This is a genomic window from Pseudomonas sp. H3(2019), assembly GCF_007713465.1.
Lineage (GTDB): Bacteria > Pseudomonadota > Gammaproteobacteria > Pseudomonadales > Pseudomonadaceae > Aquipseudomonas.
On the sequence record NZ_VMSG01000008.1, the window covers coordinates 115344 to 208519 of the forward strand.

A 93176-nucleotide genomic window follows, 5' to 3' on the forward strand; every position below is an offset into this window, starting at 1 on the left:
GCGGCGAGCTGTGCATCAAGGGCCCGCAAATCATGAAAGGCTACTGGCAGAAACCCGAAGCCACCGCCGAAGTGCTGGATGCCGACGGCTGGTTCAAGTCCGGTGACATCGCGGTGATCGACCCGGACGGGTTCGTACGAATTGTCGATCGCAAGAAAGACATGATCATCGTCTCGGGTTTCAACGTGTACCCGAACGAAATCGAGGATGTGGTCATGGCGCACCCGAAAGTCGCCAACTGCGCGGTAATCGGCGTGCCGGACGAACGCTCCGGGGAAGCGGTGAAGCTCTTCGTGGTGGCGCGTGAGGCAGGGGTCAGCCTTGAAGAGCTGAAGGCCTACTGCAAGGAAAACTTCACCGCCTACAAGGTGCCCAAGCACATCGTGCTGCGCGAGTCGCTACCGATGACGCCGGTGGGCAAGATATTGCGACGGGAGCTGCGCGATATCGCGTAATCGTTAAAGGCCGCGCTTCGCGCGATCGCGGGCAAGCCTTGCTCCTACAGGTTTAGTGTCGATCAGCCAATTGTGGCACGACACAAATCCGTAGGAGCAAGGCTTGCCCGCGATGCTTTTCAGCGGGGTAAAACGCCAATTTCAGGGCGTTTCAAGGGTGTATAGATTTTTTGCTCTAAAATCGACCATTTGCCGGTCTTGAGTCGTTAAAGTGACTGTGAAGGCTCTATTTGGCTCTAGTAGGGCCTTGGCAAAGCTGCTACTCTCGGCGCGCTTTGTGACTTCCCGGCCTGGGTAAAGCCGGATTCACCAAAAAACACACACCAATAATAATCGCAAAATGCGGTGAAGAATTCGCGTTGCTGAGGAGTGGGCTTCCATGATCGAAGACTTTTGGAAGGATAAGTACCCAGCTGGAATTGCTGCCGAGATCAATCCAGACGAGTATCCGAATATTCAGGCGGTGTTAAAGCAATCCTGCCAACGCTTCGCCAACAAACCGGCCTTTAGTAACCTCGGCAAGACACTCACCTACGGTGAGCTGTACGAATTGTCCGGTGCTTTTGCCGCTTACCTGCAACAGCATACCGATTTGCAGCCGGGCGATCGAATTGCCGTACAACTGCCAAACCTGCTGCAATACCCGATCGCTGTGTTTGGTGCCATCCGTGCCGGCTTGATCGTGGTCAACACCAACCCGCTGTACACCGCGCGGGAAATGGAACACCAATTCAACGATTCCGGCGCCAAGGCGCTGGTGTGCCTGGCGAACATGGCGCACCTGGCCGAGGTCGTGGTGCCCAAGACGGGCGTCAAGCACGTCATCGTCACGGAAGTGGCCGACCTGCTGCCACCGCTCAAGCGCTTGCTGATCAACAGCGTCATCAAGTACGTGAAGAAGATGGTCCCGGCCTATCACCTGCCCAAGGCCGTCAAGTTCAATGACGTGTTGAGCAAAGGTCACGGCCAGCCCGTAACCGAAGCCAACCCGGCCAGCAGCGACGTTGCCGTGCTGCAATACACCGGCGGCACCACCGGCGTGGCCAAGGGTGCAATGCTGACCCACCGCAACCTGGTGGCGAACATGATGCAGTGCCGGGCGCTGATGGGTTCCAACCTCAATGAAGGTTGCGAAATCCTCATCACGCCGCTGCCGCTGTACCACATCTATGCCTTCACCTTTCATTGCATGGCGATGATGTTGATTGGCAACCACAACATCCTGATCAGCAACCCGCGCGATCTGCCGGCGATGGTCAAGGAACTGTCGAAGTGGAAGTTCAGCGGTTTCGTCGGCCTGAACACCTTGTTCGTGGCGCTGTGCAACAACGAAGCGTTCCGCAAGCTGGATTTCTCTGGCCTGAAAATCACCTTGTCCGGTGGCATGGCCCTGCAACTGGCCGCTGCCGAACGCTGGAAAGCCGTGACCGGTTGCGCCATCTGCGAAGGTTACGGCATGACCGAAACCAGCCCGGTAGCCACCGTCAATCCAAACCAGAACATTCAGTTGGGAACGATCGGTATTCCGGTTCCGTCGACCCTGTGCAAAGTCATCGATGACGCTGGCGTTGAACAGCCACTAGGCGAAATCGGTGAGCTGTGTGTGAAAGGTCCGCAAGTGATGAAAGGCTACTGGCAGCGCCAGGAAGCCACCGACGAAATCCTCGACAGCGAAGGCTGGCTGAAGACCGGTGATATTGCGCTGATCCAGCCAGATGGCTACATGCGCATTGTCGATCGCAAGAAAGACATGATTCTGGTCTCCGGTTTCAACGTCTACCCCAACGAGCTCGAAGATGTACTGGCGACCTTGCCGGGCGTGCTGCAATGCGCAGCCATTGGTGTGCCGGACGAGAAGTCGGGCGAGGCAATCAAGATTTTCATCGTTGCCAAACCGGGCGTAACCCTGACCAAAGAGCAGGTGATGACGCACATGCGTGCCAACGTCACCGGCTACAAAGTGCCGAAAGGCATCGAGTTCCGCGATGCGCTGCCGACCACCAACGTCGGCAAGATCCTGCGTCGCGAATTGCGTGATGAAGAGCTGAAGAAACTCGGCTTGAAGAAGGTCAGCGCCTAATCAAACAAAAGCCCTGCAGATGCGGGGCTTTTTGTTGCTGGCAGAGAAACCTGCTCGTTCCCACGCTCCGCGTGGTAACGCATTCCGGGACGCTCTGCGTCCCAGCAGCGGGGGGCGGCATTCCTTTGCTGCGCGTGGGAACGATCTCTTTAGAGACGGAACTGCGCGAAGTTGACGTTGGTGCCGGCTGGGCGCATGTCCTGAAGGTAGGAGTCCTTGTCGGCGCTCAGTTCCAGGCTCAGGGCCGCCTTGCGCTTGCCTTCGTTGCGCACCACCAGGCCTTCGAGCTTCTCGCGCAGGAACACCGTCGGTACTTTCAGGTGCAGCAGTTCGTCGGTGGCGGGCGTGTGCATCAGCAGGTGAACCCATTCGTACTGACCAATGGCCAGGCGCGCAACCGGGATATCAAACCACCAGATGTTGCGGTTGCGGTTCAATTCGGTGAAATGGCAGTTGTTGACACCAAGCACTGCACCGCCGAGTTCCTGGTTTCTGCGGGCAATGGCCTGCTTTTTATCGAGTTTCATAACGTTCCTACGGGATTGGATCTTCAGCGCCACGGCCTGAATACGTTGCGCATTCTCGGGGGTTGGCTGGCAAACATAAAGCCCAACCTGCATTTGCGGATGAAATGACGCGCTGAAAATAAATGAAACTCTGTGCAACGCCCTCTGGTCAACCACCAGGTAACGACACTGACCTTTGAATGTTCACAGGAGAAATACCATGAGCAGCACTGGCGATAAAGTTAAAGGCCTGGCCAACGAAGCGGTCGGCAACGTCAAGCAAGGTGTGGGTAAAGCCACCGACAACCCCAAGCTGCGAGCCGAAGACAAGCTTCAGGAGAAGAAAGGCGAAGCCCAGCAAGTGCTCGGCAAGGCTAAAGAGGCGATCAAGAAAACCATCGATAAAGCCTGATCCGATAACCGGCGTTAATGCACTGCGACGGCCATCCACGGATGGCCGTTTTTATGTCGGTTACCGTATTTAACCTCCCCGAAATTGTTTCAAAGTCGCCAAGTAGGTTACTTTGATGTAGAAAACGGCCCCTGAGTCGCCCCCGACTTCAACCCTTTTGCGGCGAAAGGAGACGCTATGATGTTCCCGGAGTTGAAAGGCTTGCCCTTGCACCGCGTGATGATGCGCACGGTCACCGAGTTCATCAATGACGAGATGTCGACCTATGCCTCGGCGCTGGCCTATCAGATGTTGTTCTCGCTGTTTCCGTTCATTCTGTTCCTGATTGCCCTGATCGGTTTCCTGCACCTGCCGGACTTCTTTTCCTGGCTGCGTCTTCAGTCGGAGCTGGTGTTGCCGCCGCAAGCGCTGGAACAAGTGAACCCGGTGATCGACCAACTCCAGCAATCCAAGGGTGGATTGCTCTCGGTGGGTATCGTCATCGCCCTGTGGACCGCCTCCGCGGGTGTGCGGCTGATGATGAGCGCGATGAACGCGGCCTACGATGTGGTCGAAGGCCGGCCGATCTGGAAGCGTTTCCCGCTGTCGATTTTCTACACTGTTGGCGTTGCCGGCATGCTACTGGTCGCTGCGGCCTTGATGGTACTCGGCCCGCAGGTGATGGAATGGATTGCGTCGCAGATCGGCATGGAAGAGTTCATCGTCACGCTGTGGACGATACTGCGTTGGCCGGTGATCGTCATTTTGCTGATGGTCGCGGTCGCGTTGATTTACTACGTGATGCCTGATGTGAAACAGAAGTTTCGCTTCATCACGCCGGGTTCGGTGCTGGCAGTGGTGGTTTGGATCATCGCTTCGCTGGGCTTCGGTTATTACGTCAAAACCTTCGCCAACTACAATGCCATGTATGGCAGTATCGGTGCGATCATCGTGCTGTTGCTGTACTTCTACATTTCCGCTGCGGTGCTGTTGCTCGGCGCGGAAATGAATGCGGTGATCGACCACATGTCGAGCGAAGGCAAGCATCCTGGCGCCAAGGACTTCGGCGAACACGACGAAAAACACCATGTTTCGGGACTGGGCCGGGATCACTCGCTCAACCCGACCACTGACGAAGCCTGACGATGATCCGTGAAATCCTGAAAATGGGCGATGAGCGCCTGCTGCGTATCGCTCCGCCGGTACCGGCCGAAATGTTCGACAGCCCCGAGCTGTGGCAGTTGATCGACGACATGTTCCAGACCATGGAAAGCGTCGGTGGCGTTGGCCTGGCTGCGCCGCAGATCGGTGTCGACCTGCAACTGGTGATCTTCGGCTTCGAACACAGCGAACGTTACCCGGACGCTGACGCCGTACCGCAGACGATCTTGATCAACCCGTTGATTACGCCGCTTGATCCGACGCTGGAAGAGGGCTTCGAAGGTTGCCTGTCGGTACCGGGGCTGCGGGGGGCGGTCGAGCGTTATCAGCACATTCGCTATGAAGGCTTCGATCCCAAGGGCGAGCCGATTGTGCGCATCGCCTCGGGTTTCCACGCCCGAGTGGTGCAGCACGAATGCGATCACCTGATCGGCCGATTGTACCCGTCGCGGATCACCGACTTCCGCAAGTTCGGGTTTACCGAGGTGATGTTCCCGGATCTTGATCCGGCGGCAGACGACTAAACCGGGCTGGCTCCCAATGCTCGGCCCATCGCGATCATCGGCTTGTTGCGTTTATAGCGAGCCAGGCGCTCGGCCAGTGCGTAGGGCAACAACGGGTCCGCAGTGAAACCATTGCGCTCATAAAATTCGCGCAAGTCCGGGTGGCAGAACAGCCACACCGGCGCCGTGATCTGCACCAGCGCCTGGGCCATCAACGCCCCCGCAATACCTTGTCCCCGAAAGGCCGGGTCGACAAATAACCCCGTCAGCCAAAAACCCTCCGCCATCGGCCGCAAACAGAGCCCGGCGATGATCTCGTCGCGCTTGCCTACCCACAGTTGAGCGTCGCGAACCGCTTTCATCGATGACTGGTGACTGCGATAAAACTTGTTCAGCAAAGGCCACAGTGGCTCGGCAAGCTGGGTGTACTGGGTGTTGGGCATGTGCGAGAGGGTCACTGCGAAAAATGCGCCTATTATAAAAGAACCAACGCTGCGAGATAGGTGTATACCTGATCTCATATTCCCAGTTGGTGGAGCGTGCATCATGAGCAAAGGCATGGATTCGAAGAAAGCGGCGAAAAAGAAACCGACCAAGACAGCCGTTGAAAAACGCGCTGACAAGAAGGCCAAAAAGGTCGGTGTGTTCGGGCACTGAGCCCGCCTTGACGGAGCCCGGCAATCGGGCTCCGCGTTCATTTCCAGCTGCGTCATTCACCCGTAATCAATCTTCAGGCGTGCGCCACTTCCGCCGCCAGCGCCTCGCTTACCGCAGGCCGTGAGCCAATCCGCGCCTGAAAACGCTCCAGCGGCGGCCATTGCTTCAGGTCGATATCAAACAAGGCAGTCCACCGCAGCACGCTGAACAGATAGGCATCAGCGATGCTGAAGCGTTCGCCCAGCAGATAATCATGCTGCTCCAGAGTCTGGGTCAGCACGGCAAACCGCTTGAACAGTTTCTCCTTGAAGAGCGCTTTCACCTGATCAGGAAACTGCACGTTGAACAGCAGTCCCAGAGCGCCGTGAATCTCACTCGAAATAAAGTTCAGGACTTCCTGCAAGCGCACTCTTTCCCAGGATCCGCACGCCGGTGCAAGGCCGGCAAGCGGGCGAAGATCAGCCAGGTATTGCAGGATTGCCGGTCCCTCGGTCAGCACATCGCCGTTATCCAGTTGCAGCGCCGCGACATAGCCTTTCGGATTGATCGCAAGAAAGTCGGCACCGTCGCCGGTCTTCTTCGTTCGGTTGTCGACGCGGACCAGCTCGAATGGCAACTGCAGTTCACGCAGAACAATGTGCGGTGCAAGGGAGCAGGCTTGAGGCGAAAAATACAACTTCATGGTCAGAGTTCCAGGTGAGGATTTTGATCAGTGTCATAGTCGCCCACACTCGTCGTAAAATTAGTCTTTCAGACATCAGCCATAAGGACAGCTACTGCCATGATGAACCTGATGCATTGGCGGATGCTGGTGGCTATCGCCGACACGGGCAACATTACTCGCGCTGCCGAGCGTATCGGCATGACTCAATCGGGAGCCAGTCAAGCGCTGGCCTTGCTTGAGGACGTGCTCGGTATTCAGCTGTTTGTCCGGGAAAACCGTCAGACCTTGCCGACCGCGGTTGGAGTACACGTGATCGAACAGGCGCGGGTGATGCTCCAGGCCCTTGAGACCATCCGGACCACCGCCGAAGCGGCGCGGGACATTCAGCGTGGCACGATTCGCCTGGCCAGTTTTCCGATGGTGCTCGCGACGTTTCTGCCGCCGCTGTTGCGCCAGTTCAATCAGCTGTATCCCGGTATTCAGGTGGTGGCGCTGGAGGTCAGCGACAACGAAGTTGAAGCGTTGCTTGGCGCTGGCCTGGTTGATCTGGGCGTGGTGCTCAATCCTCCACCTGAACGCAATGCCGGAATGTTGGGGCGAGATACCTGGGTTGCGGTGCTGCCGATGGCGCATCCATTGGCCCGAGGAAACCACGAGCACGGGTTGATGCTGGCGGAACTGGTCGAGCAGCCATTTGTGCTGGCCACCGGCGGTTGCAGCGTCAATGCCCGCAGCCTGGCAGCGGATGCAGGTCTTGCGCTGCTTGATGTCCGGGTTGAAGTTCGAGAGTGGGGCAGTGCGTTCACGCTGGTTCGGGAAAACGTCGGAGTGACGCTGGTTCCGGAAATGACCTTGCCAGCCAATCGCAAGGGGTTGCGCGTACTGCCGTTGGCGGTGCCTGTTCATCGAGAGTTTGCGCTGGTGGCCACACCGCTCAGGGAACCTTCTGCGGCGGTGCAGGCGCTGCTGGCGATGCTCCATCCTGCAGCGCTCTGATCGTCGGTAAAAAGCTTGCGCCCACTTCAACTTGTCTTCGTGCGCTGGGCTATCGAAGCGGGTTGCTCAGACGACCGACGATATCGAGCGCACTGTCGAGCAAGCGCATACGCATGAACGATTTGGCCGGCCAGTCCTGTTTCAACAAGGCCAGACGCTCGATTGTCCAGCGCTGTGGCTCGACCCGTTCACGCAAGTGGTCAAAGCAGTCACTGACCTGAATGGCCAACTCATTCCACAGTGCATCTTCCGGCATCTTCCAATGCCGGGCGCAGAGCAGTGCCAGCTCCCCGAGATGGCACATGAAGGTGGTGTGCAAGAGTTTGTCGCGCACGAAGTCCGCATCGTCATACAGCGTCATCTGCGGGTCATGCAACTGAAGGTCGAGGCCTTGCCGATGCAAGGTCTGGCGGTGAATCCGGATGTCGCCGAAGTCACGCACCATCAGTCGGCTTAACTGTCCCTCAGCACTCATGACCATGAAACTGTTCTGCTGGTGCGCCTCGAAGGCGACCCCGTAGATCAGGTACAGACCGAGCAATCCGGGAACGGCGATCGATAGATAGTCACGGAAAAAACGCAGCAGTTCCGGTCTGCCGTCTCCTCCTTGGGCCAACCTGACCCACTGGCGCAGTAACGGTTGTTCGTGTTCATCCAGGGCGAACAGGCTGCCAACGGGAACGGCCATCTCGCCCGGCTGCAACAAGCGCGACGGGTTGTCCCGGTAAAGCACCGCCAGGTGTCGGGAGCGTTGATCATCTGCCGGTTGCGGCGAGTAATGCACGCCGATACGTTCCGGCACGATGTTCAACACGGCTCGAATCTGCGGCTCCTGCTTGAGTATTTGCAGCAACAATCCGCTGACCCTTGGCCCCATGCGCGCAGAGCGTGGCGAAAGGGTGCGCTGCACGCTGGTCAGTCGTAGCGCCACAGGAAGTTTGACCATCGGTGAACAGCGGTTTGCAGTGGGTGCCAGGGTGCGAAACGACATGGTCGGCTGACCGTTGAACGCAATGATGGTGGTCACGACCAGCACGCGGTCGGCAATTTCGCGAGTAAACGAGCGCGGTAGTTCCTCTGCGGCTTGCCACGGATGGACGGGGAGGGGCAGGTAGTCATCCGGGTCGAGACCTTGGGTTAGAAGGTGCTGGATCAATTGTTCGGCCGCGATCGGGAAATGCCCTTGCCACCAGCCGCGGTAATGCTCGGGTTCGTTCAACGATTCGACGTGAGCCCATTGCCGATGCAAGGCGCACAGGACGACGGGCACGCAGGCTTCGAATTCCGGTGATAAAGCAATGACTTCAGTGGTGCCCAAGCCAAGCTTGGTCTTGTAGTTCGGGTGCCAGGGATGACCCAGCGTGCCCCACTGTTCAAGCACCGATGTCGGGTTCGGGTGGGAGGGATTGCTCTTGAGCCAGGTCAGCAGATTATCGTCATCGGCGAGTTTGAACTGTTCACGCAGTTGACGGCTCCAGCCGTGGTGAAAGGCCTGGCACAAGGTGGCATTGCAGAAGCTGTCATCAAGCTCTTCGGCCAGGCGAACGAGCACTTCGGGCGACGGTAAAGGCTCAAGTTGCGTGCAGAGCAGGTTTAGCAACTGTGAAGGAAACAACAGTTTTTGTGCTGGGCATTCAGAGCGATACAGCGTGATGTCGCCCTGTAGGTCCCAACTGTGCATCCGCGCCGGGATAAGCCCTTCGAAACACAACCGGGCACCATCGAGCAACGTGAGCCAATGCATCGAGCCCTTGGCTTGCAGGACTTCGGAATTCAGCAGGCCTTCGCGCAGCAGCGCCTGCAACAAGCGCTGAAAGCTTGCGCGGGTGCTGAGCTCGAGTGTATCGGCCAGGTGGCCGAGGTTTATCCGGCGAGACGTGAACGCCTCGGTCGCCAGGGCTTCGCTCCAGCGCGAGAGTAACCCTTGCTGTTTTTGCGGGTCCGTGTGCATGACATAAGACTCCTTGGGGCGGTTAAAAGCAGCTCCAAACAGGCTACGGCAAGCGTAAAAAAATCGATGGCAAGCATTTCCGGCAAATCTGTGGGACGCATCCCAGGGTGTTGGCGGGAATGTCCGAGAGCGGGTTTCCTAGGTACTCTCGCGAACCTTCAACTCAAACCCCATATCGACCACCGGATTGGCCACCGAATTGCCGGCCATCAAGGTCAGCATGTGCTCGGCGGCGCGGCGGCCGATGGCTTCACGCGGGGTGCTGATGCTGCTCAGGCGCGGCACCATGTGCGCCGAGGCTGGCAGGTCGTTGAAGCCGAGGACGGCGACTTGTTCGGGGATTTTGATCCCGTGGCGCATGGCTTCGAGCAGGGCGCCCTGGGCCAGGTCGTCGTTGCCAAAGAAGATCGCGTCAACCTGCGGGTGGCTGGCCATCATCTGCAGGAATAATTCGCCGCCAAGGCCCACCGATGACGGGCGCGGTGTCAGCAACTCAAGGTCCGGGTCGTACAGGCCTGCTTGCTGCAATGCGCGCCGAAAACCTTCGCCGCGCAACAAGGTGCGTTGGTCGAGTTGCGCGCCGATGTAGGCCAGGTGCCGACGACCGCGTGAGATCAAGTGTTGTGCGGCGGTTTCGCCAGCACTCAATTGCGAAAAACCGACACAGTTCAGACCGGCGCCCGGGTCCAGGTCCATCATGTAGACGCAGGGGATATTGCTGGTCTCGATCATCCGGCGGGCACTTTCGGTGCGATCGAAGCCGGTCAGCAGCAACCCTCTTGGCTGATAGGCCATGTAGTTGCGCAGCAGGTTTTCTTCTTCATCACGGGAATAGTGGTAGTTGCCGATCAGCACTTCGAAGCCTTTGGGACGCAGCACCTGATGGATGGCTTCAAGGGTTTCGATGAACAGCAGGTTCGACAGCGATGGCACCAGGACCACCACCGAATGGCTCTGGGCCGAGGCCAGGGCGCGGGCGGCGGGGTTGACCACGTAGTTCAGTTCGAGCGCGGCCTGCTGGACCTTTTCCACCAGTTCGGTGGCGACGGTGCTGATACCGCGCAGGGCCCTGGACGCGGTGATCGGGCTCACACCTGCCAGACGGGCAACTTCGTTGAGGGTAGGGCGACCGGTGGTGCGAGTATTTTTATCGTTTTTAGTGGAGGTCATCGGGCTGCTTGCCAAACAAAATTCAAGGCACTAAGGTAGCGCTGTCTCGATGCGGCTGCAAATGCTTGAGCAGGGTTTGCCTGATCCCTGCTTTTTGGCGTTGGGAAAGAACGTGCTGCAACCCATAAAAATGACAAGAAGGCGTCGGCAATGCCTGCTTTTGCACTAGAGTTTCACGTAGCAAAGGTAGCGCTGTCTGCGCGCTGAGGTGTTACATGAGTCAACCCATCACCGCCCTGGTCATCATGGGCGTGGCCGGCTGCGGCAAGTCCAGCGTCAGCGAAGCCCTGTGCCTGCTCAGCGGCGCAACCGGCATTGAAGGCGATACCTTTCACCCTGCTGCCAATATCGAAAAGATGAGCGCAGGCATTCCTCTCAACGACGACGACCGGGCCGGCTGGCTCGACAGCCTGTGCGATGAGCTGTGTCGCGTCGATGCCTCGGGCGCACACCCGGTGCTGACCTGCTCGGCGCTCAAGCACAGTTACCGTGAACGCTTGCGCAGCGCCTTGCCGGGCCTGGGTTTCGTGTTCCTTGAGTTGACCCCTGAAGTCGCCGCCGAGCGCGTGGCCCATCGTCCGGGGCATTTCATGCCGTCGACCTTGATCGCCAGCCAGTTCGCGACCCTTGAACCCCCCGTTGGCGAGCCACTGACCCTGGCGCTCGATGCCTCGAAGCACAGTGTCGATGAGCTCGCCCGGCAGGCCCACGCCTGGTGGCTCAGTCATGGTCTGAAACTCGCCAGTTGAGTGTTGCTTCAAGAGGTAGCGCTGTCCTGACGGCATTTGAATAACCCGCTTCAATAACAACAACAAACAGGAGATACCCCCCCATGTTTGGCATGTCCCACGAGTCGTTTTTGCTGCTCGATGCAGTGATCACCGTGATTGGATTGATCGTCCTGATCACCCGGTTCAAGCTTCACCCCTTCATTGCATTAATCATCGCCGCGGCTTTTCTCGGGCTGACCTCGGGCATGCCGATTGGCACCATCATCAAGGCGTTCCAGGACGGTTTCGGTGGGGTGCTCGGGTTTGTCGGGATCATCCTCGCGCTGGGTACCATGCTCGGCAAAATGATGGCCGAATCGGGCGGGGCGGATCAGATCGCCCAGACCCTGATTCGCGCGTTCGGTAAAGAACGCGTGCAATGGGCCATGATGTTTGCGGCTTTCCTGGTTGGCATTCCGTTGTTCTTCGAAATTGGCTTTGTGCTGCTGATTCCGCTGGTGTTCATCGTTGCCCGCCGCACCGGCGTTTCAATCATCAAGATTGGCATCCCGCTGCTGGCCGGCCTGTCTGCCGTGCACGGTCTGGTTCCGCCGCACCCGGGTCCATTGCTGGCCATCGGGGTGTTCGGTGCCGACATCGGTAAAACCATTCTCTACGGTCTGATCGTCGCGCTGCCGACGGCCATTATTGCCGGCCCGATTTACGGCACGTTCATTGCCAAGTACATCCCCGGTCATCCAAACCAGGAGCTGGTGGATCAACTGGCCCGCGAGCCTCACTCCAGCACCTTGCCGAGCTTCTGCATCACGCTGATCACCGTGCTGCTGCCGGTATTCCTGATGCTGCTCAAGACCTTTGCCGACATCGCGCTGCCCGATGGGCATTTCTTCCGCACCTGGATGGACATGATCGGTCACCCGATCTCGGCCTTGCTGCTGGCGTTGCTGCTGTCGCTGTACACCTTCGGGCATCGTCAGGGCATCGGTTCCAAACAGATTCTGAAACTGCTCGACGCCAGTCTGGCGCCGACCGCCGCGATCATTCTGATCATCGGTGCCGGTGGTGGCTTCAAGCAGATGCTGGTGACCAGTGGTGTGGGCGATGTAATCGGCCACATGGCGGTGAGCGCACAGATTTCGCCAATTCTGCTGGCCTGGCTGGTCGCCGCGGTAATCCGCGTGGCCACCGGTTCCGCAACCGTGGCGACCATTACCGGTGCGGGTATCGTGGTGCCGGTGGTGGGGATGATCCCGGGGGTTAACCGCGAGTTGCTGGTGCTGGCCACCGGCGCGGGTTCGTTGATCCTGTCTCACGTCAACGACGCAGGCTTCTGGCTGGTCAAGCAGTACTTCAACATGACCGTAGCCGAAACCTTCAAGACCTGGACGGCGATGGAAACCATCCTGTCGGTCGTTGCACTGGGCTTCATCATGTTGTTGTCGTTGGTGGTTTGATTTATTGCGGTGTCTGCACGTTGTGCGGGTACCGTGCTTACAGCGTCACCCGAGCCGCGAAAGGATGATCAGTCCTTTCGCGGTTTTCTTTTTGTCATCCTCAATCCCTGAATACCGCTCGTCGGCACTGTCAACTTTGACAGGTAGGCTCTGTGTCGTGCCGCGCGTAAAAGTTGCTCATGAACTCTTGACTCATTTACGCGTACAGGGAGAAAACATCATGACCGCAAAAGAAGCTGGGTTAACGCAAGTAGGTCGGGCAGGCAGGGATAGCAAACTTGTTTTTCAATCGGATCCGGGGACTGTAGTAGCGGGGGTTACTTTAGGGGGGGGTGCGGCTGAAAAAACTTATGTGGTGAATGGATTCTCGCCCAGTACCAAAGATGATCAGTTGTCCTGGACCCCCGGGCGTGTGACAAAAAATGTGTTTAACCAATATGAAAAAAATGAGTTCGAGTGCTTTTGCTATTACAGCGACTGGGGGATTGGTGATCCGCGTTATGAGGGGACTGCCCCCCAAGCCACGGGAGGGCGTGGCACCGACGTGATGAGGCTGCTAGGCAAGACCGGGACCTTTGACAAGATCGTTCTCGGCTTTGCTGCGATTGTCGGAGACCTTGGAGTCAATAGAAATGTCATCGCCAGAGCAGCACACTATTGGGACCATGAACCAGTGCCGGGTGTCCCCCCGACTCAGGCACAGCTAGACGCAGCAGAGAAACTCTGGATGTCCAAGGCGGCACTCACCGATCCTTGGGGTGATGTCGCGGCCTATATCAATTGCGGGTATTCGAGTTATATCGGTGAAAATTACAAGGAGCTCTTTGACCCCGCGAAGGCACAAGGATTGTTGGGTGCATTGGGTAAACTCAAAACGGCCAACCCGGACATGCAAGTGTCCCTCAGCCTAGGCGGTTGGTCGATGAGTGAAGCCTTTTTCGATCTCGTCCGTGATCCAGACAGGCTACCCATTCTTGTCGACTCCATTGTCGCTATCTTTGAAAAATTCCCCATGTTTACCGGCATTGATATCGATTGGGAGTACCCAGGGGCTCCCGGCAACGCACCCGGAGACGGGGACACCTGGAAGCCGAATAAATACGATGACAATGACGCTGCTTACTTTGCGGTGCTGATACGCGCGGTAAAGGCCAAGTTGCCGAATGTGGAAATCAGCATTGCTTCCATTGCCGACCCGGTGAAGTTGGCCAAGTCCCATATTCTGTTGTTGATTGCGGCTGGCGTCGATATTGTCAACCTGATGTGTTACGACTTCTTTGGCACGCCATGGGCAACAACGCTGCAGCACCATTGCAACCTGTACCGCAGCAACCCAGCTGATATCACCGAGAACTCTGTGCATTCCGCGGTGCAGTACTTGTTGGGGCTGGGTGTTGATTCGAAAAAGATCTGTTTGGGATACGCGGGCTACAGTCGAAATGCTCAACAGGCAAAACTGGAAAGTGTTTCCCCTTTGAAAGGGACGTACGCCCCCCGCAACGGGACTGACACGGGAGGTTCGTTTGAAAGTGGCGTCACCGAATGGCCAGATATGATTTACAACTATCTGGACCTGGAGACGAAGCAACCGCTCAATGGCTTCATCCTGTACACCGACGACAAGGCTGATGCCGACTTTCTCTACAACCCGACGACTGAGTTGTTCATTTCCTTCGATACGCCTCGTACGATCAAGGCCAAAGGCGAGTACGTGAAAAAATGGAACCTCGGAGGGCTGTTCAGTTGGATGGGCGATTATGACAACGGCATGCTGAACAACGCCGCATGTGAAGGGGTGGGTCGTACACTGAAAACTGAGGCTATTGATATGTCACCTTTCTACTACAAAGGCGCGACTGAACTACCGCCTCCACCACGGCGTTAGTCATCAACGACCCGAAACGAAAAATGCCCCTGTGAGCGCAACACGCTCACAGGGGCATTTCCTTGCAACGTTCAAAACGCCGCGATATCAACCCGCCGCCGCATCCGCCCGAAACATCCCGCGAATCCCGCGGACGGCCTGACGAATCCGGTCCTGGTTTTCGATCAGCGCAAAGCGCACATGATCATCCCCGTATTCACCAAACCCCACCCCCGGAGACACACAGACTTTGGCCTCGGCCAAGAGTTTCTTGGCGAACTCCAGTGAACCCAGGTGCGCATAAGCGTCAGGAATCTTGGCCCAGACGTACATCGAGGCTTTCGGGTTTTCGACCATCCAGCCCAGTTCATGCAGGCCCTTGACCAGCACGTTGCGCCGTTGCCGATACTGCTCGGCGATGTCTTTGACGCACTGTTGATCACCTTCCAGCGCGGCGATGGCCGCCACTTGCAGCGGGGTGAAAGTGCCATAGTCGTGGTAGCTCTTGATCCGCGCCAGGGCGTTGACCAGTTCCGGGTTGCCGACCATGAAACCGATCCGCCAGCCGGCCATGTTGTAGCTCTTGGACAGGGTGAAGAATTCCACCGCAATGTCCTTGGCGCCTGGCACCTGCATGATCGACGGGGCTTTCCAGCCATCGTAGACAATGTCGGCGTAGGCCAGGTCGTGCACCACCAGCACGTCATATTGTTTGGCGAGGGCGATCACCCGCTCGAAGAAATCCAGTTCGACGCACTGCGCGGTCGGGTTGGACGGGAAGCCGAGAATCATCATCTTCGGCTTCGGAATCGAGCCGCGAATGGCTCGTTCCAGCTCGGCGAAAAAGTCCACGCCGGGGATCAGCGGCACCGAGCGCACTTGTGCGCCGGCAATCACTGCGCCGTAGATGTGGATCGGGTAGCTCGGGTTCGGCACGAGCACGGTGTCGCCCTGATCGAGCGTGGCGAGCATCAGGTGCGCCAGCCCTTCTTTGGAACCGATGGTGACGATGGCTTCGTTTTCCGGGTCGATGTCGACCTGGTAGCGATCCTTGTACCAGTTGGAAATCGCCCGGCGCAGACGCGGAATACCCTTGGAGGTGGAGTAGCCGTGGGTGTCTTCGCGCTGGGCAACGGTCACCAGTTTTTCGACGATGTGCGGTGGAGTCGGGCCGTCAGGGTTGCCCATGCTCAAGTCGATGATGTCTTCGCCACGACGACGGGCGGCCATCTTCAGCTCGGCAGTGATGTTGAATACGTAAGGGGGGAGTCGATCTATGCGCGCAAAGCGGCGCGGCGAACCTTGTTCGGCCATTGTTGCCTCGATAACGTAAGCGCCCGGAACCGTCCGAGCGACGCTGGCCACTGCGGTGGCCTGTGGCGAAAGATAAGGGCGCCGATGGCCAATTGTCTAGTGGCGAGGTTCAACTATTTTCCATGACACTATTGATCGCCCGCGCAAGTTTTCGCCATCAGCCAGCGCGCGCACACTTCTTGCAGAAGTTGGCACTTACTCAACGACCACTTTTAAACGAGATGCAAAATGGAATTTTCCAGCGGCTTTTTACTGAGCCTTTCTCTGTGCCTGGACATCGGCGTGGCCAACATTGCGATGATCACACTGGCCATGCAACGCGGGTATTTTCAGGGTTTTGCGTTGGGGCTCGGCACCTGTGTCGGCGACTTGGTATACGCAGTATTGGCGCTGGCGGGCATGACGGTGCTGTTGCAGTATTCAGCGGTGCGCTGGGTGTTGTGGGTCGGTGGTTCGGCGTTGCTGCTGTACTTCGCGGCGAAGATGATTTATTCGGCGATTTATCACAGCGCCGTGTTGGCGGAGGCGGGTGAGGTCAGTGCCGGCTCCCATCGCCGGGAGTTTTTCCGGGGGATTTTTCTGGCAATGTCGTCGCCCAGCGCGATTCTCTGGTTCGCCGCCGTCGGCGGTACGCTGATTGCCCGTTCCGGGGGCGGTAGCCTGACCAATGCCGCACTGTTTCTGGCAGGGTTCTTTTGCGCCGGGCTGCTGTGGTGCGTTGCCCTGTGCCTGGCGGCGACCCAGGGCGGCAAGCTTCTGGGTGACAAGCTGCTGCGCTACTCTTACCTGGTATCTGCAGCGATCTTCTGTTATTTCGCGGTCTACGTGATTATTTCTGGCTACCAGGAATTTATTCTCCCGACTGCGGTTGCAGAACTTCCGGGTCTTTGACTGGGGGAATCCGGTTTGGCTTCTATACTTGCAGCCGAACCCACCTTCAGTTGCAGGAGTTGATTCATGGATGATCCAAAAAAGGGCGAAATCGCTGAGCCGCGCTTCGAAGCGGGGCATTTTATGCTGATCGCTGGACTTGGCGGACAGTTTAGCGCGGACACCACCGAAGGTATTCCCAAGCTCTGGGATAAATTCGTACCGCACATCGGTAACGTTCCAGGGCAGATCGGGGAAGTAACCTACGGTGTCTGCTGCAACCCGGACGGTAAAGGTGGTTTCGAGTACATCGCGGGTGTCGAGATCAGCAAGCTCGATGACCTGCCGGAACTCTACCGCTGGATCGAAATACAGCCTCAGCACTATGCGGTGTTCAAGCACGAAGGTGCGCTCGACACCCTGCCGCAAACCTTTCAGTACATCTGGAAAACCTGGTTGCCGCAGTCAGGTCATGAAGCCGCCGATGCCCCGGAGTTCGAGCGCTACAGCGACGACTTCAACCCGAAACTCAATACCGGCGTGCTGGAAATCTGGGTACCGCTCAAAACGGCCTGAATGGCTTGTGAGGCGGCGCACTCAAGCGCCGCCGCCACTCGGCATCTGCACTATTTGTCTTTGCTGATTCGCCGCGCTCGCAGCACATCGATCGTCAACGTGATAAAGCCGAAAGCACTGATGGTGAACAGCATAAGAAGACCGACCTGAACGCTAGTCATGGTGAGTTTCCCTCTTCATGGCGAAAGACAGGGACAAGCAATAGCCCGAACCTTGCGCGAAAGAAAGCGGCTATACGAAGGCTTTACGGGCCAGCAGATGATCGATATGCCGTCCTTATTAATTTATGATTCGCTCCCTCTTTTTCGCTGACCGGGCCACGCCATGAACTCACCCACGACTGTCATTCGCCAGGTCACGCCGGCGGATCTTGATCGCTGTTTCGCCATCGAAACCGAAGCGTATGAAGGTGATGAAGCGGCCACTCGCGAGAAAATCGCCACGCGCATCGCCACCTGGCCGCAAGGTTTTATCGTGGCCGAGGTCGACGGCGTCGTTGCCGGCTTTATCAATTCAGGGGCGGCGTATCAGGTAGAAATGGCGGATGAGGCTTTCAAGGAAATGATCGGCCATGACGCGGATGGCCCGCAGGTGGTGATCATGTCGGTGGTGGTGCACCCGGATTTCCAAGGGCTGGGACTGGCGAAACGCTTGATGAGCGAGTTCATTGTCCGCATGCGGGATTTGGGCAAAGTCCGTATCAACCTGATGTGCAAGGAGCGGCATATTCCGCTGTATGCCGGGTTTGGTTTCGTCTACCTCAACGTGTCCGCGTCCGACCACGGCGGCATGGCCTGGCATGAAATGGCGCTGGATCTGTAACGGCCACCCAACGTTGAACTCCCGTAGCAGCTGTCAGGACAGCGGAGTTCCAGTGGTCAGTAGAGGCTGTTGAGTACCCGAACAGGCGCTTCCCGATCGTACGCTTCGGCATCGAACTGGCCGTCATTCAGGCGCTTGTGAAAGGCACCTGCGGTGGGCAGGGCCGAGCGGTCCAGGTATTTTTCCGGGTTCCACAAATCCGAGCGGACGATAGCCTTGGAGCAGTGGAAATAGGCGGCTTCGACGTCCACCAGAATCACTGTGCGCGCCGGTTTGCCGTTCACCGCAAAGCTTTCCAGCAGTTCGGGCTCGGCGCTGATCCGTGCGCGGCCATTGACCCGCAATGTCTCGCCGATCCCCGGAATGATGAACAGCAACGAGATCCGCGAATCGAGGACGATATTGCGCAAGGTGTCGATGCGGTTATTGCCCGGGCGGTCGGGAATCGCCAGGGTTCGCTCATCGATGATCCGTACGAAACCCGGCGTATCGCCACGAGGTGAGCCGTCCATGCCATCAGGGCCGACCGAGCTTAAGATGACCAGCGGCGAGGCGCGCACCATCGCCTGGTAATCGAGGTTGAGAAAGGGGATTTCCTTGCGCACGGCGCGGTCGTGGGGCAGGCCGTAAATCGCTTCAAGTTGTTCGATAGTCGTCAGCATTGTTCACTTCATCCATGAAAGGTTATCGAGCGTTCAGAAAGCCAGGGCCATGCGCCGTTCATAACCGATCCGGCCTTTGTAGGCGTTGCCGCTGTCGACCCAGCCTTGCTTGAGGTAGAGCCCGAGCGCCGATTCGTTGTGTGCATCCACCGACAGCTCCAGCCCCTTGATTTCTGGCCAGGCCTGGCGCGCAGCCAGTGGCAGGGCTTGCAGGAGGGCGCTGCCATAACCCTTGCCCTGGTGGCGGTAATCGACCTGTAGTGCGTGCAGGGTTGCGGTGTCTTCGTCAGCCCAGTGTGGCAGGAATGGTGGGCGCTTGAGCAGCAGGAACGCTACGGGAATCTCGTCGACGAGCAGGGCAAAACCCTTGATGCCGTCACGCGGTGCTGACAACAAGGTGTGCAGGGCCATGTCGATATCGCCGGAGAATTGCTTCTGCCGGTCAGGGATCTCAATGGCTTCCAGTTGCTGGTGCTGTGCGGGTGTCAGCTGTTCGTAGGGAACGAGTTGGGTTGTCACTGGCGGTGTCCGTGGTCCGACAAAGGTGAACTGCGGATTTTAGCCAGTTTGTCTCTTCGACATTTATTTTATTTGAGCGGTCGATTTGGCTTGTCGCCAGACGACTAAGGGTGGCTTCACACAAAAAGCACACTGATGTTCAGACGCTGTTCAAGCGGCCACCCTGATCGTCGGGATTTTCGCCAGATGCTCAATCTGCAGCCATAGTTGATCAGCCTGATGACGGAGAGTCTTATGAAATACCTATGCCTGGTCTACAGTGACGAACAGCGCCTGCATACCTCGCCCGACAGCCCTCAGGACGCCGAATGCGTGGCCTACGCCGAGTCGGTTCAGGGCAGCGGCCGGATGCTCGCCGCCGAGGCGCTGGAGTCCGTTCAGACCGCCACCACGGTGCGTATGCGGGGCGGAAAATTGTCGATCACCGACGGTCCGTTCGCCGAAACCAAGGAGCAACTGGCTGGTTTCTACCTGATCGATGCGAAGGACCTGAACGAGGCCATTCAGGTCGCCGGCAACATCCCGGCAGCCCGGGTCGGCAGCGTTGAAGTGCGCCCCGTCCGTGAGTTGAATCGTTGATGACCACAGGTCTGTCGGGTTGATGCCGGGCGAGTCGGTCAAGGCGCTGGTCGAGGCGGTTTATCGCAACGAATCGCGGCGCATCCTCGCCACGTTGATTCGCTTGCTGGGGGATTTCGACCTCGCCGAAGAGGCTTTGCATGAAGCCTTCTTTGTCGCGGTCGAACGCTGGCAGCGCGATGGCGTGCCCGATAATCCGCGTGCCTGGCTGGTGTCGACCGGGCGTTTCAAAGCCATTGACGGTTTGCGCCGTCGGGCGCGATTTGCGGCTTCCCAAGCGGCGTTGGTGGCACAGCTGGAAGCGCTCGAAGAGACCGACTGGAGGGCTGAAGATGTGGAAGACGATCGCTTGCGGCTGATCTTCACCTGCTGCCACCCGGCCCTGGCGGCGGATGCGCAGGTGCCGTTGACGCTGCGTGAAGTCTGCGACCTGACCACTGAGGAAATCGCCCGGGCCTTTCTTGTTGCACCGTCCACCATTGCCCAGCGCATCGTGCGCGCCAAGAGCAAAATCCGCGACGCGAAAATCCCCTATCAAGTGCCTTCCGTTGCCGAGTTGCCCGAGCGCCTCGACAGCGTGTTGCGGGTGATTTACCTGGTGTTCAACGAAGGGTATTCGGCATCGGTCGGCAGCGAGCTGACCCGCGAAGACCTGACCCGCGAAGCGATCCGGCTGGGCCGCTTGCTGATGGAGCTGTTGCCGGAGGCCGAAGTGATGGGGCTGTTGGCGCTGATGCTGCTCAATGAATCGCGACGCCCGGCCAGAACCTCGGCGTCGGGTGAATTGATCGTGCTCGATGAGCAGGATCGTTCGCTGTGGAATGCCCGGATGATTGCCGAAGGCTCTGCCTTGATCGAACGCGCGTTGAGCACGCGTGGCTTTGGACCTTATTGCCTGCAAGCCGCGATCTCGGCGGTACATGCCGAAGCCACAACGGCCGAGCAAACCGACTGGCCGCAAATTGTCGGTCTGTATGACGTGTTGCTGCGGGTGCAGCCTTCGCCGGTGATTGAACTCAATCGCGCGGCGGCGCTGTCCCGGCGCGACGGGCCGCTGGCGGGGTTGACGGTCGTCGAAGAGATTCTTGCCCGTGGCGAACTGCTCGACTATCACCTGGCCCATTCGGCGCGCGCCGAGTTTTGTCGGCAGCTGGGACGTGTTGAAGAGGCGAGGGCGGCTTATTTGCGCGCCCTTGAATTGACCCGGCAAGAGCCGGAGCGGCGGTTTATCGAGCGGCGGTTGAGCGAGCTCAAATGATTGCCGCCGACCGCGTACACCGGGGATTAATGGATACCCGTCGATCCCCGTGATCTTTTGATCACTCCAGCATCTTCGCCAGCAACCAGCTCCCCGCCGGCCCAGGCGGGTGCAGGCGTGACCAGAGCGCGTCGACCGACACCGGTTTTGGCCAGCCGCGGACCTTGAGTTCCTGCAACGAGCCCGCACCAAAACGCTCGACCAGCCAGCGCGGCAAGGGCGCCCAACCAAAACCGCCTTGGGCCATTTCCAGCAGCATCAGGTAACTGGGCGCCGACCAGACCCGGCCTTGGGCGCGGGTTTCATAGGGATTGATGATGGTCGCCAGGCGCAATTCACGGTGCTGCTGCAAGGTTTCCTTATCGACCTTTTGCAGCGCCGCCAGCGGATGTCCAGTCGACACGAACAAGGCAATTTCCGTGCACTCGTCGACCGTCGCGCTGTTCAGGTCGGCCGGGTAGTCGGCCTGCATTTCGGCGAAGGCAATATGCGCGCGCCCGCGTTGCACCAGGGCGATCAAATCGTCGCACTCGGCAATCAGGCATTCGAGTTCCAGGTCCGGGTAGCGCTGCTCGAAGTCACTCAATGCCGCTTCAAATCGATCGGACTGGTAGGTGTCGGATATCGCCACCGTCAGCTTTGCCTCAACGCCTTGGGACAGTTGCGCGGCGGTCATTTCCAGGCGGCTGGTGGCGGCCAGAATGTCCTCGGCGCGTTGCAACATGACATGCCCGGCCGAGGTCAGGCTGGGCTTGCGGCTGCTGCGATCGAACAGTGTCACGTTCAGGTCTATTTCCAGGCTGGCGACGGCCGCGCTGATGGTCGACTGGCTCTTGCCGAGTTTGCGCGCCGCTGCAGAAAACGAGCCTTGGGTCGCTGCCTGGACGAACGCCAGCAGCACTTCATGTGAGGCCATGAACTATCGCCTTGATCGATGGTTACTGGTTATGAAGTATCGGTGTGGTGGTAGATGATGGCAACCACATTCACCCAGGGAGCTTGATTATGAGCACCAACAAATCCTTTACCGAACGTGTTTTTCAGGCCATTGGTTTCGAACTGTTGGCAGTCATGCTGTGTACACCGTTGCTGGCGTGGCTGATGGACAAACCAATACTCGAGATGGGCGCCGTGACCATCGCCATCGGTCTGATCGCCTTGGCCTGGAACGTTTTGTTCAACGGTCTGTTCGACCGTCTGCTCAAGCGCCTGGCGCTTACCCCCAGCGCCGCAACCCGCGTGGTGCACGCCTTGCTGTTCGAAGGTGGTCTGGTAGCGGTCAGTGTGCCGCTGATTGCCTGGTGGTTGAACGTCAGCCTGATGCAGGCGTTGATTCTGGATATCGGCGTGTTGCTGTTTTTCCTGCCGTACACCTACGTTTACCACTGGGGTTATGACGTGGCGCGTGAGCGGGTGTTGTTGCAAAGAGTTCAAGGCTGATCGATCAAGGAAAAAACCGGTTGTCCTTGATGACCTTGCAGAGGGCGGGGTAAGGCGTTGTAGCCAAGACATCGTGGGCGAACCCGCCCCTGCAGAAGCAGGAGCGGGCGGTTCGGATCAGATGTGGAAGTAACCCACGCAGGAATCGAACGGCAGGCGCTTGAGCTCGATCTTGTTCAGGTCGAACACTTCGCGCAGGGCTTTGGTTTCACCCGGGAAGTTGCGGTAGGCGACTTCGTCCAATACCACGATGGCGCCTTTTGGCATGTACGGCAGGAAGGTTTCCAGCGCGACTTTGGTCGACTCATACAGGTCGGTGTCGAGGATCAGCATGGCGACGACCAGGTCCGGACGGGTCTTGACCCATTCAGGCGCGGTCTTGCAGATATCGCCCTTGACCAGCTCGCAACGCGGGATGCGGTTGACCGGACGCAGCAGGTCGTTGGCGTCGATCATGTCCTGGATCAGCGACTGGTCGGTGTCGGAGAACATGGTCTCGTTGACGTCGGCCGGGTCTTCGTCCTTGTTGATGCTCTGGAAGCCTTCGAAAGTGTCGAAACCAACGATCGAGCGGTTGATCGCATAGGGTTCCAGGATCATCGACAGGTGCATGTAAAGCATCAGCGAGTTGCCCTTGTACACGCCGCACTCGATGATCGCGCCGGGAATTTCGGCGACCTTCTTGAACAACTCCATGCGCGACAGCGCAGCGGTCACGCCGATGCGGTTGGCGAACACAAAAGGGGCATCGGCCACGTACTCGGCGTCGACCCGCTTGAGAACGCCAGCGCGGGTTTCGTTGTATTGGGCCTCGGCAGGCGTAATGCGGCGCTTGGTCATGATTGGATTCCTTGGAAATTCGAGAAGTCGTGGGCGTGGAAATAGTCTTTGAAGCCGGCGCCGACATCCGGGCACGCGCTGTCGACGTTGATCGCGCCGCGCTTGTGCTTCAGGTCGTCTAGGTGCATCAGGCGGAAATCCACGCTGAAGCGGGTATTGTCGGTGTGGTTGGGAACGGTGCCGTGCAAGTGTGACCCGGAGAAAATCAGCATCTCACCGGTATTGCCGGCGATGCGGACTTCCGAGGCGCCGTTGATCTCTTCCTGAGGAACCGGATGCACCCGACGCTCTTCTGTGAGGTTGTCCTTGGCGCGATGGCGCTGGGTGTTGATCCACTCAGACAGGCTCCAGTCGGCCGAGGTGTTCTTCACCGGCACGTCGAAGTACGCCGGGTTGATCATCATGGTCTGCTCGGGCTCGATGGTGTGCACCGGCATCCAGGTGTTGATCTGGCAATCGACGCTGCCGTACCAGGTGTCGCGGTGCGGCTTGTAGGCGTAGCTGACGCCCGCATGCAAATAGTTGTAGTTGGGCACGACGCGAACGCGCGGCACATCGAAAATGTAGTCCTGGGGATCAACACCGATTTCCAGGGTGAACGCGCGGATCAGGTCCTTGGCGCGTTGGCTGTTGGTGAACTGGCCCTTGAGCCGGGTCACCAGCGAAACGAATTCTTCGACCGGCATCATGCGGTGCAGTGCCTGGTGATTGGTTTCGCCGTCGAATGCAGCGGTAATGCTCTCCTGGGCAAAGGCGCACAGCGCTTTGGCCGAGGTGAGCTCGGTGTTCAGGAAAATGTCACCTGCATAGACGGCTTCTTTGAAGTCAGCTTTCTTCTGAAGCTGATTGATGTACAGATTCACGGATCCCCTCCTGAATGCATCGAGTCTTACATGAGTCGGCATGCCGCTAACAAACTGAAGCCCGATTGCAGTTGCACTGGATAATTTGCACCCAAGGACAGCGGGTTTTCGACGAAAGGCCGGTTGTGGCCTTTTTACGACGCAAAAAAAATCCCGGGGCGATTCTCCTTCCCGGGACTTTTCAATGGCGGGCAGTTTAGAACAGTTGCGTGAACAACCAGTACAAACTCCCCGACAATATTATCGCCGCCGGCAAGGTCAGCACCCAGGCCATCAACAGGTTGCGGATGGTCTTCATCTGCAAGCCGCCGCCGTTGGCCACCATGGTTCCGGCCACGCCGCTGGACAGCACGTGAGTGGTCGATACCGGCAGGCCGAACATGTCCGCCGCGCCAATGGTCAGCATGGCCACGGTTTCTGCCGAGGCGCCCTGGGCGTAGGTCAGGTGGGTCTTGCCGATCTTTTCACCGACCGTGACCACAATGCGCTTCCAGCCGACCATGGTGCCCAGGCCCAGAGCAATCGCCACGGCGATTTTCACCCACAGCGGAATGAAGCGCGTGGCGTTGTCGATCTGTTGTTTGAACAATTGCAGCTTGCCGCTGGTGTCGGCATCGAAGTCACCGACCTTGTTCTTGTCCATCAGGCGAATGGTTTCGCTGGTCAGGTACATATCGTTACGCACGTTGCCCATGGCTTGCGCCGGGACTTTGGAGAGTGAGCCATAACCTTTCACTTCGTTGCCGATGTTGCCAGCGAGAGCGGCGAGGGCGGGGATCAGTTGCGGCGTCACTTCCTTGCTGCGCACGTACTCCGACAGCACGGGGCGCGGGTCGGCGGGGGCCGGTAGCGGAGCACTCTTGACCAACGCTTGCTGGGTCACTTCGGCGACGGCGGCGAATTGCAACGCCTGGTCGGCCGGCATGGTGCGGTTCAGCGCGTAGGCCATCGGCAGGGTGCCGACCAGAATCAGCATGATCAGGCCCATGCCTTTTTGGCCATCGTTGGAGCCGTGGGCGAAGGACACGCCGGTGCAGGTCAGGATCAACATTCCGCGAATCCACCACGGTGGTGGTGTGTTGCCTTTCGGGGCTTTGTACAACGCGCGGTTTTTGACGAAGATGCGCAACGCCAGCAGCAACAGCGCGGCAAATGCGAAGCCGATCAGCGGCGACAGCAGCAACGCGTAACCGACTTTGGTGGCTTGCGCCCAGTCGATACCGCTGGTGCCGTCGCGTCCGTGCATCAACGCGTTGGCGACGCCGACACCGATGATCGAGCCGATCAAGGTGTGGGATGACGAAGCCGGCAAGCCCAGCCACCACGTGCCGAGGTTCCACAGGATTGCCGCGATCAGCAGGGCGAAGATCATCGAGAAACCGGCGGATGAACCGACTTGCAGAATCAGCTCCACGGGCAGCAAGGCGATGATGCCGAATGCGACGGCGCCACTGGACAGCAGCACCCCGAGGAAGTTGAAGAGCCCCGACCAGACCACCGCGAAATGCGCGGGGAGCGAGTTGGTGTAAATCACCGTCGCCACGGCGTTGGCGGTATCGTGGAAGCCATTGACGAACTCAAAACCCAAGGCGATCAACAGCGCCACACCGAGCAGCAGAAACGGCGTCCACGTGGTCACGGTGGTGCCGAGCTCATGCATGTCGTGCGTCAGGCTGTAGGCGGTGAACAGCAGCCCCATGGCCAGCACCGCGAAAAACACCACGGCGGTCAATACGCCGGGTTTTTTATCGAGTTGCGGGCCGGCGTTGCTGATTGGGGCGTTGGAGGCGGCGGTCAAGGAAGGCGTAGCCATGGCCGGACAATCCTGTGTCAGGGAGGAGTGTCGGTCATGATCGTTGCCGAATGTTACAGCGAGACTGCTTTGGGTCAGTGTTTGGGTTTTTAGCACTTCCGTCGATCGTTCCCACGCTCTGCGTCAAACGCTGGACGCAGAGCGTCCGGGGCGGCATTCCTTTGCTGCGCGTGGGAACGAGGGGACGGAGGTGTGGGGCGGATCAGTAATCCGCCCGCTTGCGAAACGCCCAGCGCCCGGCCAGTACCGTGAAGGTCGCGACCAGTGCCACCAGAATCCAGAACCCTTCCGGGTCGCTGGCGAGGGGAATGCCGCCGACGTTCATGCCGAAGAAACCGGCAATGATGTTGATCGGCAGCGCCAGCACCGTGACCACGGTCAGGGTGAACAGCGTGCGGTTGCTCTGCTCGTTGAGGTTGGCGGCGATTTCTTCCTGCAACAGCTTGATCCGTTCGCCCAGCGCCGTGAGGTCGTTGATGATCAGCGCGAACTCCTCGGTGGATTTGCGCAGTTCCTTGACGTCGTCCTTTTGCAACCACTGCGGCGGACGGTTGAGCAGGCGCAGCAGCGAACCCGGCTCCAGTGCCAGCAGCCGTTGCAAGCGCACCAGCACTCGACGATTGGCGCCCAGTTCGGCACGGTTGGTGGACAGTCGCGATGACAGCAACTCGTCCTCGATCTGGTCGACACTTTGGCTGGTTTTGCGCACGATTTGCGTCAGCACTTCACCCTGGTCGCGGAGCAAATGCACGAGCAACTCCAGTGGCGAACGAAAGCATTCGCCGGCCTTGACCGAGGAGCGCAGCTTGTCCACCGAGTGCAGGGGTTGCAGGCGCGCGCTGATGATCAAGCGACTGCGGGCGCAGACCCAAAGGGTCGAGACGTCTGACGACACCATGCTGCTGAGGTTGAACACCACGTCGTTGACCACCGCCAGCAGCGCCGAATCGACGTGCTCGATGCGCGTCGAGCGCGAACCTTCATGCAAGGCTTCGAAGAATTCTTCCGGCAACTCCAGGTGCGCTTTCATCCAGCGCTCGCACGCGGCGTGGGCGAGGTTCAGGTGCAGCCAGAGGAACTCGTCCTCCGCGCCCGGTTGTTGCAGCAGCTGCAGCGCCTTGGCCGAATCGATTTCGCGGCCGCGTTCGCCGGGGCGAAAGCTGAAACCGTAGAGCAGGCCGAACAGGTCAGAATCGCGGTGGCGTTGATCGATGCTGTGGTTCATGGAGTCTCGCTGAAGGGAGGCGCCTGTCGTACGTTTCACAGGCTCACATGAGCGGCATCATGGCAACGCTGCTTGACGGTTTTGTGACAGTTTGGTGGCGCCTGTAATAGAACTTCTACCGGCGGTCGGATCGACTTCAAGAAACCGCGGCGTGTGCCGATGACGGTTACATTGGCTCAAGCACTTCGGTGCCCGGCCTGCATGTTGTCGACAGGGATGTCCGGACATCTCGCATGCTCTACCGGTGCGAGCCTTATCCCTGTCATGAGTATCACTCGATGTTTTTGCAAAAATCCCTGAGAGCGCAAATCCTGGCACTGCTGAGCGGCAGTCTGATCGCGATGTTGCTGATTGCCCTGGCCTGTTTTCACTTACTCTCCAGCGGGGTGCAGAACTACCGCAGTCTCATCGAAGGCCCGTTACGTACCTCGCAACTGATTGACGAAGCCAACCTGCAATTCAAGGCTCAGGTTCAGGAGTGGAAAAACGTACTGTTGCGCGGCAAGCAACCGGCTGAGCTGGACAGATACTGGAAGCAGTTCGAGGATCGTCAGGGCGATGTACAGAACATTCTCGGTGAGTTGACCCGCCAGCCGGGTGTCGACTCATCCCTTAAATCCCGTCTTGAGAACCTGCGTGATGCGCACCGGGTGCTCGGCGCTGCTTATCAAAAAGGTCGGGAGGCTTATCTGGCCGCCGGTGCCGATCCTTCGGCAGGTGATAACGCGGTCAAAGGCGTGGACCGCGCTACGAGCGAGCAGATGAGCGAACTGGTCGACGAGTTGCGTAAACAGGGCCGGGAGCAATCGACGCTAATCAGCGCCAGCGCCGATCGTACGGTGTTGCTGGGTATCCTGGTGATGCTGGCTTCGGGCCTGTTGATTGGCTTGCTCAGCCTGTGGCTGGTCAACCGCAATCTGGTGGAACCGATCCGCAAATTGATCGAATACGTCGCGCAATTGAGCCAGGGCCGGTTTGCCGAGCGGGCGGCGAGTGATCGTCAGGATGAGTTGGGCAAACTGGCGGTCGCGGCCAATACGTTGCGCGATTTTCTCGCAGAAACCTTCAGCCGCTTGCAGCGCAGCGCCTCGGATCTGGACAGCGCCAGCGGTGAGCTGAACTCGATTGCGACCTTGATGGCCCATGGCACCAGCGAACAGTTCAACCGCACCGATCAAGTCGCCACGGCAATGAACGAGATGTCTGCCACCGCCCAGGAAGTCGCTCGTCATGCGGCCGATGCGGCGCGGGCCGCCGATGATGCCGATCAGTCGGCACAGCAGGGCGAGAAGGTCATGCAGGGCACGATTCACACCATCACTCAGATGCGCGGTGAAATCGCCAACACGGCGACGGTCATCCGCCAACTGGAAACCGATAGCGGGCGCATCGGCAAGGTGCTGGAAGTGATTCGCGGCATCGCCGAGCAAACCAACTTGCTGGCATTGAACGCCGCTATCGAAGCCGCTCGAGCCGGTGAAGCCGGACGCGGGTTTGCCGTGGTAGCCGATGAAGTGCGCAGCCTGGCCCAGCGCACGGCGGCGTCGATCATCGAAATCAACCAGATCATCCAGAGCGTTCAGACCGGCGCGGTAGACGCGGCGCAGGCCATCGAAAGCGGCCAGTCGCGCAGCGAGGAGAGTGTCGAGCAGGTCACCCAGGCCGGGGCCATGCTCGAACGCATTACCGCGTCGGTGGAGGCGATTCGCGACATGAACCGCCAGATCGCCACGGCCGCTGAAGAACAGACCTCGGTGGCCGAAGACATTTCGCGCAACCTGACCGAGATCACCAGCATCGCCAGTACCAACCTGGACAACGTGCAGCGCACTGAAGCCGCGAGCAGCAACCTGCACGGGTTGTCGGGGCAATTGAACGCGGTGACGGCGCGCCTCGGCGCCTAGTCATCTCAAATGTGTATCGGCACGCTAACCGTGTCGGTACACGATTGATCTCAAGTGTGGGTGTTGCACGTCGATGATTCGGTTATCCCTAACCTCATCGAAGGAAACGCCCATGGTCAGCCTTACATCGGTCTCGATCAATCAGACTCTGTCCACTTCCACCAGCAAGACCGCCATCAGCGGCAGCACCGATACCGACACCACGCAAAGCACAACCACGACGGGCAGTTCGACTACCGACAGCGGCAAAGTAGCAGCCGGTGGTGGCGCTGCTGCGTCGGGCGGCAGCAGTTCGAGCAGCAGTAGCAGTGAGTCGGATACGGTGAAAGAACTGCGCAAGCAGATCGCCGAATTGCAAAAGCTATTGCAGGAGCAACAGCAACAACTGCAAGCCGCTCAGGCCAGTCAGGAAAGTGCGGATGCCAAAGCGGCGAAAGTCGCGGCCGCCCAGTCGCAGATCGCAACCACCTCGGGTTCATTGGAGACCGCCACGGCGTCGTTGACGCAAGCACTGCAAGAGTCCGGCAGCAGCACGTCGGGGTCGCTGGTCAGTACGACGGCGTAACGGCGCGGCGGTGTTGCCGGTCGTACCCATCAGACGCAAAAAAGCCGCATACCCCCAGGGGCGTGCGGCTTTTGCATCGCTTCGATTTACTTGTCTTGTGTGTTGCTCAGCACTTTGCCGGTATTGGCGTCCAGCTTCACGTCCCATTCGACGTTCTTCGCGTCGCGGATTTCAACCTTGTACTCATAAACACTGGTTTTGGCATTGTGCTCCAGCTCGGTGTCAGTGATGTTCGCGGCCGTGCTGCCAGGATGCTCAGCGAGCGCCGCCTGATTGAGTTTCTGCATGTCCATCACAATGCCGTCCTTGAGCAGACCCGGGATCAGGTCCGGGCGCACATCAGCCATGGCGAAACCCGCCGTCAGGGTCAGGGCAGTGGCGGTGAACAGGGCAGTCAACGTCTTCATGGGGGCATTCCTTGGGTGAGTTGTTTAAGTGGCGTCAGGTTAACCAGCGCTACTTAATTCATCCTTAACTCCCCCGAATCCTTGGATCGCTCCCACGCAGGAGCGTGGGAGCGATCAATAGCGGGCGGCCACTCAGAAGCCGTTGTTCTCAAGCAGCTGCGCAACGCTGCCCGCTGCCGGGCGCTTGTAGTACTTGAGCAGTTCGCTGGCGCGGTTGGTGAAGATGCCATCGACACCGGCGTCCATGACCTTCTTGTAGTCCACCGCATCGTCGATGGTGTAGACGTGCACCAACATGCCTTTGTCGTGGGTGTACTGGTTCATCCACGGTTGCACCAGGTCTGAATAGCTTTGATCGCCGCCGTTGGTCAGCGCTGCCGAAGGGCCGGTGCCGATGGCGCCCTGAGCCTTGGCGTAGTCGACCCATTGCTCGAATTCGGCTTTGTCCTTGGGTTCCTGTTTGGCGTAGTAAGTGGCTTTATCCTTGTCACCGGACTCGGCAAAGGTCACCTTCGACTTGGGTTCGATGCTGCCTTCGCCCACCCACAGCAGGAGAATCTTCGGCACTTGCGGCATTTCTTTTTGCAGCAGTTCGAGGCTGCTTTTCTCGAAGGTTTGCAGGATCACTTTGCCTTTGCCCTGGCCGACGGTCAGCTCACTTTTGGCCAGTTTGGAACCCGCCGGGCTCAGCCAGCCACGGTCCTGAAGTTTGTCCTTGAGGTCGCGCTCGATGCCGGGAAACTGCTTGGGCTCTTTGGTTTCGATGTAAAGCCCCGGCTTGTGCAGCGGGTTGCCTTCGGCGATATCGATGATTTCGTCCAGGGTCAGGATTTTCAGGCCAGCGTACTTGGCGCGTGCGCGATCCGGGTGCGCGGTGTTGAACCAGCTGCCGGCGTCCAGGGTTTTAAGTTCGGCGAGGGTGAACGCATTGGCCGGGCTGTCCTTGCGTTCCGGAAACCTGGTGGCAACGTCGGTGGTGCGTTGCAGGTTGTTGTCGTGCAAGGCGAACAGCACGCCGTCCTTGCTGCGTTGCAGGTCCATTTCCAGGTAATCGGCGCCCAGGTCGCGCGCCAGTGTGTAGGAGGCGGCAGTGGATTCCGGTGCATCGAACGAGGCGCCACGGTGGGCGATCACTGCCGGGTGCGGGATCCCGGTGGCGGTGGCCAGAGCGGTCGGGCTCTGCTGGCTGGTAGCCTGTGCCTGGCCAAGGCCGAGCATCAGACTCAGCAACAGGGCACTTTTTGTGTAGGTAACAGGCATAGTCGAGATCCTTTCGTAAGAAGCGATTTCAAAGACGTCTCTTTTAACAATTGAGCGACGGATGCGCTATCGCCAATCCGACATTCACGTGTGTGAGGGGCGTTTTTTCCGCGCTTTTGTGCAGTCTTTTGCAGTACGATCGACCTTGGCAGTTTCCCCGTCAGAGGGAAATCCCAAAGCATTCTTACCCCGCCCTGCGTGTAAACCATCGTTCAGCCGTCCTTCGGGACGCACCCGTGAGGTTTACCATGCACATCACGTCCGAGCTTATCTGCCAGGCCGCCGACCAACTCAAAGGCTTCGTCGGTTTCAATCGCAAGACCGCTCACTACATCGTCCGCTTCAGCGAAGACGCCTTTGGCATGGACGTCGCTGACGACGCGATCATCCCCGCCAACGAGTTCGTCTGGGCGCCTGAGGCCGGTCAAGCCATGACCCTCAAGCGCGAGCTGATCCGCTTGCTGCTGGAACAGAACATTGACGACCGGATCAACATCACCGAACCGCTGCGGGTTTACATGCGACGCGAGGATTTACCGGAAATTAGCGCGCTGCGCAGTCTGGTTCAGGCCGGCTGACGCTCGAAGGCATAAGCGCGTTCAACCTTGCACACTCGCGTATGAAACGCTTCATACCAGGTCGAGCGCCCGCGTTCGCGGGTTTCACTGTGCTCGGCGTGATGTTTCCAGGCGAGGATTGCTTCTTCGCTGGACCAGTAGGAAACGGTGATGCCGAGACCGTCTTCACCCCGGGCTGACTCGACTCCGAGAAACCCTGGTTGGTCGCGGGCGAGTTCGACCATGCGCATCGCGGCTTGCTCGTAACCCTGGTCGGCGGTGGTGCGCAGTGAAGTGAAAATCACCGCGTAGTAAGGCGGCGAGGGGGTGTTGGCGATCATTTGCGATTCCTCACGCAGGCCTTGATAAAGGCTTCGACCAAGGGTGGAAGAGTGCCGGCTAGCGCCGCTCGCTCGGGTTGAAACAAGGTCGCGACGAAGAACGGATGATCGCTGAGCTCCACGGCCCGTAGATCACCCGCCGAATCGTGGCCGGTGGCTTTAAGGTTGTGTGTCAGCAGTTGCTCTTCGAACGCTGGATTGACGCCGTAGCGGCAGTGGTAGCCTTCGCGAATTTCAGTGGTCGCGTAGGCGTTGGCGATCAGCGAGCCTTCAACCAACCGGATGCTGTCGGCAACCTCGACCAACGAGCAGGTCAGCGGCGTGAGCACGGCGCGAATGGCGTCTGGCGCAGTTTCGCCATGCTCGGCATCGGCCCAACCCAGAACGTTGCGCGCGTATTCAAGCACCGCGTGTTGGAAACCACCGCAGGTGCCGAGGAACGGACGCTGCTGTTCGCGGGCAAAACGGATCGCCAACAGCGCGCCGTCCATGTTGCGGTAAGGGCTGGCAGGCACGCACCAGAAGCCGTCGAAGTCAGCCAATTGAGTGTTTACATCAATGTGGTCAGTGGCCAGCCACTCAACCTGCACATCAACTTCAGCGTGTTGTGCGGCCAGGTTCAGCGCCAGGGGAATTGCCTGATGGGCAGTGACCTGCGGGTCGTAGTCACCGATCAGTGCAATACGCAGTTCAGGGCTTTTTTGCATAGTGTCTCCAAGACTTGTTGATTCCTGGGCGCCACTATAGATTGGCGTTCACGCAATCAATAGTGGCGTTTACCCAAGTGTTCAATGCATCAACGCACTATCAGCTGGATTACCCGGACCTCGCCTTGATTCTTGCGTTGGTGCGCGGCGGCTCTCTGGCACGGGCGGCGGCACTGTTGAAGGTCGACGTTTCGACGGTGTTTCGTGCGGTCAGGCGTCTGGAAGCGGCGTTGGGCCAAGCGCTGTTCGAGAAAAGTCGCGCAGGTTATTTGCCGACCGCCCTGGCCCGAACACTGGCCGAGCAGGCCGAACGCGCCGAGCAGGCGCTGGAAGCGGCGCGTATTGGCGTGGAGCAGGGCGGTGACGTCATCAGCGGCACCGTGCGCCTGACCTGCACCGATTCGGTGTTGCATGCGTTGCTGTTGCCGGCACTGGCGCAGTTCATGCCGGCGTACCCGGCGTTGATTCTGGAACTGAGCACCTCCAACGATTTCGCCAACCTCAGCCGCCGCGATGCCGATATCGCCTTGCGCCTGACCCGCTCACCCCCGGAGCATCTGGTTGGGCGGCGATTGGGGGCGGTGTCGTACCGGGTGTGTGCGAGTGCGGCGTATCTGAAGTCGGTCGAGCCGAGTGATCTGACGCGGTTGAGCTGGATCGCTCCGGATGACTTTCTGCCCGACCATCCAACCGTGATCTGGCGTCGTCAGCAATTTCCCGGTGTGCTGCCGAGCTATCGCTGCAACAGTATGCTCTCGGTCACCGAGTTGGTACGCGCCGGGCTTGGGGTCGCCGCGTTGCCGAACTTTCTGATCGACGCCGCGCAGGGGCTGCGCCCATTGAGCGAACCCCTGCTCGGTTACGACACCAGCCTGTGGTTACTGACTCGCCCGGACTGTCGAGCATTGCGCTCGGTGGTGACGCTGTTCGACGAGTTATCACGCTGGTTGCAATTGCCCGATCAGGAGCGTTGCTGATCCTTTAGAACGTGTTGATGCATCTCCATGGTCAGGTTTTCGATGCGTTCAGTCAGTTCTTTGGTCATTTCGGTCAGTCGGGTGTTTTGTTGAAGCAACGTCAGTAACTGCGCTGAGGTCTTCGCGGCTTGTGCTTGCCGTTCGGTGTTGGCAATCGCCAAGGTCTCGCGGTGTAGCGCGTCGGCTTCGGACTGGGCTTTGTCGCGGGCGGCCTGACGGGTTTGCGCCAGCAGAATCAACGGCGCGGCATAGGCCGCTTGCAGACTGAACGCGAGGTTGAGGAGGATGAACGGGTAGACGTCGAAGGTCGTTAACCCCGTGACGTTCAGGGCAATCCAGACCACGACGATGAGGGTTTGCGCGCCGAGGAAGGTCGGGGTGCCAAAGAAGCGTGCAAAGGCTTCGGCCTTCAATGCAAAAGTGTCGTTGCCGAACGTCGATGCCAGATGAGCGTGCGGCCGGTGGAAGCGCAAGTGATCGACGGGGACGGCGGGATCTTTTTCTTCGGGCTTGGTTGAATTCATGATGCTCTCTGCAATGCCATGGGACTGAGGCTCACTATAACCCCCACAGCTTCCAGCGCCCGATTCGCTTTGAAACACTTTGTAGTGTTTTATTCAGCGCTTCGGTCCAGCGGATAAACACGTGAACAGTGTCATTTGTTCCATGTGTCCTTTTGCGTGCCCTTCATGCCTACCGTTGATAGCAGGCCAGAAACATGTCCAGCGTCGACTCTACAACCGTCGTCTGCATCTCGGGTGACAGTGGTGGACAGTTCAGGGAGATCTGCGGCCAGAAGGCAAATGCCTTGAGCATTCCCTGCACCTGCTGGGCAGCAAAGGCCGGGTCTACAGGCTTGAGCCGACCGTCAGCCTGAGCCGCGCGAATCCAGGTGGTCAGCCCTTCTTCACGTTCGCCAATACGCTCGACCATGTCCTGGACCCGTTCTGGCGAATGGATGGTGGCGGCGATGGCAACTCGTGCCAGATCAAGGAAATTGGTGTCCCCCAGCAACTGCAATTTGCAGTGCAGCAGTTGGCCCAACTGCTCGCGCAGCGGTAGGTCTGTGCGATAGCAGTTGTCCTGCTGAGCGGTGACGTTGGTCCACAATCGTTGCAGGATTTCAGTCCACAGCTCTTCTTTACTGGGGAAGTGGTTGTACACCGTGCGCTTCGAGACACCCGCGGTGGCGGCGATCTTGTCCATGCTGGTGATGTCGAACCCGTTGGCACGGAATTCGGCAATCGCCGCCTGAACAATGGCTTCGCGTTTACGGTCGGTGAGGCGCAGTGGAGCTGTCATAAATACGCTTCGGTAGAAAAAAAGGAAGAATTACACTCGGCAGTTTACTTGCTCACGGCTTTGTTGCAATCTTGAAACTACACTGTGCAGTGTAGTTGAGCGGTTGAAAAATAGAGTTTGCGGCTGACGCGTGCGTGCATTGGCCATTTATCGTCCGAAAAAGAAACGCCGCACCTCGTCGGTTTTCTGGAGTCACTCAAACATGGCCACTTTCTCTTCCCCGGCGGATAGCGCCACTGAACTGAAAACGTCCCGGCAAGAGCAGGGGCAATACCAAAATCATGCGGCCGTACCGGGGCAAGGTTTTCGCAAGACCCTGCAAATTTTCTGGAACATGATTTTCCACAAGCCGAGTAACACGCGACCGACCGGTGTTATTCCGGTTCAAGCACTGACTCTCGAACAGCTTCTCGACGCACCGAACCACAGCGTGTTTCGCCTGGGGCATTCCACCGTGCTGCTGAAACTGCGCGACAAGTTCTGGCTGACCGATCCGGTCTTCGCCGAGCGTGCATCGCCGGTGCAATGGGCCGGCCCCAAACGCTTTCATCAACCACCGATCAGCCTGGAGGAGTTGCCACCGATCGAAGCGGTGATTCTGTCCCATGACCATTACGACCACCTCGATCGTCAGTCGATTCTCAAGCTGGCGGACAAAACCGGGCACTTTCTTGCGCCGCTGGGCGTGGGTGAGACGTTGATCAAATGGGGCGTCGATGCGAGCAAAGTGCGTCAGCTGGATTGGTGGGAAGGCACTCAGATCGAGGGGATTCATTTCATTGCCACGCCTTCGCAGCACTTTTCCGGTCGCGGACTGTTCGATGGCAACAGCACGCTCTGGGCCTCTTGGGTGATGATTGATGGCGGCAAACGGATTTTCTTCAGTGGTGATACCGGTTACTTCGACGGTTTCAAAGCGATCGGCGAACAGTTCGGCCCCTTCGATCTGACACTGATGGAAACCGGCGCGTACAACGTCGACTGGCCGCTCATCCACATGCAACCGGAAGAAACCCTGCAAGCCCACATCGACCTCAAGGGCCGTTGGCTGCTACCCATTCACAACGGCACTTTCGATTTGTCGATGCACGCATGGCATGAACCCTTCGACCGCATCTTGGCCTTGGCCTTGGAACGCAGTATTTCGATCACCACGCCACAGATGGGCGAAGCGTTCAGTCTTGAGCAGCCGCAGCGTGGAGAGGCCTGGTGGCTGGAGGTTGAAGAGACGACCGTTCAGTTGATCGTTAATGGCTAGGGACGTGCGCCTATTCCACGGATTGTTCTGCGCAGATGCTGGTACAGCAGACTCTGCCAGTGTTGGGGGGAAGGCCCCCCATTGGATGATTGGGTATCACTCAATCATCGCGTAATCCGCCCGCCCCACCGGATCAGGCGTAGAGCCTCTGACGCTCATGCCTCGGCCCGGTGCAAAGCCTGGAAAGAACACCAGGCCTTCGGCTTCAAGCCGATAGGCGAGGGCCAGGCGGGTGACGTCGAGCACTTCACCGCCCGCTTCAAAACGGCGGATCGCTTCAACGGTAACCCCGGACTCCCTGGAAAACTCCTCCAGCGACCAGCCCAGCATCGCACGGGCTTGTGCGCTGTGTGCGGGGGTGAATTGGAAAAGGGCGATACGTTCCAGGGTGATTTTCATCGCAAGAGAGGCCATGGTTTTCTCCGGGTTCGAAATGGGTTATTCAATAAGTACTGTGTTTTTGTACAGTTGTTTTCGGCCCGGATCAAACTCAATTTTTTGATCGATGTTATTTCGCACCTTCGAGGTAGGCGGTGGGCGCTTGCCCCAGCACCCGGCGAAACATCGTCGAAAACGCCGCAGGGCTTTCGTGGCCGAAGTGCTGGTATTGGTGATGCTTGGTTCGTAGCTCGGATAACTCTATGATTTCGAGTTTTAGCAAAGATACCAGTGGGGAGATTGCTAGCGTTGTTCGTCAGCCCTTTGAGCTTGAATGGGTTGAGGAGATCGTGCGACAGGACTGACAGGGAACCAGGAATGCTGATATTCAACTGTACCGAAGCGGCCAGCAACTTCTTCAGCCGGGTCAACAAGGGCAAAAAAATCACCCCGGTGGATAGCAACCCACCGTCGCACACCATTGAGGAAGATGACCCGGACGACTTGGTCGAGCAATGGCTGGTCCATGCCATCACTGTCCAGCGCAAGCACGTGTTGCTCGTCATACACGTACAAACTCGTTACTGCATGATCTTCGCCGAATCGAAAAAGGCTGATCTTGAGGGGTTTATCCAACGGTTTTCTGATCGCTGGATCAACGGCTTGATGTGCTATGCGATGCAGAATGACATTCTGCAGTGGGTGAACTACTCGCCGATGCTGGAGCGGTTCGAGGAGAGCTGTCATCTATACCGTATGTACAGGCGCAGTCATCGCAGTGCACAAAAACACATCGAACAAATCGCCTGGGTCTTCGAGGATTGCGCCGCTGAATGGGGCTCTTTGCCGCCGGACGAGATCATGGCTGGCCGCTTTGATGCACAGATGAACGACACCCTGAGAAACAGCAAAGGCCATAAAGACTATTTCTATCCGGATGAAGAAATGATGGTGCACTGGTTACGAACATACTGCGGCCTCGATGAGCTTGGCATCCAGGCTGCGCGTGATCGACGTAAACAAGTGAGGCAGGAGCTTCGGGATCTGGAGAGGCATCTTCAACTGGGTTGAGGTGTAACGTGACGTTACGTTAGCAATGTGAGCCACTGGTTACTTGCCCTCCAACCCCGGCACCTCCCGAACAATGAAGTGATCCAGATTCTCGATATCACCACTGAACACCCCGAACGTCTTCTCGGGGTTTTTCTTGCTTGGTACCTGCTTCAATTCCGGCGTCACGCCATAGAAGAAGCAATAAAGCTCCCGCTCGCTGTCGATGGCGCTCTTGATTTCTTCCAGGAAAGCTTTGCGCTTGCGGTAGTTCTCGATCAGGTTTTTGCTCAGGTAAACGTTCACCGAGTAGGGCTTCTTGTCGAGCCAGACCTTCTTCTCGAAATCGATGCGGAAGCTGGTGTTGTAGTCCTTGATGGCTTTGATCTTGCCCCAGTAAATCAGCCCCTTGTTGTCCTGCAGGTATTCGATTTTCTTGAAGAACGCGCTGTAAGACGCGGTGTGCTCGCCAATCTTCAGCGGCATGCGTTTGAGCAGGTCCTTGTTATCGAAATTCGATACGAAGCACTCCACTGGGTGAGCGAAGACGCTGGTTTTGTCCGGTGCCGACTCGCGAGTCGGGTGCTCGGTAGCGCTGGTCGTGGCGGAAGGTTTTGGCTGATCCCGAGGTGCATCGACATCCGGCAGTGGAGTGGCTGGCTTACGCACATACTGACGCCGGGTCAGCAGCAGCTCTGACGGAAAATGCTCCTCCGGCCCGTCGTCCGTTTCTGCACCTTCTGACGCCGGCGTTCTGAGGCTGACATAAGGGCAGCCTTCGATATGCCGGGTGCCGGGCAGGTTCTTGAAGTGCGGCGTGCGGATGTAATTGACGTTTTTCGCGTTGAACGTCCCCAGCCCATTCGCCTCGTCGAACGCCGTGCGACAGTCGTCGTTGGGGCATTGAAAGCGCTCCTTGGCCGAGTCGAAATCCATGGTCTCGTCGAAGTTCAGATCGCGCACGTCATAGATCGACAGCTTGTCGTCGAGGCTGATGCAGTAGGCGGTGTCGAATTTCATGCGCGCTCGGGTCCTTGAGAGGTAGGTGGCGTATTAATAGCGGGTGGCGCGTGATGGCGCACCTGTTGATTCACGTTTGTCGCATCAACGCCCACTGCAATTGGACAAGACCCCATAGCCTGACTAGCGTTGTCAGATGGCGCGTAGGGTTCCATGCCTCAGACTGAGGCACCGTTGCGGGCTGACTGTCTGTTGCCCCTACAAGGAGGTAAGGATGTTTGGGTCGGTCGTTCTGGACGCGATTCTCGGGATGTTGGCGCTGTTCACGCTGCTGGGTATTTTCGTCACCACCCTCACTGAAATCATTCAATCCTTCTTCCAGAAGGTCCGGGCGAAGTACCTTTATAACGCCCTGAAGCTGTTGTTCACCGGCAAATTGAAGGGGCTGAACGACAGCGACCTGGCGTTCTTCCAGCAGGTGCTTGATCACCCGATGATCCAGTCCATGGCGCCACCGGGCAATCGCCCCAGTTACCTGGACCCGGCGATACTGGCGCAGGTAGTGATCACGCTGTTGCTGCACAAAGACGACACCACGACCCTCGATATTCCCCTCGACGAACTCAATGCGGCCCTGACCAAAGGCATTGCGCAGGTTCCCTCTGAGCACTTGCGCCGCGCACTGTCGACGATGCTTGCGGCGGCCCAGGCCAACGTCACCACGGCCCAGGAACTGCTGTGCGCGTTCAAGACCCGGCTGGAGCACTGGATCAATGCGGTCATGGACCGCGCCGAAGGCTGGATGCGGCGTAATGCCAAAGTTGTCTCGCTGGTCTGCTCGCTGGTGATTTGCCTGGTGCTCAACGTCAACGCGTTTGACCTCATGCAAGGCATGGTGCGCAATGACACGTTGCACGCGGCAGGCATGCAGATGGCCAACAATCTGGTGACGAACAGCGCATCCGCAGCGCTCGATCAAGCCTGCGCGAATCGGGACGACAAGGCCCAATGCCAGTTCGATTCGGCATTGAGCAGTTTGCAGGCGCTGCCTCAGGGCGCTATCGGCTGGAACAACCCGCCGGCGTTTTTACACCACGATCAGAACAACAAAATCGCCTGGTTCGGCTACTGGTTGCTTGGGGTCATGACGGCGGCGTTGGCTGCCTCGTTGGGCGGCGACTTCTGGTTCAAGATGTTGAGCCAGATGATTCGCCTGACGGGCAGCAAAACGGTCCCACAGCCCAAGCCCTGAGCGTGATCGGGCACATCAACTCAGGGAGAGCAGCATGTCGAACAACTGGCCCGACGAGATTAAGCACGTCGTTGTGCTGATGATGGAAAACCGCTCGTTCGATCATCTGCTGGGGGATTACACCAGCATCAACCCTGCGTGCGACGGCATCGACCGTAAAGCGCCCAGCAGCAACCCGCTGAAGGACGCCAGTGGCAATTCAGCGGTGATCACTCAAACGGCGGAAACACCTGACTACTTTGCCCTGTGGGCGCCGCCCGCACCTTCGCCACCGGCGCTGCCGGCCAAGGACAGCGAAGGTTTCGACCTCGGTCACGAGTTCGTCGATGTGGTGAAGCAACTGGATGTGTCACTCAAGACCAGCCTGACCACACCCAAGCTCGATGGCTTTGCGCAGGACGCCTACGACAAGGCTCGCAACGATCTGAAGGTGTACAAAACTTACTCGCAATCCATGGCCCAGCGGGCGATGAACTACATCCCGTTTGGTGCCACGCCAGCCGCCGATCCGCTGCCGGCGATCCAGGGGCTGGCGCGCAACTTTACCGTGTGCGACCGCTGGTTTGCCTCGGTGCCGGGCCCGACCTGGCCGAACCGTTTTTTCGCCATGCTCGGCAGTTGCAACGGCCACTTGCTGATGCCGTCCACGGGCACGGTGCTGGCCGGTATCAAAAGCCTGATTGCGCAGTTTGGTGGCGACAGCATTTTTTCGCTGCTGCGTGACAAGGGCCACGATGTGCGCATTTATTCCGATGGCGCCATCCCGCTGGCGGCGTTGGTCAAAGGTGGTTTGCAGCACATGAGCATCGACGACTTCAAATCGGATGTCGCTGGTAACAAGCTCCCTGAGCTGTCCTGGATCGAGCCGAGTTATGGCCTGCTCAACGGCAAGCTCGGGCCCAACGTGTCGCACCATCCACCGGAAGACCTGCGTTTTGGCGATCAGTTTGTCGGCGAGGTGTTCAATGCCTTGTCGGACAACACAGACCTCTGGAGCAAAACCCTGTTCGTGCTGCTGTACGACGAGCACGGCGGTTTCCATGACCATGTGGTGCCACCGACTTGCGTGGCGACGGGTTCAACGGTTGATGTCGACTGGCCCAATCCCTTCACTCGTCTCGGCATCCGTGTACCGGCGATCCTCGCTTCGCCCTGGCTCAATCCCGGCCTGATCCCGTGGACCGACAACCTCCAGGCGCAACATTACGATCACACCAGTTTGCTGGCCTTTCTCTGCGATCATTTCCAACTGCCGCGCAGTGCCTTGGGTGCAAGGGTGGTGGCGGCCCAGCACTTCGGCAATGCGCCGATCTGGCGCGCTGCCGCAAACCTTGCTCCGGCGCCGAAACTGGCAGCCACCGCCGTGCCAAGCCGCGCCGGGCTGCCACTGATCGAGTCCCAACTAGCGACCCAAAGCCGGCAGGTGGTGGACAGCGCCACCGGTTACCTCGACGGTCTTGATCCGGAGCAGATCTGGAAAAACAGCGCCCAAGGCGTCAGCAGTTTCCTCGACAGTCGCACCCGTGCACTGGTTGATCCTGGCCAGGCCGCCCTCACGTCCGCCGCGCCCAGTGCCGACAGCCTGGAAGCGAAACTGCGGCGCCTGCAGGATTTGATGGCCACCGCCCACGGTCAAACGGTAGCTGCCGTTGCAACGCCCGCCGTCAAAACCTTGCAAGTTGGGGCGGTGCCGGCTGTTGTGCCTGCGCAACTGCGAGTCCTGTGCCTGCCGGGTGTGGGATTCACGCAACCCGCCAATGGGCAGGGCAGTACCGACGCGAACTGGCAGGAACAATGGCGCACGCTGATCCGCAGCCAACTGGCGCAGAACGGTCGCGTTATCGACGACCAGGACATCGACTTTCTGCCCTTCGATGACCAACTCAAGGATGGACCGGACTTCGCCCAGATCACCCGCGGCCTGGCCATGCTGCGGGACGACGCCCGGGGCAAGGCCGACGAGGATTTCGGCAGTTGGGGCCTGCCGGTCAATCAGATGCTGCGCACCACCGTCGGCGCCATCGTGCAGTGGATCGAAGACGCCGATTTACGCACCGCACTGACTCAACATCTGCTGGAAAAAATCGACGCGTTCAACCCACAGATCATCTTCGCCCAAGGGCTCGGCAGCCTGATCGGTTACGACGCCTTGCGCCGTTCGGTGGCCAAGAAAGGTTCGGCGCTGAAACTCATCGATGGCCGGGTATTCGTCAGCTTCGGCTCGCCGATCGCGCTGCCGTTGGTGATGCGCGAAGTGTGGGGCGGACGGGTCATGCGCCTGAGCGAAAACGGCCGAGGCATTCGCCGTTGGTTCCACCTCTACAACCCCAACGACGGCTTGCTGACCCGGCCGATTACCTCGCCAGACTCAGCGCGGGTCGACCTGCAAACCGAGTTCAGCGTGCCGCTGCGTGATGACCTGCTCGACCTCAATCACGCAGCCCAGGCTTACTTGTCGTCCGCCACCAGCCAGACCGGCCTCTGGCCACAACTGGCCCGCGACGTGGTGGCGGCAGGTGCTCTGGAAGTGCCGGCGTTCCTGTCCCGCAGCGGCCAACGCAAACGCCGCGCCCTGGTGGTCGGCATCAACGACTACCCCGAACCGGGCGCACGCCTCGACGGCTGCATCAACGACACCTACCTGATCAGCCGCATGCTTCAGGAAAGCGGCTACGACGCCGGCGACATTCGGTTGCTGCACGACGCCCGAGCGACGCGGGCGAACTTCGTCGAGCGCCTCGAATGGCTGGTAGAAGGCGCCCGCGCCGGCGACGAGCGCGTGCTGTTCTATTCCGGCCACGGCACCCAACTGCCGGCCTACAGCAGCAGCGGCGAAGCCGACCGCATGGACGAAACCCTGGTGCTCTACGACTTCGACTGGGACGACGAAAACACCCACTTCACCGACAAACTGTTCCGCCAGTTCTACAGCCACTTGCCGTTCGACCCGAACGGCCACGGCGCCAAACTGACCGTCATGTTCGACTGCTGCTACGCCGGCGGCATGACCCGCGGCAACGGCCGCGTACGCGGCATCACCCCACCCAGCGACATCCGCCACCGCATGCTGCGCTGGGACCCCTACGCTGGCGACTGGGACCGCCGGGTGTACGCCGCCGACAGCGACGGCCGCGACTTCAGCGAACACGACCACACATCCCGCGGACTCACCCGCACCCGCAGCACCCAAGGCGCCGCCACCGGCCTGCGCCCCGAGAAAAAAGCCCAACTGCAGCGCCAAGGCAAACTCTACGGCCACCACGGCCCCTACATGCCCCTGATGCTCTACGCCGCCCGGGAAAACGAAAAAGCCAACGAATACGAAGTCGGCTCCAGCAGCTATGGCGCCTTCACCTACGCCGTGGTCGAACAACTGCGCAAGTTGCATCAGGAAAATGCGACGTTGGGGTTTGATCAGTTGATTGCGCAGGTGGGCAAAGTGCTGAGCGCCAGGTCACTGGGGCAGACACCGGAGATCGTCGGGCCGAGCGGGGTGAGGGACGCGGTGTGCCCGTGGAAGATTAGTGGGTTGGGGAAATGATCTCGTAACCCTTGATACAGCCAAAGAAAAGGGCCGCAGGAAAATCCTGCGGCCCCGATAACACCGAATCCCAAACCCACCGCCGATCCCCTGTGGGAGCGAGCTTGCTCGCGATGGTGATCGGATTGCTTCATCGGCAGTCGAGGGTCTTGAGAAGTCATTTTTGACAGACGGTCAGCTCGACACCTTGTCTATCGAAATTCTACGACTTGGGCTAGCTTGGCTAACGCTATGGAGGTGCCAAATGAATGAACTGGTACAAGTAAACATGCATGAAGCAAAATCCCAGCTTTCCCAACTTGCTGAGCGTGCATGGCATGGCGACAAGGTTGTGATCACCAAGGCTGGCAAGCCTTATCTGGATCTGCTTCCCCATGTCGATACACCTCGGGTGCGCAAGCCTGGGCGGTTGAAGGGACAAATCCGGATATCTGCGGATTTTGACAATACTGCTTGAGTGACATCTCTCATTTACTGATCGAGCGTCGTAGAAATCTTTCGCTGATCGTGTAGGAGTTTTCTCTTAATTTGGTAGGCTTCATCCTCTGCTAAGAGGATGAATGGATGCCAGCTGTCATTGTCGAAAATGATGAGTCGAAGTGGGCCGATCAAACAGGGGCGCTTTACCACTTCCCGAAGCAGTACAGGGCGATTCTTACCGAAGGAACCGCGGTGCTGTATTACAAAGGAAAAATGAGAAACAAGGCTTTTTCGGATCAGCGCCTGAGCGCCAACCCTCATTATTTTGGTGTTGCTCGAATAGGGAGGGTGCATGCAGACAAGAACAGCACAAAAGGTGACTTGTTTGCAGTCATTGAGGGCTTTAAACCCTTTGAATCTGCAGTTCCGAATAAAGTTGATGGGGTATACCTTGAGCCGATTCCTCCAAAACTCAAAGATAATTACTGGCGTAACGGTGTCCGGGCAATTGATCAAACCGTATTTGACAGCATCCACGCCCTTGCGGTACTGAAGTCGGATCAGGTCGACGATTCCAGCCTAACTGATGGTGCGCAGGATTTTGAGACTAGGACCGTCGGTATTGAAGGGAAAAAAATCACATATTTCGGTGTGAAGTATGAGCGCTGTCCAAAGCTTCGGCGTCAGGCAATAGCTATTCATGGGCTCAGATGCAAAGCCTGTGGTTTTGATTTCGAGAAGGCATATGGCGAGCATGCAAAAGGCTTTATCCATGTGCACCATGTGAAGCCCATTTCCGAATATGAGGAGGATCAGTCAGTCGATCCAGCGACGGACCTGATTACACTCTGCGCAAACTGCCACGCGGTTGTCCATAAGAGGCCGGATACACTGCTGAGCGTCGAGCAACTGAAAAGCATGCTCCATGGTCGGTGGGTTTTCGACGATTTGACCTAAGGTAGTTAGATGATGTGAGGCAAATCTTGCCGGATACACGCCTCACACGTTAACGGTTTCCAGCCTCAGTTCACCTGGATAAATCGAGTTGCGATCTGCCACCAAGAGCGTTTTCGCTTTGGTGTTCTCCTATATTCAGATAGCTCTGGATCAGACATGACCTGCGGCAGGTCTCGCAGCCTGACCCAAGGTTCGTTATGCCAATGCAGCAGGCTAAGCGACAGTCCGGGCCACTTCAGCAAGCTCACATTCGGCAGCGTCATATTTACGGGTTGGTGTGCATCACGCAGTACTGCCACCACTTCATGGGTTAGCCATTGCCGCAGGTTGCGGTTTTCAGGGAAATGGTGATGGATAAGTAGTGCATAAGCACCAGATTCACTGATCATGAGTGATCCGTGATTTTCGCCATAGCGGCGAAGCCAGAGCATGCGCTTTTGATCCGGATCGAGTTTGCGTACTGCTCGTTCATCGAGGTATCTCCCAAGTAAACGGCCAAAGTCGCGAGCGCAGAACCAAGCTTGAGATTCCAGCCAGATAGCATGTAGATGACGGTGGTGGCGGATGAAGAGTATCGCTTCGAAGTGGTCATCAATCATGCTTGATCACCTGAGGGTTTAGCCATTTGTAGGCGGATAGAAAAGTCATTTACATAGCCTCTACTAGCATTTGGGTTGGCCCAACGTAGAGGATGTAAATAACCCCAACAGACTACACCGCATCTCACAAAACCAAGAGGACACATCAAAAGTCCGGTTGGCATTATGGGGGAGAGGTAGTCGCTACGTTGGGCGTTTCTTAGGCACCTTCCAGTAGAGTAGTGGTGGTTCAGGTGGGCGGGTAGGTGATTGTTTCGCTGATTGTTGTAGGAGATTGCTTGTAGGAGATTGCTTGTAGGGCGCAGGGAGAGGTTCGTGTCTGGAGGTACTTCAGTCTCTTGAAACTCACACTCGGAAGGAAAGGTGTTCTAAGACGAACCGTCCAGCTTCAAAAAAACAAAAGGCCGCCATTCGGCGACCTTTTTCAAGCAAGCATCTCAAGCCAGAAATCAATCCCAGCTCAAAGCCCCACCCGTCTGATACTCAATAACCCGAGTCTCAAAGAAATTCTTCTCTTTCTTCAAGTCCATAATCTCGCTCATCCAAGGGAACGGGTTAGTCGTCCCCGGATACTCTTCTTTCAAACCGATCTGCGACAAACGACGGTTAGCGATGAACTTCAGGTAGTCCTCCATCATCGCCGCGTTCATGCCCAGCACGCCGCGAGGCATGGTGTCACGAGCGTATTCGATCTCCAGCTGAGTGCCCTGCAGAATCATCTGGGTCGCTTCTTCCTTCATTTCAGCATCCCACAGGTGTGGGTTTTCGATTTTGATCTGGTTGATCACGTCGATGCCGAAGTTCAGGTGCATGGATTCGTCGCGCAGGATGTACTGGAACTGCTCGGCGACGCCGGTCATTTTGTTGCGGCGGCCCATGGAGAGGATCTGGGTGAAGCCGCAGTAGAAGAAGATGCCTTCCAGTACGCAGTAGTAGGCGATCAGGTTGCGCAGCAGTTCTTTGTCGGTTTCGACGGTGCCGGTTTCGAACTTCGGATCGGAGATCGAACGGGTGTACTTCAGGCCCCAGGTGGCTTTTTTAGCGACCGATGGGATCTCGTGGTACATGTTGAAGATCTCGCCTTCATCCATGGCCAACGATTCGATGCAGTACTGGTAGGCGTGGGTGTGGATCGCCTCTTCGAACGCCTGGCGCAGGATGTACTGGCGGCATTCCGGGTTGGTGATCAGGCGGTACACGGCCAGTACCAGGTTGTTGGCAACCAGGGAGTCGGCGGTGGAGAAGAAGCCGAGGTTGCGCATCACGATGCGGCGCTCGTCGTCGGTCAGGCCTTCCGGGTTTTTCCAGAGGGCGATGTCGGCGGTCATGTTGACTTCTTGCGGCATCCAGTGGTTTGCGCAGCCGTCCAGGTACTTCTGCCAGGCCCAGTCGTATTTGAACGGGACGAGTTGGTTAAGGTCGGCGCGGCAGTTGATCATGCGCTTTTCGTCGACCGCAACGCGGGCGGAAGCGCCTTCGAGTTCGGCCAGGCCTTCGGCGACGTCGAGTTTGTCGAGGGCGGCCTTGGCGCGGATGATCGCAGCCGAGTCGGTGGCGGTGACGGCGCGCGCTTCAAGCGCTGCGGCACCACCGGCGCTGTCGAGGCGGTCCATGTTGGCTTCAGTAGCGTGGCCAGCATTGGCGCCTTTGGCGACAACTTCGCCGTCTTCTTTGTCGAATTCGTCCCAGCTCAGCATGACGTGTCGTCTCCTGCGTGAGGGCCAGTCGCCCGTGTGAAAACACTGATGGTCGGTTTTTCACACGGCTCGGTGGCCGCGTTGTCTCTAAAAGGAATCGTTTGTTGCAGCAATACGCAGGCAAAAAACAGAAATGTGTACGGGTGTCCTGAAGTCGCTAAGGGCGGAGATAACGTCGTCAGCTCCTGCGGTGGCCTCAGCGTCCTGCATCCTCCTGTAAGGGGATGTTGCAGGCCCGATTTACGGGCGCATTATAGGTGTTTTTTCACGCTTGTGGTGCGACGAAGTGGCTCAGAGAACCCTCGGCAGGGCGCGTAATCAAGGCGGAGCAAGGGTTTACAGGGCTTTGGCCGATGAAGATTTTTTTTGCCGGTTTTTGGCGACTCGCCAGCGCTGATGACGTCGGTGTTTGCTGTCAAAACGCCGCAAGCCCGATGGGATGGGACTTACAGGGGAGATGGGGTGTTTTTCGGGGCGCGATTGTGTGCAGTTTCGGCTGGCAATTGTTGATCAGATGATCTGTTCAAAAAACAACCAAAAATGGCTTTTCACACTACATGTAGTGTTTTGCTCCGGGTTTCTGTGTCTTCAGGCACAACGACGCCCGACGAGGGTCGGGCGGTGATGTCGGGTTCGGCAATCAGCCAAACCTCAGCGTTGATGATCAGCCGTTAGAGCAGCCGTTACCCATTACGCTGTAGCGCAGAATATGCCGTTGACCCTTCGAGTCTTCATATTCCATGCGGGCCGGTACCACTTCGCAAACGCTTGGAACTTCGCTCATGGAGATAACTTTGGCGATGTCCAGGTGAGTCGAGTAAGTGTATTCCTCTACCGGTACGATGTTGTTGGCGACATCAGTCGGGATCTCGTCTGCCATGGCGGTTGCGCACAGACTGCTGAGGGCCAGAACCAATAAAGCTTTCATTTCAATTTTACCTTTCTAAGGTCGAGTGGGGTCACGCAACCTTTTTGGGGTTGCGTGTGGAACTTGATGACTCAGTGTTGGATTAACTGCCTTCGTGGGGGCTGCAACTGGGTTAATCACGTTTGCCGTGTTGGCGAGGCTGATTTTAGGCGCCCGAGTTGCACGCATATAGGTGTGCTTTTGATAAAGACTTTTGGCATATCCTGTAACAATCCCTTAAAAACGACCTCGTATGCTTCAGGGTCGGCCTTCTCGAAATAGCTGAAAGCCAATGAAACCGCGGTGTCTGAGCGGTTCGCTCGGTAAGCACGACGTTTAGTAGGGGCTTGTTACTACCATCGTCGAATGGTTCTATAGGCCCGCCTCGGGCTACAACGGGGCCATACAAAAACAACTATTCCACCGAGGTAAGAAAGATGAGTGCGGCTTCTCTGTATCCCGTTCGTCCCGAGGTTGCGGCCAACACGCTGACTGACGAGGCGACCTACAAGGCCATGTACCAGCAGTCGGTCGTCAACCCGGACGGTTTCTGGCGCGAGCAAGCCAAGCGCCTCGACTGGATCAAGCCTTTCACCACGGTGAAACAGACCTCTTTCGACGATCACCATGTCGATATCAAGTGGTTCGCCGATGGCACCCTGAACGTTTCCTACAACTGCCTGGACCGCCATCTCGCCGAGCGTGGCGATCAGATCGCGATCATCTGGGAGGGCGATGACCCGGCCGAGAGCCGCAACATCACCTACCGCGAGCTGCACGAACAAGTCTGCAAGTTTGCCAACGCCTTGCGCGGCCAGGATGTGCATCGCGGCGACGTGGTGACTATCTATATGCCGATGATCCCCGAAGCCGTGGTCGCCATGCTGGCCTGTACCCGGATCGGTGCGATTCACTCGGTGGTGTTCGGCGGCTTCTCGCCGGAAGCCCTGGCCGGTCGAATCATCGACTGCAAATCGAAAGTGGTGATCACTGCTGACGAAGGCCTGCGTGCCGGCAAAAAGATCTCGCTCAAGGCCAACGTCGATGACGCGCTGACCAACCCGGAAACCAGCAGCATCCAGAAGGTCATTGTGTGCAAGCGCACCGGTGGCAACATCAAGTGGAACCAGCATCGCGACATCTGGTACGAAGACCTGATGAAAGTCGCGGGCACTGTGTGTGCACCGAAAGAGATGGGCGCTGAAGAAGCGCTGTTCATCCTGTATACCTCGGGCTCCACCGGCAAGCCGAAGGGCGTGCAGCACACCACTGGCGGTTATCTGTTGTACGCCGCGCTGACCCACGAGCGCGTGTTCGACTACCGTCCGGGCGAAATCTACTGGTGCACCGCCGACGTCGGCTGGGTCACCGGCCACACTTATATTGTCTATGGCCCGCTGGCCAACGGTGCGACCACTTTGCTGTTCGAGGGCGTGCCGAACTACCCGGACATTACCCGGGTGGCGAAGATCGTCGACAAGCACAAGGTCAACATCCTCTACACCGCGCCAACCGCAATCCGCGCCATGATGGCGCAGGGCACCGCGGCTGTTGAAGGTGCCGATGGCAGCAGCCTGCGTCTGCTGGGTTCGGTCGGTGAGCCGATTAACCCGGAAGCGTGGGACTGGTACTACAAGAACGTCGGCCAATCCCGTTGCCCGATCGTCGATACCTGGTGGCAGACCGAAACCGGCGCAACCCTGATGAGTCCGCTGCCGGGCGCTCACGCGCTCAAGCCAGGCTCGGCGGCGCGGCCGTTCTTTGGTGTGGTGCCGGCGTTGGTGGACAATCTGGGCAACATCATCGAAGGCGTTGCCGAGGGTAATCTGGTGATTCTCGATTCTTGGCCAGGTCAGGCGCGTACGCTGTATGGCGATCACGACCGCTTCGTCGACACCTACTTCAAGACCTTCCGTGGCATGTACTTCACCGGTGACGGCGCGCGTCGCGATGCGGACGGCTACTGGTGGATCACTGGGCGTGTGGATGACGTGCTCAACGTTTCCGGTCACCGCATGGGGACTGCCGAGATCGAAAGCGCGATGGTTGCGCACCCGAAAGTCGCCGAAGCGGCGGTGGTTGGTGTGCCGCATGACATTAAAGGGCAGGGCATTTATGTCTACGTCACCCTCAACGGCGGCGAAGAGCCGAGCGAAGCACTGCGCCTGGAGCTGAAAAACTGGGTGCGCAAAGAGATCGGTCCGATTGCCTCGCCGGATGTGATTCAGTGGGCGCCAGGCTTGCCGAAAACCCGTTCGGGGAAAATCATGCGCCGTATCCTGCGTAAGATTGCTACGGCTGAGTATGACGGGTTGGGTGATATCTCCACCCTGGCAGACCCAAGTGTGGTGCAGCATTTGATTGATACGCACAAGACCATGAACGTCGCGTAACAGCCGTTCTCGTGTCGTCGAAAGCCCCGCCCGGTGTTGAGCCTGGCGGGTTTTTTTGTTTGTGCTCGTTCCCACGCTCCGCGTGGGAACGATCAGTGGGAGAGGGGGAGCCAATATTTATCGGTTTCACCTGTAGGCGCTTTCCCACTGTTACCCGCTGCCCTTCAAGTAACTAAATGTGTAACCGCTCGCCCGCTTTCGAGGCATTGGGAAACGCAAAGCCCCGTTTTAGGGCCTCTTCTGGCTACCTGAAGAATAAGACACAACGCTGCGCTTGCCGGATTAGAAGGGTTTGCGAATAATAGGCCCGCAATTTGCAACATAGATCGGTTCACTGTCTTTTGCTTCTGCATGAATTTGCAGGGCTGTCAATGTGCTTGGTCGGGTTTCTCAGTGCTTCTGTAATTTGTTGTCGCATTGAAGAAATATCGGCTTCGGGCCTGTCGTTAGAATGCCGATCACTCGCTCGCCGTTGCCTGCGTTGAAATCAAAGCTGAATTCAACGCAACAATCCTGCGACGCAGCGCAGCTTTCAATTTCCACCCATTCGCATATTGGGCTGTCGCTCACTCTGCCGTTTTCGCCCTATACCGATGGAGTCCTAAGATGAAGAAACTCGTGCTTCTTGGCGCCCTGGCACTGTCCGTGCTGTCCCTGCCGACGTTCGCCGATGAAAAGCCTCTGAAAATTGGTATCGAGGCGGCTTACCCTCCGTTCGCATCCAAAGCACCGGACGGCAGCATCGTCGGTTTCGACTACGACATCGGCAACGCCCTGTGCGAAGAGATGAAGGTCAAGTGCGTTTGGGTCGAGCAAGAGTTCGACGGTCTGATCCCGGCACTCAAAGTGCGCAAGATCGACGCGATCCTGTCGTCCATGTCGATCACTGACGACCGCAAGAAGTCCGTGGACTTCACCAACAAGTACTACAACACCCCGGCACGTCTGGTGATGAAGGCCGGTACGCAGGTCAGCGACAACCTGGCCGAACTCAAGGGCAAGAAAATCGGCGTGCAACGCGGTTCGATCCACAACCGTTTCGCCGAAGAAGTCCTGAAGCCGTTGGGTGCTGAAATCAAGCCGTACGGCTCGCAGAACGAAATCTACCTGGACGTGGCTGCCGGTCGCCTCGATGGCACCGTGGCCGACGCTACCCTGCTGGATGACGGTTTCCTGAAAACCGACTCGGGCAAGGGCTTCGCGTTTGTCGGCCCGGCCTTCACCGACGAGAAATACTTCGGCGACGGTATTGGTATTGCCGTGCGTAAAGGCGACAAGGCTGAGCTGGACAAGATCAACGCCGCCATCGTCGCCATTCGTGCGAATGGCAAGTACAAGCAAATCCAGGACAAGTACTTCAACTTCGATATTTACGGTAAGTAAATAGTCGCAGCTGTCAGTCCGAAATGGCGCAAGCAACAGGATCTCTGAGGTTTGCGCCATTTTTTCATCCCAACTTTCGAGGACCTGAATCATGTTGAAAGGCTACGGGGCTGTCATCCTCGATGGCGCATGGCTGACGCTTCAGCTCGCCTTGTCGTCCATGGCCTTGGCCATTGTTCTGGGTCTGATCGGGGTCGCATTGCGCCTGTCGCCGGTACGCTGGCTGGCCTGGTTGGGCGATCTGTATTCCACGGTGATCCGCGGGATTCCCGATCTGGTACTGATCCTGCTGATTTTCTACGGCGGTCAGGACTTGCTCAACCGTGTTGCGCCATTGCTCGGCTATGACGACTACATCGACCTGAACCCGTTGGTCGCCGGTATCGGCACCCTGGGTTTCATCTTCGGTGCGTACCTGTCGGAAACCTTCCGTGGGGCCTTCATGGCGATCCCGAAAGGCCAGGCAGAAGCCGGTGCGGCCTACGGCATGAGCAGTTTTCAGGTGTTTTTCCGGGTATTGGTGCCGCAGATGATTCGCCTGGCGATTCCGGGCTTTACCAATAACTGGCTGGTATTGACCAAGGCGACTGCGCTGATTTCGGTGGTCGGTCTGCAAGACATGATGTTCAAGGCCAAGCAGGCGGCAGATGCCACCCGCGAGCCTTTCACCTTCTTCCTCGCAGTGGCCGCGATGTACCTGGTGATCACCAGTGTCTCGTTGCTGGCATTGCGTCACCTTGAGAAGCGCTACTCGGTAGGCGTAAGGGCGGCTGATCTATGATCTTCGACTACAACGTCATTTGGGAGGCCTTGCCGCTGTACTTCGGCGGCCTGGTCACCACCCTGAAACTGCTCGCGCTGTCGCTGCTGTTCGGTTTGCTGGCCGCCTTGCCGCTGGGCTTGATGCGGGTTTCCAAGCAGCCGATCGTCAACATGTCGGCCTGGCTCTACACCTACGTGATCCGCGGCACGCCGATGCTGGTGCAGCTGTTCTTGATCTACTACGGTCTGGCGCAATTCGAAGCGGTACGTGAAAGCTTCCTTTGGCCGTGGCTGTCCAGCGCAACGTTCTGTGCGTGCCTGGCCTTCGCGATCAACACCAGCGCCTACACCGCTGAAATCATCGCCGGCAGCCTGCGGGCCACGCCGAACGGTGAGATCGAAGCGGCCAAGGCCATGGGCATGTCGCGCTTCAAGATGTACAAGCGCATCCTGCTGCCGTCGGCCCTGCGCCGGGCGCTGCCGCAGTACAGCAACGAAGTGATCATGATGCTGCAGACCACCAGTCTGGCGTCCATCGTGACCCTGATCGACATCACCGGTGCCGCGCGTACCGTGAACGCTCAGTACTACTTGCCGTTCGAGGCCTACATCACCGCAGGCGTGTTCTACCTGTGCATGACGTTCATTCTGGTGCGTCTGTTCAAGATGGCCGAGCACCGCTGGCTGGGCTATCTGGCCCCGCGCAAGCACTGAAACCACTGACTGACTGTTTTTGTGAGAACCGACAGCATGTACAAACTTGAAGTCCAAGACCTGCATAAACGCTATGGCAGTCACGAAGTGCTCAAGGGCGTGTCCCTGAAAGCGGCAGCCGGCGATGTGATCAGCATCATCGGTTCCAGTGGCTCCGGTAAAAGTACTTTCCTGCGTTGCATCAACCTGCTTGAGCAACCGCACGCCGGCAAGATTCTGCTCAACAACGAAGAGCTGAAGCTGGTGGCGAACAAGGACGGTGCGCTGAAAGCCGCCGACCCGAAACAACTGCAACGCATGCGTTCGCGGCTGTCGATGGTGTTCCAGCATTTCAATCTGTGGTCGCACATGACCGCGATGGAAAACATCATGGAGGCGCCGGTCCATGTGCTTGGCATGTCCAAGGCCGAAGCCCGTGAAAAGGCCGAGCTGTATCTGGCCAAGGTTGGCGTGTCCCATCGCAAGGATGCTTACCCTGGCCATATGTCCGGTGGTGAGCAGCAGCGTGTGGCGATTGCCCGTGCGTTGGCGATGGAACCTGAGGTGATGCTGTTCGACGAGCCAACCTCGGCACTCGACCCCGAGCTGGTGGGCGACGTGTTGAAAGTGATGCAGGCGCTGGCCCAGGAAGGCCGGACCATGGTCGTGGTCACGCACGAAATGGGCTTTGCCCGTGAAGTGTCGAACCAGTTGGTGTTCCTGCACAAAGGCGTGGTTGAAGAAAGCGGCAACCCGCGTGAAGTGCTGGTCAATCCACAGTCCGAACGTCTGCAACAATTCCTCTCGGGCAGCCTGAAGTAATCGCTCCCGTTACGCACCCAATTAGGTCATGCTGCGCACCGCGCGCCAGATGGTCTAATTTGGTTGCAGCCGCCTTCGGCTTTAACACTGTTTTCGTTTCGGATTGCCCGCCATGACTGCCCATCGAATTGGTTTCCTGATTTGGCCCAGCACTAAAGCCTTGACGCTGGCGCTGGCCGAGGAGGCCTTGCGTGTTGCTCAGCGGGTGCATCCGGAAGTTGTTTACGAACTCTCGTTCCTGCAGGCCGAAATGCCGGCCGAAGGGGCCTGGCAATTGCCGGGCGAGCCGTGGACCGGCAAGCTGGAAAATTTCCAGAAACTGTTTCTGCTGGCCGATGAGCCGCCGACGGCGTTGGCACCGGCGCTCAGCAGCGCACTCAAGCAACTGGTGCGTGCCGGTTGTGTGATTGGCGGTTTGTCGGCCGGTGTTTATCCGCTGGCCCAGCTCGGTTTGCTCGATGGTTATCGTGCGGCGGTGCACTGGCGTTGGCAGGACGATTTCGCCGAGCGTTTCCCCAAGGTTATTGCCACCAGTCATCTGTTCGATTGGGATCGCGATCGCCTGACCGCATGCGGCGGGATGTCGGTGCTCGATCTGTTGCTGGCGGTGCTGGCCCGTGATCACGGCGCTGAACTGGCCGGTGCGGTGTCTGAAGAACTGGTGGTCGAACGCATTCGTGAGGGCGGAGAGCGTCAGCGCATTCCGTTGCAGAATCGCCTCGGCTCCAGCCATCCAAAGCTCACGCAAGCCGTGTTGCTGATGGAAGCCAACATCGAAGAACCGCTGACCACCGACGAAATCGCCCAGCATGTGTGCGTGTCCCGTCGGCAGTTGGAGCGGATCTTCAAGCAGTACCTCAACCGTGTGCCGAGCCAGTACTACCTGGAGCTGCGCCTGAACAAGGCCCGGCAGATGTTGATGCAAACCAGCAAGTCGATCATCCAGATCGGCCTGTCGTGTGGTTTCTCCTCGGGGCCGCACTTCTCCAGCGCCTACCGCAACTTCTTCGGCGCCACGCCGCGGGAAGATCGCAACCAGCGGCGCAGCAGCAGTCCGTTTGAATTGTCGTCGGCGCCTTCAGAGCGCGGCTAGTCGTTGCCTGAGACGGCCATGGGAAGTGCTCCCATGGCCTTATAGGTTCAAGTAATCGTTCAACTTTCCAATTCAACGTCCGGCGCAAGGTCGGTAGGGCGTGGCATTCCGGCCACTCCGGTGATGTTCAATGTGTTTCCCGTTTGATAGTAGTAAGCCGCAACGCGCTGCAGGCTTTCCGGGGAGAGTGGATTATTCCTGAAGTCGAAATTGGCCGTGATATCGGGGTCGGCCTCCATCAACTCGATCGGCATTTCGGTGATTGCGTTATTGGACAGATCAGCGTGAATCAAGCTGGCGCTGTTGAACAATCCCTTCGGCGCTTCGGTGAGCCCGGAATTGCTCAGATCCAGCGAATGCAATCTCGTCATGTTGCTCAGGTCGGGCGTCAGGCCTAGCAAGTTGTCTCTGAGATTCAGGCTGTCGAGGTTTTCCATACCGGCTAGTGCATCCAGGGTTTGCCGGGTCAGGGTGATGTTGCACTCTGGCAGGCTTAGCGCCGTCAAGCTGCGCATTGCGAAGACTGCGTCGGGAATGTTCTCCAGCTGATAACCCTGGACAGCAAGGCTTTCCAGCTTGGGGAAATAATCCAGGAACCGACTTGCCTTGGGGGCAATGTTCCCTGTGCTTGTCAGGTAGAGTTCGCGGACATGCCCGAAGTCGGCTGTCAGCACAGGCAGGTCGCCTATGATCGACAGGTTGGAGGTGAAGCCGAACTCGTCAAAGGACACGCCCTCTGTCGGTATTTGACGCCAGCACCGCTCCAGGCTTTCCTTGAACTTCATTCTTTTGTATTGCTCTTGCAGCAGGTCTTCGGCATTCAGCGGTTCACCGGTGACGGGGTCGTTGGGGATATCGGTCATCCACACGGTAAGGTCGCGGCTCAAGTCGGCGAGTTCGGTGTGTTTGTGTGCCAATTCGATGCGTCCATCGGCCAGTGTGCCGGGCAGGCGATAGATGAATTCGCTTGCTTGTTCGTCGCTGAAACTTGGGTATAGCGCTGTTACTTGGTCAATATCGGCCTGGTTGGCCAATACTCCAAAGTCTTTTCCGGTTCGCTGGTAGTAGGCTTTTATCTGCTCCAGGGTCGTTGTTGAGAGTGGATTGTTGCCGAAATCAAATCCATCGCCGACCTCGGCGGACAGGTTGTAGATCTCGCGTGGGAATTCAGTTATCCGGTTGCCGCTCAAGATGGCGGTTTGAAGTCGAGGATGACTCGACAGACCGACTGGAACACGCTCAATGCCAGTGCTGGAGAGGTCGATAAAGGTCAGCGTTGGCAGGGCCGCTACATCCGGGACATGGCCCAGTGGATTATTGAACAGGTCCAGCATTTCCAGGCGGGGTAGCGAGGAAAGTGCTGTCTGCGCCTCGGCCTCGAATACCACGCCACAATTGCTCAATACCAGATTCTCGAGTGATGGCATGCCGGTAATCGCCTGAGGTACGCGACCCAGGGCGAAATTGCGCATTTCCAGGTGTTCTAGACCGGTAAAGCACTCAAGGAAGCGGGAAGAGACACCCAAGGCCTTGCTGCCGTTGAAGGCCAGTGCCGAGACATGGCTGAAGTCTGCTGTCAGCTCTGGCATATCACCGATAAAGGCCAGGTCCGCTATGAGCGAGTCGGCCCTGAGTTCTGGCTGCTCTACCAACCTTTGGCGCCAGAATAGCTCCAGTCTCTGGCGGAACTCGTTTCTCGCGATGCGCTCTGCGCTCTTGTCGAGGGGGCTCAAAGGATCGCCGGTCGAGGGGTTATGCGCTGGAATGTCATCGACCCAGACGCTGAGGTCGCTGGTGAGCTGAGCAATTTCCGTTTCCCAGTACGTGAGCTGAGTGCGGCCGTCTTCCAGTGTTCCGGGCAGTTTATAGATGACATGGCTTGCGCCTTCGGTATCCAGGCCAGAAAACAGTGCGCGTGCGCGATCGATATCGGCCTGTTCTGCCAGTACAGCGAAGTCATTTCCGTTTTTAGCGTAGTAGGCCTTGATTCGGTCTCGGCTGATTGACGACAACGGGTTATTGGCGAGATTAGTCCCATCGGCGAGATCGAGGTCAAGATCAAAGAAGGCGTCGGGCAGATCGGTTATCTGGTTGCCATTGAGAATCGCGGTTCTTAGATACTGACGGCTGGTGAGACCGTTTGGCAGGCTGGCAATACCGGTGTTGGACAGTCGAATGTCGTTCAGTTCCGGCATGGCCTCTATGTCGGGTGCGATCGCCAGTGGGTTGTCACTCAGATTCAGAGCTTCAAGCCGGCCCAGAGATGAAAGTGCGGCCTGGCTTTGGGGCGTGAGTGTCACGCGGCAATGGGCCAATGTCAGCTCCTTGAGGGCCGGCATGCGGGTGATGGCCTGGGGCACTTGATCCAGCGTGAAGTGATGCATTTCCAGACTGTGCAAATTCGGGAAGAGTTCGAGGAACGGGCCGGTTGCGCGGATCGCGTTGTTGCCCCTGAGTTCCAGGCTTGAAACATGGCTGAAGTCCGCGGTCATCAGCGGCATGTCACCGGAGAAAGTCAGATTGGCTATCAGGTGGTCGTCGCGCATCCGGGAAACTTCTGGTCGACGACGCCAGAACTGTTCCAATTGTTGTTTGAACTCTGCCCTGGAGACGTGCTCGGCGTACATCTGCTCGGCGTTGAGCAATTGACCGGTGACAGGGTGCCGATCAGGAACCTGGCGTTCCCATATCGTCAGGTCGCCGGACAGCTGCGTGATCTCCGTTCTCCAGCGTCCGAGTTGGAGCCGGCTATCTTCCAGTGTTCCGGGCAAGTCATAGATCACATCACTGGCGTCTTGCGAGTCCAGGGCTGGAAACAGCTCTTTGGCCAAGTCGATATCAGCTTTGTCGGCCCAAACTCCGAAGTCTTGCCCGGTTTCACGGAAATAGGTTTTTATCCGGTCTCGGGTTGCTGTCGATAACGGATTGTCCGAAAAATCAAACCCGTCACTGCGATGGCCGGGAAGATCAAAGAAGGCGTCGGGCAGTTCGGTAATCAGGTTGCCATTGAAGATGGCGGTACTCAGGTTTGGATGGTCCACCAGACCGGCGGGAACATTGGAAATGCCGGCATTGGACAGATTGATGTACGTCAACCTGGGCAGAGTCGTTACGTCGGGTGCCGTACCCAATGGATTGTCGATCAGTTCCAGCGTGTCAAGGTTGTTCAGTGAGGAAAGCGCTGTCTGACCTTCAGGTGTCAGCACTACGCTGCAATCGTCCAGTACCAATGCGTTGAGCTGCGGCATGCTGGTGATCGCCTGGGGCACTTGATCCAGAGCAAAGTCACGCAGATCCAGGCGTCGCAACCCCGTGAAGCGCTGCAGGAATGGGGTGGTTGCAGAAATGCTGGTGTTGCCAGTCAGGGTCAGGCTGGAAACATGGCTGAAATCCGCAGTCAGTTCCGGCATGTCCCCCATGAATTCCAGGGTCGAGACAAACTGGTCGTTCAATCTGCTGCGCCAAGCCTGTTCCAGTTGTTGCCCGAATGTTCTTCTTGCGTCCTGTTCGTTGAACTGTTCATTGATATTGAGAGGCTGGCCGGTCGAGGGCGCGCGCTCAGGAACGTTTCTGGCCCAGTGCGTAAGGTTGTCGTTCAACTGGGTATATTCGGTCTCCCAGTTCGTGAGTTGAACTCGACCTTGAGCCAACGTTCCGGGCAAGCGATACAACAGGTTAGTCGCTTGATGAGCGGTCAGGTCTGGAAACAGGGTTGTTGTCCGATCGATATCCGCCTGCTCGGCCAAAACCCCGAAGTGTTTCCCGGTTCGATTGTAGTGAGTCTTTACTCGCTCTCGAGTGGTTGCGGACAGCGGGTTGTCTGCAAAATCCAATCCGTCACTGAAGTTGCTGGATAAAGTGAAGAGCGCGTCGGGCAGTTCGGTAATCCGGTTGCCATCGAATCTGCCGGTTATGAATTGAAGATGATCCAACAGGCCGGCTGGCGGCGTGGAAATACCCGTATTGGCCAGATTGAGGTGCGTCAGCGAGCGCATGGCTTGTATATCAGGCGCGACTGCCAGCGGGTTGTCCTGTAGATCCAGCAGGGAGAGCTCGGTCAAGGAAGAGAGCAACTGCTGGTTGGCGGGGGAGAGTGTAATGCCGCAGTTACGCACGACCAGTTGTCGAAGTGTCGGCAGTGAAGTGATGGATTGAGGCAAGTTCTGCAGGTTGAAGTTCTGAACGTCCAGGAACAGCAACCCGGGGAAGTTCTGTAAAAAAGGCTCGAGAGCATGGGTGCTGGTGCTGCCACTGATCGTCAGAGCGGAAACATGACTGAAGTCGGCGTTCAGGGGAGGGAGGTCGCCCAGTATCGGCTCCCGTAGATCAAGCATATAACCAGCCGGTCCGCGTGTTTGCCGTTGCCAGCAACGTTGGATAGCGTCCTTGAGCAACATGCGATTTCGCAAGTCTGCTCGGCGCTGAAGCGGTGTGAGCGCGAGCCCACTGTCGGGGTCGCTATGCGGTACGTCGTTCGCCCAGCCATGCAGGTCATTGGCGAGTCGCTCATATTCGTGGCCCAGGCGGGAAAGTTCGCCACGCACGCCTGCCGGGTGGCTCTGCCACCTGGAAATAAACGCCTGGACTTCCTCGGGGGAATGGCCCGGATAAATCTCTCGCACCCTCTCTTCCAGGGTGAAGGTTCGTTCGTTCGTGGTGCGCACAGTACGCAAGATTCGTGGGTAACCGTCAGCACCCAACAGACGCAGCGTATCAATGGCCGGCTCCTGAACCGGCGGATTGGAAATCGCCACCCGAAGCTCGCTGCGCTCCATGGGCTGCTCGCGGATCGCGTTTTTCAGCTTCTGCGTCTGGCCGATCTGGAGGTTCAGGGCCTGGCGTTCGGCGTCCGGCAGGGCGTACAAAACACTGGCGTAGAAGTCGGTCGCCGAATGCAGTTCCAGGCCGCGGTCGTCGTAAGGCTGATAGGTGCCGTCGGTCTGTCGCACCAGGATTTTTTGTACCGGCGCATCGGCCCGTCCGGTGCTGTCGAGCATGGGCCCTTCGTAACGCCGCTCGCGGATTTCGATCCGTACGTCACCGCTCCAGCCAGGTAAGCGCTTGAGGCTATGCAATGCCAGCGTGTCGGAATCCGGGTTGCTCACGGAGTCCAGCTCCAGCCCTTCATAGGCGCGGGTGACGCGCACTTCCTGATTGGCCAGTTGCATCAGATCTTGTTGGCGCTGCGGTAATTGCCCTTCGCTGATGTGTATCAGCTCATCCCCGGTGGCGGTGTTGAGCAATTCCCGGGTGATGCTGACCGGCAACTGAGGGTCGTGTTGAGTGATCGGTTGTGCCAACGGATCTTCGATGCGTTCGAGCGCTTGGTAGCGCGATTCGAACATTGCCGTTCGTTGTTGCCAGGCGAGTTGGGCGAGTTGCTTTCTCAATGTCTGGGTGCGGACAGGCAGCGCGGGCGTCGGACCACCGAACTTTTCTCCCAGCAGTGCTTTGATTTCACTGTCCTCAAGCGAATGAAGCAGCGTTTTGAGCAGGTCGCCGTCCATCAGGCGGTCCTGACGAAGCTCTATCAGCGGCAAGGTTTCGTCGCTGGAGGACTGCCAGGCGACTTCTCCTTGTTGATCCACCCAGCGCAGCCGTTTGCTGGCCGGCCATTGGCCGTGTTCATCGAGGAGTTGCAGCTGCATCAACGGATCGGCGCTGAGATAATCCTCGGGCAAGTCGCTAGCCAGTTGATCGACGAAGCGTTGAAGATCCTGATCGATCTTGAAGCGTTTGATGCTGTCGGCCAGCAGCGGCGGAAGGGGTTCCTGATCGACATGCATTTTGCGCAGGGCGTCTTCGTTGTAGCCGCTGACCTGAAGAATCGTCTCGCGTTCGGCCGGGGAAAAGGATTCGACCGATTGGCCGATCCGGCGCAACGCCGTGGGTTTGTCCCACTCCAGCGGCTGCTCGAGCTCGGTATGCCAGGCGCCGTCGCCGTTGTGCCGTACCAGCGGTTTATAAGCGTCGGGGCGGGTTGGGTGTTCAATCCGGTACTGGCCAGGGATCGGGCTTTCGCTCAGCGCAAAGTGCGCGTCTTCGAGGGGCAGCAGTTGTTTTCCCTGGTGCTGATGCAGGCCCCGTTCATCGGGCCTGGAATCCACACCCGGAATGGATTTCTGCTCATAGCGGGCGAGGTCCGGTTCCCAGTACCGGGTTTGGCCATTGGGCAGCTCGACGGGCTTGAAACGGTCGATAAAGGCGACAATCTCTTTGGGCAAGATTTTGCGAAACTCACCCGCGCCAATGGCGCCGCCTATCGCAAAGGTCCCCAGCTGGATCAGCGATTCCACGGTTCCCATGAAGTGCTCGAAGGCTTCGGTGGTTCGGCCCTGCGCCCACTCGATGATCCCTTCGAAGGCTTCGTCGAGCAATTGGTAGGCCATGTACGCCATCATTGCTTCACCCAGCACGGGCACAAACGGCGCGATGATGAACGCCGCGGTCTGGAGAATCGACGAGGCTATGTTGACCAGCGAATCCCAGAACGCCCAACGGGCTTTCTGATCGACGGCTGCCGTCGGGACGGCGATGCTCCGGGCGTCATTAAGGATTTTGTTGAGTTTTGCCTGATAGAGGTGCTGCCACAGGTTGTCGTTGAACGGCATGAATGCCGTTTGCAGATCGGGACGGTCGAGGGGCGTTTCCCGCCAGGTGGGCTCCGAGCTTCCCGCGACGGGCGGGTGCCACTTCACCTTTGCCAGGCGCTCATTGAGGCTGGCGAAGAAAAAACCGCGATGTTCGTGGTTCACGAACCGGCTGAAAAATTGTTGGTAATCCTTCGAACGCAACTGCCGGGTCAGTTCGATGACCATCTCGAGCGCCGAGGCGTATTCCTTGATCGGGTGCTCGGGGTCATCCGGCACATAGGCCACCACTCTGGCGGTTTTTTGAACCTGATCCAGATCGGGGGCAAACACGACGATGCCGGTGAGCGGAGCGGACATCATCGTCAGGTCATGACACAACACGGCCTGCCCGTTGACCCGCAAGCCTTGCAGCCCGTCGAGCAAACCGCCGATCAGGCGAAAGTAACTCTCCGAGATGTCACGGTTCATCCGCGCCATTTGCAGCGCTGCCCGTATTGCCGCTTTTTGACTGTCATCGATTTTCTGGCGCAGAACCGTCGCCGCGACCGGATCGGAAAAACCGAGGTTGTCTTCGAGATAGGTTTTGTACTGGCCACCGATATCCAGCTCTCGGCACAGTTTGGTAAAGGCCGGGATGCTCAGTTTGGCTTTGATCAAGGGCAGTGTGTCGAACTGCCCGGTCGCAGAGGGCTGGGTGATGTAGGTCGAATCGGTTTCGTAGGCAGTGTCTTGCGTTTCTTTCTCTTCGAAGTTATGCAGCGCGGCGTCCAGCAGCGACACCGTCCAGGCGCGAGCCCCGGTCTTGACCGGAAACCACGGCGTCGTCGCGGGTACGTACAGGCGCAGGAAGGTTGTCCTGACGTCCAGCTCCAGGCCGAAGCGGTTTTTCAGCGCTTCTTTGAGCAACGGTTCGGCGAAGGCACTGGCGTCTTGCAAGTGCTCCAGCCGTTGGTCGACATCACTTTGAGCGGTCCAGTGTGCGGCGTTAAGAGCCTTGAGTTCCTGGTGCTGCGCGGCCGGTGCGGCCTGGAGCCGGGCCAGCAGTTGCGGCTGAGTGTTCTGCAGCGCCTGGCGCCGGGCAGGCGAGGCCTTGCCCAGCCATTCGGGAATTGCATTTTGCAGGTGTTGGTAGTGGCTATCGGGGTGTTCCGAAAAGATTGTGTCGGTTGAAACTGTCGGTTGCTGTCCTTCAGACAAATACATCGCGCCATTCCTTGAGCGTTGAAAGAGCTCATAGCAAATCAGGAAGTGGCGAGCGGAATGCGGTACATAGTTAGGGGGCGGGCGAGCTCCAGAAATCAAATCCCGGCAACCCTGCCGCTAATCCCCCCGGGCAGTTTAAACTGCGCCTTTGCGACGCTATTTGTCGCATTGCCGTAAACCCGGAGAAATCCGGGGTTTGCGCTATAAGAAGTTGTCGCTTGGCGGCAAGGCCGGGCTGAAAACTGTCCTTACAATCCCCCCATCGCTCGCCAGTTTCAGGCGGGTGTTTCTCATCAGGAGACTCCGATGTCCGTTGAGCACGCTGCGGTACAACGCGCCGATTTTGACCAGGTAATGGTTCCCAACTATGCGCCTGCCGCTTTCATTCCGGTACGTGGCGCCGGTTCCCGTGTTTGGGACCAGTCTGGCCGCGAGCTGATCGACTTCGCCGGCGGGATTGCGGTTAACGTATTGGGCCATGCGCACCCGGCACTGGTCGGTGCCTTGACCGAGCAAGCGAACAAGCTGTGGCACGTGTCCAACGTGTTCACCAATGAGCCGGCCCTGCGCCTGGCCCATAAGCTGATCGATGCGACCTTCGCCGAACGCGTGTTCTTCTGCAACTCTGGCGCCGAAGCCAACGAGGCCGCCTTCAAGCTGGCCCGTCGTGTGGCTCACGATCGTTTCGGTCCAGAGAAGTACGAAATCATCGCCGCGCTCAACAGCTTCCACGGCCGTACGCTGTTCACCGTGAACGTCGGTGGCCAGTCGAAGTACTCCGACGGTTTCGGTCCGAAAATCACCGGCATCACTCACGTCAAGTTCAACGATCTGGACGCGCTCAAAGCGGCCATTTCCGACAAAACCTGCGCGGTAGTGCTGGAGCCGATTCAGGGCGAAGGCGGCGTATTGCCGGCTGATCTTGCGTACCTGCAAGGCGCCCGCGAGCTGTGCACCCAACACAACGCACTGCTGATTTTCGACGAAGTACAAACCGGTATGGGCCGCAGCGGCGAGCTGTTCGCCTACCAGCATTACGGCGTGACGCCGGACATCCTGACCAGCGCCAAGAGCCTGGGCGGCGGTTTCCCGATCGCGGCGATGCTGACCAGCGAAGCGCTGGCCAAACACCTGGTGGTCGGCACCCACGGCACCACTTACGGTGGCAACCCGTTGGCGTGCGCCGTCGCTGAAGCGGTGATCGACGTGGTCAACACGCCGCAAGTGCTGAATGGCGTCAAAGCCAAGCACGACCTGTTCAAGTCTCGCCTGGAGCAGATCGGCGCCAAGTACGGCCTGTTCACCCAAGTGCGTGGCCTGGGCCTGCTGCTCGGCTGCGTCTTGAGCGAGGCCTGGAAAGGCAAGGCCAAGGACGTGTTCAACGCGGCTGAAAAAGAAGGCCTGATGATTCTGCAAGCCGGCCCGGACGTGATTCGCTTCGCGCCAAGCCTGGTGGTTGAAGACGCAGACATCGAAGAGGGCCTGGAGCGCTTCGAGCGCGCCGTGGCCAAACTGACTCAAGCCTGATTCAGGCTGCGGTACCGCTCGGCGCCTATTCTTAGGGACAGGCGCCGAGACAATTTTCCTGTGCCGGGCCTGCCCGGCATTTTTTTCCCCGAGTCGGCGCCTTTCGTCGACCTGATGTTAAGTAAGGAGTGACACCATGCTGGTGATGCGTCCCGCGCAAATGGCTGATCTGGGCGAGGTACAGCGTCTGGCTGCGGACAGCCCGATTGGTGTCACCTCCTTACCGGATGATGTCGAACGCCTGAGCGACAAGATCGCAGCAAGCGAAGCCTCGTTCGCTGCCGAAGTCAGCTTCAACGGTGAAGAGAGCTACTTCTTCGTCCTCGAAGACACCGCCACCGGCAAACTGGCGGGCTGCTCGGCCATCGTCGCGTCGGCCGGTTATTCCGAGCCGTTCTACAGTTTCCGTAATGAAACCTTCGTGCACGCCTCTCGCGAGCTGAAGATTCATAACAAGATTCATGTGCTCTCCCAGTGCCACGACCTGACCGGCAACAGCCTGCTGACCAGCTTCTACGTGCTGCCGGAGCTGGTCGGTTCGGCCTGGTCGGAACTCAACTCTCGCGGTCGCCTGCTGTTCGTCGCCAGCCATCCGGAGCGTTTCGCCGATTCGGTGGTCACCGAAATCGTCGGTTACAGCGACGAAAATGGCGATTCGCCGTTCTGGGATGCCATCGGTCGCAACTTCTTCGACCTCAACTACGCCGAAGCCGAGCGTCTGTGCGGGCTCAAGAGCCGGACCTTCCTCGCCGAACTGATGCCGCATTATCCAATCTACGTGCCGCTGCTGCCGGACGCCGCCCAAGAGGCGATGGGCCAGGTGCACCCACGGGCGCAGATCACCTTCGACATCCTGATGCGCGAAGGCTTCGAGACCGATCACTACATCGACATTTTCGACGGTGGCCCGACCCTGCACGCACGTGTCTCGGGGATCCGCTCGATCGCCCAGAGCCGTGTAGTGCCGGTGAAAATCGGCGAACCGGTCAAAGGCGCCGGTCGTCAGTACCTGGTGGCCAATGCCCAATTGCAGGATTACCGCGCGGTATTGCTCGAGCTGGATTATGCGCCGGGCAAACCGGTAACCCTGGATCTTGAAGCCGCCGAGGCCTTGGGCGTCGGTGAAGGTGCCAGCGTGCGTCTGGTGGCAGTTTAAGGCCCGATTTCAGGCTTAAGAGCAGCGAGTTTTGCGGGTGGCCTGAGCGACCCGTTTAAGGAGATAGCATGATCGTTCGTCCCGTACGCAGCAGCGATTTACCCGCGCTGATCGACCTGGCCCGCAGCACCGGCACCGGCCTGACCACCTTGCCGGCCAACGAGGAGCGTCTGGCTCATCGGGTTGGCTGGGCTGAAAAGACCTTTCGCGGCGAAGCGGGGCGCGGCGACGCGGACTACCTGTTCGTGCTTGAAGACGATAATGGTCGCGTGGTCGGTATTTCCGCGATTGCCGGCGCTGTCGGCCTGCGTGAGCCTTGGTACAACTTCCGGGTCGGTCTGACCGTCAGCGCGTCGCAAGAGCTGAACATCTACCGTGAAATCCCGACGCTGTTCCTGGCCAACGACCTGACTGGCAATTCCGAGCTGTGCTCGTTGTTCCTGCACGCCGACTTCCGATCCGGCCTCAACGGCCGCATGTTGGCCAAGGCGCGGATGCTGTTCATCGCCGAATTCCCGGAGCTGTTCGGCAACAAGATCATTGCCGAGATGCGCGGTGTGTCCGATGAAGCCGGCCGATCGCCGTTCTGGGAAAGCCTGGGTCGGCACTTCTTCAAAATGGAATTCAGCCAGGCCGATTACCTGACGGGCGTGGGCAACAAGGCGTTCATCGCCGAGCTGATGCCGAAATTCCCGTTGTACACCTGCTTCCTCTCTGAAGACGCGCGCAATGTGATCGGTAAGGTTCATCCTGACACCGAGCCGGCGCTGGCGATGCTCAAGAGCGAAGGGTTCAGCTATCAGGGTTACGTCGACATCTTCGACGCCGGCCCGGCCGTTGAATGCGAAACCGGCAAGATCCGTGCGGTCCGCGACAGCCAGGCGCTGGTACTGGCCATCGGCACCCCGGGTGACGACGCCACACCATTTTTGATTCACAACCGCAAACGCGAAGACTGCCGGATCACTGCCGCTCCCGCACGCTTTGCCGCCGGTACCCTGGTGGTTGACCCGTTGACCGCCAAACGTCTTCAACTCAATGCCGGCGATCAAGTACGTGCCGTGCCGTTGTCTGCTGCTCGGGAGTCGAAATAATGAATTCGCTATACATCGCCGGTGAGTGGCTGCCTGGCCAGGGTGACACGTTCGAATCGCTGAACCCGGTCACCCAGCACGTGCTGTGGTCGGGGCAGGGTGCCAGCGCCGCTCAGGTCGAGAGCGCCGTGCAAGCTGCGCGTCAGGCCTTCCCGGCCTGGGCCAAACGCTCCCTGGAAGATCGCATCGGCGTGCTGGAAGCGTTTGCCGCCAGCCTGAAAAAACACGCTGACGAACTGGCTCACTGCATCGGTGAAGAAACCGGCAAGCCGCTGTGGGAAGCTGCGACTGAAGTGACCAGCATGGTCAACAAGATCGCCATTTCGGTGCAGAGCTACCGCGAGCGTACCGGCGAGAAGAGCGGCCCGCTGGGTGACGCCACTGCCGTGCTACGCCACAAGCCTCATGGCGTGGTGGCGGTGTTTGGTCCTTACAACTTCCCTGGGCATTTGCCGAACGGTCACATCGTTCCGGCGCTACTGGCCGGTAACAGCGTGCTGTTCAAGCCAAGCGAACTGACCCCGAAAGTTGCCGAACTGACGGTCAAGTGCTGGATCGAAGCCGGCCTGCCTGCTGGCGTGCTGAACCTCTTGCAAGGCGCGCGTGAAACCGGGATCGCCCTGGCGGCCAATCCGGGTATCGACGGTCTGTTCTTCACTGGTTCCAGCCGTACCGGCAACCACCTGCATGCGCAGTTCTCCGGTCGTCCGGACAAGATCCTCGCGCTGGAGATGGGCGGCAACAACCCGCTGGTGGTCGATCAGGTCGCAGACCTTGATGCTGCGGTGTACACGATCATTCAGTCGGCGTTTATTTCTGCCGGTCAGCGTTGCACCTGCGCCCGTCGCTTGCTGGTACCGCAAGGCGCCTGGGGCGACACGCTGCTGGCGCGTCTGGTGGCGGTCAGTGCGACCATTGACGTCGGCGCATTTGATCAGCAACCGGCACCGTTCATGGGCTCGGTGGTTTCTCTGGCCGCTGCCAAGGCACTGATGGATGCGCAAGAACATTTGCTCGCCAACGGCGCCGTGTCGCTGCTGGAAATGACCCAGCCTCAGGCTAACGCCGCGTTGCTGACCCCGGGCATTCTTGATGTGAGCGCGGTTGCCGATCGCCCTGACGAAGAGCTGTTCGGCCCGTTGCTGCAAGTGATCCGTTACGCTGATTTCGAGGCGGCAATCGCTGAAGCCAACAACACCCAATACGGTCTGGCGGCAGGTTTGCTGTCGGATTCCGAAGCGCGTTATCAGCAGTTCTGGCTGGAAAGCCGCGCCGGTATCGTCAACTGGAACAAACAGCTGACCGGCGCCGCGAGCAGCGCACCGTTCGGCGGTGTGGGTGCCTCGGGCAACCATCGCGCCAGTGCCTATTACGCCGCGGATTACTGCGCGTACCCGGTGGCCTCGCTGGAAACCCCAAGCCTGACCTTGCCGGCCGCCCTGACGCCTGGCGTAAAAATGGCGTGATACCCAATCGCGAGCAAGCTCGCTCCCACAAGGGCGATGAAATCCCTGTGGGAGCGAGCTTGCTCCGGGCGGCGATCCGACGATGGCCGCGCCTCGGTCTTGAAGAACAGTTACTGAAGCCTATAACAACAGATTTTCGTGGAGCCTCGCTGATGAAATCCTATGAAGTCAATTTTGACGGTCTAGTGGGGCCGACCCATAACTACGGCGGTCTGTCCTACGGCAACGTCGCGTCCCAGAGCAACAGCCAGCAGTCTTCCAATCCGAAGGAAGCGGCGCTGCAAGGCCTGGCGAAAATGAAAGCGCTGATGGAAATGGGCTTTCAGCAAGGCGTTCTCGCGCCGCAAGAGCGTCCGGATGTCGGCGCGCTGCGCAGCCTGGGTTTCAGCGGCACTGACGCTCAAGTGATCGAGCAAGCCGCCAAACAGGCGATGCCATTGCTGGTTGCCAGCTGCTCGGCGTCGAGCATGTGGGTGGCCAACGCCGCCACCGTCAGCCCGAGCGCTGATACCGCCGACGGTCGTGTGCATTTCACCGCCGCCAACCTCAACTGCAAATATCACCGCAGCATCGAGCACCCGACCACCAGCCGCGTGCTGGGGGCGATGTTCGCCGACCAGAAACACTTCGCCCATCACGCAGCATTGCCTGCTGTGGCGCAGTTCGGTGACGAAGGCGCCGCCAACCACACGCGCTTCTGTCGTGAATACGGTGAAGCCGGTGTCGAGTTCTTCGTGTTCGGTCGCAGCGCGTTCGATACCCGCTACCCGGCACCGCAGAAGTACCCTGCGCGTCAGACCCTCGAAGCTTCGCAAGCGGTTGCCCGTCTGCACGGCTTGAGCGATGACGGCGTGGTGTACGCCCAACAGAATCCTTCGGTGATCGACCAGGGCGTGTTCCACAACGACGTGATCGCGGTCGGTAACGGTGAAGCGCTGTTCTATCACGAGGACGCATTCCTCGACACCGAGCAGATGCTGGCTGAGCTGTCGGCCAAGCTGGCCAAGCGTGGCGGCCAGTTCAAGGCGATCTGCGTGCCGCGTTCCCAGGTGTCGGTCGAAGACGCCGTGCGTTCTTACCTGTTCAACAGCCAGTTGCTGTCGCGCGCTGACGGTTCGATGCTGCTGATCGTGCCGCAAGAGTGCCAGAACAACCCACGCGTCTGGCAGTACCTGCAAGAGCTGACCAGCTCTGGCGGCCTGATTCGCGAAGTGAAAGTCTTCGATCTCAAGCAAAGCATGCAGAACGGCGGTGGCCCGGCTTGCCTGCGGTTGCGTGTCGCACTGAATGAAACTGAGCTGGCAGCCGTCAACCCAGGGGTTATCATGACCCCGCCGTTGTATGGCACGCTGACCCAATGGGTCGACAAGCACTACCGTGACCGCATGACCGAAAGCGATCTGGCGGACCCACAATTGTTGCTTGAGTGCCGGACGGCACTGGATGAACTGACGCAAATCCTTAAACTGGGCGCGGTTTATCCATTCCAGATCAATTGAAAGCCCGCGTCCTGCTCATGAAGCGCCGGACGCGTTGCTTTATCTCCCGATGAGAACGTAAAAATGAGCGATACCCTGCAGCTGATTCTTGAAGACACCGACGGCACTCAGCTGGAAACCTCTTGCACCCGCGTTGCGGTAATGTGGCAGGGCAAAGAGTTGTGGATCCAGCACGACGGCCGTGGCCAGCTGCTGATCGGCGTTGACGTCGAAGAAGGTGATGCCGAATACGCCAACCTGCTGTTGCGCCCATTGGCGACTAATCTGGTAAGTCTGCAACTGGAAATGGAACCGGCTGAAATCGGTGACGAAGACCACGTGCACGGCCCGGATTGCAAACACGATCACTAAGGAATTCGCTCTATGCTCGCCCTCGGCAAACTGCTTGAACTGACCCTCGCCGGCCGTGAACCGGCGGAGAAGACTCAACTGACTGTCGAAGGCGTGCGGATGCGCTGGCTGAGCGAAGGGGCGCTGGAAGTCCGGCCCCCCGAGGCTCGCGACAATGGCCTGGACTTGCTGTTGTCGGCCGGCATCCACGGTAACGAAACAGCGCCGATCGAGTTGCTCGATCGCCTGTTGCATGACATCGCCCGCGGAGAGTTGAAGCCGCGCGCACGTATTCTGTTCCTGTTCGGCAACCCCGAGGCCATGCGTCGCGGCGAGCGTTTTATCGAGCAGGACGTCAATCGGCTGTTCAATGGCCGTCACGAACTCAGCAGTGGCTCTGAAGCGTTGCGAGCCTGTGAGCTGGAGCGTCTGGCAGCGAGTTTCTTCAACCTGCCCGACCGCGACCGTTTGCACTACGACCTGCACACCGCGATCCGTGGCTCGAAGATCGAGCAGTTCGCGTTGTATCCCTGGAAAGAAGGTCGCCAGCATTCCCGTCATGAACTGGCCCGCCTGCGCGCTGCCGGCATGGAGGCGGTGCTGTTGCAGAACAAGCCGTCCATCGTTTTCAGTTCGTACACCTACGACAAGCTCGATGCCGAGTCTTTCACTCTTGAGCTGGGCAAGGCCCGGCCGTTCGGGCAGAACGACGGGGTCAACGTCTCGCGCCTTGAAACCCTTTTGAAGCAGATCATCGAAGGCACCGAGCCTGCGTTGGCAGAAGAGAGCCTGGAGGGTTTGCAGCTGTTCAGCGTGGCGCGGGAAATCATCAAGCACAGTGACAGCTTCCACTTGAACCTGCCGGCGGATGTCGAGAACTTCTCGGAGCTGAAAAAGGGTTATCTGCTGGCCGAAGACATCGCCCAGACCCGCTGGATCGTCGAGGAGGAGGGGGCGCGAATCATCTTCCCGAACCCGAAAGTCAAAAACGGCCTGCGCGCCGGGATTTTGATCGTGCCGAGCACCGGCGAGAACCTGGTCTGAAGTCACCCTGGAACCAATGTGGGAGCGAGCCTGCTCGCGATGAGGGAGTGTCAGCCGACATAAATGTTGACTGACCCACCGCCATCGCGAGCAGGCTCGCTCCCACAGGTTTTTGCGGTGTTTAGACCGCTACTGCGCGGTGTTCAGTGCGACGCAGCGCACGCGTCTTGTGCAGCGTGTCGGCGCAGGTCTTTGCCGCTTCCTGGCCCTTGTGCACGAAGTGCTCGAAGAAGAACTTCTGGTGCTCTTCGCCGGCATGGAAGTGGTGCGGGGTCAGCACGACCGAGAACACCGGCACTTCAGTTTCCAGTTGAACCTGCATCAGGCCGCTGATCACCGACTGGGCGACGAATTCGTGACGGTAGATGCCGCCGTCAACCACTAAACCTGCAGCGACGATGCCGGCGTAACGACCGGATTTGGCCAGCAGCTTGGCGTGCAGTGGAATTTCAAAGGCGCCGCCGACTTCAAAAAAGTCGATATCCGATTCCTGATAGCCCTGGGCGACCATCTCGCTGACGAAGCCATTACGGCTCTGATCAACGATTTCCTTGTGCCAGCATGCCTGGATAAACGCTACGCGCTCAACCGGATGGTTTTTGCTTTTGCTATCGATTGCGGTGGGTTGCATCTGTTCTGACTCCTGTTTGTGTGAAAAACAGGGCGTTATGAATCGAATGGGATTTAAGGGTACGTGCAGGTCAGACGTGCAGTGTATGCGCGTTGCCCACGGACGGCCCTTTGGTGCCAATCCCGTTCTCTCTTCATCCGGACTATGACCGTCGGCCCCGGGATCACACCGGGTCTGCTGACCTTGCCGTCACCTGCTGCCGAAGCATCGGTGACACCAAGCGCTCGCGGGCTATGCGCATTGCGCGCAATTACCGCCGGTGGGGAGTTACACCCCGCCCTGAGAACGTTTTGCTGCCAGGTTTTCTGGCGGCGGAGAGTTTTTAACACATATTTGTGGGCTGCGCATCGCTGCTTTCTGACGATATACATCGGTTTTTCCGTTGGCTTGAGCTGGCTTTTCCTGGCCCGGGCCTTGATTAATCAAGGCATTGGCCGCAGTAATCCTCTTCGAAAGAGATTTCCCTTATCAGCAGCGACGTTAGCGTCCTATTCCGAGGCCTGATTCATGAGTGTTATCGATCTTCGCAGCGACACCGTCACCCAACCGACCGCAGGGATGCTTAACGCGATGGCCAAGGCGGCCACCGGGGATGACGTCTACGGCGAAGATCCGACGGTCAATCAGCTTGAGGCCGGACTGGCCAGGCGCCTGGGCTTTGCCGCGGCGTTGTTCGTGCCGACGGGTACCATGAGCAACCTGCTGGGGTTGATGGCCCATTGCGAGCGCGGTGACGAGTACATTGTTGGCCAGCAGGCGCACACCTATAAGTACGAAGGTGGCGGGGCCGCGGTGTTGGGCTCGATCCAGCCGCAGCCGCTGGAATTTCAAGCCGACGGTTCGCTGGACCTGGCTCAGGTGGCAGCAGCGATCAAGCCGGACGACTTCCACTTTGCCCGGACCCGGCTGCTGGCGCTGGAAAACACCATGCAAGGCAAAGTATTGCCGCTGGAATATCTGGCGCGGGCTCGTAGTTTTACCCGTGAGCACGGTCTGTCGCTGCACCTGGACGGCGCGCGGTTGTACAACGCAGCGGTCAGGCTGGGCGTCGATGCGCGGGAAATCACTCGGCACTTCGATTCGGTGTCGGTGTGCCTGTCCAAAGGCCTTGGCGCTCCGATCGGATCGGTGCTCTGTGGTTCGGCCGAGTTGATCGGCAAGGCCCGACGCCTGCGCAAGATGGTGGGCGGCGGCATGCGTCAGGCCGGCATCCTCGCAGCGGCAGGCTTGTATGCGCTGGATCACAATGTGCAACGCCTGGCGGATGACCACGCCAATGCGCAGTTTCTGGCTGAAGGTCTGAGCGCGGCGGGGTATGCAGTCGAGCCGGTACAGACCAATATGGTCTACGTGCAAATGGGCGATAAATGCGAGGCGCTCAAGGCGTTTGCCGGTGAGCGCGGGATCAAGCTCAGCGCCGCTTCACGTTTGCGCATGGTCACTCACATGGATGTCAGCCGGGCGCAGATCGAGCAGGTGATCGCGACTTTCGTCGAGTTTTCGCAAAACTGAAGGTGTTAGCCGTCCAATTGACTGTTTGTATCGTACAAACACACTGTACCTGCTCACTAACGCCGATATAATGCGGCCCTTTGCCGTCGCTTCGTCTGTTGACGATTCGTACAGGCCTTTGGCCGCAGTCTCCGTGGAAGAACCTAATGAAAAGCGCAGAAATCCGTGAAGCCTTCCTTCGCTTCTTCGAAGAGCAAGGCCACACCCGTGTAGCCTCCAGCTCTTTGATTCCGGGCAACGACCCAACCCTGCTGTTCACTAACGCGGGGATGAACCAGTTCAAGGACTGCTTTCTGGGCCAGGAAAAGCGCGCCTATACCCGCGCCGTCAGCAGCCAGAAGTGCGTCCGCGCCGGTGGCAAGCACAACGACCTGGAAAACGTCGGTTATACCGCTCGTCACCACACCTTCTTCGAAATGCTGGGTAACTTCAGCTTCGGTGACTACTTCAAGCGTGATGCGATCACCTACGCCTGGACCTTCCTGACCTCGGACAAGTGGCTGAACCTGCCGAAGGAAAAGCTCTGGGTCACGGTCTACGCCAGCGATGACGAGGCGTACGACATCTGGACCAAGGAAGTCGGGGTTCCGGCCGAACGCATGGTTCGTATCGGTGACAACAAAGGCGCGCCATACGCCTCCGACAACTTCTGGACTATGGGCGATACCGGCCCGTGCGGTCCTTGCACCGAGATTTTCTACGATCACGGCGCCGACATCTGGGGTGGCCCACCGGGCTCGCCAGAGGAAGACGGCGACCGTTACATCGAAATCTGGAACAACGTGTTCATGCAGTTCAACCGCACCGCCGATGGCGTGTTGCACCCGTTGCCAGCGCCGTCGGTGGATACCGGCATGGGCCTGGAGCGGATCAGTGCCGTGCTGCAGCACGTTCACTCGAACTATGAAATCGACCTGTTCCAGAGCCTGCTGAGCGCTTCGGCCAAGGCCATCGGTTGCACGAACGACAACCAGGCTTCGCTGAAAGTCGTGGCTGACCACATCCGTTCCTGCGGTTTCCTGATCGCCGACGGCGTGCTGCCGTCCAACGAAGGTCGCGGTTACGTGCTGCGCCGGATCATTCGTCGTGCGTGCCGTCACGGCAACAAACTGGGCGCCAAAGGCAGCTTCTTCTATCAGATCGTTGGCGCACTGGTTGCCGAGATGGGCGAAGCCTTCCCAGAGCTGAAATCCCAGCAGGCGCACATCGAGCGCGTGCTGAAAGCCGAAGAAGAGCAGTTCGCCAAAACCCTGGAGCAGGGCTTGAAGATCCTCGAGCAGGATCTGGCCGAACTCAAAGGCGATGTGGTGCCAGGCGACGTGGTGTTCAAGTTGTACGACACCTACGGTTTCCCGATGGACCTGACCGGCGACATCGCTCGCGAGCGCAGCCTGACCATCGACGAAGCAGGTTTCGAGCGCGAAATGGAAGCCCAGCGTGTCCGTGCCCGTTCGGCCAGCTCCTTTGGCATGGACTACAACAGCCTGGTCAAGGTTGATGTAGCCACCGAGTTCACCGGTTACACCGCTCACAGTGGCTCGGCCAAAATTGTTGCTCTGTATAAAGACGGGCAATCGGTCGACGTATTGAGCGAAGGCGAAGAGGGCGTGGTCGTTCTCGATCAGACGCCGTTCTATGCGGAATCCGGCGGTCAGATCGGTGACTGCGGTTACCTGCAGGCGGGTGCCGCGCGTTTCGACGTGCGCGATACCACCAAGACTGGCGGTGCGTTCCTGCACCACGGTGTGCTGGATTCGGGCAGCCTGACTATTGGCTCGCCAGTTCAGGCTCAGGTGGATGCCGACGTACGTCACGCCACTTCGCTGAACCACTCCGCCACGCACTTGCTGCACGCGGCATTGCGCCAGGTGCTGGGCGAGCACGTTCAGCAGAAAGGCTCGCTGGTCGACAGTCAGCGTCTACGCTTTGACTTCAGCCACTTTGAAGCGATCAAGCCTGAACAGCTGAAAGCGCTGGAAGAAATCGTCAACGCCGAAATTCGCAAGAACTCCGAAGTTGAAACCGAAGAAACCGATATCGACACCGCCAAGCAAAAAGGCGCCATGGCGCTGTTCGGCGAGAAGTACGGCGACAGCGTGCGCGTACTGAGCATGGGCGACTTCTCCGTTGAGCTGTGCGGTGGCATTCACGCCAATCGTACCGGCGACATCGGCCTGCTGAAAATCACCAGCGAAGGCGGCGTGGCTTCTGGCGTACGTCGTATCGAAGCGGTGACAGGCGCTGCGGCACTGGCTTACCTGAACGCTGCGGAAGAGCAACTCAAGGAAGCGGCCAACCTGGTCAAGGGCAGCCGCGACAACCTGATCGACAAGCTGTCGGCTGTGCTTGAGCGCAACCGTCTGCTGGAAAAGCAACTCGAGCAGTTGCAAGCCAAGGCCGCCAGCGCGGCGGGCGACGACCTGTCGGCTTCTGCCCAGGACGTCAAAGGCGTGAAAGTACTGGCCGTGCGTCTCGACGGTCAGGACGGCAAGACGCTGCTGGCGCTGGTCGATCAACTGAAGAACAAACTCGGCCGCGCAGTGATCCTGCTCGGCAGTGTCCATGAGGAAAAGGTCGTGCTGGTTGCGGGTGTGACCAAGGACCTGACTGGCCAACTCAAAGCCGGTGATTTGATGAAGCAAGCCGCTGCGGCAGTGGGCGGGAAGGGCGGTGGTCGTCCAGACATGGCGCAAGGCGGCGGTACCGACGCTGGCGCACTGGATGCTGCATTGGCCCTGACCGTGCCGTTTGTAGAGCAGGGTATTTAAGGCTGCGTGCCGAGCCCGTTGTCTAGTGGCGGGCTTCGCAGCTGTTTGAGTGATTAATGGGCGCCCTTCATGGGCAGAGGCGGCTTTGAAATGGCTTTGATCGTACAGAAATTTGGAGGCACCTCAGTCGGCACTGTCGAGAGAATCGAGCAGGTCGCCGACAAGGTTAAGAAATTCCGCGAAGCCGGCGATGACCTGGTGGTTGTGCTGTCTGCAATGAGCGGCGAGACCAACCGTCTGATCGATCTGGCCAAGCAAATCAGTGGCGACGATCAACCGGTTCCGCGTGAGCTGGATGTCATCGTTTCCACCGGTGAGCAGGTGACGATTGCACTGCTGGCCATGGCGCTGATCAAGCGCGGCGTACCGGCGGTGTCGTACACCGGCAACCAGGTACGGATTCTGACGGATAGCGCGCACAATAAAGCGCGTATCTTGCAGATTGATGATCAGAAGATTCGCGGTGACCTGAAGGCCGGTCGCGTGGTGGTTGTCGCCGGTTTCCAGGGCGTCGACGAGCACGGCAACATCACCACCCTTGGTCGTGGCGGTTCCGACACCACCGGCGTGGCGCTGGCAGCGGCCTTGAAGGCTGATGAATGCCAGATCTACACCGATGTTGACGGCGTCTACACTACCGACCCGCGCGTGGTGTCCGTGGCTCAGCGCCTGGACAAGATCACCTTTGAAGAGATGCTGGAAATGGCCAGCCTCGGTTCCAAGGTGTTGCAGATCCGCGCGGTCGAGTTCGCCGGTAAGTACAACGTTCCGCTGCGCGTACTGCACAGCTTCAAGGAGGGTCCGGGCACCCTCATTACTATTGATGAAGAGGAATCCATGGAACAGCCGATCATTTCCGGCATCGCTTTCAACCGCGATGAAGCCAAGCTGACCATCCGTGGCGTGCCAGACACCCCGGGCGTGGCCTTCAAGATTCTCGGCCCGATCAGCGCCGCGAACATCGAAGTCGACATGATCGTGCAGAACGTTGCGCACGATAACACCACCGACTTCACCTTCACTGTGCACCGCAACGACTACCAGGCGGCCCAGACCGTGCTGGAAAACACCGCTCGCGAGATCGGAGCCCGTGAAGTCGTTGGCGACACCAAGATCGCCAAGGTATCGATCGTCGGCGTCGGCATGCGCTCTCACGCAGGCGTTGCCAGTCGCATGTTCGAGGCCCTGGCTAAAGAAACCATCAACATCCAGATGATCTCGACTTCGGAAATCAAGGTTTCCGTGGTGATCGAAGAGAAGTACCTGGAATTGGCTGTGCGCGCTCTGCACACAGCTTTTGAACTGGACGCACCAGCCCGCCAGGGCGAGTGATGCTCCCTTAAGGGCGCGGTCTGACCGCGCCCTTTGTTTTTTTGAGTGGCGCGACTGAAACCTGTTCTTTTGCTCGTGCTAGTCAATACTTAGGCGTGTAGGGCTGCGATCGTTCTGGTTGTAGGTCGAGCGCCTTTTTTTTGCAGACTGTTGTCCCTGAAATGAAATGCGTGAGGAGAAAGGTATGCTGATTCTGACTCGTCGGTGCGCAGAAAGCCTGATTATTGGTGATGGCGAAATCACCGTGACCGTGCTCGGCGTCAAAGGAAATCAAGTGCGTATCGGCGTTAACGCGCCGAAAGAGGTGGCTGTTCACCGTGAGGAAATCTACCTGCGGATCAAGAAAGAGAAGGACGACGAACCAAGCCATTAATTTTTATCGTTTTTTATGTTTGCAAACGGGGAAAAGGTTGGTTAAGATACGCCCCGTGTTGCGGAGAGCTGGCCGAGTGGCCGAAGGCGCTCCCCTGCTAAGGGAGTACACCTCAAAAGGGTGTCGGGGGTTCGAATCCCCCGTTCTCCGCCATTATTTATTTAGTACGTTGTAATCTGGCTTCTTCGGTAAGTTGTTGAAATTACTAGAAAAAGTGCTTTACAAAAAGATTTAACGGCCTATAATGCGCGGCAACAAATGCACTCGTAGCTCAGCTGGATAGAGTACTCGGCTACGAACCGAGCGGTCACAGGTTCGAATCCTGTCGAGTGCACCATTTAAGGGTTGTTTGCAGTAATGCAGGTAACCTGGCTTCAACCAGTTGTGATCTGGTATAAAAACACAAATTGCACTCGTAGCTCAGCTGGATAGAGTACTCGGCTACGAACCGAGCGGTCACAGGTTCGGAGTACTCGGCTACGAACCGAGCGGTCACAGGTTCGAATCCTGTCGAGTGCACCAAACACCAAAAAGCCTGCGTCTAACGCGGGCTTTTTGCTGTCTGGGATTTGCCTTTTACGCATCCCTTCTCATCGAACACGATGTGCGCGCTACGACCTTTCTTGCTGTCGTAGCGATAATTCGTCGTCGCGTTTCGAATGCTGATCTTGTCTGGTTTGCCCAGCGCGCTTTCAACGTCCTGCTGGCTCATGCCGGGAACTATCCGCTGATTGATGATCGCTTCGCGACGCTCCTTGGCGCTGAGCAGATTTCCGCACTTGTCATTCATTTGGCCGACAACGGTCGGATCTCTCGGTGCGCTTTTGATTCCTGATATTTCCTGGTGGTTGGCGCTGGGGAGTATCGCCTCGAATGTGAAAACGCTTGGGTTGTAAATGTTCTGCCGCGACAGTGCCTCTCCAGGAGGGCAGCTCAGCGTCGTGTAAGTGATACGGCCCTTGGCGTCTTCGCATCGATGCACAGTCGCTGCAATGGTCAGCAGGGGCGGGAAGATCAGGGTGATAAACAGGGTTGTGAGTGTTTTCCTGGGCATTGGGCGTCCTCCATGACGGTCATCATCAAGGGTAGTCAGTACAATTCTCAGTGGGGGTGTGTTTTCTTTTCAGGATGAGTCGTCGCAGTTTCACGGATGCGGACAGCGCTCAGGTTTGTCTCGCAAGCGCTTGTTTCAGGCTGGATTTTTTAACGTTTAAAGCCCTCAGGCGGTGTATGATTGCGCCCGTCAGCCCCGCCGGGGCTTGTGGAATACCTCCATGGACTTACCCAGTAGTTACTCAGTACCCCGTTTTACCAATCATGAATTGACTGATTGATCCTTCCGGCGTGCCCCGCTGCTGGGAGTGGAGTTCGCCTATGACTGAAGTTGAAGTAAAGAAAACGCAAGAAAGCCTGCAAGACCGCCTGGCTCAAGTCGTTGAGCTGCTGCATCGCCAGCGGGTGGTCGAAGACCTGACTCATCGCCAGGAAGGTCATCATCACGACCTGGTCGAAAACCTGGTCCACCGGCAAAACCTCGTCGAATTGCAACGCAAGCTCGATGATCTGCACTCCGCCGACGTTGCCTACATTCTTGAAGCCTTGCCGCTTGCCGAGCGTCTGACTGTCTGGCAGTTGGTCAAGGCCGAGCGCGACGGCGACATCCTGCTTGAAGTATCCGACTCGGTTCGCGAAACGCTGATTGCCGACATGGACGATCACGAGCTCCTGGCGGCGGCCAAGGAGATGGATGCCGACGAACTCGCTGACCTGGCCCCCGAGCTGCCGCGAGACGTCGTCCACGAGCTGATGGAGACCCTCGATGGTCAACAGCGTGAGCGCGTTCGCTCCGCGTTGTCCTATGACGAGGAGCAGGTCGGTGCTTTGATGGACTTCGAGATGGTGACGATCCGCGAGGATGTCAGTCTTGAAGTGGTTCTGCGTTACTTGCGTCGCCTCAAAGAGCTGCCAGGCCATACCGACAAGTTGTTCGTGGTTGACTACGATGGCGTGCTCAAGGGGGTGTTGCCAATCAAGCGACTGCTGGTCAACGATCCAGACAAGCAGGTCTCGGAAGTCATGGCCAGCGATCCGGTGAGTTTTCACCCGGATGAAGACGCTTACGATGCCGCCCAGGCTTTTGAGCGTTACGACTTGATTTCGGCTCCGGTGGTCGACAAGAACGACAAGCTCATTGGTCGTCTGACCATCGATGAGATGGTCGACCTGATTCGTGAAGAGAGCGAAAACGAAGTTCTCAACATGGCGGGTCTGCGTGAAGAGGAAGATATTTTCGCGTCAGTCTGGAAATCCCTGCGTAACCGCTGGGCCTGGCTGGCGATCAACCTGATTACCGCGTTTGTTGCATCGCGGGTAATCGGTTTGTTTGAAGGTTCTATCGAGAAGCTGGTGGCCCTGGCAGCATTGATGCCGATCGTTGCCGGTATTGGCGGTAACTCCGGTAACCAGACGATCACCATGATCGTTCGTGCGATGGCGCTCGATCAGGTCAGCACCGGTAATACCTCGCGTCTCATGCGCAAGGAGCTGGCGGTTGGTTTGATCAATGGCCTGGTCTGGGGTGGGGTAATCGGCGTGGTGGCCTACCTGCTGTATGGCAGTTGGTCGCTGGGCGTGGTGATGACTGCCGCGATGACCTTGAACCTGTTGCTGGCGGCGTTGATGGGGGTTTTGATTCCGATGACCCTGGCGCGCTTCGGACGCGATCCGGCGATGGGTGCGAGCGTCATGATCACGGCCATGACCGACAGCGGTGGTTTCTTCATCTTCCTCGGGCTGGCGACAATCTTCCTGCTCTGAGTTTCTAGTGTGCGGTCTTGCTCAAGCCAGCAGGCCGCGCGCCTTCATTTTCCAATCTGTTAGCGTAATGTCGATGGCAACTGAGCTTGTCGTTGGGTAAGCAATTGGCTGAATTTCAGGCAAAAAAAAGCCAGCACATGGCTGGCTAGAGCTTACGGGATGCAATCAGGTGGCGTCTGCGGCCATTTCAGCGTCATGGGCAATCAGCGAAACCAGTGCGTTTTGCTGGCGGTGGGAGAGTTGACGGAAACGTTGAAGCAGTTCGCGTTCGTGCAGTGACAGCTCGGGGCTGTCCAGGCGCATGCTCAATTCTTCGCCCAGTGCGCCTTCCTGAATAAGACTCTGCTCAAGGCGGGCGATGATCTCGGAATTCATGCTGCGGTGATGATTGCGAGCCACCTCGGCAATGCGTTCACGCATCCCGTCTGGCAGACGTACGACGAACTTGTCAGCCGTACGGCTGGAATAAATTGCCTGTTTCAATGGGCGCATATATTTAACCGGTTAGTTCAGGGGAGCGGTTCTCGGAATTGGCCGCAGGATGTCATGTAGGACAAGCCTCGTCGCCATATGTTCAACCTGAATTGATATGAAGCCGCATCATGCCTCAAAATTGCCAGATCATTGGCGTCAATTCTGTGACAAATATTGAACTGGAAGCAGGCGTTATGCCAGCACCAATTATCAGAAATGCGGACTGGTTTGAAAACAGTCACCGGGCCCGTACATCTGACCGCGTTCTCTTTGCCCGACAGATGGGTGCTTGGGCGCCCCTGAGCGTGCATGCTATGCGGATACGATCTTCGTTCCTTACCAGATACAGAATAGTGGCAAATGGCCGATTTACTAGGACGGGCACGCAATGAGGGGTGATATAGGGATGCGCGGCAGACTTGTTTATTTGATGGGGCCGTCCGGCTCCGGTAAAGACAGCCTGATCGATGCGGCCCGCGACTCCTTGCTTGGCCTTGATTGCGTTGTGGTACGCAGGGTGATTACCCGGTCGGCTGAATCGGTCGGCGAAGACGCTCTGGGTGTTACTGCGGAGCAATTTGCTCAAATGAGGCGCGAAGGCAGTTTTGCGCTGTGCTGGCGTGCCAATGGGCTTGATTACGGCATTCAGGCAGAGATTGATCAGTGGTTGAGTGAAGGTCGCCATGTGCTGATCAACGGCTCAAGAGGTCATTTGTCCGAAGCCATGGCGCGTTATCCGACATTGTTGCCCATAGTGCTGACGGTCAAAACCGAAGCTCTGCGCAGACGTCTTGAGCGGCGAGGGCGTGAGAGCGCTGAGGAAATCGAATCCCGACTTGAGCGCAATGCCTTGTTTTCAACGGATGCTGCTCGAGAAGACCCGGAAGGGATTTTTCAGCTGGATAATTCTGGTGAACTTTCCACTGCTGTCGACAACTTGCTGGCTCTATTGATGCGAGAGGGTATCAGCGCAAAAGCGGATCAAATCTGAGCCCGTGATCGAAGCAGGCGTTTGCCTACACTTAATAAGCCTTACAGACGACATGACAAAACCGGGCCTGCCCGTTAACATGCACGCCGTCCATCGCGCCGCATGTCCTTGCGGCCGGCATGTGTCTCAGTAGCTCAATTGGATAGAGCATCCCCCTCCTAAGGGGAAGGTTGGCAGTTCGAACCTGCCCTGGGACACCACTAACACACGATGTTTCTGCACGCGCTCCGACCTCTGTACAACATCATCGCGACCGCGACGTAGCCGAAAACAACATCGAAAAGCCCCGCTCGGGATTACCTGGCGGGGCTTTTTTTGACCTGTGTTTGCAGCCCGTCCACGTAAACCCACAATTGTTTGCCGACACCTATAAGGGAACGCCACAAACGGCCGATAACCCGGTGGGCCGTTGTCCTGCGCGACGCCTCAATGGGCAGCGATTTAGAGCTGGTCCCTGCATTTGTCTTTGGGTTCATCTTCTTAATTGCCTGGAATCTTCGATGCTGGCGTACCACCAAAAAAGCTTTTTGATCGTCGATGATTTCTCGGATTTCCGTAGTTCGGTCAGGTCGATGTTGCGTGAGCTGGGTGTCAAGGATGTCGACACTGCCGACACGGGTGAGGTGGCGCTGCGCATGTGTGCGCAGAAGCGCTACGACTTCATCTTGCAGGATTATCACCTTGGCGATGGCAAGAAGAATGGTCAGCAGGTGCTTGAAGACCTGATGGTCGAGAAGCTGATCAGCCATGAAAGTGTGTTTCTGATGGTCACTGCCGAGAGCAGTCAGGCGATGGTGCTCAGTGCGCTCGAGCATGAGCCGGATGCGTATCTGACCAAGCCTTTCAACCGCGCTGGCCTGGCCCAGCGACTGGAGCGACTGGAGCAGCGCAAGACGTTGCTCAAGCCGATCCTGCAGGCGCTGGATCGGGGTAAACCTGTTGAAGTCCTGAATGCCTGCATTGAGTTGTGCAAGCAGGACCCGCGCTATTCGCCGCTGTGCCTGCGCTATCGCGCCGATGCGTTGCGCGACATGAATCAGAATGAGGCGCTGGAGCGCTTGTACAACAGCATTCTGGCGGATCGCCCGTTGCCTTGGGCCTATGTCGGTCTGGGGCGATTGATGTTCAAGCGAGGCCAGGTCGCTCAGGCAAAAGCCGTCTACGAAAAGGCGCTGAAGGCTTTCCCGATGATGCCGGCGCTGTATGACGGCCTGGCCGAAGTGCTGGTGGCTGAAGGTGACACCAAGGCTGCGCAGAATGTGCTGGAAGAGGCCGTTCGCCTGTCGCCATTGGCGGTGCGCAGGCAATCGTTGCTGGGCAAGTTGGCGTTGACTAACGAAGACTTCGAAGGTGCGGCCAAAGCCTATCGTCAAGCGGTCTCTCAAGGGGCGCAGTCGCGTTTCAAGGACCCGGAAAGCAATCTGGGGCTGGCGCATGCGCTCATCAGTAAAGGCAGCGAAAAAGGTCTGGATACCCGCACGCGGCTGGAGATCAACCAGACCCTGAGCGCTGTCGCCAAGGAAAACATCAATGATCCGGGGTTACAGGTCCGGGCGCGCTTGATGAAAGCCACCAGCCTGCTGCTCAACGATGCTGAAACCGCTGAGAAGCTGACGGAGCAGGCACTGACCCATCTGGGTGGGATGGAGCAGTTCATGAGCGCTGAAGCGGCGTTGCTGGTTGCCAAGCAGTTGAAGATGCTGGGGCAGACTGACGCCGGTAATTCGATGTTGAAAAACTGCGCAGAGATTTACGGTGATGACCCGGTGGTGATGCAAGGCATCGCCGAGCAGACCGACGACCCGGCGATCCTCAACTCCGGCAACGCGGCGGCAGATCTCAACCGCCAGGGCGTGCGCAGTTACAAGGCGGGCGCGCTGCCAGAGGCACGGGAGCTTTTTCGCGGTGCACTGTTGTTGCAGCCGAAGAACATCAGTATTGCTCTCAACATGGCGCAATCGCTGTTGCACGGGGCCGATGCCAGTCTCGATTCAGCACTGGTGGAAGAGTGCCGTACGTGCCTGAAAATGGTGGGCATGATGCCCGAGAGCGATGCGCGTTATCCGCGTTATCAGAAGCTGCGAAGCAAGGCGTTTGGCGAATGAATGATGTTGACGAGGGGCTCGACTTTTCCACGGTGATCGCCTCCACCGTACACGACATGAAGAACTCCCTGGCGTTGCTGATGCAGGCCCACGGACAGTGGCTTGCGCGCTTGCCTGCGGCTCAGCAGCAAACCGCCGAGCAGGGCGTGATCGACTATGAGTTCGCTCATCTGAACGGCATGCTGGTGCAGTTGCTGGGGTTGTACAAGCTCGGCGTCAACCAGTTGCCGTTGCGTCCGGATTATCACGAGCTGGACGATTTCATCGAAGCGCAGTTGGCGGCGCATCAGGACGTGTTCAAGAGTCGTGGCATTGTAGTGACTTATGAGATCGATCCCTTGAGCCCTCTCGGATTCTTTGACCGGGAGCTGATTGGAACGGTACTGGCCAATGCGATCAACAATGCCATTCGTCATGCCCGGCATTCGCTATTGATCAGCATCGGTGAGGAAACCGGGCAATTGCTGTTGTCGATCAATGACGACGGCGAGGGTTTCCCGGCCCAGATGATCGAGCGTCAGGCGGATTACGTACAGGGTATCAATCCGGCCAGTGGCAGCACCGGCCTGGGTCTGTACTTCGCCGCGCGTATTGCACAACTGCACCAGCGCAGCGGCGTGCACGGGCGCACCGAAATCCGTAATGGCGGCCCGTTGGGAGGCGGGTTGTTCAATCTCTACCTGCCCTGATATCCGGCACGGCGCGCAGCATTTTTGTAGGACATTTTTATGTCCCGGTGCTTGATATTCCGAACAGCTGGTGCCTATTTTGTACATGTCGCCGTTCGCGGCTTGCACAACTTCAAGGATAGAGTCATGACGACCGATGGCCAGCGTTCACTCGCACAGCGATTGACGGGCATTGATGAGATTGAATGCGTCACCCCGGATCTCAATGGCGTGCCGCGTGGCAAGGTCATGACCGCAGAAGGATTCCTTGAGGGGCGGCGTTTGCAGATGGCGCGTGGCGTGCTGTTGCAATGCATCATGGGCGGTTATCCGCCGGCACGTTTTTACGGCAATGAAGACGGCGACCTGGCGCTCAATGCCGATCCGAAACAGATTCACCGTTTGCCCTGGAGCAAGCCGCCCCGTGCGTTGGCCATTTGCGATGCCGATGAGTTGAGCGGGGAAAGCTCGCGTCTCTCGACTCGCGGTCAGTTGAAAGCGGTGATCGCCCGTTATGCCGCTCGCGGTTTGGCGCCCGTCGTGGCGACCGAGATGGAGTTCTTTGTTTTTGCACCGAACACCGACCCGACCCAACCCTTCCAGCCGCCGGTCGGACTGGACGGCCGTCGCGAGGAAGGTCATTCGGCATTCAGTGTCAGCTCCAACAACGGTTTGCGCCCGTTCTTCAATGAAGTCTACGAATGCATGGCAGCCTTGGGTTTGCCGCGCGATACCTTCATGCACGAGATGGGCGTCAGCCAGTTTGAAATCAATCTGCTGCACGGTGATCCGTTGCTGCTGGCTGACCAGACATTCCTGTTCAAGCACTTGCTCAAGGAAGTCGCGCTCAAGCACCACCTGACCGTGGTGTGCATGGCCAAGCCGCTGGCGCATACACCGGGCAGCTCGATGCACATTCACCAGAGCATCGTCGAGACAGGCACGGGCCGAAATGTGTTCAGCGATGACGCTGGACAGCCGACTGCAATCTTCCGTCATTTCATCGGTGGCCAGCAGGCAGCGATGGCAGATTTCACGGCGTTGTTTGCGCCGAACGTGAACTCTTACCAGCGTCTGTGCCATCCTTACGCATCGCCGAATAATGCCTGCTGGTCTTATGACAATCGGGCGGCGGGTTTGCGGATTCCAGCCAGCTCGCCAGAAGCGCGTCGAGTCGAGAACCGTCTACCGGGCGCCGATGCCAACCCGTATCTGGCGATTGCCGCCAGTCTGGCGGCCGGGTTGTATGGCATTGAAAACGAACTGGAGCCGACGCCGGCCATTCAAGGCCAGTTTGAAGTGCCGGACAGTTTGTCGTTGCCGTGTACCTTGCATGCTGCTCTTGAGCGTCTGACACGTAGCCAATTGGCGAAGGAACTGTTTGGCAAGGAGTTCATCGAAGGCTACATCGCTTCGAAGACCATGGAGTTGAGCAGTTTTCTTGATGAAATCACTCCCTGGGAGCGGCGTGTTTTGGCCACCCAGGCCTAACCGATTCGTCGCTGTCGGGCTATCGTTGTCGGTAGCCCGGTACTCACTGCAAGGAGCCGCTCGGAACGCCGATGCGCCAAATCCTGAAATCCTTTCGAGCGCTTTATTTCGCCTCGCTGATGATGTTGATCGGCTCGGGCCTCCTCAGTACTTACCTGGGCTTGCGCCTGGCAGCGGACCATGTCGACAGTCTGTGGGTCGGTGCGCTGATGGCGGCCAACTATTTCGGCCTGGTGCTGGGCGGGAAAATCGGTCACCGGTTGATCGCACGGGTCGGTCATATCCGGGCCTACTCGGCCTGTGCCGGGATCGTCGGTGCGGCGGTGCTGGGGCACGGTCTGATCGATTGGCTACCGGCCTGGCTGGTGCTGCGGATGGTCGTTGGTCTGGGCATGATGTGCCAATACATGGTCATCGAGAGCTGGCTGAATGAGCAGGCCGAAGCCAAGCAGCGCGGGCTGGTGTTCAGCGGCTACATGATCGCTTCGTACCTGGGGCTGGTGCTGGGCCAGTTGATTCTGGTCATGCACCCGTCCCTGGGGCTGGAATTGCTGATGCTGGTGGCGTTGTGTTTTGCGCTGTGCCTGGTGCCAGTCGCGCTGACGCGGCGGATTCACCCGGCGCCCTTGCACCCGGCGCCGATGGAGCCGCGCTTTTTCATGAAGCGGGTTCCGCAGTCCCTCAGTACGGTGCTCGGCGCTGGCCTGATCGTCGGTTCGTTCTATGGTCTGGCGCCGTTGTACGCGTCCCAGCAAGGGCTTTCCACTGAGCAGGTCGGTCTGTTCATGGGTAGCTGCATTTTTGCCGGGTTGCTGGTGCAGTGGCCGCTGGGCTGGTTGTCGGATCGTTATGATCGGGCGCTGCTGATTCGCAGTTTTGCCTTTTGCCTGGCGCTGGCAGCGTTGCCGTTGGCGATCATGTCGCAGGTGCCGCTTGAGGTGCTGTTTATCGCTGGCTTCGCCTGCTCGCTGGTGCAGTTCTGTCTGTACCCGTTGGCGGTGGCGTTTTCCAACGACCACGTCGAGGGTGATCGGCGGGTATCGCTGACCGCCATGTTGTTGGTGACCTACGGTGTGGGGGCGAGCATCGGTCCGCTGGTGGCGGGTGTGCTGATGAAGTTGTTCGGCAGTCAGATGCTGTACGCGTTCTTCAGTTTCTTCGCAGTGGTGCTGGTATGGCGCATCCGGCCGAAAGCGGTGACCAATCTGCATCAGGTGGAAGACGCGCCGCTGCATCACGTGGCCATGCCGGACAGCATGTCGAGTTCGCCCCTGGTGGCGGCTCTCGATCCGCGGGTCGATGAGCAGGTCGTGCATGACCAGATGCAAAATGGTGCGAGTCCTGATCCGGATCCTGAGCGGGACGCGAAATCCGACGCTGAAGACGCCGACGGCTCTGATGAGCAGTCTGAAGATCCTGGGGCGGAGCACCCGAAAAGCTTTACCGAGGCCAGACCTTAGGGGCAAAAAAAACGGGCAGTCACCGAAAGGGACTGCCCGTTTTTTTACGCGTCTGGATCAGAGATCGTCTTTGTCGAAGCGGCGTGCTTCGCGTTGCAACTGATAGACGAAGCGCTCGACCTGGCGCTGCACCAGCCCGCTCATGTTGTGAAAGCGTACGCCGGCGAAGGTGGTGTCGATCTTCTCTTCGTGATGCAGATAACGCAGCTCGACCGGTGCGGTCATGCTGCCGAAGGGCAGGGCGGCGATGAAGCGTTCATACACCTCACCCAATTGAAGTCCGCTGGTAATGTCGCCATCAAAGCGCAGCTTGCAACCCGTCGCCGAGATGTCCAGCAGTTTGCCTCTGACGGGCGTCTTGAGCTTTTCACCACCGAGTTCGATATTCACCAGTTGTGCCAGTTTCAAGGCCGCGCGAAACGCGTTGCGACGCTGGTGATAAACCACTTCATCGGGCAGCGTGCCGCGGTAGCAGCGGCCACCGTTGGACTCGTCGATGGTCAGTGTGCCGTTGCTTTCCCAAGCAATACGTACGCCTTCATGAAAGCCTTCAACCCGAAAAGCTTCGCCGGCAAGCAGATAGCGTTCGCCATCGCGAGGGATCATTTCGTCCAGGGCGATCATATTGCTGTCGCGATCGATATCGACCAGGTAGCTCTGAAAGCGCTGGCTGCGTTCGTGGAACGTGATGATCAGGGGATCATGGCTCTCTTGCAGCATCCGCAGGTTGCCGGTGATTTCCAGCGGGGTGCTGAGCACCTTGGGTGGCTGCGGAGCATCTTCCGCGCTTGAGGCGTTGAACACGGTTTATCAATCTCCAGACAGAATACGATCACACGCAAGAGCCAGCATTCTGCCAGCATGTTTCGTGCCTTGATAGAGCACGCTTATTTATGAGTTCAAGCCTGACTGAGCGCGCGGGGCTTCACAAGCATGGAGGTTGATCCACGGGCGTCATAAAGCGCTGGAGGCTCGCCACCGTTAAGGATTTTCAGCTGATTGGCGGTGGTGGCTTGTTGCACCTGGATTGAGCGGCCATTGAGCTCGTTGGCGGCTTGGCAATCTGCAAGCAGTCGGGTCAGAGCGTCGCTTTGGGTCAGCAACTGATCGCCGATACTTGAGTGAGCGGCGAACTGCTCCAGGCCTGCGCGATTGGCAGGAAGGTTCAGGCTCGCGAGAATTTCGCTGCGTTTGCGGCCATGCTGTTCCAGCAGAATGATCAGTGCCTGTTTCTGCGCCAGAATATCCTCGAGCAGCGGCATGTCACGGCCGTGCAGGGCGAGGGATTCGGTCTTCAGCAGCTCCAGCAATTGTTGAGCTGGGGCAAAGTCATCGGTGATCAGTTGCAGTAAATGAGTGTCGTGCATGGCTGGCCTTGGGTTTTAAGCGTCCAAAAGCCTGGCGCAGGCCTTTGGCTAGCGCTGGGCTTCGAAGTTGAGCAGTTTGCTGGCTACACGGTTGCTGTCGACCTTATAGCTGCCATCGGCAATCGCTGCTTTCAACTCGGCCACGCGGGCGTTGTCGACGGCAGGCTGATCGCGCAGCTTGTCAGTGATCTTCTGCAACTGTTGAGCCTCATTGCTGAGGTGTACCGATTCCCCGCTTTGGGTCGCACCGACCTGTTCGGTCGAGGTGCTCAGCGGCGCGGATTTGCCGGCATCGCCGGTGTCCTTGCTGACGCTGGTCCGTGTGCTGCTTGTGAGCGTGGGGGAGCTGTTTAAACGGCTGAAATCAATGACCATGATAAAAAAACCTCTGGGAATTTGGACGCTTGCCATGTTTTCGGCCATACCCGGAAAAACTTTAGGCTTAATAGTCTATGAGCCAGGCGCGTCGGTATTTGCCCTGCGTGAGGCACAGTTTAGGGAACAGGACGGTTGTGCGCCAGTTATCTACATGAAGACTTCCACCTGGCCCGGTGCCGTGACTTGCGCCTTGATGACTCGTTGTGAGTTGAGGTTCTTGACTCTGATCTGCTCGTTCAGGCCGCCATTGGACAGTGCTTCACCCGGCATCCGCACACTCAGTGTGCCGCTGCGGGCGGTGATCACCACCTGATCGCCCTTGCGCACGACTTCTGCCTGCTCCAAATGAACAAGCGTAACCACTTGATCGCTGACCATTGGTCGGACAAGTTTTTGTCCGATGGCTTGATCGACGTTTGTCAGATATCCCTGATTGATCAGGCTGATATCGCGCTCACGCAACATGACATCTGAAGGGTCGATGATGCCGGCCCGTTTGAGGGGGCGCGTGGTCGTGACGACCTCGCGAAACAGGCGGACTTGAGCGGGTACGAAGACCGTCCAGGGGGAGGCGCCATCGCAACGGACTTTCACCGTAACCCGGCCCAGAGGTATCGCGGGGCTCTCCAATGTCGCTGTCAATTCCCTGTCGCACGCCGGCATGTGCATACGCGGGTCGAGCTTGTTGACTTCGATTTCGTAGCGCCCTGCGGTTTGACTGGTGGCCAGATAGTCTTCTACGGTGAATTCAAGAAAGCCCTGAGTGACGCCGATAAGTAGATCAGGCAAGGTAACCGGGTCAGCAAAGGCAGGGCTGCCAAGGTTCAACAGGCATACGGCTGACAGGGCGCCGAGGAATTTACGGCACATTGATGTCAGGCGTCGGGAAAATGTCGTTTTTGTGTTCATGGCAGTTAAAAAGCAAGCGCCGTGCCGTTTAGTGATGAATGTGCGTCGCAACACACTTAGCGTTGGTGTAGGAGTCTGGGCATGGCTGGTGTAATGGATTCGGTTAACCAGCGCACGCAACTGGTAGGGCAGAATCGCCTGGAGCTGTTGTTGTTCCGTCTCGACGGCCAGCAGCTTTACGGGATCAACGTGTTCAAGGTTCGGGAGGTGCTGCAATGCCCCAAGCTGACCCTGATGCCCAAGTCCAGTCCTGTCGTGTGCGGTGTGGCGAGTATTCGGGGGGCAACCATTCCGATTCTGGATTTGGCAATGGCGACCGGCTCAGGCGGGTTGCAGGATCAAAGCAATCCCTTCGTGATCATCACGGAGTACAACACCAAGACTCAGGGTTTTTTGGTGAGGTCGGTCGAGCGGATCGTCAACATGAACTGGGAAGAAATCCATCCGCCGCCCAAGGGCACGGGTCGCGATCATTACCTGACCGCTGTGACTCGAGTCGACAATCAGTTAGTCGAAATCATCGACGTGGAAAAGGTCCTGGCGGAAGTTGCGCCGATGTCGGATGCGATTTCGGTTGGCGTGATCGATGCCGATACCCAACACAAGGCAATCTCCTTGCGAGTGCTCACGGTCGATGACTCGTCGGTGGCGCGCAAGCAGATCACGCGTTGCCTGCAGACGGTGGGGGTTGAAGTCGTTTCGTTGAACGACGGCCGGCAAGCGCTGGATTACCTGCGCAAACTGGTCGATGAGGGCAAGAAGCCGGAAGAAGAGTTTCTGATGATGATTTCCGACATCGAAATGCCCGAAATGGACGGTTACACCCTTACGAGCGAGATCCGCAGCGACCCTCGCATGCAAAAGCTCCATATCATCCTGCATACTTCGTTGTCAGGTGTGTTCAATCAGGCGATGGTGAAGAAAGTCGGTGCCGATGACTTCCTTGCCAAATTCCGTCCTGATGACCTGGCATCCCGGGTAGTCGACCGGATCAAAGCAGCAGATATCAGCTAGTGGCCTTCGCTCCTGGCGATCAACACGATTTAAGAGGCGGCATCATTGTCTACGGGTAATTTGGATTTCGAACAGTTCCGGGTCTTCCTGGAAAAAGCCTGTGGCATTTTGCTCGGTGAGAACAAGCAGTATCTGGTGTCGAGCCGTCTCAACAAACTGATGGAACAGCAAGGCATCAAGTCCTTGGGTGAGTTGGTGCAGCGGATGCAGACCCAACCGCGCAGTGGTTTGCGCGAGATGGTGGTGGACGCGATGACGACGAACGAAACCCTCTGGTTTCGTGACACCTATCCGTTTGAAGTCTTGAAGAACAAAGTGCTGCCTGAGTCCATCAAGGCCAGTCCCGGGCAGCGCCTGCGGATCTGGTCGGCGGCGTGCTCGTCCGGGCAGGAACCGTACTCGCTGTCGATGTCGATCGACGAGTTCGAACGGGTCAATATGGGGCAGTTGAAGATGGGGGTGCAGATCATTGCCACCGACCTGTCCGGGACCATGTTGACCAACTGCAAGACTGGTGAGTACGACAGCCTGGCGATCGGTCGCGGCCTTTCGCCGGAGCGTCTGCAACGCTACTTCGATCCGAAAGGGCCGGGGCGCTGGGCAGTCAAGGCACCGATCAAGAGTCGGGTGGAGTTCCGCTCGTTCAACCTGCTGGACAGCTACGCCAGTCTCGGCAAGTTCGACATCGTGTTCTGCCGCAACGTATTGATCTACTTCTCTGCCGAAGTGAAGAAAGACATCCTGCTGCGGATTCACAGCACGCTGAAGCCGGGCGGTTATCTGTTCCTGGGGGCTTCCGAAGCGTTGAACGGTTTGCCGGATCATTATCAGATGGTTCAGTGCAGCCCGGGGATCATCTACCAGGCGAAGTGATTGGCCAGTCGTCGGTACTGCAAAAAAATAACGGGAGCCCTCAGGGGCTCCCGTTTTTGTGCGCCCAGCATGGGCGCAATCTTGTGGGTGTAAGTCCCACCGTAAGTTGACCACAGCAAACGAAGTGAAGCGCAACTGCATGAGGGTGACCGAGTGTGGGGAGGAAGCGTGGAGCGAAGCCGCGAGCTGATGTACAAAAATCGAATATGAGGCGAAGTCGGCCAGGGCGAGCGGGCGAATAACCGCGAAGCTCTAGTGGTCAAAAGGGCGACGACGTAGATTCGGCAGTTGTGCGGTGAAGGATTGCGTTCTTACCTGGGGAGATCTCGCCTAGCGCTTGAAAGGGCGACGGCGCAAGCCGGAGCGAGAAGTCAGCAGAGGCCGTAGTAGTCTTTTTTTTTTAGACGAAGGGCCGAACGAGAGAGAGCGTTGTAGGCCACCTTGATGCGACACGACCGGAAGTCAGATGCCTGCCAAACGCGGGGCGGATGCGGAGAAAGAGCGGTGAAGCCGTGAATCTCCCTATCAGCGACGAGGCATGTTGCCCGCAAG

General features: G+C 58.2%; 83 protein-coding genes, 4 tRNA genes, 1 pseudogene and 1 riboswitch (1 of these 89 only partly in view). Of the genes and pseudogenes, 54 read left to right on the top strand and 34 right to left on the bottom strand.

The genetic code is table 11. The annotated features are described in order from the left end of the window. Together fadD2 and fadD1 are read left to right on the top strand one after the other, a co-directional pair. A protein-coding gene (fadD2, locus tag FPT12_RS10520) for a long-chain-fatty-acid--CoA ligase FadD2 (RefSeq protein WP_145016207.1) crosses the window boundary here: on the top strand, positions 1-455 show its final stretch. Its footprint begins 1234 nt before the window's first position; only the last 455 of its 1689 coding nucleotides appear in the window; its start codon lies beyond the left edge, outside the window; its stop codon occupies positions 453-455. 379 nt (positions 456-834) lie between these two features. Further along, the gene (fadD1, locus tag FPT12_RS10525; protein ID WP_145016208.1) at positions 835-2535 is read left to right on the top strand and encodes a long-chain-fatty-acid--CoA ligase FadD1; all 1701 of its coding nucleotides are present in this window, start codon (positions 835-837) and stop codon (positions 2533-2535) included. Positions 2536-2684: 149 nt separating this feature from the next. Here fadD1 and FPT12_RS10530 read toward each other — a convergent pair whose 3' ends face one another. Continuing rightward, complete coding sequence (locus FPT12_RS10530; RefSeq protein WP_071553721.1) at positions 2685-3062, bottom strand: hypothetical protein; 378 nt, start codon at positions 3060-3062, stop codon at positions 2685-2687. 199 nt (positions 3063-3261) lie between these two features. Between FPT12_RS10530 and FPT12_RS10535 the strand changes: the two genes are divergently transcribed. The 3 genes from FPT12_RS10535 (at position 3262) to def (ending at position 5117) form a co-directional block, all read left to right on the top strand. Beyond that, on the top strand, positions 3262-3453 hold the full coding sequence (locus tag FPT12_RS10535) for a CsbD family protein (RefSeq protein ID WP_145016209.1): 192 nt from the start codon (positions 3262-3264) through the stop codon (positions 3451-3453). Positions 3454-3630: 177 nt separating this feature from the next. Further along, positions 3631-4575, top strand: coding sequence for a YihY/virulence factor BrkB family protein (locus FPT12_RS10540; RefSeq protein ID WP_145016210.1), 945 nt, complete (start codon positions 3631-3633; stop codon positions 4573-4575). Between the two features lie 2 nt (positions 4576-4577). After that, positions 4578-5117, top strand: a complete 540-nt coding sequence (def, locus tag FPT12_RS10545; RefSeq protein ID WP_145016211.1) for a peptide deformylase — start codon at positions 4578-4580, stop codon at positions 5115-5117. On the opposite strand, the gene FPT12_RS10550 is transcribed toward def, so the two are convergent. Beyond that, on the bottom strand, positions 5114-5539 hold the full coding sequence (locus tag FPT12_RS10550; protein WP_145016212.1) for a GNAT family N-acetyltransferase: 426 nt from the start codon (positions 5537-5539) through the stop codon (positions 5114-5116). The two genes, def and FPT12_RS10550, sit on opposite strands and share 4 nt — an antisense overlap. A 287-nt stretch (positions 5540-5826) precedes the next feature. Next, positions 5827-6435, bottom strand: a complete 609-nt coding sequence (gene gstA / locus FPT12_RS10555; RefSeq protein ID WP_145016213.1) for a glutathione transferase GstA — start codon at positions 6433-6435, stop codon at positions 5827-5829. A 99-nt stretch (positions 6436-6534) separates the two neighbouring features. Here gstA and FPT12_RS10560 point away from each other — a divergent pair, with 99 nt between their 5' ends. After that, the gene (locus FPT12_RS10560) at positions 6535-7413 is read left to right on the top strand and encodes a LysR family transcriptional regulator (RefSeq protein ID WP_145016214.1); all 879 of its coding nucleotides are present in this window, start codon (positions 6535-6537) and stop codon (positions 7411-7413) included. A gap of 49 nt (positions 7414-7462) precedes the next feature. Here FPT12_RS10560 and FPT12_RS10565 read toward each other — a convergent pair whose 3' ends face one another. Both FPT12_RS10565 and FPT12_RS10570 read right to left on the bottom strand, forming a co-directional pair. After that, positions 7463-9364: an IucA/IucC family siderophore biosynthesis protein gene (locus FPT12_RS10565; RefSeq protein ID WP_145016215.1), complete on the bottom strand. Its 1902-nt coding sequence runs from the start codon at positions 9362-9364 to the stop codon at positions 7463-7465. A gap of 138 nt (positions 9365-9502) precedes the next feature. Further along, complete coding sequence (locus FPT12_RS10570; RefSeq protein ID WP_145016216.1) at positions 9503-10534, bottom strand: LacI family DNA-binding transcriptional regulator; 1032 nt, start codon at positions 10532-10534, stop codon at positions 9503-9505. 215 nt (positions 10535-10749) lie between these two features. Here FPT12_RS10570 and FPT12_RS10575 point away from each other — a divergent pair, with 215 nt between their 5' ends. From FPT12_RS10575 to FPT12_RS10585, 3 genes are all read left to right on the top strand, one after another. Then, the gene (locus FPT12_RS10575; RefSeq protein WP_145016217.1) at positions 10750-11283 is read left to right on the top strand and encodes a gluconokinase; all 534 of its coding nucleotides are present in this window, start codon (positions 10750-10752) and stop codon (positions 11281-11283) included. Positions 11284-11366: 83 nt separating this feature from the next. Next, entirely contained in the window at positions 11367-12719 is a 1353-nt protein-coding gene (locus FPT12_RS10580; RefSeq protein WP_145016218.1) for a GntP family permease, read from the top strand. A gap of 220 nt (positions 12720-12939) precedes the next feature. Then, positions 12940-14604, top strand: coding sequence for a glycosyl hydrolase family 18 protein (locus tag FPT12_RS10585; RefSeq protein WP_145016219.1), 1665 nt, complete (start codon positions 12940-12942; stop codon positions 14602-14604). 87 nt (positions 14605-14691) lie between these two features. On the opposite strand, the gene alaC is transcribed toward FPT12_RS10585, so the two are convergent. Beyond that, positions 14692-15897: an alanine transaminase gene (gene alaC, locus FPT12_RS10590; RefSeq protein WP_145016220.1), complete on the bottom strand. Its 1206-nt coding sequence runs from the start codon at positions 15895-15897 to the stop codon at positions 14692-14694. A 228-nt stretch (positions 15898-16125) separates the two neighbouring features. Between alaC and FPT12_RS10595 the strand changes: the two genes are divergently transcribed. The 3 genes from FPT12_RS10595 (at position 16126) to FPT12_RS10605 (ending at position 18165) form a co-directional block, all read left to right on the top strand. Then, on the top strand, positions 16126-16788 hold the full coding sequence (locus FPT12_RS10595) for a LysE family translocator (RefSeq protein WP_145016221.1): 663 nt from the start codon (positions 16126-16128) through the stop codon (positions 16786-16788). A gap of 66 nt (positions 16789-16854) precedes the next feature. Beyond that, positions 16855-17343 carry a GyrI-like domain-containing protein gene (locus FPT12_RS10600; RefSeq protein WP_145016222.1) on the top strand — a complete coding sequence of 163 codons (489 nt, stop codon included), beginning with the start codon at positions 16855-16857 and terminating at the stop codon, positions 17341-17343. Between the two features lie 324 nt (positions 17344-17667). Beyond that, positions 17668-18165, top strand: a complete 498-nt coding sequence (locus FPT12_RS10605; protein ID WP_145016223.1) for a GNAT family N-acetyltransferase — start codon at positions 17668-17670, stop codon at positions 18163-18165. Positions 18166-18221: 56 nt separating this feature from the next. On the opposite strand, the gene FPT12_RS10610 is transcribed toward FPT12_RS10605, so the two are convergent. Both FPT12_RS10610 and FPT12_RS10615 read right to left on the bottom strand, forming a co-directional pair. Next, complete coding sequence (locus FPT12_RS10610) at positions 18222-18827, bottom strand: pyridoxamine 5'-phosphate oxidase family protein (RefSeq protein WP_145016224.1); 606 nt, start codon at positions 18825-18827, stop codon at positions 18222-18224. 33 nt (positions 18828-18860) lie between these two features. Next, positions 18861-19346 (bottom strand): GNAT family N-acetyltransferase, encoded by a 486-nt coding sequence (locus tag FPT12_RS10615; protein WP_145016225.1) that lies wholly within the window; start codon positions 19344-19346, stop codon positions 18861-18863. Positions 19347-19580: 234 nt separating this feature from the next. On the opposite strand from FPT12_RS10615, the gene FPT12_RS10620 reads away from it, so the two are divergent. Next, positions 19581-19925, top strand: a complete 345-nt coding sequence (locus FPT12_RS10620; protein ID WP_019693184.1) for a YciI family protein — start codon at positions 19581-19583, stop codon at positions 19923-19925. Between the two features lie 22 nt (positions 19926-19947). Then, positions 19948-21183, top strand: coding sequence for an RNA polymerase sigma factor (locus FPT12_RS10625; RefSeq protein ID WP_145016226.1), 1236 nt, complete (start codon positions 19948-19950; stop codon positions 21181-21183). A 61-nt stretch (positions 21184-21244) separates the two neighbouring features. On the opposite strand, the gene FPT12_RS10630 is transcribed toward FPT12_RS10625, so the two are convergent. Next, entirely contained in the window at positions 21245-22099 is an 855-nt protein-coding gene (locus tag FPT12_RS10630; RefSeq protein WP_145016227.1) for a LysR family transcriptional regulator, read from the bottom strand. Positions 22100-22188: 89 nt separating this feature from the next. Here FPT12_RS10630 and FPT12_RS10635 point away from each other — a divergent pair, with 89 nt between their 5' ends. Further along, complete coding sequence (locus FPT12_RS10635; protein ID WP_145016228.1) at positions 22189-22623, top strand: multidrug/biocide efflux PACE transporter; 435 nt, start codon at positions 22189-22191, stop codon at positions 22621-22623. 117 nt (positions 22624-22740) lie between these two features. Here FPT12_RS10635 and FPT12_RS10640 read toward each other — a convergent pair whose 3' ends face one another. The 4 genes from FPT12_RS10640 to FPT12_RS10655 all read right to left on the bottom strand — a co-directional run bounded on the left by FPT12_RS10640 (position 22741) and on the right by FPT12_RS10655 (position 27364). After that, a complete protein-coding gene (locus FPT12_RS10640) occupies positions 22741-23463 on the bottom strand; it encodes a TylF/MycF/NovP-related O-methyltransferase (protein ID WP_145016229.1) in 723 nt (240 codons plus the stop codon). After that, positions 23460-24326 carry a hypothetical protein gene (locus FPT12_RS10645; protein WP_145016230.1) on the bottom strand — a complete coding sequence of 289 codons (867 nt, stop codon included), beginning with the start codon at positions 24324-24326 and terminating at the stop codon, positions 23460-23462. Before FPT12_RS10645 ends, FPT12_RS10640 begins: the two co-directional genes overlap by 4 nt. Positions 24327-24522: 196 nt before the next feature. Continuing rightward, positions 24523-26160: an inorganic phosphate transporter gene (locus FPT12_RS10650; RefSeq protein WP_371922539.1), complete on the bottom strand. Its 1638-nt coding sequence runs from the start codon at positions 26158-26160 to the stop codon at positions 24523-24525. Positions 26161-26341: 181 nt separating this feature from the next. Further along, positions 26342-27364 carry a transporter gene (locus tag FPT12_RS10655; protein ID WP_145016232.1) on the bottom strand — a complete coding sequence of 341 codons (1023 nt, stop codon included), beginning with the start codon at positions 27362-27364 and terminating at the stop codon, positions 26342-26344. 278 nt (positions 27365-27642) lie between these two features. On the opposite strand from FPT12_RS10655, the gene FPT12_RS10660 reads away from it, so the two are divergent. Continuing rightward, a complete protein-coding gene (locus tag FPT12_RS10660; RefSeq protein WP_145016233.1) occupies positions 27643-29268 on the top strand; it encodes a methyl-accepting chemotaxis protein in 1626 nt (541 codons plus the stop codon). Between the two features lie 112 nt (positions 29269-29380). Then, on the top strand, positions 29381-29833 hold the full coding sequence (locus FPT12_RS10665) for a hypothetical protein (protein WP_145016234.1): 453 nt from the start codon (positions 29381-29383) through the stop codon (positions 29831-29833). Between the two features lie 86 nt (positions 29834-29919). Here the strand turns inward: FPT12_RS10665 and FPT12_RS10670 are convergent, their stop codons facing one another. After that, the gene (locus FPT12_RS10670) at positions 29920-30240 is read right to left on the bottom strand and encodes a PepSY domain-containing protein (protein ID WP_145016235.1); all 321 of its coding nucleotides are present in this window, start codon (positions 30238-30240) and stop codon (positions 29920-29922) included. Positions 30241-30372: 132 nt separating this feature from the next. Beyond that, positions 30373-31500, bottom strand: coding sequence for a glycerophosphodiester phosphodiesterase (locus FPT12_RS10675; protein ID WP_145016236.1), 1128 nt, complete (start codon positions 31498-31500; stop codon positions 30373-30375). 248 nt (positions 31501-31748) lie between these two features. Between FPT12_RS10675 and FPT12_RS10680 the strand changes: the two genes are divergently transcribed. After that, positions 31749-32078, top strand: coding sequence for a DUF2025 family protein (locus FPT12_RS10680; protein ID WP_145016237.1), 330 nt, complete (start codon positions 31749-31751; stop codon positions 32076-32078). Here FPT12_RS10680 and FPT12_RS10685 read toward each other — a convergent pair. Further along, complete coding sequence (locus FPT12_RS10685) at positions 32066-32398, bottom strand: antibiotic biosynthesis monooxygenase (protein WP_145016238.1); 333 nt, start codon at positions 32396-32398, stop codon at positions 32066-32068. The two genes, FPT12_RS10680 and FPT12_RS10685, sit on opposite strands and share 13 nt — an antisense overlap. Beyond that, positions 32395-33105, bottom strand: a complete 711-nt coding sequence (locus FPT12_RS10690; protein WP_145016239.1) for a CTP synthase — start codon at positions 33103-33105, stop codon at positions 32395-32397. Before FPT12_RS10690 ends, FPT12_RS10685 begins: the two co-directional genes overlap by 4 nt. Before the next feature lie 14 nt (positions 33106-33119). On the opposite strand from FPT12_RS10690, the gene FPT12_RS10695 reads away from it, so the two are divergent. Beyond that, complete coding sequence (locus tag FPT12_RS10695; RefSeq protein WP_145016240.1) at positions 33120-34082, top strand: LysR family transcriptional regulator; 963 nt, start codon at positions 33120-33122, stop codon at positions 34080-34082. Here the strand turns inward: FPT12_RS10695 and FPT12_RS10700 are convergent. Together FPT12_RS10700 and FPT12_RS10705 are read right to left on the bottom strand one after the other, a co-directional pair. Then, positions 34067-34606 (bottom strand): DUF1003 domain-containing protein, encoded by a 540-nt coding sequence (locus tag FPT12_RS10700; protein ID WP_145016241.1) that lies wholly within the window; start codon positions 34604-34606, stop codon positions 34067-34069. The two genes, FPT12_RS10695 and FPT12_RS10700, sit on opposite strands and share 16 nt — an antisense overlap. A gap of 169 nt (positions 34607-34775) precedes the next feature. Next, positions 34776-35384, bottom strand: coding sequence for a TetR/AcrR family transcriptional regulator (locus tag FPT12_RS10705; RefSeq protein WP_145016242.1), 609 nt, complete (start codon positions 35382-35384; stop codon positions 34776-34778). 202 nt (positions 35385-35586) lie between these two features. Between FPT12_RS10705 and FPT12_RS10710 the strand changes: the two genes are divergently transcribed. Then, positions 35587-36642 carry an MBL fold metallo-hydrolase gene (locus FPT12_RS10710; protein ID WP_145016243.1) on the top strand — a complete coding sequence of 352 codons (1056 nt, stop codon included), beginning with the start codon at positions 35587-35589 and terminating at the stop codon, positions 36640-36642. A gap of 96 nt (positions 36643-36738) precedes the next feature. Here the strand turns inward: FPT12_RS10710 and FPT12_RS10715 are convergent, their stop codons facing one another. Both FPT12_RS10715 and FPT12_RS27955 read right to left on the bottom strand, forming a co-directional pair. Beyond that, the gene (locus tag FPT12_RS10715; protein WP_123584304.1) at positions 36739-37056 is read right to left on the bottom strand and encodes a helix-turn-helix transcriptional regulator; all 318 of its coding nucleotides are present in this window, start codon (positions 37054-37056) and stop codon (positions 36739-36741) included. A 94-nt stretch (positions 37057-37150) separates the two neighbouring features. Then, positions 37151-37240 (bottom strand): annotated as a pseudogene (locus tag FPT12_RS27955) (AraC family transcriptional regulator); the annotation flags it as partial. 158 nt (positions 37241-37398) lie between these two features. Here FPT12_RS27955 and FPT12_RS10725 point away from each other — a divergent pair. Next, positions 37399-38091: a hypothetical protein gene (locus FPT12_RS10725; protein WP_145016282.1), complete on the top strand. Its 693-nt coding sequence runs from the start codon at positions 37399-37401 to the stop codon at positions 38089-38091. 39 nt (positions 38092-38130) lie between these two features. On the opposite strand, the gene FPT12_RS10730 is transcribed toward FPT12_RS10725, so the two are convergent. Continuing rightward, complete coding sequence (locus tag FPT12_RS10730) at positions 38131-39090, bottom strand: hypothetical protein (protein WP_145016244.1); 960 nt, start codon at positions 39088-39090, stop codon at positions 38131-38133. 214 nt (positions 39091-39304) lie between these two features. On the opposite strand from FPT12_RS10730, the gene FPT12_RS10735 reads away from it, so the two are divergent. From FPT12_RS10735 to FPT12_RS10750, 4 genes are all read left to right on the top strand, one after another. Further along, complete coding sequence (locus FPT12_RS10735; RefSeq protein WP_145016245.1) at positions 39305-40282, top strand: hypothetical protein; 978 nt, start codon at positions 39305-39307, stop codon at positions 40280-40282. A 34-nt stretch (positions 40283-40316) separates the two neighbouring features. Continuing rightward, on the top strand, positions 40317-43823 hold the full coding sequence (locus FPT12_RS10740; protein WP_145016246.1) for an alkaline phosphatase family protein: 3507 nt from the start codon (positions 40317-40319) through the stop codon (positions 43821-43823). 244 nt (positions 43824-44067) lie between these two features. Beyond that, a complete protein-coding gene (locus FPT12_RS10745; protein WP_145016247.1) occupies positions 44068-44280 on the top strand; it encodes a type II toxin-antitoxin system Phd/YefM family antitoxin in 213 nt (70 codons plus the stop codon). Positions 44281-44387: 107 nt separating this feature from the next. After that, positions 44388-45200 carry an HNH endonuclease gene (locus FPT12_RS10750; protein WP_145016248.1) on the top strand — a complete coding sequence of 271 codons (813 nt, stop codon included), beginning with the start codon at positions 44388-44390 and terminating at the stop codon, positions 45198-45200. A gap of 65 nt (positions 45201-45265) precedes the next feature. Here the strand turns inward: FPT12_RS10750 and FPT12_RS10755 are convergent, their stop codons facing one another. The 3 genes from FPT12_RS10755 to FPT12_RS10765 all read right to left on the bottom strand — a co-directional run bounded on the left by FPT12_RS10755 (position 45266) and on the right by FPT12_RS10765 (position 48424). Further along, positions 45266-45799 carry a Bro-N domain-containing protein gene (locus tag FPT12_RS10755; protein WP_145016249.1) on the bottom strand — a complete coding sequence of 178 codons (534 nt, stop codon included), beginning with the start codon at positions 45797-45799 and terminating at the stop codon, positions 45266-45268. Between the two features lie 449 nt (positions 45800-46248). Further along, entirely contained in the window at positions 46249-47496 is a 1248-nt protein-coding gene (locus tag FPT12_RS10760) for a ribonucleotide-diphosphate reductase subunit beta (RefSeq protein WP_019693172.1), read from the bottom strand. Positions 47497-48160: 664 nt separating this feature from the next. Then, complete coding sequence (locus tag FPT12_RS10765) at positions 48161-48424, bottom strand: DUF2790 domain-containing protein (RefSeq protein WP_145016250.1); 264 nt, start codon at positions 48422-48424, stop codon at positions 48161-48163. A gap of 416 nt (positions 48425-48840) precedes the next feature. Between FPT12_RS10765 and acs the strand changes: the two genes are divergently transcribed. The 6 genes from acs to argR all read left to right on the top strand — a co-directional run bounded on the left by acs (position 48841) and on the right by argR (position 55549). Beyond that, complete coding sequence (acs, locus tag FPT12_RS10770; RefSeq protein ID WP_145016251.1) at positions 48841-50796, top strand: acetate--CoA ligase; 1956 nt, start codon at positions 48841-48843, stop codon at positions 50794-50796. A gap of 606 nt (positions 50797-51402) precedes the next feature. Then, entirely contained in the window at positions 51403-52179 is a 777-nt protein-coding gene (locus FPT12_RS10775) for an ABC transporter substrate-binding protein (protein ID WP_054593623.1), read from the top strand. 91 nt (positions 52180-52270) lie between these two features. Further along, the gene (locus FPT12_RS10780; RefSeq protein WP_145016252.1) at positions 52271-52960 is read left to right on the top strand and encodes an ABC transporter permease; all 690 of its coding nucleotides are present in this window, start codon (positions 52271-52273) and stop codon (positions 52958-52960) included. Then, positions 52957-53655 carry an ABC transporter permease gene (locus tag FPT12_RS10785; protein ID WP_019693167.1) on the top strand — a complete coding sequence of 233 codons (699 nt, stop codon included), beginning with the start codon at positions 52957-52959 and terminating at the stop codon, positions 53653-53655. The genes FPT12_RS10780 and FPT12_RS10785 overlap by 4 nt, the downstream gene beginning before the upstream one ends. Positions 53656-53691: 36 nt before the next feature. Further along, positions 53692-54456: an ABC transporter ATP-binding protein gene (locus FPT12_RS10790; protein ID WP_019693166.1), complete on the top strand. Its 765-nt coding sequence runs from the start codon at positions 53692-53694 to the stop codon at positions 54454-54456. A gap of 112 nt (positions 54457-54568) precedes the next feature. Further along, positions 54569-55549 (top strand): transcriptional regulator ArgR, encoded by a 981-nt coding sequence (gene argR / locus FPT12_RS10795; protein WP_145016253.1) that lies wholly within the window; start codon positions 54569-54571, stop codon positions 55547-55549. A gap of 59 nt (positions 55550-55608) precedes the next feature. Here argR and FPT12_RS10800 read toward each other — a convergent pair whose 3' ends face one another. Continuing rightward, complete coding sequence (locus FPT12_RS10800) at positions 55609-63345, bottom strand: dermonecrotic toxin domain-containing protein (RefSeq protein WP_145016254.1); 7737 nt, start codon at positions 63343-63345, stop codon at positions 55609-55611. Between the two features lie 306 nt (positions 63346-63651). Between FPT12_RS10800 and FPT12_RS10805 the strand changes: the two genes are divergently transcribed. From FPT12_RS10805 to astE, 7 genes are all read left to right on the top strand, one after another. Next, complete coding sequence (locus tag FPT12_RS10805) at positions 63652-64872, top strand: aspartate aminotransferase family protein (protein WP_145016255.1); 1221 nt, start codon at positions 63652-63654, stop codon at positions 64870-64872. A gap of 136 nt (positions 64873-65008) precedes the next feature. Further along, a complete protein-coding gene (gene aruF, locus FPT12_RS10810) occupies positions 65009-66028 on the top strand; it encodes an arginine/ornithine succinyltransferase subunit alpha (RefSeq protein WP_145016256.1) in 1020 nt (339 codons plus the stop codon). Between the two features lie 68 nt (positions 66029-66096). Then, positions 66097-67122, top strand: a complete 1026-nt coding sequence (gene astA / locus FPT12_RS10815; protein ID WP_145016257.1) for an arginine N-succinyltransferase — start codon at positions 66097-66099, stop codon at positions 67120-67122. After that, positions 67119-68588: a succinylglutamate-semialdehyde dehydrogenase gene (astD, locus tag FPT12_RS10820; RefSeq protein WP_178098711.1), complete on the top strand. Its 1470-nt coding sequence runs from the start codon at positions 67119-67121 to the stop codon at positions 68586-68588. Before astA ends, astD begins: the two co-directional genes overlap by 4 nt. 152 nt (positions 68589-68740) lie before the next feature. Next, complete coding sequence (gene astB, locus FPT12_RS10825; protein ID WP_019693159.1) at positions 68741-70087, top strand: N-succinylarginine dihydrolase; 1347 nt, start codon at positions 68741-68743, stop codon at positions 70085-70087. Between the two features lie 63 nt (positions 70088-70150). Continuing rightward, positions 70151-70438, top strand: coding sequence for a hypothetical protein (locus FPT12_RS10830; protein WP_019693158.1), 288 nt, complete (start codon positions 70151-70153; stop codon positions 70436-70438). A gap of 12 nt (positions 70439-70450) precedes the next feature. Beyond that, on the top strand, positions 70451-71461 hold the full coding sequence (gene astE, locus FPT12_RS10835) for a succinylglutamate desuccinylase (protein ID WP_145016259.1): 1011 nt from the start codon (positions 70451-70453) through the stop codon (positions 71459-71461). A 121-nt stretch (positions 71462-71582) separates the two neighbouring features. Here the strand turns inward: astE and FPT12_RS10840 are convergent, their stop codons facing one another. Next, complete coding sequence (locus tag FPT12_RS10840; protein ID WP_145016260.1) at positions 71583-72092, bottom strand: 6,7-dimethyl-8-ribityllumazine synthase; 510 nt, start codon at positions 72090-72092, stop codon at positions 71583-71585. 120 nt (positions 72093-72212) lie between these two features. After that, positions 72213-72383, bottom strand: a riboswitch (FMN riboswitch). Positions 72384-72599: 216 nt separating this feature from the next. Here FPT12_RS10840 and ltaE point away from each other — a divergent pair. The 7 genes from ltaE (at position 72600) to FPT12_RS10875 (ending at position 78599) form a co-directional block, all read left to right on the top strand. Continuing rightward, entirely contained in the window at positions 72600-73604 is a 1005-nt protein-coding gene (ltaE, locus tag FPT12_RS10845) for a low-specificity L-threonine aldolase (protein WP_145016261.1), read from the top strand. A 146-nt stretch (positions 73605-73750) separates the two neighbouring features. After that, positions 73751-76372 carry an alanine--tRNA ligase gene (alaS, locus tag FPT12_RS10850; RefSeq protein WP_145016262.1) on the top strand — a complete coding sequence of 874 codons (2622 nt, stop codon included), beginning with the start codon at positions 73751-73753 and terminating at the stop codon, positions 76370-76372. A gap of 90 nt (positions 76373-76462) precedes the next feature. After that, a complete protein-coding gene (locus FPT12_RS10855) occupies positions 76463-77704 on the top strand; it encodes an aspartate kinase (protein WP_071553787.1) in 1242 nt (413 codons plus the stop codon). Between the two features lie 184 nt (positions 77705-77888). Next, positions 77889-78077, top strand: a complete 189-nt coding sequence (gene csrA / locus FPT12_RS10860; protein ID WP_003178872.1) for a carbon storage regulator CsrA — start codon at positions 77889-77891, stop codon at positions 78075-78077. Between the two features lie 62 nt (positions 78078-78139). Beyond that, a tRNA-Ser gene (locus FPT12_RS10865) sits at positions 78140-78230 on the top strand. A 107-nt stretch (positions 78231-78337) separates the two neighbouring features. Beyond that, positions 78338-78414, top strand: a tRNA-Arg gene (locus FPT12_RS10870). A 72-nt stretch (positions 78415-78486) separates the two neighbouring features. After that, positions 78487-78599, top strand: a tRNA-OTHER gene (locus tag FPT12_RS10875). Between the two features lie 19 nt (positions 78600-78618). Here the strand turns inward: FPT12_RS10875 and FPT12_RS10880 are convergent. After that, positions 78619-79131 (bottom strand): cell envelope protein SmpA, encoded by a 513-nt coding sequence (locus tag FPT12_RS10880; protein WP_145016263.1) that lies wholly within the window; start codon positions 79129-79131, stop codon positions 78619-78621. A gap of 320 nt (positions 79132-79451) precedes the next feature. Between FPT12_RS10880 and mgtE the strand changes: the two genes are divergently transcribed. Continuing rightward, positions 79452-80894 (top strand): magnesium transporter, encoded by a 1443-nt coding sequence (gene mgtE / locus FPT12_RS10885; RefSeq protein WP_145016264.1) that lies wholly within the window; start codon positions 79452-79454, stop codon positions 80892-80894. A 165-nt stretch (positions 80895-81059) separates the two neighbouring features. On the opposite strand, the gene FPT12_RS10890 is transcribed toward mgtE, so the two are convergent. Continuing rightward, on the bottom strand, positions 81060-81386 hold the full coding sequence (locus tag FPT12_RS10890) for an Arc family DNA-binding protein (protein WP_003204761.1): 327 nt from the start codon (positions 81384-81386) through the stop codon (positions 81060-81062). 388 nt (positions 81387-81774) lie between these two features. Between FPT12_RS10890 and phnN the strand changes: the two genes are divergently transcribed. The 6 genes from phnN to FPT12_RS10925 all read left to right on the top strand — a co-directional run bounded on the left by phnN (position 81775) and on the right by FPT12_RS10925 (position 88083). Next, complete coding sequence (phnN, locus tag FPT12_RS10900) at positions 81775-82359, top strand: phosphonate metabolism protein/1,5-bisphosphokinase (PRPP-forming) PhnN (protein WP_145016266.1); 585 nt, start codon at positions 81775-81777, stop codon at positions 82357-82359. A 123-nt stretch (positions 82360-82482) separates the two neighbouring features. Continuing rightward, positions 82483-82559: transfer RNA gene (locus FPT12_RS10905), tRNA-Arg, on the top strand. A gap of 300 nt (positions 82560-82859) precedes the next feature. Then, positions 82860-84464 (top strand): tetratricopeptide repeat-containing response regulator, encoded by a 1605-nt coding sequence (locus FPT12_RS10910; RefSeq protein WP_145016267.1) that lies wholly within the window; start codon positions 82860-82862, stop codon positions 84462-84464. Then, positions 84461-85153 carry a sensor histidine kinase KdpD gene (locus tag FPT12_RS10915; protein WP_145016268.1) on the top strand — a complete coding sequence of 231 codons (693 nt, stop codon included), beginning with the start codon at positions 84461-84463 and terminating at the stop codon, positions 85151-85153. Before FPT12_RS10910 ends, FPT12_RS10915 begins: the two co-directional genes overlap by 4 nt. A gap of 228 nt (positions 85154-85381) precedes the next feature. Beyond that, positions 85382-86623 carry a glutamine synthetase family protein gene (locus tag FPT12_RS10920; protein WP_178098712.1) on the top strand — a complete coding sequence of 414 codons (1242 nt, stop codon included), beginning with the start codon at positions 85382-85384 and terminating at the stop codon, positions 86621-86623. A gap of 71 nt (positions 86624-86694) precedes the next feature. Next, positions 86695-88083, top strand: coding sequence for an MFS transporter (locus tag FPT12_RS10925; protein WP_145016270.1), 1389 nt, complete (start codon positions 86695-86697; stop codon positions 88081-88083). 57 nt (positions 88084-88140) lie between these two features. On the opposite strand, the gene FPT12_RS10930 is transcribed toward FPT12_RS10925, so the two are convergent. From FPT12_RS10930 to flgA, 4 genes are all read right to left on the bottom strand, one after another. After that, positions 88141-88887, bottom strand: coding sequence for a flagellar brake protein (locus FPT12_RS10930; RefSeq protein WP_145016271.1), 747 nt, complete (start codon positions 88885-88887; stop codon positions 88141-88143). Between the two features lie 95 nt (positions 88888-88982). Continuing rightward, positions 88983-89450 carry a flagella synthesis protein FlgN gene (locus FPT12_RS10935; RefSeq protein ID WP_145016272.1) on the bottom strand — a complete coding sequence of 156 codons (468 nt, stop codon included), beginning with the start codon at positions 89448-89450 and terminating at the stop codon, positions 88983-88985. Positions 89451-89498: 48 nt separating this feature from the next. Beyond that, positions 89499-89825, bottom strand: coding sequence for a flagellar biosynthesis anti-sigma factor FlgM (flgM, locus tag FPT12_RS10940; RefSeq protein ID WP_145016273.1), 327 nt, complete (start codon positions 89823-89825; stop codon positions 89499-89501). 150 nt (positions 89826-89975) lie between these two features. Further along, a complete protein-coding gene (gene flgA / locus FPT12_RS10945) occupies positions 89976-90737 on the bottom strand; it encodes a flagellar basal body P-ring formation chaperone FlgA (protein ID WP_145016283.1) in 762 nt (253 codons plus the stop codon). 81 nt (positions 90738-90818) lie between these two features. Here flgA and FPT12_RS10950 point away from each other — a divergent pair, with 81 nt between their 5' ends. Next, positions 90819-91751: a chemotaxis protein CheV gene (locus FPT12_RS10950; RefSeq protein ID WP_145016274.1), complete on the top strand. Its 933-nt coding sequence runs from the start codon at positions 90819-90821 to the stop codon at positions 91749-91751. A 45-nt stretch (positions 91752-91796) separates the two neighbouring features. Further along, complete coding sequence (cheR, locus tag FPT12_RS10955) at positions 91797-92624, top strand: protein-glutamate O-methyltransferase CheR (RefSeq protein WP_145016275.1); 828 nt, start codon at positions 91797-91799, stop codon at positions 92622-92624. Positions 92625-92995: 371 nt separating this feature from the next. Here the strand turns inward: cheR and FPT12_RS27830 are convergent. Continuing rightward, on the bottom strand, positions 92996-93176 hold a 181-nt coding region (locus tag FPT12_RS27830), incomplete at its 5' end, for a hypothetical protein (protein WP_218570719.1).

Excerpts from the sequence above, each read along its gene's own strand:
- FPT12_RS10890 (WP_003204761.1), bottom strand. The coding sequence starts at position 81,386 with ATGCGCCCATTGAAACAGGCAATTTATTCCAGCCGTACGGCTGACAAG.
- FPT12_RS10535 (WP_145016209.1), top strand. The coding sequence starts at position 3,262 with ATGAGCAGCACTGGCGATAAAGTTAAAGGCCTGGCCAACGAAGCGGTC.
- astA (WP_145016257.1), top strand. The coding sequence starts at position 66,097 with ATGATCGTTCGTCCCGTACGCAGCAGCGATTTACCCGCGCTGATCGAC.
- FPT12_RS10635 (WP_145016228.1), top strand. The coding sequence starts at position 22,189 with ATGAGCACCAACAAATCCTTTACCGAACGTGTTTTTCAGGCCATTGGT.
- flgA (WP_145016283.1), bottom strand. The coding sequence starts at position 90,737 with ATGAACACAAAAACGACATTTTCCCGACGCCTGACATCAATGTGCCGT.
- FPT12_RS10755 (WP_145016249.1), bottom strand. The coding sequence starts at position 45,799 with ATGATTGATGACCACTTCGAAGCGATACTCTTCATCCGCCACCACCGT.
- FPT12_RS10715 (WP_123584304.1), bottom strand. The coding sequence starts at position 37,056 with ATGGCCTCTCTTGCGATGAAAATCACCCTGGAACGTATCGCCCTTTTC.
- FPT12_RS10950 (WP_145016274.1), top strand. The coding sequence starts at position 90,819 with ATGGCTGGTGTAATGGATTCGGTTAACCAGCGCACGCAACTGGTAGGG.
- mgtE (WP_145016264.1), top strand. The coding sequence starts at position 79,452 with ATGACTGAAGTTGAAGTAAAGAAAACGCAAGAAAGCCTGCAAGACCGC.
- FPT12_RS10740 (WP_145016246.1), top strand. The coding sequence starts at position 40,317 with ATGTCGAACAACTGGCCCGACGAGATTAAGCACGTCGTTGTGCTGATG.
- FPT12_RS10595 (WP_145016221.1), top strand. The coding sequence starts at position 16,126 with ATGGAATTTTCCAGCGGCTTTTTACTGAGCCTTTCTCTGTGCCTGGAC.
- FPT12_RS10580 (WP_145016218.1), top strand. The coding sequence starts at position 11,367 with ATGTTTGGCATGTCCCACGAGTCGTTTTTGCTGCTCGATGCAGTGATC.
- fadD1 (WP_145016208.1), top strand. The coding sequence starts at position 835 with ATGATCGAAGACTTTTGGAAGGATAAGTACCCAGCTGGAATTGCTGCC.
- FPT12_RS10800 (WP_145016254.1), bottom strand. The coding sequence starts at position 63,345 with ATGTATTTGTCTGAAGGACAGCAACCGACAGTTTCAACCGACACAATC.
- FPT12_RS10700 (WP_145016241.1), bottom strand. The coding sequence starts at position 34,606 with ATGAATTCAACCAAGCCCGAAGAAAAAGATCCCGCCGTCCCCGTCGAT.
- FPT12_RS10655 (WP_145016232.1), bottom strand. The coding sequence starts at position 27,364 with ATGAACCACAGCATCGATCAACGCCACCGCGATTCTGACCTGTTCGGC.
- FPT12_RS10935 (WP_145016272.1), bottom strand. The coding sequence starts at position 89,450 with ATGCACGACACTCATTTACTGCAACTGATCACCGATGACTTTGCCCCA.
- ltaE (WP_145016261.1), top strand. The coding sequence starts at position 72,600 with ATGAGTGTTATCGATCTTCGCAGCGACACCGTCACCCAACCGACCGCA.
- alaC (WP_145016220.1), bottom strand. The coding sequence starts at position 15,897 with ATGGCCGAACAAGGTTCGCCGCGCCGCTTTGCGCGCATAGATCGACTC.
- FPT12_RS10840 (WP_145016260.1), bottom strand. The coding sequence starts at position 72,092 with ATGCAACCCACCGCAATCGATAGCAAAAGCAAAAACCATCCGGTTGAG.
- FPT12_RS10530 (WP_071553721.1), bottom strand. The coding sequence starts at position 3,062 with ATGAAACTCGATAAAAAGCAGGCCATTGCCCGCAGAAACCAGGAACTC.
- gstA (WP_145016213.1), bottom strand. The coding sequence starts at position 6,435 with ATGAAGTTGTATTTTTCGCCTCAAGCCTGCTCCCTTGCACCGCACATT.
- FPT12_RS10640 (WP_145016229.1), bottom strand. The coding sequence starts at position 23,463 with ATGACCAAGCGCCGCATTACGCCTGCCGAGGCCCAATACAACGAAACC.
- FPT12_RS10855 (WP_071553787.1), top strand. The coding sequence starts at position 76,463 with ATGGCTTTGATCGTACAGAAATTTGGAGGCACCTCAGTCGGCACTGTC.
- phnN (WP_145016266.1), top strand. The coding sequence starts at position 81,775 with ATGCGCGGCAGACTTGTTTATTTGATGGGGCCGTCCGGCTCCGGTAAA.
- FPT12_RS10745 (WP_145016247.1), top strand. The coding sequence starts at position 44,068 with ATGAATGAACTGGTACAAGTAAACATGCATGAAGCAAAATCCCAGCTT.
- FPT12_RS10570 (WP_145016216.1), bottom strand. The coding sequence starts at position 10,534 with ATGACCTCCACTAAAAACGATAAAAATACTCGCACCACCGGTCGCCCT.
- FPT12_RS10710 (WP_145016243.1), top strand. The coding sequence starts at position 35,587 with ATGGCCACTTTCTCTTCCCCGGCGGATAGCGCCACTGAACTGAAAACG.
- FPT12_RS10705 (WP_145016242.1), bottom strand. The coding sequence starts at position 35,384 with ATGACAGCTCCACTGCGCCTCACCGACCGTAAACGCGAAGCCATTGTT.
- FPT12_RS10540 (WP_145016210.1), top strand. The coding sequence starts at position 3,631 with ATGATGTTCCCGGAGTTGAAAGGCTTGCCCTTGCACCGCGTGATGATG.
- FPT12_RS10690 (WP_145016239.1), bottom strand. The coding sequence starts at position 33,105 with ATGCAAAAAAGCCCTGAACTGCGTATTGCACTGATCGGTGACTACGAC.
- FPT12_RS10910 (WP_145016267.1), top strand. The coding sequence starts at position 82,860 with ATGCTGGCGTACCACCAAAAAAGCTTTTTGATCGTCGATGATTTCTCG.
- acs (WP_145016251.1), top strand. The coding sequence starts at position 48,841 with ATGAGTGCGGCTTCTCTGTATCCCGTTCGTCCCGAGGTTGCGGCCAAC.
- FPT12_RS10880 (WP_145016263.1), bottom strand. The coding sequence starts at position 79,131 with ATGCCCAGGAAAACACTCACAACCCTGTTTATCACCCTGATCTTCCCG.
- FPT12_RS10565 (WP_145016215.1), bottom strand. The coding sequence starts at position 9,364 with ATGCACACGGACCCGCAAAAACAGCAAGGGTTACTCTCGCGCTGGAGC.
- FPT12_RS10925 (WP_145016270.1), top strand. The coding sequence starts at position 86,695 with ATGCGCCAAATCCTGAAATCCTTTCGAGCGCTTTATTTCGCCTCGCTG.
- flgM (WP_145016273.1), bottom strand. The coding sequence starts at position 89,825 with ATGGTCATTGATTTCAGCCGTTTAAACAGCTCCCCCACGCTCACAAGC.
- FPT12_RS10550 (WP_145016212.1), bottom strand. The coding sequence starts at position 5,539 with ATGCCCAACACCCAGTACACCCAGCTTGCCGAGCCACTGTGGCCTTTG.
- FPT12_RS10775 (WP_054593623.1), top strand. The coding sequence starts at position 51,403 with ATGAAGAAACTCGTGCTTCTTGGCGCCCTGGCACTGTCCGTGCTGTCC.
- FPT12_RS10620 (WP_019693184.1), top strand. The coding sequence starts at position 19,581 with ATGAAATACCTATGCCTGGTCTACAGTGACGAACAGCGCCTGCATACC.
- def (WP_145016211.1), top strand. The coding sequence starts at position 4,578 with ATGATCCGTGAAATCCTGAAAATGGGCGATGAGCGCCTGCTGCGTATC.
- FPT12_RS10790 (WP_019693166.1), top strand. The coding sequence starts at position 53,692 with ATGTACAAACTTGAAGTCCAAGACCTGCATAAACGCTATGGCAGTCAC.
- FPT12_RS10630 (WP_145016227.1), bottom strand. The coding sequence starts at position 22,099 with ATGGCCTCACATGAAGTGCTGCTGGCGTTCGTCCAGGCAGCGACCCAA.
- FPT12_RS10605 (WP_145016223.1), top strand. The coding sequence starts at position 17,668 with ATGAACTCACCCACGACTGTCATTCGCCAGGTCACGCCGGCGGATCTT.
- FPT12_RS10805 (WP_145016255.1), top strand. The coding sequence starts at position 63,652 with ATGTCCGTTGAGCACGCTGCGGTACAACGCGCCGATTTTGACCAGGTA.
- csrA (WP_003178872.1), top strand. The coding sequence starts at position 77,889 with ATGCTGATTCTGACTCGTCGGTGCGCAGAAAGCCTGATTATTGGTGAT.
- FPT12_RS10610 (WP_145016224.1), bottom strand. The coding sequence starts at position 18,827 with ATGCTGACGACTATCGAACAACTTGAAGCGATTTACGGCCTGCCCCAC.
- FPT12_RS10680 (WP_145016237.1), top strand. The coding sequence starts at position 31,749 with ATGCACATCACGTCCGAGCTTATCTGCCAGGCCGCCGACCAACTCAAA.
- FPT12_RS10760 (WP_019693172.1), bottom strand. The coding sequence starts at position 47,496 with ATGCTGAGCTGGGACGAATTCGACAAAGAAGACGGCGAAGTTGTCGCC.
- FPT12_RS10585 (WP_145016219.1), top strand. The coding sequence starts at position 12,940 with ATGACCGCAAAAGAAGCTGGGTTAACGCAAGTAGGTCGGGCAGGCAGG.
- FPT12_RS10670 (WP_145016235.1), bottom strand. The coding sequence starts at position 30,240 with ATGAAGACGTTGACTGCCCTGTTCACCGCCACTGCCCTGACCCTGACG.
- FPT12_RS10560 (WP_145016214.1), top strand. The coding sequence starts at position 6,535 with ATGATGAACCTGATGCATTGGCGGATGCTGGTGGCTATCGCCGACACG.
- FPT12_RS10725 (WP_145016282.1), top strand. The coding sequence starts at position 37,399 with ATGCTGATATTCAACTGTACCGAAGCGGCCAGCAACTTCTTCAGCCGG.
- FPT12_RS10765 (WP_145016250.1), bottom strand. The coding sequence starts at position 48,424 with ATGAAAGCTTTATTGGTTCTGGCCCTCAGCAGTCTGTGCGCAACCGCC.
- FPT12_RS10685 (WP_145016238.1), bottom strand. The coding sequence starts at position 32,398 with ATGATCGCCAACACCCCCTCGCCGCCTTACTACGCGGTGATTTTCACT.
- FPT12_RS10830 (WP_019693158.1), top strand. The coding sequence starts at position 70,151 with ATGAGCGATACCCTGCAGCTGATTCTTGAAGACACCGACGGCACTCAG.
- FPT12_RS10785 (WP_019693167.1), top strand. The coding sequence starts at position 52,957 with ATGATCTTCGACTACAACGTCATTTGGGAGGCCTTGCCGCTGTACTTC.
- FPT12_RS10575 (WP_145016217.1), top strand. The coding sequence starts at position 10,750 with ATGAGTCAACCCATCACCGCCCTGGTCATCATGGGCGTGGCCGGCTGC.
- FPT12_RS10915 (WP_145016268.1), top strand. The coding sequence starts at position 84,461 with ATGAATGATGTTGACGAGGGGCTCGACTTTTCCACGGTGATCGCCTCC.
- FPT12_RS10665 (WP_145016234.1), top strand. The coding sequence starts at position 29,381 with ATGGTCAGCCTTACATCGGTCTCGATCAATCAGACTCTGTCCACTTCC.
- FPT12_RS10920 (WP_178098712.1), top strand. The coding sequence starts at position 85,382 with ATGACCGCAGAAGGATTCCTTGAGGGGCGGCGTTTGCAGATGGCGCGT.
- FPT12_RS10600 (WP_145016222.1), top strand. The coding sequence starts at position 16,855 with ATGGATGATCCAAAAAAGGGCGAAATCGCTGAGCCGCGCTTCGAAGCG.
- FPT12_RS10660 (WP_145016233.1), top strand. The coding sequence starts at position 27,643 with ATGTTTTTGCAAAAATCCCTGAGAGCGCAAATCCTGGCACTGCTGAGC.
- astB (WP_019693159.1), top strand. The coding sequence starts at position 68,741 with ATGAAATCCTATGAAGTCAATTTTGACGGTCTAGTGGGGCCGACCCAT.
- FPT12_RS10735 (WP_145016245.1), top strand. The coding sequence starts at position 39,305 with ATGTTTGGGTCGGTCGTTCTGGACGCGATTCTCGGGATGTTGGCGCTG.
- FPT12_RS10730 (WP_145016244.1), bottom strand. The coding sequence starts at position 39,090 with ATGAAATTCGACACCGCCTACTGCATCAGCCTCGACGACAAGCTGTCG.
- FPT12_RS10625 (WP_145016226.1), top strand. The coding sequence starts at position 19,948 with ATGCCGGGCGAGTCGGTCAAGGCGCTGGTCGAGGCGGTTTATCGCAAC.
- FPT12_RS10750 (WP_145016248.1), top strand. The coding sequence starts at position 44,388 with ATGCCAGCTGTCATTGTCGAAAATGATGAGTCGAAGTGGGCCGATCAA.
- aruF (WP_145016256.1), top strand. The coding sequence starts at position 65,009 with ATGCTGGTGATGCGTCCCGCGCAAATGGCTGATCTGGGCGAGGTACAG.
- FPT12_RS10780 (WP_145016252.1), top strand. The coding sequence starts at position 52,271 with ATGTTGAAAGGCTACGGGGCTGTCATCCTCGATGGCGCATGGCTGACG.
- alaS (WP_145016262.1), top strand. The coding sequence starts at position 73,751 with ATGAAAAGCGCAGAAATCCGTGAAGCCTTCCTTCGCTTCTTCGAAGAG.
- astE (WP_145016259.1), top strand. The coding sequence starts at position 70,451 with ATGCTCGCCCTCGGCAAACTGCTTGAACTGACCCTCGCCGGCCGTGAA.
- argR (WP_145016253.1), top strand. The coding sequence starts at position 54,569 with ATGACTGCCCATCGAATTGGTTTCCTGATTTGGCCCAGCACTAAAGCC.
- FPT12_RS10675 (WP_145016236.1), bottom strand. The coding sequence starts at position 31,500 with ATGCCTGTTACCTACACAAAAAGTGCCCTGTTGCTGAGTCTGATGCTC.